This window comes from Halobellus litoreus (assembly GCF_024464595.1).
GTDB classification, from domain to species: domain Archaea; phylum Halobacteriota; class Halobacteria; order Halobacteriales; family Haloferacaceae; genus Haloquadratum; species Haloquadratum litoreum.
This window is the reverse complement of the sequence record NZ_JANHAW010000001.1, coordinates 1,057,631-1,169,502: the sequence shown is the minus strand read 5'-3', so window position 1 is coordinate 1,169,502 and position 111,872 is coordinate 1,057,631. Positions and strand designations below refer to the sequence as shown.

Sequence of the window (111,872 nt, the reverse complement as noted above, 5' to 3'; positions counted from 1 at the left end):
ACCGACGGCGTCGACGCGGCGCTCGCGCGTCTCCGCGACCGGTACGCGCGCGGTGACCTCTCCGAGGAGCAGTTCGAGCGGAAACTCGAAGTGCTGCTCGAAACCGACACGCCCGAGAACGCCCGAGATCGAGCATCGAGACGGCGAGCGAACGCTAAAACCGACCGACGGGAGGAGCGGGGTAACGCCGAACGCGACGACGCCGCACGCGAGCGTTCGGGGTAGTTCCGGCGAGGAGAGGGAGAGTTTCTTACCCCCCCGCCGATTAGCCGACGGCAATGGACGCGCCCCTGTGGACGGAGAAGCACGCCCCATCGCTCGCGGAACTGCCGCAAGCGGAGGTCCGAGAACGGCTCTCTCGGACCGTCGACGAGCCGATGAACCTGGTCGTCCAGGGACCGGCGGGCGTCGGCAAGACGGCGGCCGTGCGCGCGCTGGCACGCGAGGCGCACGCGGACCCCGACGCCGACCTGGTCGAGATCAACGTCGCTGACTTCTTCGATCGGAGCAAGAAGGAGATCCGTGAAGACCCTCGATTTTCTCGCTTTCTCCAGGGACAGACCGAGTTCTCGAAGCAGTACCGCCGCGGCGGGAAGGGGAACAAGTACAAGCGGGACTGGTCCAAGCGCGATATGATCTCGCACGTGATGCAGGAGCTGTCCTCGTACAAACCCGCCTCGGGAAGGTACAAGACCGTCCTGCTCGACAACGCCGAGACCATCCGCGAGGACTTCCAGCAGGCGCTCCGGCGCGTGATGGAACAGTACCACCGGAGCACGCAGTTCGTGATCACGACGCGGCAGCCCTCGAAGCTCATTCCGCCGATCCGCTCGCGGTGTTTCCCGGTTCCGGTTCGCGCGCCGACGACCGACGAAATCGAGACGGTGCTGTCGGACGTCGCCGACGACGAGGGAGTCGAAGTCGAGCCGATGGCGCTGAATCTCGTCGCCTCGAAAGCCGACGGCGACCTCCGGTACGCAGTGCTCGCCGCACAGCACGCCGCCGTCGAGGGCGACGGCGCGATCACCGTCGACGCCGCGCAGACGGCGCTGTCTGCGGCCGGTCACGACGACGCGATCAGAGCCGTGCTCGACGCCGCTGCGACGGGAGAGATCCGCGACGCCAGAAAGCAGTTGACGACACTGCTCGACGAGGAGGGATTCGGCGGCCAGGAACTGCTCTCGGAACTGCTCCGCGTCGCCGACACCTACCCCGAGGAGTTCGGCGAGGCCAACCTCGTCCGCCTGCACCGTCTCGCCGGCGCAGCCGACCTCGACCTCGCGGAGGGAAACGACGGCCGGCTCCACCTCACGCACCTGCTCGCCGCGTGGGCCGGCGGGCAGTCAGCACTCGACGGGGAGGCGTTCGCCTGAGATGCGCTTCGCGCCAGGCGTCCGTCAGTTCGCGGTCCCGGCGTTCGCCGCCGCGGCGGTGCTGGCCGTGCTCGCCCCGCCGCTGTCCCTGCTCGCCCTCGCGGTCGGCGGCTTCGTCGCGTGGTTCTTCCGCGACCCCGAGCGTCGCCCCTCCGGCCCGGGCGTGGTCTCGCCCGCCGACGGACGCGTCTCCGTCGTCCGCGAGGAGGGCGATCAGGTCCGCGTGGGCGTATTTATGAACGTCACCGACGTCCACGTGAACCGCGCGCCGTTCGACGGGCGCGTCGAGCGCGTCACTCACCGGCCGGGAAAACACCTGCCGGCGTTCTCGAAGGAGTCCGAGCGAAACGAGCGCGTCGACGTCGACGTCGAGACCGACGAGGGCCCGGCGGAGCTCTCGCTCATCGCCGGCGCGTTCGCCCGGCGGATCCACCCCTACGTCGAGGCGGGCGACGACCTCGACCGCGCCCAGCGGATCGGCCACATCGACTTCGGCTCCCGAGCGGACGTCCTTCTCCCGCCGACGTACGACCGCGAAGACCTCCTCGTCGAGGAGGGCGATTCGGTCCGCGCCGGTGAGTCGGTCGTCGCCGCGCGGGAGCGGTGACGCGGTCCACGTCTCTCGACTCGCTCCGCGTCGGATTTCTGTCCCGGCCTCGGGTCGGTTACCTCGAGAAGTTGCTGTTCGGATGGGTGCTCGGGCGGTGAGCGCGGACGGGGCGGGACCTCCCGCGGCCGCAACGCTTCTTGCCGTGTGAGACCATCTCTCAAGTATGGAGACCGAGGAGGCCTCCCTCGCGCGACGCGCGGCCGACGCCGTCAGCCCGCCTCCGCGGCTCGTCGACTGGTCGCTCCTCGCGGTCGTCGTCCTCGAAGTCGTCACCGGGTTCGTCTCGTTTACCGTCGGATCGCCCTCTGGGTGGCCGCTCTTCTGGCTCCACCGGATCCTCGGACTGACGTTCGTGGCGCTGCTGGGGTTCAAACTCGCCAGGGTCCGGCATCGACTCACCCGGCCCAGCGAGTGGCGGGCATCCACGGCCGTGTCGGTCCTCACGCTGCTCGCGACGCTGGGGGCGCTCGCGACCGGGATCGCCTGGGTGTTCGGTCTCGACGTTCGCCTCGCCTACTGGACGCTCCTGAGCGTGCACGTCGGGTTCGGGTTGGTGCTCGTACCGCTGCTCGCGTGGCACCTCAGGTCCCGGTTTCGGCTCCCCCGACGACGGGACTTCGAGGGACGGAGAACGACGCTCAGGTACGCCGGCCTGCTGCTCGGCGGGGCGGTGGCCTACCGAAGCCAGGAACTCACGAACCGCGTCCTCGACACCCCCGGTCGGGACCGTCGCTTCACCGGTTCGCAGCCGCGGGAGGGGTCGGGCAACGGGAGCTTTCCGGTCACCTCGTGGGTCGCGGACGACCCCGACCCGGTCGACCGATCGGCGTGGACGCTGACCGTCGCGGGCGAGGTGGAGACGCCGCTCGAATACGGATACGACGCGCTCGATCCGGAGCGCAGCGAAGCTGTCTCGACGGCCGACAAGGAAGCGCTCCTGGACTGCACGAGCGGCTGGTACACGGTGCAGCGCTGGCGCGGAGTCCGCGTCGGCGACCTGCTCGACGCGGCCGGCGTCCGCGGGGACGCGCGGTTCGTCCGGTTCGTCTCGGTGACGGGGTACCGCTGGTCGCTGCCCGTCGACGAGGCGCGGGACGCCCTCCTCGCGACGCACGTCGGCGAGGAGCGGCTCAGCCACGGCCACGGCGCGCCGATCCGCCTCGTCGCACCCGGCCGCCGCGGCTTCCAGTGGGTGAAGTGGGTCGAGCGGGTCGAGGTCCGCCGCCGCAACGACCCCGCCCAGTGGCTCGTGACGCTGGTCAGCGGCTTCGAGTAGTCGGCACAGTTCACATCGCGGCCGAGGCGGGTCGGACTACGCCCGATCCAGGACGTGAACGTGGCGTACCAGCGACCCGTGGACCCGCCGTTCGAACCGTTCTGTGACCGTCCAGCCGGCGTCTTCGGCCGCCGATTCCCAGGAGCGGTCGGCGACGAGGACGCAGGCGGAGGCGACCCGCGCCGCCTCGACGAGCGCGCCGCCGACGAGGTCGGCGAGCTCGTGTCCGGCGATCTTCGACTGCCGGCCGTACGGCGCGTCGAAGACGACGGCGTCGGCGGCGGCGTCGGCGAAGGGGAGTTCCGTCGCGTCGCCGCGGACGACGTCCCAGCGGGCTCTCGGAAGGTAGGCCGCGAGGTTCTCCGTCGTCCCGCGGACCATCTTCCACTGGGCGTCGGAACCGAGTGCCCGCGCGCCGACCAGACCCGCCTCGATGAGGAGGCCGCCGGTCCCGCACATCGGGTCCAAAAGCGTCGCGTCCGGAAGCGACGGCCCGGCCGCGAGGTTGACGTACGCGCGGGCGTCCATCGGGGCCATACTCCCCGGCTGGAAGAACGGCCGGTCGGTGGGCGCGCGCGACCCGAAGGCCGCGTCGCGTTCGGCGACCGCCCAGCCGAGGAGGCAGACGTCCTCGGAGAAACAGACCCGGAGTTCGTGGTCGGGGTCGTCGAGATCGACGGCGAACCCGCGATCGACGAGCACGCCGCCGAGTTCGCGTTCGGCGTCGGCCGTGCTCACGTCGGCCGTCGAACGGACGTTCCGGGCGCGGACGGCCACGCTTCCCGTTCGGTCGAGCGATGCGGCCGTGAGGACCGCTGCGGCGTCGGAGACGGTCGCTTCTGCCCGCCCGACGAGTTCGGAGACGTGGCGCGTGTACGCGAGCGTCGGCACGCGGTCGACGCGCACGCCGCGGGCCGTCGCGAGGCCGGGCGCGACGCGCGAGACGGCGGAGGCGGCCGCACGCTCGGCTTCGAGGGCGGCGAAGGCCTCGTCGTCGGCTTCGCCCGCGAGTTCCAGGGAGTACACGGGCGAACCTCGTCGGCGTCGCAAATCAGGGTGTCGGATCGGCTGGAAAGCGGCGCCCACGGGAGAAAATTCACGGAACGCGAGTCGACGGTCGAACGCACCAACCTTTTTAAACCTTAAATACGTCGTTTAAGTCGATATATGAGCGACCCCAAGGACACGATCAACATCGAGAACGTCGTCGCCTCCACCGGGATCGGTCAGGAGCTCGACCTCCAGAGCGTGGCGATGGACCTCGAGGGCGCTGATTACGACCCCGAGCAATTTCCCGGTCTCGTCTATCGGACGCAGGAGCCGAAGTCCGCGGCGCTTATCTTCCGCTCCGGCAAGATCGTCTGCACCGGCGCGAAGTCGACCGACGACGTCCACGAGAGCCTCCACATCGTCTTCGAGAAGCTCCGCGAACTGAAGATTCCCGTCGACGACGACCCCGAGATCACGGTTCAGAACATCGTCACGTCCGCCGATCTGGGTCGAAACCTCAACCTCAACGCCATCGCCATCGGGCTCGGGCTGGAGAACATCGAGTACGAACCCGAGCAGTTCCCCGGCCTCGTCTACCGCCTCGACGAGCCCTCCGTCGTCGCGCTCCTGTTCGGTTCCGGCAAACTCGTCATCACCGGCGGGAAAGCCCCCGACGACGCCCGCGAAGCCGTCGACGTGATCGTCTCCCGGCTGAGCGATCTCGGTCTCCTCGACGACTGACGGGTCGCTTCCGTGTCTCCAATATCGATCCCGCTGCAGTCCGCCGGCGGCGGCCCGCTCGCCATCGCCGGCACGTTCGCCTCGTTCGCGGTCTTTCTCTCGATCACGGCCCACATCGCCGCGCGGAACGTCCTCGGCGACGTTCCCGTCCGCAACGCGTTCCTCGTCGGACCGGTTCCGGCGGCGATCAGCATCCTGATCGCGACGTTCGCCGAGAACGACCCCGTCTTGTTCGGCGGCTTGTTCGTCGCGCTCGCCCTCGACGGCGTCGCGATCGCGTACGTCTACGGTGAGTCCCGAAAACTGTCCGCTTACATCACGCTCATCCACTTCGTCGTCAGCGTCATTCTGGGGACGATCCTCTTCGGGATCTGGGCGCTCGCGACGAGCGCGCCCGGATAACGAGCCACTGCCCGCCTACTCGACGAGCCGTTCGATCTCGGTAACGAGGATCCCAGACGCGCCGACGGCTTTCAGATCGTTGACGACCTCGAAGACGTCGCGCTCGTCGACGACGACGTGTACCGCGACGTGGTCGTCGCCGGCGACGTCCATCACCGTCGGGCCGCCCAGGCCGGGGATGACCTCACGGACGTCGTCGAGTCGCTCCCGCGGCGCGTTCATCATCACGTAGCGCTTGTTCTCGGCCGCGAGCACCGACTCGAAGGCCGTCACCAGCTGGTCGACCTTCGGATCGTCGGCGTGGTCGGGGTGGGCGTAGAGCCGGACCGAGGATTCGAGCACTTCGCCGACGACCGCGAGGCGGTTCATCCGCAGCGTCGTGCCCGTCGAGGTGATGTCGACGATGGCGTCGGCCATCTCGACGTGCGGCGTCAGTTCGGTCGCGCCGGTCACCTCGACGACGTCGGCGTCGATTCCCTCGCGTTCCAGATACTCCCGCGTAATCCGGGGGAACTCGGTCGCGACGCTCTTGCCCGCCACGTCGGCCGGCTCGGCGATGTCGCCGTCCTCCGGCGCGGCGAGGACGAGCCGACAGCGGCCGAATTCGAGATCGACGAGTTCGACCAGGTCGCGGCCGGACTCGACGACCTGGTCGCGGCCGGTGATGCCGACCGCGGCGGCCCCGTCCCAGACGTACTCGGGGATGTCGGCCGCGCGGGCGAACAGCACGCTCACGTCGGGATCGACGGTCTCGGCGTACAGTTTCCGGTCCGCGGCGCTCTCGATGTGGAGTCCGGCCCGTTCCAGCAGGTCGACGCTCGGCTCGTGCAGGCGGCCCTTGTTGGGGACGGCGATGCGCATACCCCGAAATCACGCGCCCGCGACGTACCACTTTCGCTCGCGGGTCGGGAGAGGCGAGACCGGGGCGGGAGCACGAGGCGAGAGGCACAACGATGATAGGCGCGGGCGTCGATTCGCCGGTATGACCGACGCCGACGAGGACGCCGCCGGGGATGCCGACGAGGAAGCCGGCGACACAGAGCGCGACGAAACCGCCGGCGAGGAAGGCGCGTCCGGCCGCACCGCGGCCGTCTCCCGCGAGACCGCCGAGACGACGATCGATGTGACGCTTTCCGTCGACGGCGACGGCGACAGCGCGATCGAGACGGGGATCGGCTTCTTCGACCACATGCTCGAAGCGTTCGCGAAGCACGGCCTGTTCGACCTGACCGTCCGCTGCGACGGCGATCTGGAGATCGACGACCACCACACCGTCGAGGACGTCGCGATCGTCCTCGGCGAGGCGTTCACGGAAGCCCTCGGCGACAAGCGCGGGATCGTCCGCTACGCCGACCGCAAGGTCCCGCTGGACGAGGCCGTCGCGGGCGTCGTCGTCGACGTCAGCGGCCGGCCGCACTTCGACTTCGAGGGCGAGTTCTCCCAGGATCAGATCGGCGATTTCACGAGCGATATGGCCCGGCACTTCGCGTACTCGCTGGCGATGAACGCCGGGCTGACGCTGCACGCGGAGGTCGACGGCGTCAACGCGCACCACGAGGTCGAGGCGCTGTTCAAGGCGCTCGCGCGCTCGCTCGACGACGCGACTCGCGTCGATCCCCGCCGGAGCGACACGCCGAGCACGAAGGGAACACTCTGACCGCCGTCGTCCGCGCGGCCCGTCCTCAGGACCGGGTGAGCGTGCCGCCCTCGTCGGTGAGCACGCCGCGGTCGATCGCGTGATCGATGATCCGCTCGACGTGCGCGTCGTCGAGGTCGTACGCGCCCGCGGCGAGTTCGACGACCTCGTTCCGGCCGATCGGGAACTCCCGGTTGCCCAGCAGACGCATCACGGTCCGGAAGTCGTCGGGCTCTGCACCGATTCCGTCTCCACTCGGGTCCGACGCCGTCTCGCGATCCGGTCCGTCGGCAGCGACGTCGTCGTCGCGTCGGTCCGGGGAATCTGACGTCGGTGCGGCGTCGGCGTTGCCGTTTGCCGACGAGTCGGGGCGGGGATCGTCGGGCGAGCTACCCAGATCGATCTCGTCGGATTCGGCGATGTCCGTGAATCCCTCCGGCGCGTTGAACGCGCTCGGTCTGTCGGGAGTCTCTGACGCGTGCGGCGAATCGGCCCGGTTCGGGGAGTCGGCGTCGCTCGCGGCGCCTTCGGCTCCCGTGTCGTCGGACGCGGAATCCGAGTCGGAGGGGGTCGCATCCGCCGTCGTCGCGTCGGCCGTCGCTTCCGCGTCAGTCGTCGTCTCGTCGGTCGTCGCTTCCGTATCCGCCGTCTTCGCGTCGGCCGTCGCCTCCGCACCCGCCGACGCTGCGGCCGGCTTCGACGTTTCGTCGTCGTGCGACGGCGGCTCTTCCACTGCGTCGGCGTCCGCGTCGCGATCGACCCCCAGTCGATCCAGCAGCGGGTCGACGACGCCTTCGAGCGTCGACAGACAGTTCTCACAGAGCACGACCCGTCGCTGTTCGGCCTCCGTCGGCGACAGTTCCGGCGGGAGGACCTCGTAGACGCCCGCGGCGTCGTCGCCGCAGAAGTCGCAGGCCCGGAGTTGGCGCATCGGCATAGTCGTGTCTCCGCGAGCGACCGGATAAAAGTATTCGACCGGGATCGGACGGAGGGACAGGCCGTCGAGCGGGAAGGGGTGACGCCTACGCCGTCTCGACCGGCCCGCCCCGCTCGGTCCACTCGGTCAGGCTCCCCTCGTAGAAGCCGACGTCCGCGTAGCCGAGCGACCGCAGGACGACGTACGTGTGACTGATCCGCCGCGCGGTGTTGCAGTACAGCAGGACGCGCCCGTCGGGAGCGATGCCGGCGGTTTCGAGGATCCCCCGCAGTTCGGACTCGGGTTTCAGCCCGCGCGTCTCGTCGTCGACGAGTTCCCGCCAGTCGAGATTGACCGCGCCGGGGAGGTGGCCCTCGGCGTACTCCGCCGGGTCGCGGGTGTCGACGATCACGGTTCCGTCGTCGCCGAGCGCGTCGCGGACCGTCTCGTAGTCGACGAGCGGAGAGTGCTCGGGCTCGCGGACCGCGTAGTCGGTCGCCGCCGGCGACGACGACTCGCCCGTCGTCTCGTGCTCCCGGTTCCAGGCGCTGAAGTCGCCGTCGAGGAGGTGAAGACGCTCTGGCGGGTGGCCGTACAGTTCGGCCGTCACGAGGAACCTGGCGGCGAAGACCCCGTGGGTGTCGTCGTAGGCGACGACGTCGTCGTCGGGGCCGACGCCGGCGGTCGAAAGGAGCGACTCCCACGTTTCCCGCCCGGGGAGCATCCCCTCGTCGCCCGCCTCGCTGCGGAACTCCGCGAAGGGAACGTTCGCCGCGCCCGGGACGTGGCCGATGCCGTCGAACTCCCAGGCGTCGCGGACGTCGATCACGCGTACCTCGTCGAGTCGCTCGGCCAGCCAGTCGGCCGAGACGACGACGTTCTCGTACATACGTGTACGTACCGTCGGCCGACTCTTCAACGTGGCCGATCCGACCCGCATTCGCCCGGTGTCAGAGAAAGGAGAAAATATTGCGGCTTGTTCCTCGAAGCCCCGCCCGTACGGTCCCCGTGGGTCCGGCGCGGCACGCTCACGTCCTGTCAGGTTCGTCTGATGCGGCAAGAATTTCTGGATAGTGGGAGGACGGGCAGTACACGCCGTAGTTGTGAGGATTATACGGGATGAGTGCGTAGGGGAGTACGCAATGACAGACGACGGTTACGCCAAAGACGTGCTCGTGTCCCCGGAGTGGGTGGAAGACAACCTCGACGCATTCCAGAGCGACGACCCCGACCATCGCCTGGTGGAAGTCGACGTCGACACCGAGGCGTACGACGAGAGCCACGCGCCCGGCGCGATCGGGTTCAACTGGGAGAGCCAACTCCAGGATCAGACGAACCGCGACATCCTCGACAAGGACGACTTCGAGGACCTGCTCGGCAGCCACGGCATCTCCGAGGACTCCACCGTGGTGCTGTACGGCGACAACTCCAACTGGTTCGCCGCCTACACCTACTGGCAGTTCAAGTACTACGGCCACGAGGACGTGAAACTCCTGAACGGCGGCCGCGACTACTGGATCGACAACGACTACCCGACCACCGACGAAGTCCCGGACTTCTCCCCCGTCGACTACACTGCGAAGGGGCCGTTCGAGTCCATTCGCGCGTACCGCGACGACGTCGACCACGCCGTCGACGAGGGACTGCCCCTGGTGGACGTCCGCTCGCCCGAGGAGTTCCGCGGCGACATCCTCGCGCCGCCGGGACTGCAGGAGACGGCCCAGCGCGGCGGCCACATCCCCGGCGCGCAGAACATCTCGTGGGCGGCGACCGTCAACGACGACGGGACGTTCAAGTCCGCCGAGGAACTGCGGGAACTCTACGCCGACCAGGGCATCGACGGCTCCGAGACGACCGTCGCCTACTGCCGGATCGGCGAGCGCTCCTCGATCGCGTGGTTCGCCCTCCACGAACTGCTCGGCTACGACGAGGTCGTCAACTACGACGGCTCCTGGACGGAGTGGGGCAACCTCGTCGGCGCGCCGATCGAGACGGGCGACGCCGAGTAACGACCCGGTCCCGTCGACCCCCCCGCTGACGACTTCCCGTACCCTCGAACCCCCCTCTGCGGGCTGTTTCGCCGACCGCGTGTCACTGCGGGTGAACCACAAGACCTATTTGACGGAACTTTCCGTTGTGTACTGTGCCCTCCACCGTACTCCTGCAGTCCGGAGCAGCCGGCTTGTTCGCCATTTTCGGCTTGTTCCTGCTGCTCGTCGGCCTCGCCCTGGTCGTGTGGACGTATCAGGACGCACAGAAGAACAGCAGCCACCCGGCGTTCCTCTGGGCTATCGTCGTCTTCCTCGCGCCGATACTCGGAATCGTACTGTATCTCCTCCTCGGTCGCGACGGGCGATAGCGTCCGCCGGCGCGTTAGCCGCCGAGCACGAGGCTCGCGATCGCCGGCGTGAGGAACGCCTCGATGAACGCCGCGAGGACGAACAGCGGAACCAGTCCGAGGAGCACCCGGTAGGCCTCGCGGATCGCCGCGGCAACGTCGTCGCCGTGGCCTCGTCGCCGAACGACGCCGAGGACGACGCCCCCCAGCCAGAGTCCGAGCGCGCCGCCGACGACGATCGCGGGGATTTCGACGACGCCGTGGGGCGCGACGAGCGCGACGAAGGCGACGGGATCGAAGACACCGCCGACGGCACCCACGACGATTCCGTTGAACCCGAGGCCGACGACCGCGGGGACGCCGACCGCGAGGCCGCTGTAAGCCAGATCGGCGGCGACCAGCCAGTTGTTCACCGCGAGGTTGAAGAACGTCCCGAGCGGGAAGGAACCGAAGACGTTCGCGACGTCGCCGCCGATCGGGAGCGAAAGCCCGAACGACGACGTGGCGCGCCAGCCGACGAGGCCGCCGGCAGCGAAGACGCCGAGCGACGCGAGGTTCGCGGCCGGATGCCCCCGGACGAATCCGCCGACGGCGCGGAGTCCGCCGACGAACGCCGCGCGCAGTCGTTCTTCGGGGCGGGCCAGTTCGGCGTCCGACGGGAGCTCTCGCTCGGCGTACAGCGAGGTCTTGAAGCCGTCGACGACCGGCGGAAGGAGGACCGCCCCGACGAGGGCCGTCACCCGCGTCGCGCCGAACGCCGCCGCCGAACTCCCGATTGCGCCGGAGACGACGAGCGCGCCGAACGCGACGGCGACGTACCCGAGCGCGTCCCACGGTCGGCGGAAGGGGAACCGGACGCTTCGCCGGACCGCCGCCACCGTCCCGACGTCGTCGACGACGACCGCCTGCTCGGCGAACGCGAAGAGGACGTAGACCCCGGCGACGAGCAGCGCACCGACGAGGAGGGCGAAGAGCCCGAGGAGGACGGCGAGCCCAAGCACCGCCCACGACCGAGTGGTTCCGGTGGACGACGCGGCGGCCATCGTCGTGGTGACGAATCCCCCGACGGCAGCGAAGAAACCGACGAGCGGGAGGCCGACGCCCGCGAGCGCGGCGAGGAGCAGGAGTCTGACTCCGAGGATCGAACGCCAGTACCGCCGCGCGCCGTCGACCGCCGCGCGGACGCCGTCCTCACCGCGCAACAGCCCGTACAGGCCGCCGACGGCGGCAGCCCCTCCGACCGCCGAAGCGAGGAGCGCCAGGAGGAGGGAGAGCAGTCCGCCCGCGACGAGGAGCGCCACGGTTTCGGGCGTCAGGAGCCCGGCGACTGCCTCCCCCAGGTCGGGAGCGATCCGTTCGACCTCGGCCGGATCTGGGGACACCGACCCCGGCCCCGCCCCCGTCTCCCGGAGCACGTCGACGAAGGGGTCGAGTCGGCCGGTCGTCCCGAGAAACCAGACGGCGAGCAGACCGGCCACGAGGAACGGCACGCGGGCGACGCCGTACAGCCCGGACGCGAGCAGATACACGGGGATCACCGACGCCGATCGCTCCCAGAGCAACCGGCCGCCGGTCCGGAGGGCGGTGGAGGGATTCACGGTCCGAACATCTCGATCCGCGAGCAAAGACCTTCGGGACGGCGAGATCGCATTCCGACGGAGCGAACGTGCCGCGTGTCGATGGAAAGTGCCGCGTGTCGATGCCTACAAGCGGCGGGACGCCGAAGAACGGGTATGAACGGAGCCGACCTCGCGGCGGAACTGCGCGACGAACACGAGACGGCGTTCTCGCGGCTGGGTTCCTCGAAGGCGATGTACGCCCTGACCGGCGGCGAGATGGACGGCGACCGCGTCCGCGCGGCGGCCGCGACCGACGCGCTCGCGCTCGCGGCGACGCTCGACACGTGGATCGAGAACACGGATTCGGGAGCGACGGCCGACCTGTTCGCGGACCTCGCCGAGGACGCCCGCGGGCACGCCGCGGCCGTCGCCGAGGACCCCGAACTCGACGAGCAGCCCCGACTGTACGACGCCCTCTCGGGACTCGACTCGGCACCGGCCCGGCTCGGCGGGCTGCTCGGCCGCTACCTCGTCGCCGGCGAGCACGCGGGGCAGATGGTCGGCTTCTTCGTCGGCGACGCCGACCCGATGGCCGCCGACGACTTCCGCGACCTCCGTTCGGCGTTGGAGGCCGAACGGGACCGCGTCGTCGACGCCCTCGACGCCGAGTGTGCGTCGGAAGCGGAGTGGGAACGCGCCCGCGGCGCCGCCGACGCGGTGATCGAAGCCGCCTACGCGGACTACGTCGAGACGCTCGAATCGATGGGCATCAAGCCGAAGAACGTCTGCTGAGACGAATTGGCGGCGTCGCGATCGGGGGCGGGTTTCTGAACGAGTCGCTCGGTTCGAGCGGCCGCCGCCGACCTCACAGATTTGTGAACAGTCCGCAATCTCCAGTCGAAATAGAGGGGTTGACGGCCTCAGACGGCCGATAGGCGGACGACGGGCGTCGGTCGCTCGTCAGACGCCTTCGACGCCCTCGCGGAACTCGGACACCTTCGAGCGGGCGTCGACGACCGCCTCGTGGGCCGCTCCGTCGGTCTCCTCGGCGAGTTCGGCGAGGACGTTCATGTGCCGAGCCAGGCGACCGTGGTCGGGCGTGCGATCCCGCGCCGCGAGCGTCGCGAGCGCGTCCGACTGGTCGTACACGCGGCGCTGGACGTCGTCGCCGCTCGTCGCTTCCGCCGCCTGTCGGAGGCGCTCGCTCGCCTCCTGCAGCAGTTCGTGAGACATATCTAGACCGACGACGGCAACCCGCAAAATGCTTCTGACTCGACGGGCCCCGTTCCCGCGGTCGCCGTCGCTCCCGGCAGTGGACGGTGCCGCCTCGCGGGGTCTCTTCGGCCACGCTTATGATCCGGCCGCTCTCACTCCTCTACGATGCGGGTCACTCTCCTCGGGACGGGCGATACGACCGGGACCCCGACCGTGGGGTGCGACTGCGGGACGTGCGCCGAAGCGCGCCGCCGCGGCGTCGAACGCACCCGGTTTTCGGTCCACGTCGAGAACGAGCGGACCGGCGAGACGCTGCTCGTCGACTTCAGCCCGGACTTCCGTCACCAGTTTCTGACCCAGGAGGTTGCCCTTCCGGACGCCGGGATCGTCACGCACATTCACTTCGACCACCTCGACGGACTGGGCAACGCCTATCGCCTGTTCGACGACCTCCCGGTCTACGCCGCCGACGAGATCGACCCGCAGACCGAAGAGAGCGTCGCCGAGACCGTCTCGCGAAAGTACGACTACCTGGATCGCGTGAGCGTCCACGCTCGCTCTCCTTTCGAACCGTTCGCGGTCTGCGGGCTGGAGGTGACGCTCGTCCCCGTCGACCACCCGCCGCTGCTCTGTTACGGTCTCGCGGTCGAGGACCCCGAGACGGGGGCGAAGCTGTCGCTTTCGGGCGACACGAGCTACGGGGTCCCCGAGGAGTCGCGGACCGTCCTCGACGACCCCGACCTACTCCTCGCGGACGGCATCGTTCCGGCGTCGTTGAGCGAACACCACCCGCGCGGCGGGAAACACTTCGACGACGCCGGCGTCCCGCGAACCTTCGGGCAGAAACATATGACCAGAGAGGGCGCGTTGGACCTCGCCGCAGACCTCTCCGCCTCGGAGACGCGTATCGTCCACACGGCGCATTTCTATCCCGCCGAGGAGGCGTTCGAGGAACCGCTGGCGGTCGACGGCGAGACCTACGAGTTGTGATCGGGGACTACGTCCCCACCGCTCGACGCGTCGGCAGCGAAGTCGAGAAGGCGTCAGGTGGCTGCCGTCGGAGCGGGCACTGCTACCCGAGCAGGCACTTCGCGATGCGCTTCTTCCCGAGTTCGGTCTGCTCGAGGATGGCGTCCAGCCCGAGGACGCGACCCGCGCCGAGGATCCCCACCGTGACGAACAGCAGCAGACCCATCAGGTCGCCGTTGACCAGCCCGTGCGACCAACTGGCGTTCCCGAGGTAGAAGAACACCATCAGGACGCCGCCGAAGAAGCTCGCCAGCCGGACGAGCGCGCCGGCGACCAGCCCGAGGCCGATGAGCGTCTCTCCCACCGGGATCATAAAGTTCGTGAACTCCAGGAGCCACGGCGTCTGTCCGGCCCAGACGAGGAAGCCCTGGATGGGGCTGGCAGCGGGGGCGTTGACGAGGTACCCCTGCGCGCTGAACGGCTCGCCCGCGATGAACGCGAACTTGGTGATCCCCGCGTGGAGGAACCAGTAGCCCGTCACGACGCGGAGGACGGCGACCCAGTAGCCTGCGAGCGTCCCTTGCAGGTCGAACTCCAACGGATTCGCCAGGTTGGCTTGTATGGAAGTTGCCATCGTCGTTCACCTCACATCTGGACGATGACACGGAACCGCGGTATAAACCCGGGGCGGTTTTCAGTTTCCTGGAACGGAGTTACTCGGATCCGAACTTCTCATCCGAACCGATCGAGTCCCGCCTGCCGGCGCACGACGCCGGGTGGGTCCCGCCGCCAGGGCGTCCGTTCGTCCCGCAGTTCGTCGGCGTCGACGTCGGGCCTCGTTCCGGGATCGCGGGCGGAACACGCCGCTCCGCAGGCTCGACTCGGATCGACGATCCGCTCGAACTCCGCGCAGCGGGGCCGGCCGTCGGCGGTCGACTCCGCGTGCGCACACGCCGGCAGGTCGTACGTTCGCCACCCCTTGCCGTAGGCTCGCTCCGCGACTCGCGTTCGGGCCCGCGCTTTCCCGTCGCCGTCGACGAGCGCGACGTCGGTCCGAAGCGGCCGCTCGTCGACGAGTTCGACGCCCGGGCCGCCGGTCGCGAGCGCCGTCGCCTCGCGGATCTCCTCACGCCGTCCAGTCTCGGGATCGAACCGCCACACGCCGACTTCCTCGGGGATCCGATTCAGGTGGGCGCGCGTCACGTGGCTCTCGGTCGCCAGGACGACCTCCTCGAACAGCCCGAGCGAGACGTCCGTTCTGAGCTGTCTGGCGAGGTCCCCGGGCGCTCCGAGGTCGGGCTTGTTCTCGATGCCGACGAGCCCAGCGAACCACGAGTCGGGGTATCGAGCCGTCTGTCGGAGGAACTCCCGACCGTCGTGCCGCTCCGTCGCGAAGAACCCGGCGTCGACGGCGGCGTCGACGACCGAGTCGTGGAGTTCGGAGGAGTTGCGAACGGTCCGGTTTCGCGGAACGCTCGTTCCGACGCCGACGTCGCTCTCGATGGCCCTGATCGGAATCGTCCGATCGGTGATCCGCGCTCGGTCGTCGAAGTCGGGGCCGGGCACGACGCCGACGACGTCGACGATGCGCCGACCCGATCGATCGACGGCCGCGCCCAGTTGCCGACCGAGGATCCACTCGGTCGTCTCTTCGAGGTGCGCACAGAGTGCGAGTTCGAAGGCGAACTCCCGCGGCGTGTCGGCGTCGGCCACGTCCGACCCAACGCCTCGGAGACTCAAAAACGCGCCGTCGGCCCGCGCTCAGAAGTGGCCGGGGTCGTCGGTGCCGTACTGCAGTTCGCCGCCGCGACCGCCCTCGACGGTGCTGTTCCCGTGATCCCCGGCGCTGGGGACTTTGACGCGGACGTCCTCGATTTCCTCGAACTCCATCAGCAGGTCCGCTTTGATGTTGTCCGCGGTGATGTTCGAGATGCCGCACCCGGCGCAGGCCCCGCCCAGTTCGACGACGACCTCGCCGCTGTCGGGGTCGGCCTTCCGGACGACGCTCTCGCCGCCGTGCATCTGGATGATCGGCATCTGCCCGACCATCCACGTCTCGACGCGCCGCCGGAGCGAGTCCTCGGAATCGGTCATTGCTGCCTGTAGGACCCCCAAGCTTTGGAACCTTGCGGTTGTACTCGCAGCCCTCGGCCGTCGAGAAAAGTGTGTCACGGTCTTCGAGGAGGGTCTCGGCTCCGCATCCGTCACCGGTGGCTACCCCGCCTCTCGGGACTGTCCCGAATCCAGGTCACTCCTCCCGTGCCCGCCCTGCCAGCCGCCAGGCCGCCAGCGCGAGGCCGGTGACACCCGCCGCGACGCCGAACCCGGGCGCGCCGATGCCGACGCCCGCCGACGGGCGGGACTCCGTCGTCGCCGACGCCGCCCCCGCTCCGGTCGTCAGGGGCGGGTCCGCGGACCGCGTCTCGACCCCGGCGACCGGCGTCGGCGACCGATCCGGCAGCACTCCGGGCGGATCGGCCTGCTCGCCGGCGTGATCGGGAAACGTGTACAGCCGAGCGGGGGCGTCGCCGACGCCCATACTGCTCGCGACGAAGAACCCCTTCCGGTCGCCGGCCCGGGCCAGCCGCGCGGTCCAGAACTTCGCCTCGTTCGGATCGCGCCACCACGAGACCCGCTCCGGTGACCCGGGATCGGAGACGTCGTGGCGCGTGACGCCGCCCTGGTACCACGACGCGTAGAGGACGCCGCCCGCGACCTCGAAGTTGTGCGCGGTGGTCCACACGCCGCCGTACGTCGGGTCCGGCGACGGCGGTGCCGGAATCGTCGCCTTCGGTTCGGGCGAGGCGGGATCGGAGACGTCCCAGAGGTCGATGCCCGACGGCCCGCCGTCGGAGGCGTCCGGCGAGACGGTTCCGTCCGGGGACGTCGTTTCCGCGGATGCGTCCCCGTCCGCCTCCGTCTCCGGACTATCGCCTTTCTCCCCCGCCGTCTGCGGGTCCTCTGCTCCGTCCGTTCGGATCCCCCACGACTCGCGGCCGACGGCCAGGAGCGTCCCGGACTCGTCGGTCGCGACGTAGTGGTGGTTTCCCGGCGGCAGGGTCGCCTCGCGGCGGGCCGCCGAGCGCGACAGGTCCGCGAACGCCGCGGGGTCGCCGCCGCCGAGGCTGCCCACGGCGGTCGGAGATTCGGGGTCGGAGACGTCGAGGATCCAGGTGCCGGCGTCCCACATCGCGACGAACGCGGTCGTGTGGCGAACGAACACGTCGTGGACGCTCCGCAGCGTGCTCGGAACCTCGCCCCAGGACGGAGCGGCGTCTTCGAGCGCCCAGCGGCCGAGTTCCGCGCCCGTCTCGACGTCCAGGAGGATCAGCGGATTTCGATCGCCGTCGTTGCCGGTGAGGTAGGCGACGCCGTCGCGGACGAAGCAGTTGTGAATCGGAAACGGCGTCTCGTGGAACGCCCGTCGTTCGGGATTCTCCGGGTCGTTCACGTCGACGACGAGCGCCCCCGCGAGCGCGCCGGGCAGCGGGTTCGCCGGGCCGACGACGACGAGCGTCCCCGGGTCGGTCGCGTCGAGTTTCACGTCGAAGACGCCGCGGAGCGGCCCGCTGTCGCGCTCTGCGAGCGGTTCGCGCACGTCCGCGAGAAGTCGGGGGCGGTCCGGGACGGAGACGTCGACGGCGGCGTACCCGCTGGTCGTCGCGAGGAACGCCACGTCGCCGTCGGGACCGACCACCGCCTCCTTCGCGCCCTCGACGTCGATCGAACCGTACGGTTCGTACGGTCCGGGATGAGCCCTCGCCGTCGACGCGCCCCGATACCCGCGGCGCTCGGCCAGCGCGTCCGTTCCGCCCAGTGCGACGCCCGCTCCGAACAGCGCGCCGCCGGCGCGTAGAACGTCGCGTCGACGCGTCACAGCCGCGTTCTGTCCCCGGTCCCGTCGGTCATCGCGCTGGCGAGTGCCCCCTTCACGACCACGTCGTCGCCGAGCGTCGTCAACTGAATCTCGGGCACGTTCGACATCACCATCTCGTCCATCCGCTCGCGGATCGGATCCAGGGTCCGCTCGGGGTTGTTGAGCGCGACCGCGCCGCCGACGTAGATGATGAGCGGCGCATACGCGTGGACGATGTTCGCGACGCCCATCGCGTTCCAGTGGGCGAGCTGCTCGACGACGTGCGTGGCGAACTCGTCCTCGCCGTCGTGGGCGAACACGTCGACCGCGGAGAACTCCGGGGCCTCGATCGGCAGCGTCGTCTCGACGTCGTCCTCCTCGTAGAGGAACTGCGCGTATCGCGGGATGTTGTTGCCCGAACAGTACGCCTCCCAGTGGCCGTCGTGGCCGCAGCCGCAGGTGAGCAGTCCCTGCGGGTCGACGGTCATGTGTCCGACCTCGCCCGCGTTCCCGTCCCATCCCGAGAGGACGTTGCCGTCGACGCAGACGCCCGCGCCGATGCCCGAGGAGATGGTGAGATAGACCATATCGTCGGGATTCCGGTCCGAGTAGAACCGCTCGCCGATGACGCCGGCGTTCGTGTCGTTGTGGAGGTACACGCGGTCGGTGTCGAACAGGACCGACAGCGGACCGGTGAGCGGGATGCGGTCGATGGTGTCCGGGAGGTTCGCGGGGTTCTCGACCGTTCCTTCCGCGAGGTCCAGCGGGCCGATCGCGCCGATCCCCGCGGCGTTCACCTGTTCGGGCTCCACACCGCCCTCGGCACACGCTTCCCGCGCGACCCGGAGGACGGCCTCGGTGACCGTAATTCCGGTTGGCCCCCGCGGAGTCCCGCGGTCGCTGCGTCCGATGACCGTGCCGTCGTCGTCGGCGACGACCGCACGGACGTTCGTCGCCCCGAGGTCGACGCCCACGTAGTAGGCCATTGTGTCGATACGGGTGATCCCCGCACTTAACTCAGCGGGTTCGGATCGATCGCGAAGGTCCGTCCGCCGGCCGCGAGGCTCCGTCGCAGAACCGCCCCCGCAGTGGTTCGATTACCGCGTCACGATCGCCCCGTCCCGACGTCCGACGTCGCTGCCGACCCGTCCCCCGAGCGCCGTCCGCGGGAGACCGCCCTCACTTGGTTCCGCTCCGAACGAACGTGACCGGACACGGGGCCTCGAGCATCACCGTCTGGGCGGTACTCCCGAAGACCGCCTTCCCGGTCGGCGAGCGCTGACGGCCGCCGACGATGACGCGGTCGGCGTCGGACGTCTCGGCCAGTTCCACGATCGAGTCGGCGTGGTCGCCAACCGCACCGCGGACCTCGTAGTCGACGCCGGCCTCGTCGAGTCGGTCAACGATCTCACGGACGGTCGCGTGGCGGCCGGCGACGTCGTCGGCGGATACTTCGTCGACCTCGCGGTCGAACTCCAGTTTGTCCAGCACCTCGTCGTACTCCTCGGACGTGAACACGTGCCCGACGACGACTGTTGCGCCCGTCGGGACGGCGACGTCCAGCGTTTCCTCGGTCAGGCGACCGATCCGGTCTTTATCTCTCGGTCCAACAGCCAGGAGAATCGTCTCGATTGCCATCTGTCACGATCGACTACTCGCTTCCGGGATTTAAAATCACGTCCCCGTTGCAACGGGTCGCCCGGTCGGTGGTGCCGATCAGTAGTCCGGCGCGTCGTCTTCGACGTCGCGTTTCATCGAGTCGCGACGCGACTTCGCGTCCCGTCCGGTCGCCTCCAGGAGGAAGTCGTTCTTCGCGTCGACCGCGTCGCCGGCGGCTTCGAGATCGTCGGGTGACAGTTCCGTCGGATCGCGCTCCTCGAACTCGACGCCGAGTCGGTCCTTCTTGCCGCTGTAACTCACCGCTCCCGCGACGACCCGCTTGAACACCGGGTTCGACGGCTCCTCGACCACGTAGAGGTCGCTTCCCTTGTACTCCATCGTCCCCGAAATCGGGCCGAAGTAGTCCTCGACGGTCGACTCCATATCCGGAATGCGGTCCTCCAGCGTTTCCCCACGACGCATCTTGTACTCCTTCATAGAGCGTGATTCGATAGGTGGTGGTTTACTTGTTTCGTCACCGATCGATCGGCGTCGGCACCGTGGACCCGGGATTCACCGTTCGCGCTCGGCGATGTACCCCTGTTTGCACTCCGGACAGATGTCGCCGGCGCGCATCGAGGACGCGCCCGCCGTTCGAGCGTGACCGCAGTTCGGGCAGTAGAACTCGATGTGGTCGTCCGGAACGTCGGATTCGAGCGACGTCGACTCGCCCGCGCGGATGAACCCCTTGTCCTGGGCCGCTTCGGACGCGTCCGCTCCCCCGCGCTGCTGCCGGTCGGCCGGACGGTCCCGCTCGACGGCGACGCCCTGCACCGAACGGTCGCCGCTCTCGTCGAGGTCCGCGCGGCCGTTCACCTCCGGCGTGAGACCGTTCCCGCCGAGGTCGACGTCGGGGTCTCCGTCGGCCGTCGCGTCGTAGCCCTCGTCCTCGCCGTCGTGCTCGGGCCACTGGCTCGCAGACGGGGCGTCGTCCCGCTCGGGCCACTCGCCGTGGCCGCGTTCCGGCGGCGCGTCGTCGACCGCCGCGTCGCCGTCGATGATCTCGGCGTCGTTCGTCACTTCCGCCTCGTCCTCGGGCGTCGGCGCGTCGTCGCTCCCCGGTGCATCGTCGGCCGCCGACATCTCGTCGTCGGCCGGGCCGGGGTGCCGCGTCGCCCCGGTCGGATCGGCGTCCGTCTCCTCGGGCCACTGCGCCTCGTCTCGCTCGGTCTCCTCGTCGTCGAGAATGACGGCGTCGTCGGCGTCGGGACCGGCCTCGACGTCGTCCCAGTCGTCGCTCCCGGTCTCCCACCCGTCGGATTCGGCGTCCTCGATCGGTTCGGCCGACGCTCCCGCGGGCTCGCTTTCCGGACCCGTACCCGACGAGTCGGCTACCTGCCCGTCTGCTTCCGCTCCCCCGGCGGCGTCGCCGGATGCCCCCGCAGCGGGAGCGCTGCCGTCCGACCGGTCGTCCGCGCTCGCCGACGCGGTCGCGCCCTCGGGGCTTGCGTCCGCCGCCGGTCGGTCTGTGCTCGCGTCGGCCGCTCCACCGGATTCGGCGGGCGTCGTCCCCGGTCCGTCCGCCGTTTCCGACTGTGTCGGTGGCGCGGGCGTATCGTCGGCTGTCGACGGGGCGTCGCCGTCGGCCGGTTCGGCGTCGTCGAGACCGACTTCGGCGGGCGAGCGAATCGCCGTCACCTCTTTGTTCTGACTGACGACCTGCTCGGCGCCACACCGCTCACACACCTGCACCTCGCGGATGGTGACGACGACCTCGTCCCCCTGTTCCTCCCGGTTGCGTTCGACCTCGGAGTCCCCGTAGGCGTGCCCGAGAAGACGGCACTTGAGTCCCATTACCCGCTGTTCCGGCAGTCAGCGCCAAAAGTGTACCTCCTGCGTCAGACGGACGGCAGACGACCCCGGTCCCGAGCCGCCGCGGCCGTCGCTCCTCGTCGGGCTTCCCGCCCCGACCGGCGGTAAGCGTATACCCCATCGGCATCAACGTCTCCGTATGAGAGCGCGGCGCGAGTTCCGAGACCGGCGTGACGTCGAAGTGGCGGTGCTCGACGCACTCGTCGATCGTGCGGGCGACGGAATGACAGTCTTCGAGGTGCGCGCCGCCGTCGACGCCGACATCGACGACATCGAGGACGCGCTGGCGGCGCTGAAGCGGGACGGCCTCATCTCGGTCGAGAACGGCGATGACGACCGGGTCGTCATCCTCGTCGCCGACAAGGTCGTCCCCGACCCGCAGGAGGCACAGAACGAGGAGCAGAGCGTCGTCGACGCGATTCGGGATCGGCTGGGGCTCTGAGCCGTCGCGCCCGTAGCGAACAGTCGGCACCCGCTCGAACGGACCGCCGCCCACGGCGGCCGAACCGCCCCATCGCGTCCGTTCGGTTTCCCCGCGCCGACGTGCCGAGCAACCGCTGCCCGACGCGGGGTGGATTCTACGTCACGACGCGTCTGGTCCCGCCTTCGTATATAAACGTACGTCGAGTGCTGCCGATCCCACCGCGAGGAGCGCGGCGACCGGCGGGACGCTGCGGTTTTCCGCGTGGGGCGCGCAGGGACTGACAATGACGGTCGTCACGGAACTACACGAGGATCACGGTGCGACGTTCGAGGAGCGCGGCGGTCGTCGGGTCGTCATCGACTACGGCCGTCCGGAGCGGACGACGCTCGCGGTCCGCAACGGCGCCGGCGTGATCGAGATGGGCTACGGCGTCGTCGTCGTCGAGGGCGACGACCGGATCGAGTTCGTCGACGACACGGTGTCGAATCGAGTCCCCAGATCCGACGGCGAGGGCGTCTACGCGCTGCTTTTGGACCCCCAGGGCCGCATCGAGACGGACCTGTACGTCTACAACGCCGGCGAGCGGTTGCTGTGCTTCACTCCGCCGGCGCACGCGGAACCGCTGGCCGCCGAGTGGGCCGAGAAGGTCTTCATTCAAGACGTCGAGGTCCGCGAGGCGTCGACCGACTTCGCGATTTTCGGCGTTCACGGCTCGAAATCGACCGAAAAGGTCGCGAGCGTACTCAACGGGGCCGGCGCGCCCGAACCCGAACTCACCTTCGTCCGGGGATCGATGGGTGGCGAGGGCGTCACCGTCATCGCGGGCGACGGCCTCGCGGGCGAGGAGGGGTACGAAATCGTCTGCGGCGTCGACGCCGCCGAGCGCGTCTTCGAGACGCTCCTGACGTTCGGGATGAACGCCGTTCCGTTCGGCTATCGGACCTGGGAGATCCTCACGACTGAGGCCGGAACGCCGCTTTTCGACACCGAACTCGACGGCCGGATCCCGAACGTGGTCGGCGTCCGCAACGCGCTCGATTTCGAGAAGGGCTGTTACGTCGGCCAGGAGGTCGTCTCGAAGGTCGAGAACCGCGGGCGGCCGAGTCAGCGGCTGGTCGGGCTCCGACTCGACGGACACGACGGCGACGAGGGGTGGACGCTGCCGGACGCCGGCGCGTCGCTCGTCGCTCGACGGGGCGGAGGCGACACCGACGAGACCGTCGGCGAGGTCACCCGGGCCGTCGAGAGTCCGCGCCTGGGTCGATCGATCGCGCTCGGCTTCGTCGATGCCGGAGTTGCGGCGGAAATCAACGACGAAAGCGGGCCGTCGCTGGTGGTCCGAACTGCCGACGGCACGGTCGAGGCGACCGTCGCTCCGCTGCCGTTCGTCGAGGGGAGCGCCGTTTCGGCGCGTCTCCCGTCGTATCCGGGCGAGTAGCGCGGGGTGCCGGCTCCCCGAGTAGCCACCGCATCCCAACAATCAATAGCCCCGGGTTCACCGACCGTACTATGCACGAGCGCGATCGTCTCTCGACCGGCATCGCCGGCCTCGACGAGATTCTCGACGGCGGGCTCATCCGGGAGCGGGCGTATATGGTGACCGGCGGGGCCGGAACGGGAAAGACGATCGCGGGACTTCACTTTCTCTCCGAGGCCATCGAAGCGGGCGAAGACGCTCTCTTCGTCGCCTTCGAGGAGGACCCCGCGGACCTCGCTGACGACGCGGCGGGGGTCGGCTTCGACACGTCGGACATCACGTTTCTCGACCTCTCGCCCGACGCGGCCCGGTTCGTCGACGACCAGTCCTACGACGTGTTCGAACCGGACGTCGTCGAGGGCTCCGGCGTCGCCGCGCGGATCGTCGAGGCGGTCGAAGCGACCGCTCCCGACCGCGTCTTCGTCGACCCGCTGACCCACCTCCAGTACCTCGCCCCCGACGAGTACCAGTACCGCCAGGAGGTCGCCGGGTTCGTCCAGTACCTCACCGACGCGGGGGCGACCGTCTTGTTCAGTTCCCAGGCCGCCGTCGAGGGCGAGCGGGCCACGCTGGAGTACCTCTGCGACGGGAGCATCAGGCTCGATCACGCGCCGAAGGGGCGGACGATCGAGGTGACGAAGTTCCGCGGCTCGGACTTCCGCTCGGGGGCGCACACGGTGCGGATCTCCGATTCGGGAATGTCGGTGTTCACGAAACTTTCGCCCGATTCGCACGGCCGAATCCGGGAGTCGCGGACGCTCTCTTCGGGCGTCGACGAACTCGACAAACTGCTCCACGGCGGCATCGAGAGCAGCACGGTGACCGTGGTGAGCGGCCCCAGCGGCGTCGGGAAGTCGACGACGGCGACGCAGTTCGCGAGCGAGGCGGCTGCGAGAGGCGACCGCGCGGTCTTTTACCTGTTCGAGGAGACGCGCGACACCTTCGTCCGCCGCTCGAAGGGGGTTGGCGTCCCGATCGAGGAACTGGAAGCCGACGGGACGCTCGCCGTCGAAGAGGTCGAACCGCTCTCGATCTCTCCGGACGAGTTCGCCCAGCGGGTCCGGACCGAAGTCGAGCAACGCGACGCCGAGTTCGTCGTGATCGACGGCATCTCCGGCTACCGGCTCTCGATCCGCGGCGACGAGTCGGAACTGATCCGGGAACTGCACGCGCTCGGACGGTACCTCAAGCGGATGGGCGTGAGCGCGATCTTCGTCGACGACCTCGACTCGGTCACGGGCGACTTCGAGCCGACGAGTTCGAACATCAGCTACCTCGCGGACAACCTCCTGTTTCTCAGATATCTGGAGGCGTACGGCGAACTCCGCAAGGCGGCCGGCGTGCTGAAAAAGCGGACCGGCGATTTCGAGCGGACGCTGCGTGAGTTCGAGATCCGGGACAACGGCGTCCACGTCGGGGAACCGCTGACCGGGCTCCGCGGGGTTCTCACGGGAACGCCGGAGTGGGGGAGCGATCGCCCGTTCGGGCCGGACGACGGCGATTCCGACTCGCCCTCCGATCGCACCGATAGTCACAAATGACCGACGGGACGCAGTCGATCCGCGGGACGAACGTCCTCGTCCTCGTTTCGAACCGCGGGAACCGGCGCGTTCTCGTCGACTGGGTGCAGAGCGCGTCGGCGTACAGTCTCGTCACGCCCTCCGACGCCTCCGAGTCGGACCGACTGCCGGCGTTCGACGTCTGCCTCGCCGACCGGACCGGTCTGCGCCAGTTCGCCGACGAGATCCGTCGAGCGCAGGCGGCGGCGTCGACGTTTCTCCCCTGTCTGCTGGTCGTCGAGCGCGACCGAAGCTTCGAGGGGATCGAGGCGTCGGCTCGCGGGCTGATCGACGACGTGGTGAGCGCGCCGCTGGACCCCGCGCGACTCCAGTTCCGGATCGACACGCTCGCCCGCCGTCGCCGGCTCTCACAGGACCTCTGGGAGGCCGAGGAGCGGTACCGTCGCCTGTTCGAGTTGGCCCCGAACGCGAAGGTGCTGGTCGCCGACGGCGAGATCCGCGCGGCCAACCGCGCCGCCGAACAGCTCCTCGACCGCGACTCGGCGGCGCTATCGGGCCTCTCCCTCGAGACGTTCGTCGCCGAGTCGGACCGCGCGTCGTTCTCGGAGCTCCTCGACGATGCCCCGGCCGACATCGACTCCACCGGGCCGACGTTCCGAACGGTCTCGCTCGAGGTCGGCGATCGGACCGCGCTCTGCGAAACCGCCGCCGTCCACACCGGTGAGGGCGACGAACTGCTGGTCCTCCTGCAGGACGTGACGGAGCGGGTCGAGCGCGAACGCCGTCTCGAACTCTACCGCCGGGCGATGGACGAGGCGAGCATCGGGATCACGATCACCGACCCGAGCCTCTCGGACAACCCGATGATTTACGTCAACGAGAAGTTCGTCGAGATCACCGGCTACGACCGCGAGGCGGCGATCGGTCGCAACTGCCGGTTCCTCCAGGGCGAGCGAACGGACCGACAGACCGTCGCGCGGATCCGGCGTGCGATCGACCGCGACCTGCCTGTCAGCGTGATCGTCGTCAACTACCGGAAGAGCGGCGAACTGTTCTACAACGCGCTCGACGTGATGCCGGTCAGCGACGCGTCGGGAACGGTGACCAACTACCTCGGATTCCAGCGGGACGTCACCGAGTGGGTCAGAAACCGACGCCGACTCTCGGTGCTCGATCGGGTGCTTCGACACAACGTCCGCAACCGGATGAACGTCGTCACCGGGTACGCCGAGGAGCTGGCCGACCACGAGGATCCCGCGGTCCGCGGCGCGGCCGAGCGAATTCTCGACGCGGGCGAGGACCTCCTCGGCCAGAGCGAGACCGCGAGGCAGTTCCGCGACGTCGTGAGCGACGAGGTGGCGACGGTCGAGACGCGGGACCTCGTCGTCGACACGCGCGAAGCCATCGAGGAGGTCCGCTCCGGCTATCCGAACGCACCCGTGCACACGTCACTCCCCGACGAGGCCCCAATCCGGGGCGATCAGGGCGTTCCCCTGGCCGTCGCCGAAATCGTCGAAAACGCGGCCGAACACGGCGATCCGCCGATCGTCGTTCGGGTCGATCCCGGACCGGACGAGACGCTCCTCTCGGTCACGGATCAGGGAGACGGGATCCCCAAACACGAACACACCGTCTTCGCGGATACCGAGGAGAGCCCGACGGAACACGCCGGCGGGGTCGGTCTCTGGCTCGTCCGCTGGACGGTCGAACGGGTCGGGGGACGGATTGACTACGCCGAAGACGACGGGACGACGATCGAACTGCGCTTCTCGACCCCAGACGGGAATCGCGACATCGACCGCGACGGGTTCAGGGTGTAACGCTACCGGCCGACCAGTTTCGTCAGGTGCTCCCGCGAGAAGAACGAGGTCGGACGGTCCATATGGACGCCGATCTCGCCCGAGAGCGTCCGGAGGCCGAGCCGCTGAATCGGTTCCGGAAGCGAGTACGCGCGGCGGAGCCAGTGTCCCAGCGCGATTTCCCGGGAGAGCTCCGACCGCCACGCCGACTCGTACTCCCTGAGCGTCCCCGGATCGTCGGGGTCGACGGTCCGCGCGGCGCAGTCGGCGGCCGTCATCCCGTAGAGGATGCCTCCGCCGGTGAACGGCTTCGTCTGCGCGGCGGCGTCGCCGAGCAGGAACGCGCGCCGGCCGTGCACCCGCTCGGGCGGGCCGATCGGGATCGCGCCGGAACAGAAGTGTTCCGTCTCGACCGCGTAGGCGTCGGTGAGTCGCTCGAACAGGTCGTTGACCGAGCGTCCCGGCGGGGCCGCGAGGCCGTACTCGACGCCCGCGTCGCCGCGCGGGATGCGCCAGGCGAAAAACCGCGGCGCGGTGAGGTGGACGTCGACGAAGTCGCCGTCGTCGGGGTCGGGATCGAACGCGAGGACGCCGTGGAGGATCTCCGCGGGTTCGGGGAGCCCGCACTGTCGGCGCACGCGCGATGTCGGGCCGTCGCAGCCGGCGACCATCTTCGCCCGGACGGTCTCGGTCCCCCCGGCGTTCGAGACGGTGAGTTCGACGCCGTCGTGGCGCTCGTCGACGTCGACGACGGTGTGCTCCTCGCGGACGTCCGCACCCGCTTCACGAGCGCAGTCGGCGAGCGTGCGATCGAGTTCGACCCGGTCGATCACGTTCGAGATCTCCTCGCGCTTGTAGAACGGGTAGGCCGCCGAGTCGGGGCCGCCGACGTGGAACCGCGCGCCGTAGACCCGGTTCTGGAGGAGGTCGGCCTTCGCGTCGTCGGGGACGTAGTCCCAGATGTCGGTGCTGACGTGCCCCGAGCACGCGAGCGGCGTCCCGACGGTTCCCTGCTCGAAGGCGACGACGTCGTAGCCGGACTCGGCCGCGCGCCGGGCGAAGCGCGCGCCGGCGGGGCCGACGCCCACGACCGCGAAATCGTACATCACTCACCCATACCGGATCCGACGGCAAATACCTTCTCGGTCGGCGCGGGGCCGACGGCTCGCGTCATCGGTCCTCGACGACCGCAAGCCCGCTCGCCGTCGTCCCCCGAAACGTCTCGGGCCACTCCACGTCGACGCGGCCGAAACTGTCGCCGCCGTCGTCGGTTCGGAACAGCCCCCGGTCCGTGAGCGCGAACAGTTCGCCGTCGACGGTGCCGGGCGCCAGGACCGGCCGGAGGAGCCCCTCGCCGGTCGGCACCCCGGCCCCGTCGAGGCGTTCCCAGTCGGCGTCGGTCGCGCCGGACTCCTCGGCAGCGCCGGCCGCGTCGCCGACGGCGTCGTCGCGGTGCTCCAGTCGGCGGTAGAGATACGACGCGGCCGCCCCGGACGTGTGCGCCCGCCGTGCGCCCGACGCCGCGGAGAGGAGCACGCACCCCGGGTCGCCCGGATCGATCGCGACGCTCCAGCAGTAGCGGTGTTTCAGCCCCGCCTGGGGGAACGACCACGACTTGCCGCCGTCGCGGCTCTCGGCGTAGCCGTCGCCCGCGGCCGCCCGAACGACGTCGGGCGCGTCGGGGTGGACCGCCATCGTGTGGGTGTCGCGGCGGGTCGACGGCGCGCGCTCCTCCCAGGTCTCCCCGCCGTCGTGGGTCTGGACCAGCGCGCCGGCCTCGACGGCGACGTAGAGGTGGTTCGGGTCCCCGGGATCGACCTCGATCCACCTGACGTGGTGCGTGTCGGGACGCGGCGGGAACGACCACGTCGGCGCGGAGGGCAAGTCGGTGAGTTCGGCCAGTTCCGCCCACGTGTCGCCGCCGTCGGCGGAGCGGTAGGCGCGGCTCGGTTCGGTTCCGGCGTAGACGACGTCGGGGTCGTGCGGCGAGACGGTCACGCTCGTCACCGACGGTTCGAGGACGCCCTCGCCGACGCGCTCCCAGGTCCGTCCGCCGTCGACCGAGCGGTGCAGTCCCGCGTCGAACGTCCCGCAGAAGACGCGTTCGGGGGCGTCGCTCGACGCGTCGAGACACTCGACGTCGTCGCGCTCGAACGCGTACCCGGCGGTCGGTCCGACGGCGGCGGGATCGTCGCTCGACGCCTCGCGACCGTCGCCGTCGGCAGCGACGTTGCGGACGACGAGGACGCCCGCGCCCGAGGCGGCGTAACAGGTAGTCATAGATTCTCGTACGTGACGCAGTCACTTGGCCTCCCCGTCGGGCTGGAGTTGCGGAAGCCGGAATCGAGCGATCGCTACCGCAACGAGTTGGAACGTGTATTTATATGCCAAGACGGGACCAGACGCGCCGTGACCTGAAGCCAGCCCCGCGTCGGGTCGCGATTGCTCGGCACGTCGGCGCGGGAAGAGAACGGCGACGCACGGACGGGCCGTCGCCGACGCGGGTGCCGACTGTTCGCCACCGCTGCGATTCGCGCGGCCGACAGCGACGCGTCGGTATCTCGCGTTCGCATCCGATCTCCGACCGACCGTCTCGATTTCACCTCAGTCGTCGTCAGCCGGTTTCGCGGGTTTGCGCCGGTCCGCGCGCGGCCCTTCTTGATCGATCGCGGGCAGCAGGTCGCGGAGGTACCGCCCCGTGTGTGAGTCCTCCGCGCGAGCGACGTCCTCGGGCGTGCCGCTTGCGACGACCTCGCCGCCGCCCTCGCCGCCCTCGGGGCCGAGGTCGACGATGTTGTCCGCGTTCTTCACGAGGTCGAGTTCGTGCTCGACGACGACGACGGTGTTGCCGTTGTCGGTGAGCCGCTGGAGCACTTCGATCAGCTTCCGCTCGTCCTCCTTGTGCAGGCCGGTCGTCGGCTCGTCCAGCAGGTAGAGCGTGTCGCCGGTCTGTTTCTTCCCCAACTCCTCGGCGAGTTTGACGCGCTGGGCTTCTCCCCCTGAAAGGGTCGTCGACGGCTGCCCGAGCGTCATGTAGCCGAGGCCGACGTCCTCGAGCAACTGCAGTCGGCGGCGGAGTTGGGAGTTGGCCTCGAAGAACTCCAGGGCTTCGGAGACCTCCATGTCGAGGACGTCCGCGATCGTCTTGCCCTTGTACTCCACGTCGAGCGTCTCGTCGTTGTAGCGCGCGCCGTCGCACTCCTCGCAGGGGACGTAGACGTCCGAGAGGAAGTTCATCTCAATCTTCACGGTGCCCTGCCCGCCGCAGGCCTCACACCGGCCGCCCTTGACGTTGAACGAGAACCGGCCCTTCTCGTAGCCGCGCTGCTTCGAGAGCTTCGTCTCCGCGAAGAGCTTTCGGATGTGATCGAAGACGCCCGTGTACGTCGCGGGATTGGACCTCGGCGTCCGCCCGATCGGCGACTGGTCGATCAGCCGCACGGTCTCGATCTCGTCGATCCCCTCGATGGCGTCGTGGTCGCCGGGATCGACGGAGGTGTTGTCGTTCATCTCCCGAGCCAGGCCCTTGTAGAGGATCTCGTGCATCAGCGTCGACTTGCCCGACCCGGAGACGCCCGTGATGGCGGTGAACTGCCCGATCGGGATCGAGATGTCGACGTCATCGAGGTTGTGCTGGCGCGCGCCGCGGATCGTCAGTTCGGCCTCCGAGTCGCGGCGCTCATCGGGAACCGGGATCTCCTTTCGCCCCGAGAGGTACTCGCCCGTGACCGACCCCTCGGCGTCGCAGACGTCGTCGAAGTCGCCCTGCACGACGATCTCGCCGCCGCGCTTGCCCGGACCGGGGCCCATATCGATGACGTTGTCCGCGCGTCGCATCGTCTCCTCGTCGTGTTCGACGACGAGCAGCGTGTTACCGAGGTCGCGCAGGCCTTCGAGCGTGTCGAGCAGGCGGTCGTTGTCGCGCTGGTGCAGGCCGATCGAGGGCTCGTCCAGCACGTAGAGGACGCCCACGAGACCGGAACCGACCTGCGTGGCGAGTCGGATCCGCTGGCTCTCCCCGCCCGACAGAGTCGACGCTTCGCGGTCGAGCGTGAGATATTCCAGACCGACCTCCTCCATGAAGCCGAGGCGCGCGCGGATCTCCTTGAGGATCTCCTCGGCGATGGTTCGTTCGCGCTCGGTGAGTTCCGCTTCCAGCCCCTCGAAGTGAGCCAGCGCGTCGCCGATGCTCATCCGGTTGACCTCGGTGATGGCGGTGCCGGCGACGCGGACGTGTCGGGACTGCTCCTTCAGCCGCGTCCCCTCGCAGGCGGGGCAGGTGGTGACCGCCATATAGTCCTCGATGTGCTCTCTGGTCGAGTCGGAGTCGGTCTCGACGTGCCGGCGTTCGAGGTTCGGGATGACGCCCTCGAAACGCTTGGTCTTCCGGCGCGTCCCGTTTCGAGTCTGGCGCTCGAAGACGACCTCCCGGTCGGTGCCGTAGAGGAACTGTCGCTGCACGTCCTCGTCGAGGTCCTCGAACGGCGTGTCGACGCTCACGCCGAAGTGCTCGGCCACCGAGTCGAGTCGCGTCCGATAGTACGAGCGGTTGTACGACCACGCCTCGAAGACGTGCTTGATCGGTTTCGAGCGATCGCGGACGACGAGGTCCTCGTCGACCTCCTTGGTCTGTCCGAGGCCCTCACACTCGGGGCAGGCCCCGTGCGGGCTGTTGAACGAGAACGAGCGCGTCTCGATCTCGGAGAACTGGAAGTCCGAGTTCGGATTGCCCAGTTCCTCGGAGAACTCGACGACGAGGCGGTCGTCGCCCTCGCCGGCGAGGGCGCCGGTCGACCGCGTGTTCGAGGCGAACGGGACGTCCTCGGGCGGGTCGGGGACGATGACCTTCAGGACGCCGTCGGCCTCCTCCAGCGCGGTCTCCACCGAGTCGGCGATCCGCGACCGACTCGCCGGGTCGATCTTCACGCGGTCGACGATCACGTCGATCGTGTGGTCGTAGTTCTTGTCCAGGTCCGGTTCGTCGAGCGTCAGGTCGTACTCCTCGCCGTCGACTTCCACCCTCGCGTACCCCTCGCTCACGAGGTCCTCGAAGCGGTCCTCGAACGCCCCCTTCTGATCGCGAGCGACGGGCGCGGCGATCTTCGCGCGGGTCCCCGCGGGGAGCTCCAGCAGTTGACTCACCATCTCCTGGGCGGACTGCTCGCCCACCTCCTCGCCCGTGACGGGATCGTACTGCGTCCCCACGCGGGCGTACAGCAGGCGGAGGTAGTCGTGCAGTTCCGTCACCGTGCCGACGGTGGACCGCGGGTTGTTGGCGGCGTTCTTCTGGTCGATGGAGATCGCCGGCGAGAGCCCTTCGACGGACTCGACCTGCGGTTTGTCCATCTGCCCGAGGAAGTTACGGGCGTACGCCGACAGCGACTCGATGTACCGACGCTGGCCCTCGGCGTAGACCGTCTCGAAGGCGAGCGACGACTTTCCGGACCCGGAGAGGCCGGTGACGACGGTGAACGTCTCGCGCGGAATCCGGACGTCGAGGTCCTTCAGATTGTGCTCTTCGGCACCGCGAACCTCGATGAAGTCCTTGCTCATCTACGCTCGGGTATGGAGAGCGGAGAGGAAAGTTCGTCGGTTCCGGCGGTCCCGGGAACCGGCGCCGACAGACGGCCTCAGTTGAGTTTCTGACGCGCGACGCCGACGCCCGTGGGCGAAATGATGATCTGGTCGTCGCCCTTCTGAGCGATGTCGCCGTCGACCTCCTCGGCGACCTGTCGGAGGTCGTCGATGATGTGCTCCATCGTGCTGTCGGAGGTCGTGTGACGCGTGATGTCCGCGATCACGAGGTCCCCGTCGTAGACGGCGTCCTTGATCGCGACGACGTCCTGCTGGCCGCTGATCTTCGCGATCCGGACGCTCATTCCGGCCTCACCGCGGGAGGTATCGATGCCGTCGACGTCGAGGTCGACGTACTCGTCGGTCGAATGCTGTCCGCCCCCGCTGATGATCTTGCTCATAATCCCCATACCACCTTCAAACGGCAGTAACACGTTAGTTCTTACGTCAGACGAGCGTCTGACGCGAGAGCCACTCTCGGCGGAGTCGATCGCGGCGCACACGGGTACAGAGGGCGACTGCCCGGGCGATCCGGACCGGACTGGCGAATCCGTGTGTGAGCCCGAACGGACGTCTCGGACTGACGTCGTGGGTCACTGCCCCGCTTAGACCACGAACTCGAAGAGGTCGTCGCCGACGTGGTGGATCGACTCGACGACTTTCCCCGAGTCGCCCGTCATCTCCTCCCCGTCGACGAGCGCTCGTCCGATCGCGAGCACTTTGCCGTGCGTCTCCTCGGCGATCGTCACGAGGTCACCCTCCCGGACGGTGGCGTCGGCCTCGACGATTCCCGGCCGCATCACGTCCGCGCCGTCGCTGACGAACGAGATGGCCCCGGCGTCGACGGTCACCACGCCCTTCGTCACCTCGTGGCGGTTCGCGCCCTGGACCGTCAGAAAGGCCTCGTCCGCGAACTGCACGACGTCGGTCTCGCCGTCGACGAGGACGACGTCGAAGGGTTCGTCGGCGAGTTCGACCATCTCGTAGGCGTCGCCGTCGAGTTCGACGCCCGTCTTCGACTCGATCGCGGCCTCCAGGTCGCTGATCTCGTCGGCGCGGAGGTGGTGTCGGGATTTGACCTGCATGTCCGACCGCACGGTGCGCCGGCCGATAAATGGCGCGACACGGCGCGCGCTCTGGCCCGGTCGATCCTCCGGTCGGCGCACCCGCTGCGCGCCGTCGACTGCCCGCGCGGACAAACGCTAAGTAACGGTGGCGCCTGGGTAGTCGTATGTGGCGCTCCCGGAACACCCGGGACGGGACGACGGTGGTCTGCATCGCCTGCGGCACGTCGCTCCCGCGCTCGGAAGCGCGTGAGTACGACAAGCACGGCAACCGCTGGGAGAGACACGGCAAGTCCTTCGAGCACCTCTGCAAGGGGTGTTATCGAGACCTCTGTCACCAGCCCCGCGACGAACTCGAAGCGCTTCTGATCGACGTCGAGCAGACCGTCTCGGTCGACGCCGAGCGCGCGTCGGCGCTCGATCCGGAGGCCGAGGGGGAGCGGGCGTCGACCGGCGATTCCGGAACCGATCGAGAGCCCGGATCGCAGGCGGCGTTCATCTCACAGTACGTCCGGACGGTCGAGGAACGGTACGGATCGACCGAGGAGTCCGACCGGGACCCCTGATTGCTCGACCGAGCGACGACCGCGAGACCGACCTGGTGACGACCGAAACCGACCTGGTGACGACCGAAACCGACCTGGTGACGACCCGACCACAGCGTTCCGCTTCGACCCTCAACGACCCACGACGACCGCCTCCCGAATTTCGAGTGCGGTCTCCAGTTCGTCGCGTCTGTCGGTCTTCGTGCCGATTCGCCTGAGCTGCTGGGCGTGTGCCCGGCGCACCGCGTCGACCTCGCGCTCGGGGAGGTCGAGTTCGGAACCGACGTCGGCCCAGTGCCCGTCGGGAACCAGAAAGACGGCGCGCTCCTCGTCGGCGTGAACCCGTTCGTAGGTGCGGCGGTACGCGTCGAACTGCGGTCCAAGGTGCTCCTGAACCGCGCGCAGCAACGGTGCCAGGCGTTCGGGAGCGACGCTGGCCGTCGCACCCGTGTACAGCAGGACGTCGCCGTCGAGTGGGATCGCCGAGGCGTCAGCCCCGCCGTTCGTTCGGGCCTCGTCGTTCACGTCTCGCACCCCTCGTCGTTCAGGTCCCACATCTCTCCCCGTTCACCTCACCCACCGGCGCGCATCGCCTTCTGCGAGAAGCGGTCGATCAGCGTTTCGAGGGTGTCGGGGTCGCCCTCGAAGACGACGGTCACCTCGGTGAGTTTCAGCGTCGGGCCGATCGAGACCTTCTCCGCCGACAGCGATGCCGTCCAGTCCTCGGCCGCGACGCGGTCGTCGCTGACGGCGTCGCCGCCGAGTTTTTCGAGGTAGTGTCGCGCCAGTCTGAGAGAGATCCCGCGGAAGGACTTCTCTCTGCGTACTCGCGCGTCGCTCACGGAACCCCTCCCCGCGCACCGCCGGCGACCGGCGGAAAGATGCTCAGCGTGTCGTCGGGTTCGATCGGCGTCTCGATCCCCCGTTCGTGTTCGACGTCGCGGCCGTTCAGGAGGACGTTGACCTGCGGTCGCACCGTCCCGTTTTCGAGAATCTCGCCGGCCAACCCCTCGAACTCGTCTTCGAGGGCGACGAGGACGTCGCCGACGGTCCTGGCGTCGTACTCTCGGGTGATCGTCTTCGTCCCCACCGCTTCGCGAAAGGTGGCGAAAAACCGCAGTTGAACGGACATACTCGACTCTGGGGCGCAGCGGGCAAAAAAGGTGCGCGCCCGTGCGGGGCCGGCGCCGTTCCCGGTGGCGACCGGTCAGCGGTCGCCGAAGCGGATCCCGTCCTCGACGAGGCGGTAGTTCCGCTCGCGGTCGATGTGGGCGGCGAGCCACTTGTGTTCGTAGATCTGCGCGATCAGTTCCGCGTAGAGGTTCCGCCAGGCGATGGCGTAGATCGGCGACTGTCCCCATGCCCGGAGTTCGGGGACGAACTCGTCGTACGTCTCCATCCGGTCTTCGAGGTGCTCGACGACGTCGACGGCGTAACTCGCCGCCTCCGCGTCGGAGTCGGCCGACTCGATCGCGTCTTCGAGACTCCCCTCTAACCCAGCGACGGCCTGCTTCATGTCCGCGACGGCGCTGTCGCCGTCGTCGGGGAGCGATTCGAGGACGCCTCTGGGGACGCCGAGTGAGAGTTCGCGGTCGGTCTCCGACGCGTTGTCTGTCATACCTCGACCGAGGGCGGCCGACGTGAAAAAGTCGCCGTCGGCGACGCGTCGCGCGGGCGGTCGTCCCGGGCCCCGGTCCTACTCGCCGTAGATTCCGACGAGGTCCCGCTGTGCGGCGAGGGTCTCGGGATCTAGTTCGGCGACGAGGTCGTCCTCCCGTCGGTCGAGCGACGCGTGGATCCCGCCGTCCGGCCGTGCGACGAGCGATCGCCCGGCGTACGCGACGGCCCTGGCGTCGGGGACCTCGCGGCGACCCGTCCGCCCCGCGCCGACGACCCAGCGGACGCCGTCCAGGGCCCGAGCGCGGAGGAGCAGGGTCCAGTTCTCGCTGTAGGCGGCGGGCCACGCGCCGACCACGAACAGCGCGTCCACCCGGTCCCGCGTGAACGCCGCGCTGTCGCCGACGAAGTTGAGATCGTAACAGGTGAGGATCCCCGCTTTCCCGACGGGGGTGTCGACGACGACCCGCTCGGTGCCGGCGTCGAGCACCTCGCGCTCGCCTTCCCACAGGTGTCGCTTCCGATAGAACGCGCGTGCGCCGTCCGGCGCGACGTACACTGTCGTGTTGTAGAGTGCCTCCCGCCCGCGTTCGCCGTCCGCCGCGCGCTCGACGAACCCGACGAGAAGCGCCGTCCCCGACTCGCGGGCGAGCGATTCGAGGCGCTCGACTTCCGGCCCGTCTCGGGAGAGCGCGACCTCGGCGACGCGCTGGTCGGCGACGAAGCCGGTGAGCGCGTACTCGGGGAAGAGCGCGACCGCGACCTCGTCGGGCAGTCCGCGAACGCGCGACTCGACGGCTGCGAGGTTCGCCTCGGCGTCGAGATCTGAGAGCGCGAGTTGGCAGGCCGCGACAGGCGTCGGCATACCCCGACCCATCGCCGGCGAGTACAAAAAGCGTCCCCACCGAGATACTGCGTGGTGACGTGCGAGTTGGGACTCGCAGTGGAGAGAAACAGCATCGCGAGCGCGAGCTCTCGCGATCCCGCCACGAGCGGGGTTCCGGGCTGCTGCCGTCCTGGAGCCGACCGACACTATAAGACGTTCCGCGATCAGCCCGTTGCTATGGTCACCTGTTCGAGACGTCGGACCGCGGGCCCCGATCGCACCGACCCGAGACGCCGATGGACGGCGATCGCGCGCGCCGCGCCGACGCGCCGGACCGACCCGGAGGCGACGACGTGATCGCGGACCTGTTCGTCGAGTGGTTCGGCTCGAACCCGGTCGTCCACGGCCTCGTCGGCGGACTCGTCATCGCCGGGATGAACCTCCTCGGGGCGTCGCTGGTGTTCGTCTGGCGGGACCCGTCCGAGCGGGCGCTCGACGGCGCGCTCGGCTTCGCCGCGGGCGTGATGCTCGCCGCCAGTTTCACGAGTCTGATCATCCCGGGGATCGAGATCTATTCGGGCGGGAACCCGATCCCGACCCTCGTCGGCGTGCTGCTCGGCGCGCTCTTTCTCGACCGGTCCGACGGCCTCGTCCCCCACGTGCACTACCTCCTCACGGGCCGTCGGCGTGCCGACGCGGCCAACCCCAGCGAGGCGCTCCCGCTCGACGACGAACGGCTCGCCCCGGTCGTGCTCTTCATCTTCGCGATCACGCTCCACAACATGCCCGAGGGCCTCGCCGTCGGCGTCGGGTTCGGCAGCGGCGACGTCGCGGGCGCGATCCCGCTGATGCTCGCGATCGGCATCCAGAACATCCCCGAGGGGCTCGCGGTGTCCGTCGCGGCGGTCAACGCCGGCCTCAACCGCCGCGCGTACGCCGTCTTCACCGGAATCCGGTCGGGAATCGTCGAGATCCCGCTGGCCGTCCTCGGGGCCTACGCCGTCCAGACGATTTCGGCGCTGCTGCCCTACGCGATGGGCTTCGCCGCCGGCGCGATGCTGTTCGTCATCAGCGACGAGATCGTCCCGGAGACCCACACCGGCGGCCACGAGCGGATCGCGACGCTCGGCACGATCATCGGCGTCGTGGTGATGCTGTATCTCGACATCTCGCTGGGGTAAGCGCTCTCGTCCGCCCCGATCCGGACCTCGGACCGTGATGACACGCGGCTCGACGTTCGAGACCGGAGCCGTCAGTTCCGGACCGACGCGGTCGGTTCCCGACCGACCCCGTCAGTGTCGCCGCCTGTCACCCCGTTCGGTTCCCCATCGTCTCGTCGAACAGGGCGGCGAAGAGCTTGTTCTCGGCCGCCCGGAGGTGCTGCGTGAACGTCGTCTGTGAGATGTCCATCATCGACGCCACCTCTTCGCCGCTGTGCTCCCGCGGCCACTCGAAGAACCCGGCGAAGTACGCGGTCCGTGCCGCCTCGCGTTGTCGGTCCGTCAGTGCCGCCGACAGCCGCTCCCGGAAGGCGGCTTCGGTCTGCACGTCCCGCTCGCACTCCCGCTGTGCGACCAGCGTCAGGTCGTCGTACCTCGTCCGGAGCGCGTCGACGACGGATCGGACGTCGTTCGAGCTCGCGACCTGTGCGACCAGTTCACCGCTCGCTCCGGTGAGCGACAGCGATTCGATGGCCGCGCCGTACTGTGCCAGCGTCGCGACGATGGACCGCTCGCCGATCGACAGCCGAAACAACGCACGGTCCCCGTGCGTGCAAACGTGCTGTGCGCTGTCGATGCCGTCGGCTCTGTTCACGTACTCGGTGACGGCTTCCGGGTCGCTGTCGGTGACGGTGACGTACTGGACACGATCGCCGTCGCCGTCGTCGACGATGTGCTCGGCGGTGACCGTACAGTCGAGCTGGTCGGCTATGTTCGCCAACGGCTCGTCGATGCCCGCCAACTGGAACGTCAGTTCGGTGACGCTGTCGGAAGCGAGCGTCCGCTTTGACTCGACGGCGCTGATCGCGTCCGCGACGGTGCCGCCGAGTTCGGCGAAGATGTTCAGTTCGATCAAATCGAACGCGTTCGCCTGGTTAGTCACGGCGACGAGGACGCCGTACTCCGCACCGCGGTAAGTGAGCGGAACCACGACGCTCCGTGTCTCGCCGGCCGCCTGCAACGGGTCGTTCTCTCGCTCGGTGAACACGGGCTGCTGCTCGTCCAGCGCCTGCTCGATCGGCGTCGGATCGGCGGCGCACAGCCGCTCGATGTGACCGTCGAGCGATTCGCGGTCGGTGCCGGCGCACGCGCGCGGACTCACTGTCCCGTCGACGAGCCCTCGGGACCCGATCCAGGCCACGTCGAAGAGGTCGGACTGAGCGAACCGTTCGCACACGGCAGACTCGATCTCCTGGCGCGTCGACGCGGCGACCAGTTCGCGGTTGATGTCGCGGAGTACCTCGTTCGTGTTGTTCAGCAGCGTCAACCGCTCGTTCTGATCCTCGATCCGCATCTCGCGCTCCTTTCGCTCGGTGATGTCGCGTTCGATCGCGACGTACCGCTCAACGTCGCCGCCGTCGGTGATCGGCGCGATGGTGGTGTCGACCCAGCAGAGCGCGCCCGATTTCCGTCGGTTCGTGAGTTCGCCCTCCCACACCGACCCCGACTCGATCTGCTCCCAGAGCTCCGCGTAGAACGCCTCGTCGTGCGTTCCTGACTGCCAGATCCGCGGGTTCTCTCCGGTCACCTCGTCCGGTTCGTATCCGGTGACCGACTCGACGGCCGGGTTCGCGTACTCGATGGTCCCGTCCGTGTCGGTGAGGAAGATCGCGTGTCCGGCGTGTTCGATGGCCTTCTGAAAGCCGCGAAGCCGCTCGTTCACCGTCTGCAGTTGCGTCTTGATGGCGGTTTCCTCCTCGATGTATTCGGAGAAGTAGTACACCGTCAGCAAGGCGAGCGTGCTCACGACGAGGCCGGGGAGTTCTTCGAGCCCGGTGCTCGCCGTCTGCACGGTGAGCAGTTGTCGAAGCGCCATGAACGACAAAAGCAGCGTCAGGAAGCCGAATCGACGGTCTCGGGTGCGGGCGAGCAGCAGGATCGAGTAGACGACGCCGAGCAGCCGGAGTCCGATCGAGAGGCCGATGATCCAGTTCATGCGATCCGTGTCCGTTCTCGACGGTCGAACGCCCCGGGTTCGTCGACCGTGCGTCCGCCTCGGCACGACCAGTTCATACTCGGGGGTTACCGTTCTCGGTCATAAATGTCCGTGGTCGGCGCTCTGGGCCGCGCCGCGGCCCGGTTCGGCGCTATGCACCCCGTTCCAAACAGTATTGGTATGCCCGATATGGGGTGTCTTCGCGGAGCCCGACCGGTTCAAACAGTATTGGTATCGGGCTTTCCACGACCGTCTGCGTACATTGAGGTGTATGACCCACACGACCAACCGTCCGGCGGGACCCCGGCCGACCGTCGACGGCGCGACCGATACCGGGTGGTGGCGATGAGCTCCGCAGACGACGGGGGCGCCCTCCCGGGCATCCCCGATGTCGGGACGGACGACCTCGACGCGATGGTGGAGAACGAGCGACCCGACCCGCGGGAAGAGCTCGCAGACGTCGAGGCGGACACCGACCTCGGTATCGCGATGGCCGAGGACGCACAGCGGGTCGCGCGCGGGGAACTCTCCGGCGACGACTACTGGGAGAAGTACGACGAGGCCGCCGCCGCCGAGTTCGGTGACGCGTATCGCGAGACGCCGAACCCGGCGGTCGACGCCGGCGACCAGACCGTCTCGACGGAGACGGCCGAGTCGCTGAGCTGCACCGTCGGATCGATGGACGCTGTTTCGATGGAAGCCGCGCAGGTCGACGGCGACGGCTCCGAGGGCGGCATCGGCGCGGGCGACGAGAAGTGGGGAATGGTGATCGACCTCCAGAAGTGCGTCGGCTGCGACTCGTGTACGGTCGCGTGTAAGTCCGAGAACCGAACGCCGCCGGGCGTCTCGTACAACGTCGTGATGGAGGAGGAACACGGCGAGTTCCCGAACGTCACGCGAACGAACGTCCCGCGCCCGTGTATGCAGTGCGACAACCCGCCCTGCGTGCAGGTGTGCCCGGTCTCGGCGACGTACAAGATGGACGACGGCGTCGTCAACATCGACTACGACCGCTGTATCGGCTGCCGGTACTGCAACATCGCCTGTCCGTACGGCGCGCGGTACTTCGATTTCGGCGAGAACTACGACGAGGAGGTCGACGGGGCCGGCGAGGTGACGAGTCCCGAATACGGCGTCGACCGGGGGCCACGCGAGGAGGGCGAGTCGCCGATCGGCAACATCCGAAAGTGCAGTTTCTGCACGCACCGGCTGGAGCGCGGCGAAGAGCCGGCCTGCGTCGAGACCTGCATCGGCGACGCCCGGAATATGGGCGACCTCGACGACCCCGACAGCGACGTGGCACAGATGGCCAGTTCGTCTCGCGCGTTCCAACTGAAAGAAGACGAGGGGACCGACCCCAACGTCTACTACCTCAAATAGGCCGATGGCAACGCAAGGTTCACATGTCGAGTTCGCTCCGGGGTTCGAAGACGACCGGCTACGGCTCGCCTGGTACGCCTTCGTCGCCGTGCTCGTCGCCGGCGGCGCGTACGCGACGTACCTGCGGCTCACGCGGGGGATGGCGAGCACCAACCTCACGAGCGTCGTTCCGTGGGGCGCGTGGGTCGCCTTCTACATCTACTTCGTCGGCCTCTCGGCCGGCGCGTTCCTCGTGAGCACGCTGGCGAACGTCTTCGACATCGGGGCGATGCACCGAATCGACCGCGACGCGCTGTTCGCGGCCATCATCAGTATGGGGGTAGCGCTGCTGTTCGTCTGGATCGACCTCGGGCGGATGGACCGGATGTACTACCCGTTCGTCTGGCGGCAACTCACCTCCGCGCTCTCGTGGGAGGTCCACGCCTACGTGGCGTACATCGGGATCCTCGTCGCGGAGCTGTACTTCTCGATGCGGATCGATCTCGCCCGCCTCGCGACGCGGCTCGACGGACCGCGGGCGACGCTCTACCGGCTGCTCGCGGTCGGCCGCGTCGACACGAGCGAGGCGTCGCGAGCCGTCGACGAGCGCTGGCTCAAACGCGTCGGGATCGTCGGGATTCCGCTCGCGATCTTTATGGTCCACGGTGGGACGGGCGTGCTGTTCGCGGTCTCGAAGGCCCGCCCGTACTGGAACAGCGGTCTCTTCCCGGTGATATTCATCGTCTCGGCGCTGTTGAGCGGAACGGCGCTGGTGATGATGATCTACGTCCTCCGGACGCGACTGTTCGACGGGGCTGCCGTCGACCGGGACCTCCTGGATCAACTCGCCCAACTGCTGCTGGGCTTCATCGTCATCGACGTCGCCCTCACGGCCATCGAGGCGCTGATCGCGTTCACGAGCTTCCACCCGCACGCTGTCGAGACGTGGCTCGTCGTCCTGTTCGGCGAGATGTCGTGGTCGTTCTGGTGGTTCATGGTCGGGGCCAGTTGGGTGTTCCCGATGGTGCTTCTCAGCAAGCGCGCCTGGCGACGGACGCCGTCGGCGATGGTGCTCGCCGGGTTGAGTACCGTCGTCGGCGTCGTCGCGGTCCGGTTCAACATCGTGATACCCGCACAGATCACCCCCGTGCTGGAGGGGCTCCCGCACGGGTCGTACTTCCCCACGCCCGTCGAGTGGGGGACGAGCATCGGCATCATCGGCGTCGGCTTCCTGCTCTACACGGTCGGGGCGGAGCTGCTTCCGCTGACGCCGCTTTCGGGAGGTGACCACGAATGAGCACGAACGACACCGACGATCGCGCCGAGATATCGCGGCGCGACTTCTTCAAAGCGGCCGGGAGCATCGGGCTCGTCGCGGCGGCCAGCACCGCCGCGGTCGAGATGGACGTGAACGAGCTGTGGACGGACGGCGAGCAGCACTACGTCGGCGAGGAGTACGGCGAGTACGACGCGAGCGACGTGATCCACACGACCTGCGGACAGTGCAACACGTTCTGTCCGATCAAGGTACGGCTCGCCGAGGGGAGCGGCACCGGCGAGTACAGTTCGCTCGTCCGGAAGCTCGCGGGGAACCCCTACTCGTTCCTCAACACGCAGCCGTTCTCGCAGGTCCCCTACGGGAGCGATCCCGAGGACGTGGCGATGGGCGACGTCGAGGGGAGCGGCGACGTCGACCGCGACCGCTGGTCGCTCTCGGGCGGCCGGATCTGCCTGAAGGGACAGGCGGGCATCCAGACGGCCTTCGACAGCTACCGGGTCCGCAAGCCGATGAAACGGGTCGGGCCGCGCGGATCGGGCGAGTGGAAGACGGTCTCCTGGGAGCAGGCGCTTCAGGACATCCTCGACGGCGACGACGAACTCGGGCATCCCGGGCTGAAAGACATCTGGGGGTACGCTCCCCAGGAGGCGGTGATGAGCGACTGGGAGGCCGTGCAGAACGGCGAACTGTCGAAGGCGGACTTCGACGAGAAGTACGCCGACGAACTCATCGACACCGACCACCCAGACCTGGGACCGAAGTCGAACCAGATCGTCGACGTCGGTGGGTTCCGCCGCAACTTCATCCGTAACCGCCTCTGGCATCAGGGGCTGGGATCGATAAACAGCGTCCACCACGCCGGCACCTGCGGCGTCTCGAGCGTGATGGGAAACGTTCGTTCCCACGACGCCCCGAAGAAGCGACAGTACCCCGACATCGAGAACTGCGAGTACCTGATCGCGTGGGGGACCAACCCGATGGTCGCCAACAAGGGGCCGACGTGGCTCGCGCCGAAGCTGACGAACGCCATCGAGGACGGGATGCGGATGGACGTCGTCGATCCGCGGCTCTCGAAGACCGCCGAGAAGGCCGACACGTGGGTGCCGGTCGAACCCGGTGCCGACGGGGCGCTCGCGCTCGGGATGGCGCGGTGGATCATCGAGCACGACCGGCACGACCTGACGTACCTCCAGAACCCCTCGCGGTCGGCTGCGAGCGACGACGACGAACCGACGTGGAGCGACGCGACCCACCTCGTCCTCGTCGACGAGCCGTCGGGACCGAAGGCCCGCGCCGGCGACCTCGGACTCGTCGACGAGGGCGCCGACGCCGCCGACGATTTCGTCGTGATCGACGCGGAGACCGGCGAGCCGCGTCCCGCGAGCGAGGTCGAGACGGCGGTCCTCGACGTCGACGTGGCTATCGACGGGACAGGGGTTCGAAGCGTCTGGAGCCAGTACCGCGAGCGCGTCTTCGAGCACACTGTCGCGGAGTACGCCGAGATGGCGGGCGTCCCGGCCGAGCAGATCGCCGACCTCGCCGACGAGTTCACCAGTCACGGTAAGCGCGCGGCGATTATGGCGTACCGCGGCCCCGCCAAGCACACGAACGGCTTCTACAACACGCGAGCGATCGCCACGCTCCAGCACCTCATCGGGAACTACGACTGGAAGGGCGGCCAGATCACGCCCTACGCGGGCTACGACACGATGTCGGGGCGGTACGAACTCGGCACGGTGCCCGACGGGTATTCGCCGTGGGGAATCCCGCTACTGCGCGGCGGGGTCAACTACGAGGACACCTCGCTGTTCGAGCGCGACGACGGGTACCCGGCGAAGCGGCCGTGGTTCCCCGTCGCGCCGCCGCAGGCGACCCAGGAACTCTACGGCAGCGCCGCAGCGGAGTACCCCTACGGCGTCGAGGCGCTGTTCATTCGGCCGTACTCGAACAACCACGTGATGGCGGTCGCCGGCGGCGACGAGATCCCAGCGATTCTCGAGGACACCGACACGATCCCGCTGATCGTCGCCGCCGACACCGTCATCGGTGAAACGAGCCAGTACGCCGACTACATCCTGCCCGAGCCGACCTACCTCGAGCGGTGGGAGAACTTCGGCACCTACCCGAACAAGCGGCTCGCAGACGAGAAGATCAGCCAGCCGGCGGTCTCGGTCGTTCCCGACGCGCGCCCGTTCGAGGACGTCCTGATCGAGTTGTGGTCGGAGCTCGACCTCCCCGGCGTCGGCGATGACGCGATCCCGGACGCGGACGGAAACCTGTGGCCGCTCGAACGGGCCGAGGACTTCTACCTGAAGCTCGCGGCCAACATCGCGTACGCCCGCGATCCGGTCGCAGACGCGAGCGAGGACGAACTGCGGGTGTTCCGCGAGAGCCACGAGAACGGCCTCGGCGACCAGTTCGACGTAGCGCGCTGGCGGGCGGCGGTCTCCGACGAGGAGTGGCCGAAGGTGGTCACCGTGTTGAACCGGGGCGGCCGCTTCGAGGAACCGACGGACGACTACGACGAGGCGTTCGCCGAGCACGGTCACGACTACGACTACGCCGAACGCCGGGACGACTCGAACGCCTACGACGGCGAGCACCTGCGGTACAAACTCGAATCGCGCGTCGATTTCTACAGCGAAGTCGTCCCGAACGGGAAACACTCCTTCACCGGCGAGCGGTTCGACCCGCTCCCGAAGGTCGCCGACGTCGAGCACTACGACGGCACCGTGCAGGCCGCGGTGAGCGGCGACGACGAGCGCGAGCGCCCGCTTCGGCTGATCAACTGGAAGCCGCGGACCCAGGGGATGCACCGCACCCAGAACAGCCCGTGGCTTCGCGAGACCCGCCCGGAGAACCCGGTGTGGATCAACCCCCGGGACGCCGAGGAACGCGGCATCGAGAACGGCGACGAGATCGTCCTCGACGCCGGCCGCGAGACCGTCGACGCTGTCGCGATGGTCACGGGTGGGATCCGCCCCGGCGTCGTCGGCGCGATGTGGGGATGGGGCCGGACCGGAGACGGGGCGACGGCCGAGACCATCGGCGGCGACACGCGGCCGCCGGTCGAGGCCGACGGCCACAGTTCCTACCAGTTCGACGAACCGATGGCCGAGGAGGCCGGATACGCGAAGGGCCGCGACGCCGGCTTCGCGATCAACCACGTCCAACCGTTGGACGAGGCACTCGGCGACACCGGCCTCTCGGACCTCGTCGGCGGGAGCAACGCACAGTACGACGCCTTCGTCGAGGTGGAGCGGCGGTGAGCCGAATGAAACGGAACGCACGCGACGACGACCGTGCCGGCGCGTCGCCGGTCGACGACGATCCAGCGATTCCCGAGGACCCGGCCGATTCGGACGACGCCGCGATGGCGACGGCCCGCGCTCGCCTGTATGGGGTGCTGGCCGCGACCTTCGACGGCGAGACGGAGGCGATCGCCGCGGCGATCGACCGGGGCACGTTCGCCACCCTCGCCGACGCGCTCCCGGTCGACATCGAGACGGCCGCACTTGGCGGCGGCGACCACGACGCCGAGTCGCTCGCCATCGGGTACGACAACCTGTTCGTCGTGCCGGGGAGCCACTACGTCCCCCCGTTCGCGTCGGCGCACGCGACCGACCCGAGCGAGGAGTTCGAGTCCGATTCGCGGTATCACACCGCCGGCGAGGCCGGCGAACTCCTCGGCGATCCGGCCGCCGATATGGCGCGGCTGTACGCCGCCGCCGGGTTCACGCCCCGACGCGGGGACGACATCCCCGATCACGTGGCCGCGTACTTCGAGTTTATGCGCGCGCTGTGCGAACGGGAGGCAGCCCTCCTCGACGACGGTGCGAGCGAGGGCCGCCTCGAAGCCGTCCGCGAACTCCAGACCCGAACGCTCTCGCGACTGGGGTGGCTCGATCGGTTCGAGGCGGCCGTCGGGAGCCACGACACGGTCGAGGGCGTCTTCGCCACGATCGCTCGCATCGCTCGGACGTTCACCGCGTGGGACGCACAGGAACTCGCCGCCGCCGACCCGCGGCCGTCCGACCCCGAATCACCGTGAGCACCCAATGACCACGACACCCACTTCCGATGCCGACCTCCGTGATCGCCTCCGCGACATCGACGATCCGGTGCTCGACACAGACATCGTCAGCGCCGGACTCGTCACCGACATCGCTCTCGAAGGCGGGACGGCCGCCATCGAACTCGCGCTCGGCGCACCGTACGCACCGGACGAGTCCGCCATCGCGGACCGCGTCCGTGCGGTCGCCGAGGAGGCGGGAATCGAGGTCGAACTCTCGGCCCACGTCCCGCTGTTCGACGCCGCCGAATCGTCGGTCCTGCCCGGCGTTCGAAACGTGATCGCCGTCGCCTCCGGCAAGGGCGGCGTCGGGAAGAGTACCGTCGCCGTCAACCTCGCCGCCGGTCTGGCCGATCGCGGGGCGAACGTCGGGCTCTTCGACGCCGACGTCTACGGGCCGAACGTCCCTCGAATGCTCGGTGTCGACGACGACCCGGACGTGACGACCGTCGACGGCGAGGACCGGATCCAGCCGTCGACCGCCCACGGGCTCGAACTGATGAGCGTCGGACTGCTGATCGACGACGACGATCCGGTGGTCTGGCGCGGTCCGGTCGCACAGAACACGCTCACCGACCTGTTCAGCGACGTTTCGTGGGGGTCGCTGGATTACCTGATCGTCGATCTCCCCCCGGGAACCGGTGACGTTCAGTTGACGGTCCTTCAGCAGCTTCCCGTCACTGGAACCGTGGTCGTCACCACGCCGCAGTCCGTCGCCGTGGACGACGCCCGTCGCGGCGTCGAGCTGTTCGGCGAGTACCGGACCAACGTCTTGGGCGTCGTCGAAAATATGAGCGGGTTCGTCTGCCCCAGTTGCGGGGATTCACACGACATTTTCGGCGAGGACGGCGGCCGATCGCTCGCCGACGCGGTCGACGTTCCGTACCTCGGATCGCTCCCGCTGGATCCGGCGATCCGTTCGGGTGGCGACGCCGGCGAGCCGATCGTCTGCCGCGACGCGGGGGAGACTGCGGAGGCGTTTCGGGACCTGGCGGCGACGGTAGCGAACAAAGTCGGCGTCCTCCGCCGTCACCACCGACAGCAGACGACGAGCTGAATCTGCCCGTCGAACCGTGGCGGCTCCGGGTCGCTGGGGCCTGCGGCAATCCCGGAATACTGGCGGCGGTGCTCGGTTTCGAGTCCGGTCTCACGCGGCCACGGTGCGTTGTGCGAGACGACAGTAACGGGACGTTTCGAAATGGGCCCTAGGGGGTTCGAACCCCTGACCACCCGGTTATGAGCCGAGCGCTCTGACCAGACTGAGCTAAGGGCCCCGCGGTCTACCGTTCCGCGGTCTCCCCCTTAGACGTGTCGTTGGTGGGCGAGCGGGCGCGAACGAGAGCCGAGGCGGACGCTCCGAAGTCGGCGTCGAGAGGAAGTGACGCCGTCGCCAGGGCTCGAACCTGGGACCACCTCGTTAACAGCGAGGTGCTCTACCAACTGAGCTACGACGGCTCGGTGTGCCTGCACACGAACGTACACCGAGGTAGTATGATAGGGCTTTCGTTTTCACCGCACGGGTGCGAGGTGACGGCACGCCGACCGCGACGAACCGCTCGCGTCCCGGCCGCATCGACACCCTTTCGCCGGACCCTCTCGAAGCCGTGACAACGATGGCCGACGCCGACGAGCGACGCCGGGTGATAGAGCGGGTTCGCGAACGCGTCACCCCCGACGCGGCCGAACGCGAGGCGATGCGAGCCGCGGTCTCGACGCTCACCGATGGGATCGAAGCGGAACTCGCGGCCCTCCCCGTCGACGCCGACGTCGTCCAGGTCGGATCGACCGCCCGCGGGACGTGGCTCGCCGGCGACCGAGACATCGATCTCTTCGTGCGGTTTCCGTCCGACCTCGACCGGGAGACGCTGGAGCGCTACGGCCTCGAAATCGGCAACGCGGTCCTCCCCGACGGCCACGAGGAGTACGCCGAACACCCGTACGTGACCGGCGAGTTCGAGGGGTTCGACGTCGACCTCGTGCCCTGCTACGACGTCGGCGACGGCGCCGCGCTCCAGTCGGCGGTCGACCGGACGCCGCATCACAACGCCTACCTGCGCGAACGGATCGACGACGACCTCGCCGGGGAGATGCGCGTTTTCAAGCAGTTCCTGAAGGGGATCGGCGTCTACGGCAGCAACCTCCGAACCCGGGGCTTCTCGGGCTACCTCTCGGAACTGCTCGTTCTCGAACACGGCGACGTGGAGACGCTCCTGGCCGCGGCGGCCGACTGGCACCCGCCGGTCGTCTTCGACCCCGAAGCCCACGGGACGAAATCGCACGACGACCCGCTCGTGGTGGTCGACCCGACGGATCCCGCGCGGAACGTCGCGGCGGTCTGCGCCGCGGAGAACGTCGCCCGCCTCCAGCACTACGCTCGGGCGTTTCTGACGGCCCCGAGCGAGGACCTCTTCGAGCCGCGGGAGCCCGAGCCGATCGGACCGGACGCCGCCGAAGCGCATCTGGATCGCCGCGGGACGACGCCCGTCGCGGTCGTCTTCGACGCCCCGGACCTCGTCGACGACCAGCTCTACCCCCAGCTCCGGAAGTCGCTGGCGGGCGTCCGCGACGAACTCGACCGCCGGGGGTTCGACCCGATTCGGGCGACGACGTTCGCCGACGACCGCGCCGTCCTGTTCGTCGAACTCGCCCACCGGACGCTCCCGGCGATCGAACGCCACGACGGGCCGCCCGTGCACGTCCGCGAGCACGCCGAGGGGTTCTACGAGGCGTACGCGGACGACCCGTCGGAGGGTGCGGACGACGCCCCGCCGGACACCTACGGTCCGTTCGTCGACGGGGAGCGGTACGTCGTCGAGCGCGAGCGGGAGTTCACCGACGCCGCCGAACTGCTCCGCTCGGCGGAACTGTTCGCCGTCGGACTCGGCGCTCGGGTCGAAACGGCGCTCGAAACCGAGTACGACGTGCTCGTCGGCAGCGAGGTCGCGGCGCTCTGTGAGGAGTTCGGACGCGAGTTGGCGTCGTACTTCGATCCGCGGCCCTGACTGCCCGCGAACGAAAGTTCCGGACGCGATGGCGTCTGCGGACCAGAACGTCTACTCGTCGGCTCCTCGCCTCGCCGATCACCGTACTCGCTGACGGACGTCGACGGTCTCGCCGGTCAGGGGCGGTACCTCGGGCGACGCACGCGGGCCGCGCAACGGCGGACGGCTGCAAACGTTTTGATAGTGGGTCACATGTAGCAAGGTGATGGCCTCGGAGACGGAGACGCAACTCGAACGAACGCTCGGGCTGACGGAGGCGTTGATGATCGGTGTGGGGACGATGGTCGGTGCCGGCATCTTCGTTCTCCCGGGGGCGGCGGCCGCCTTGGCCGGCCCGGCGTCGGCGGCGGCGTTCGCGGTCGCCGGCGGTATCGCTATGCTAACCGCGCTGTCGGCCAGCGAACTCGCGACGGCGATGCCGGCGTCGGGCGGCCCGTACCACTTCATCAACAGGGGGCTTGGACCGCTCTTCGGCTCGATCGCCGGGCTGGGCAACTGGCTCGGACTGGCGTTTGCGACGGCGTTTTACGCGGTGGGCTTCGGAAACTACGTTTCTCCGCTGGTGGCCGGGTTGAACCTGAATCTCGGGGTCGCCGCCGCGGTCCCGCTGAGCGGCGCACAGATCGGCGGGCTCGTCGCCGCCATCGTGTTCATCGCCGTCAACTACCTCAGTACGGACGGGACGGGCGACCTGCAAAACGTCATCGTGATCGTCCTGCTGGCGATCCTCGGGGTGTTTATGGCGCTGGGTGCGACGCAGGTCCGGTTCGCGGAACTGACGCCATTCTTTCCGCAGACGACGGGTCCCGGTGCGATCCTCCCCACGACCGCCCTGGTGTTCGTGTCGTACCTGGGATTCGCGCAGGTGGCGACCGTCGCCGGCGAGATCAAGCAACCCGGCACGAACCTCCCGCGGGCGATGGTCGGCAGCGTCCTGCTCGTGACGGTGATCTACGCGGTGTCGATGCTCGTCCTCCTGGGCGTCGTCCCGCTGGACCGCATCGCCGGCGAGGGGACCGCGATCGCCATCGGGGCGCGAGCGGTCTTCGACGGGTTCGGGATCGGCCTCGTCGGCGTCGGGCTGCTGACGTTCGGCGGGTTGCTGGCGACCGCGTCGTCGGCGAACGCGTCAGTGCTGTCGGCCTCGCGCATCAATTACGCGATGGGCCGAGACGGCCTGATGGACGAGCGGCTCTCGGCGATTCACAGCCGGTTCAACACGCCTTACCGGTCGATTGCGCTGACTGGAGCACTCATCGTGGTGTTCATTATCGCGGGGAAGGTCAACGCGCTCGCGAAGGCGGGGAGCGTTCTCCACCTCCTCGTGTACGGGCTGCTGAACGTCTCGCTCATCGCGATGCGCGAGACGGAGGCGATGGGCTACGACCCCGGGTTCGAGGCCCCCGGCTACCCCGTCGTCCCGGTGCTCGGAGCGCTCCTGTCGTTCGGGCTGATCGGTTTTATGGACCTCCAACAGATACTGCTGGCCGGCGCGCTGGTCGTCGGCGGCGTCGTCTGGTACGTCGTGTACGTTCGGAAGCGGGTCGAAGACACGAGTGCGCTGGCCCGATATCGCTCGCCGCCGGACGTCGAAGTCGAGGTCGAGGTCGACTTCGATCTTTCGACGGACGAGGCTGCGGCGGCCCGCGGGGGTGGTTCAGATGCCTGACTGGCGTCGGCCGGCCACAACCCCCGCGGTGCGGACAGCGGTGCGGACGCCGACGTTCAGCGGTGATCACGTATGATCGAGAACCCCAGGATACTGGTACCGATCGACGTATCGGACCCGGACGAACCGGCGCTGGACCTGATCGGAGCGTTGCGACCGCTCCGCATCGTCCTCCTCGGGTACTACCCGGTGCCCGATCAGACGCCACCGCAACAGATCCGGGAAGCGTACGAACAGGACGCCAAGGACGCCCTGGTGGCGAGCGCTCGACGCTTCGCCGACGCCGGGACCGACCTCGAATCGGTGCTGGTGTTCACCCGCGACCGCGTCCAGACGACCGATCGCGTCGCCAACGAGTACGACTGCGACGCCGTGCTCGTCACCGGCGAAGTCACGACGCTGTCTCGCGTGCTCGTGTCGCTCAAGGACGAACAGAATATGTTCCGCGTCCTCGACGTGATCAGGCTCATTATGGAGGGGAATGACCTCGAGGTGACGCTGTTTCACGCCGACAGCGTCGAGCAGGGCAGCGCCAGGTCGGAACTCTACCTCCGTGGGGCGACCGACTGGCTGGTCGAGCAGGGGTTGTCCCGGGAGTCGATCTTCTGGAAGGAACCGACCGCCGAGACACAGCGGAGTGACCTTCTGGACCTGGCGGCATCTCACGACTTCGTCGTGATGGGTGAACACGAACCCGGCATCCGGGAGCGCGTTATCGGCGATCTACCGAACAGCGTTCACGATACCACCGGCCGGGCGGTTCTCGTCGTCCGGAAGGAGCGAGGCGGATGACCGGGGGCGTCCCCACGGTCCTGGTTCCGGTCGACGTCTCGAACCACGAGCGACCCGATCCGGATCTGCTCGATCTGCTCCGGCCCGCGACGGTCGTGCTGGTCGGGTGGTATCCCGTCCCCGACCAGGTCACCCCGGAACAGATGCGAGACGAACACGAGGCGGCGGCCGTCGAACGCATCGAAGAGGTGGCGTCGACGTTCCCCGAAGACAGCGACATCGAGACGCTGGTCGTGTTCACGCCCGACCGGTCGGAGACGGTCGACCGGGTCGCCGAGGAGTACGACGCGTCGGTGATCGTCGTTCCCCGGGACGTTCGGGTCGTCGAACGGGTGTTTGTGCCCGTCCGCGGAGACGTGAATCTCGATCGGATCCTCTCGGTCGTCGCGACCCTGCTGGCGGAGAGCGAGGCGTCGGTCACGCTGTTCCACGCCGCGCCGGCGGGCGACGAAGACCCGTCCGTCGGGCGGACGCTGTTGGAGGGGGCGGTCGACCGCCTGACCGATGCGGGCGTCGATCCGGACCGGATCGCCACCACCACTGTCGAGAGCGAGTCGCCGGTCGACGACATCGTCGACGCCGCGGCCGACCACGACGTCCTGGTCATCGGCGAGACGGAACCGTCGCTGATCGAGCACATCCTTGGCGACGTTCCGACACGGGTACTCGAACGGACCGAGTGTCCGGTGCTCGTCGTCCGCGACACCGACGGCTGACTGCGATCGATACCGACGCCCGACTGCGATCGATACTGACACCTGGCGTTCAGATCGAACGCCGGGGAGACAGGTTCGCGGATCGAGGACCCGCCGCGGCGGTGGGTCAGTCGTCGAGACCGTGCGCCCGGCGCACGTCCGCGACGAGTTGCTCGGTCGACTCGCTGGGCCCGTCGTCGGGTTCCATCGGCGCCCGTCCGTCGAAGGTCTCGTGGACGGTCGCAACGCCCTCAGAGAGCGTGTCGAGGCCGTAGCCGCCCTCCAGAACGAACGCCAGCCCCGCGTCGGTGTCGTCGGCGATCGAGCGAACGCGGTCCGTCAGGAGGGCGTACCCCTCCGTCGAGACGCGCATCCGCGAGATCGGATCGTGACGGTGGGCGTCGAACCCGGCGCTGACGACGAAGAGGTCCGGATCGAACCGCTCGACGACGGGGCGGAGCAGTTCCTCGACCGCGAGGAGGTAGTCCTCGTCGCCCGCGCCAGCCGACAGCGGCACGTTCAGCGTGGTCCCCTCGCCGTCGCCCGCGCCGGTCTCGTCGACCTCGCCGGTCCCGGGATAGAGCCCGTCCTCGTGGATCGACGCGTAGAGGACGTCGCTCTGGTCGTAGAAGATGTCCTGCGTGCCGTTGCCGTGGTGGACGTCCCAGTCGAAGATGACCGCGCGCTCGACCCCGGAGTCGGGGTCGTCGAGGAGCGTCTGGGCGGCGACGGCGGCGTTGTTGATGAAGCAGAATCCCATCGCGTCGTCCGCGACGGCGTGGTGGCCGGGCGGCCGACCGATCGCGAACGGCGTGTCGCGGCCGCTCGCTCCCTCGGCGGCCTCCCGCGCGGCCCACTGCGCGAGTCCCGCCGACGCCGTCGCGGCCGCCCAAGTGTCCTCGGAGGCGACGGTGTCGGGGTCCCAGTTGCCGCCGCCGTCTCGACAGAACTCGCGGATCTCCTCGACGTAGTCGTCGTCGTGGACCGAGGCGACCGAGTCCTCGCCGGCCGGGTCGGCCTCGACGTAGGAGATTCCGTGTCGCTTCGCGAGCGCGCGGCGGATGGCCCGCAGGCGGTCGGCCGTCTCCGGGTGCCGTTCGCCGGTGTCGTGTGCGAGGCAGGTCTCGCTGTAGCCGAACTGCATCGCTACTCGAAGAGGGCGAAGTACGTCTCGATGTCTTCGGCCTGGACGGTCCGACGGTCCGCGTGCCGGGCGAGCGTCGCGGCCGCGCTCGCGACGTTGTCGGCGTAGTCCTCGAGGATGTCCGCCAGCGCGATCCGTGCATCCATCGAGACGCGGTAACGGTCGTCGATCCGGAGGCGGGCGATGCGGTCGATCGGTGCGATCGGCAGTTCGAGGTCGCGGCGGCTCACGACCTGCTGGACGTCGAAGTCCTCGGCCATCAGCGTCTTCCGGTCGTCTGCGGCCGCCCGCTCGGCGGCGTCGACGGCGAGCGCCGCCCCGTGCGCCTGAACGCGGCGAGCGAGCTCCTCGGCGGCACCCGAACTCACCCGGAGGTCGCCGGCTCTCCGTCGAATGATCGCGTCCACGGGGGCGAACGGCAACTCGACACTCATTACCACTATATCGTGTTCGACCGGCGTATAATCCTTTCCGTAGGCCGCTCCTCCCGCCTTCGGCGCTCTCGACGGTGCTGCGGCTCTCGATCGGACCGGCGCGACCGGACGCAGTGGGGCGGTCGCCAAGCCGACGCGCTCGGGGACGTCTATCGTCTGGCCACCGGTTCGGGAACGTCTGTCGGCCGCCCGCTCAGTTCGACCGTTCGACGTCCTCGGCGGTGATCGTCCCGTCGGCGACGGGGCCGCTCACGGTCACCTTCTCGCCGAGCCGTAGCGACTCGTCGGTCTCGACGCTGCGGGTCTCGCTCCCGTCGTCGAGGACGACCGGGCTCCCCGCCTGGACGACTGTCCCGGTGAACGTCTCGGTCTCGGCCTCGCCGTCGGCCCCCGCTGGACGCTCCGCGACGGCCGCCGCGGCGGAGTTGCCGCCGACGTCGCCGGCTGCGCCCCCAGCGGCGGAAGCGGTCGAATCGGACCCGGAACCGCTCGTTTCCGCCGATCCGCCCGCCTCGAACGCCCCGAGTCCCGTCGACTGCGCCGCCTCCGTGTCGGTGTCGGCGGCGTCCTCCGGCGCGTCGTCCATCACGCTGACCGTCGACTGCCACCCCGCGGAAGCTTCGAGGTCGTCCTGCCAGCCGTCCTGGATCTCCACGTCGGTGAAGACCACGTAGTCCGCGAGGTCGATGTCGAGGTCGGCCTTGTCGCCCCACAGGGCGACGCGGATGTCCCCGGTGTCGTCTTTCACCCGCACGTTTCGGACCTGCCCCTCGGAGCCGTCGTCGCGGTCGAACGTCCGCTTCGGGTCGGTCTCGATGACGCCGCCGGCGATGTCGACGGTCTCGCCGATCTCGAGCGACTCGACCTCGCGGGTGTCGGGGACGTACTCGATCTCCTCGTCGATCTCGTCGACCGCGCCGCGGTTGCCAACGTGGAGTTCGAGCGTCCCGTCGCGCTCCCGGACGTAGCCGTCGACGACCTCCGCCGACTCGCCGGCCTCGAACTCGGTCGCGACGTCGGCCTTCTCGTCCCACAGCGTCACGCGGATCCGGCCGGTCGGATCGCCGAGCGTCAGGTTCGCGACGCGGCCCTCCGAGCCGTCGTCGCGGTCGAACGTCCGCACGCTGTCGGTGCTCAGCACCCGACCCTTCAGGTTGACGTCGGAGAGCCCGAGCGCGAGGTCCTCCACGCGGTAGGCGTCCTGCGCCTGCACGTCGACCTCGGCGTCCGGGGCGGGTTCGACCTTGTCGACGTCGACCTCGATCCCGTTGTAGCCGTCCTTCGGCCGGCCGGCCACGCGGAGGGTCTGCCCGGTTTCGAGGCTCTCGACGGCGTCCTCGGCCATATCGTCCCACATCGTGATCCGGATCCGGCCGGACTCGTCGGCGACGTCGACGTTCACGACCTTCCCGTCCTCGTCCTCGCCGTCGCGGTCGAAGGTTCGGATGTCGCCGACGCTCATCACCTTCGCGAGGAACTTCACGTCGTCCATCCCCGGCGCGACGTCGGCGACGCCCTCGACCTCCTCGTCGCGGAGTTCGTGGGCGATGAGCATCGCCGCGGTCTCCTCGTCGGCGAGGCCGCCCATCTGTTCGACCTTGTCCTCGACGGCGGCCTCGAACTCCTCGAAGTCGACGTCGGTGTCGAGATCCTCGTACACGTCCTCGATCGCGCCCATCTACGCGACACCCCCGTCGCGCCGACGGCCGTCGGGTCCGAGCGCGAAACCCGCGGTTCGAACGGCTACGGCCACAGACATATCCACAGCCAAGGCAGGACGCCGCTTAAGCGTTGTCTTGTCGGCGGTGTCGATCCGGAGTCGGGCCACGGTCCTCTCCCGCGCACCGCCGGCTACGACCCCTCGCAGTCTCTCGATTCCGCTGTCGATTCCTGGCACACCGGGTGTGGTCCCGGCTTCGTATAAGAACGTTCGCGGCCGGGAATCCCACGTACGTCCGGCCGCTCACCTCGTCACGTCGACGACTGTTCGACGCCCATCGACGTCATCGTGGACGACGCGGACGCTCGTGACGCTCGTACCGTCCGTCTCGATGTCGACCTCGTACCCCAAGTTCACCAGCGCCTCGGTGCACGCCTCGTCCTCTTCGCGCTCCTCGACGGCCGCGACGACGACGGTCAGTGCTTCCGTTTCGGTGTCGTAATCGACCTCCTGTAACCGCTGGACGTTACAGCCGTTGTTCCCGACGACGCACCCGACGACAGAGATCGCCTCGTCGCCGAAACTCACTGTCGCCTCGCCCGGATTCGGACACTCCTCGCGCGGGACGAGTGTGGCCGAGACGCGTCCCGGCGTCACTGTGCCGTCGGGCGTGTCGGGCTCGTCGCTCGGCGTCTCCGTCTCGCTTTGCTCGTCGGTGGTGTCCGTCCCCCCTGGATCGTCCGGGCCGGAATCGCCGGTGCAACCGGCGAGTGCGAGCGGGAGGGAGACAGCGAGGCCGGACAGGACGGTTCGACGTCGCATACCGTACCGTAGGACGGGTGGTTCAAAAGGCGTGCCGGAGATTCAAACGGACCCTTGTCCCATCCGGACGTCGCAGTCGGATGCGCCGTCGAAGCGCGCGTCGGCGACGACTCAGTCGCCGCCGGGGACGACGTTGCCGAGTCGATTTCTCCCGTGCGCCCAGACGCCGTCGTCGAGGTCGAGCGCGTCGTTCCACTTGCCGACGACGGTCGAGACGGCGAGGTCGCCGGTGACGTTGTTCATCGTCGCGATCCGGCCGAGGATCGGGTCGACGCCGGCGACGAAGCCGACGACCTCCAGCGGGAGGCCGACCTGCGTGAGGATGACCGTGAGCATCACGATCCCCGCGCCGGGGACGCCCGCGGTGCCGATGCTGATGAGGACGGCGACCAGGAGGACGAACGCCTGCTCGGTCAGCGCGAGCGGCTGGCCGACGACGTTGGCCGCGAACATCACCGTGATCGCCTGCCGGATGGCCGCCCCGTCCATGTTCGCCGTCGCGCCCACCGGGAGCGCGAAGGAGTAGACGCGCTCTTCGATCCGCAGGTCCTCCTCGGCGTTCCGCATCGTCACGGGCAGCGTGCCGCTGGAGGAGCGCGTCGCGAACGCGGTCAGCATCGCGTCCTTCGCGCCCGCGAGGAATGCAATCGGCGAGACGCCGGCGACGACGCCCATCAGGAGGAACAGATACGTGAAGACGATGTGGAGCGTGATGCCCACCGCAACGGCCAGGACGAGCGCGCCGAGCGAGGTGAACACGCCGATCCCTTCGGTTCCGATCCCGGCGGCCATCAGCGCGAAGACGCCGACGACGCCGTATTCGAGCACGCCGCGGACGACGACGAACATCGCCTCCGCGCCGACCTCGAAGGCCTCGAACACGGAGTCGACGCTCTCGGCGTACTCCTCCTTCCGCGCGCGAACGTAGGTGAGCGCGATGCCGAAGACGATGACGAAGAAGACCGTTCCGAGGAGGTTGCCGTCGGCCATCGCCGCAACCGGATTGTTCGGGACGAGGCCCAGGAGGACCTCCGTGACCGCCGGCGGGGCCTGCGACTGCGCCTCGCCGCCGGCGAACTCGACGCCGCGACCCGGCTGGAGGACGTTCGCGACGGCCAGTCCGATGATTCCGGCGATGGTCGTCGTCACCGCGTATAGCCCGACGGTCGCCCCGCCGATCCGGCCGAGCCGAGCGGGCGAGAGCTGTCTGATCCCGGTCAGGAGCGTGAACACGATGATCGGGATGACGAGCATATTGAGCAGCCGAAGGAACAGGTCGCCCAGCGGCGCGACGACGGCCATCTGCTCGCCGAAGACGATGCCCGCTGCGGAGCCGAGCACGAAGGCGACGAAGATCCGATAGATGAGCGCGACGGATCGGTATTGTCGCCAGAGGGAACTGACTGGATTCGCCATACGTGAGCGCAAGATACAGGTACCTAAAGGCCCCCGCGTTCTGTCAGCATCTGAAGCCAACTCTGACGACGAGGTTCTGTAGATATGTCCGGTCATTCCGAAGTATTCTAGAAGTAAGTCAATTACAGCCGGGTACTCTGTGTCTTGTTTTTCTCCGCCCGGCATATCGCCCGTAGAACGAAATGTCGGATCCCCATAGATGACAGAAAATATTGCTGCTTGAACGCGCGATTCGGACCCGACTGCGGCGGTTCGTCGGCGTGTGCTGCAGTGCCGCGGTCTCGTCGCATCGTAACCCTCATAAGTGAACCCGCAGTACGGAGAGATGAGTCCTGGTAGGGTAGTGGACTATCCTCTTGGCTTGCGGAGCCAGGGACCGGAGTTCAAATCTCCGTCAGGACGCTTCTGCGAGACGCAACACGACGAGCGGAGCGAGGAGTCTGCGTCTCGCGAAACTCCGACCGGAGGTTTGAGCAGCGAGCAAATCTGTGATTTGCGAGTGAGTTCAAATCTTCGTCAGGACGCTACATTGTACCGGCGCTACGCGACGAGCGTCGCGTGCGGCCGGCGTTTTCGTGAATCGACTCGCCGACGGCGGCAGCGCTGGGCGGCACGCGCGCAGCCGACGGTCACGATTCCGATTCCGCCTGACGACCCGACGGCGTCGCTGCGGGGGGTGCCCGCCCCGACTCACCAGGTCGGCTTGCTGCGGCCGCGTCGAACGAATAGCGCTAAATGCTTCCGGTATCTCGGACACGGTAGGGTCGAGTAATTTCCGCATCGCGGTGCGATCTGACGGGGAACCGCGATTGAACGCCTAGTGTGAATCCGGTTGCACGGGCGCTCAGAACCGAGGAATCGTCAGCTTCGCGCCGCTCGTCCGTGACCGGCGTACCCCGCACCCGCGGCCGACACGTCACACATCCGACTGTACACGAATGTTCCGGAATATGACACGGCGCGACGTAACGCGCTCGCTCCCCGGCATCGCTCTCCTCGCCGTCGGCGGCGTCCTCGCGCACCTGCTTGCGACGACGGTCCTCGGCGTCAATCGACTGCTCCTGGCGGTCGGGCTTGGCGTCCTGCTCGCGAACGCCGTCGGCGTTCCCGACTGGGCCGCGGCCGGCGTCGAGACGCGCGACCGCTGGCTGGAACTCGGCATCGTCCTGATGGGTGCCCGGGTCGCGGTCGATCAGTTGCTGGCGACGGGCCCGACGCTCCTCTTGCTCGTCGTCGGATTCCTGGCGTTCAGTCTCGTGTTCGTCGAACTCCTGGCCCGGGAGGTGTTCGGGATTCCCGATCGGCTCGGGTCGCTGCTGGCCGCGGGGTACTCGATCTGCGGGGTCTCAGCCATCGTCGCGGTTTCGAGCGGGGTTCGCGCGAAGGGCGAACAGATCGCCTACGCGGTCGCGACGATCCTCCTCTTCGACGCGATGACGCTCGCGATCTACCCGGTGATCGGACGCCTGCTCGCCCTCCCGGACGTCGTCTTCGGCGTCTGGTCCGGGATCAGTATGGTCAGCACGGGTCCGGTCGTGGCGGCCGGATTCGCCTACTCCGAGCAGGCGGGTCAGTGGGCGACGATCACCAAACTCGGCCGGAACGTGTTCATCGGGGTCGTCGCCGTCCTGTACGCCGTCTACTACGCCCGGCGCGATAGCGTCGGCGACGCGACGGGAGTCGCCGACTGGCGGTCCCTCTGGGCGCAGTTTCCGACGTTCGTGCTCGGGTTCGTCGCCGTCGCGGCCGTCGCCAGCGCGGGACTGCTCTCACCGGGCGTCGTCTCGCTCTTCGAACGCGGCTACCAGTGGCTGTTTCTCCTCGCGTTCGTCGGTCTGGGAACGAGCATCGAAATCGAGAACCTCCGGAACACCGGCATCGAACCGCTGCTCGTCGTCTTGACGGCGCTCGGAACAGTCAGCGTCCTGTCTCTCCTCGCTTCGATCCTCGTGTTCGGCTGACGAGCGACGCCGGGCGGCCCCGGACGCTCGCACGTCCGACTGGATCCGCCCGGAGCCGCGCCCGGTTCACTCCTCCTCGTACCGCGACGGCGCGTCTGACGCGTCGTCGTCGGCCGGCCGAACGGAGGACGTCGTCCCACTTCGAAGTCGCCGCGGCTTCGATTCCTCCGTCGACGACGAGCGCGAGTCTTCGTCCGCCGTCCACGACTCGTGGCACGAGAGGCAGTAATTGCCGGCGTAGCCGTTCGGCCGGACGAACTCCGTCCCGCAGTCGAGGCAGGTCACGTGCGTCCGCGTCATCGGTCTCGGCGTGGGTAGGCGGGGTGTTTGATCATCGTGCGTGCGAGTGTTCGAAGGGGCCGCAGTCGGATAAGTTCGTCACCGACGGAGGACGCACGTCGTCTGCGGGCCGAGGACGCTTTCCCGTCCTCCGCGCATCGACGCTGCCTCGTCGTCAGCGCGCCGAGGACGTGTGTCCGCCGCGTGTCGACTCGTTTCGCCCGCGAGCGTCGACTATTTACTCGCGCGACGACGACTTCCGAGCGTGCAGGAGGCGCTCCGAATCGGGATCGCGGTGTTCAACGCGGGCGATTACCACGTCGCCCACGAGGCCTGGGAAGAGCCGTGGCTCGCCTTGGCGGAGGGAACGTCAGAGGAACGGTTACTCCACGGCCTCATCCAGTACGCCGCGGCGGTTCACCACGGCCGTCGCCGAAACTGGAGCGGCCAGCGCGGACTGGCCGAGAGCGGTGAGCGATATCTCGCGGCCGTCGACGAAGGGTGCCCGGTCAACGTCGACGAGATCCGAGCGTATCTGCGCCGCCTCGCTGCGGACCCGGAACTCGCGGAGCGCCGTCGGCCGCCCGCGCTCCGCTATGCGGGCGACGCTATCGAACCGACCGACTTGTCGTTCGAGGCGGTCGCGACCGCGGTGACGCTCCTGGCGAGCGAATACGACGCGTTCGACGCGGCGGTCGTCGACGACGCGGTCCGCTACGCTCGCGAGGAGTTGGGAGACGACAGTTCACCTCGGGGAACCCCGCAGCGGCGCTCCCGCGGCTTCGTCGGGATGCTGTTCGCGTTCGCCGCCGACCGCGACCAGCGGTCGATCGTCTACGAGCGGCTGCGGGGACACGTCGAACGGCGTCGAAGCAGAGAGTCGGACGTTTCGGGGCTGTTCGAGAAGTAGAGAGTAGAGCCCCCGTCGAACGGCTTCCGGGACGTCGCGTCCGGGATTACGCGGGCGCGGCGGCCTTCTTCTTCTCTTCGGACTGTTCCTTGACGAACGTCACCGGGCAGTCGGCCTCGACCAGCACCTTCTGCGCCGTCGATCCGAACAGGGCTTTGCCCGTCGCCGAGCGGCTGCGGCCGCCGACGACGACGAGGTCGGCGTCGTCAGACTCGCTCTGTCGGAGGATGGCGTCGCTGGTCTCGCCGAGCGCACCGCGGACGACGTAGTCGACCCCCGCGTCGTCGAGCCGGGTCGTAATCTCGCGGCCGATCCGCGACCGGCGCGCGATGTCGTCGGGGGTGACCTCCGAGTCGTCGTCGATGTTCAGTTTCGTCGAGATCGTGTCGTACTGCTCTCGGTCGAAGACGTGGAGCAGGACGATCGTGCCGTCGGGATCGACGATCGAGGTCGCCGTGTCGAAGAGTTCGTCGATTCGCTGTTCGTCGTTTCTGCTGAAGGCCAGCAGTACTGTATTCATACTCATCGTAGTTGTACCAACGCGCCACAGCTACTTGAATCTTTTGAGATTTTTACTTAGATCTGAGTTAATATTTGATACAATTCGACCAACCGACCGGTTCGGTCGGGCAAGTCGTCTCTCCGCCGAGTGCAGGACCGTCGCTGGGGCCCCGAGTAAAAAGAGTTATTTCGAGGTGAGTTCACTTTTTCACGATGCCCAATCGACCGTCCAACAGGGACCCGGACGTCGGCGGTGATCCGCCGCGTTCACAGTGGAGTCGCGAGCAGGCCGCCGGGATCGAGCGCACTCCCGAGACGGTCGCCCCCATCATCTACCCGCCGGAATCGACGCCCGCCGAGGACGTTCACGTCTGGGACACGTGGCTGCTGCGGGACCGACACGGACGGCTGGCGGACGTCGACGGCTGGCGCGTCGTGTTCTCGCTCACGGCCCCCAGCGACCTCCTCCCGGGCAAGCGTCACGACGTGGCTCGGATCCGGTATTTCTACTCCCGCGACGGCCGGCAGTGGCACGACGGCGGTCCCGTGTTCGCCGACGACGCCCTCGGTCAGCGGCAGTGGGCCGGGTCGGCGCTGTACGACGACGGCGACGTCTACCTCTACTACACCGCCGCGGGAACGGAGACCGCGTCCGAACTCACGTACACGCAGCGCCTCGTGGGGGCCTCCGGCGGGACGATCACGACGACCGAATCGTCGCTCTCGGTCGACGGTCCGTGGACGCACCGGGAACTTCTCAGGCCGGACGGCGAGTGGTACGAGACCGAATCGCAGTCTCGCGGGATGATCTACACCTTCCGCGATCCGTGGTTCTACGAGGACCCCGAGACGGGCGAGGTCTGCCTGCTGTTCGAGGCCAACGCGCCGGTCCCGGAGGGCAGCGACCGCTGCGGCGGCGACGCCGCGCTGCAGGAGTTCAACGGGGCCGTCGGCGTCGCGGTGTCGCCCTCGGGCGATCCGATGGAGTGGGAACTCCGCCCGCCGATCCTCGAGAGCATCTGTACCAACCAGGAACTCGAACGGCCGCACGTGGTCCACTGGGAGGGTCGGTACTACCTCTTCGTCTCCAGCCATATGCACACGTTCGCGCCGGGACTCGACGGGTACGACGCGCTCTACGGCTTCGTGGCCGACTCCCTAGGCGGGCCCTACCGACCGCTGAACGAGTCCGGACTGGTAGTCACGAACCCCCACAACGCCCCGTTCCAGGCGTACTCGTGGATGGCGTTCCCCCACCACGAGGAGATCCTCGTCGAGAGCTTCTTCAACTACTTCGACTTCGCCGGCGACTCCCTCGACGAGATCGCGCACCTCACGGAGCGCGAACAGCGACGCCGGTTCGGTGGGACCCTGGGCCCGACGATCCGCCTCACCGTCGACGGCGACCGCACGCGAGTGCTCGGCACGCTCGATCACTGGCACATCCCGACGCTGAACGAGTCGCTGCCGGGCTTCGACGTCGACGACCCCGCCGGACCCGTCCCCGAGGACGAGGACGGACCGCTCGGGCCGTCGGCCCGACGCGACTTCCGGGACGCCGAGTACGTCGACCGCGACGATTCGGCGACCGACGGCGGTACGGGCGAGACGTGGATCGAGTCCCCGGGATCGTACGGCAGCTACTCGACGTAGCGCGGCAATTCGGCGCAATCCCCGCTCTTATCGCGTCGGGGCCGTCGATCGCGGCGCGCGGTCCTCGCTCGCCGACCACGCGTCCTCGAGTTCCCACACCGACAGGTCGGTGATTTCGGCGCGCCCGCCCGCGGCTTCGACCGCGACCCCGGTGCTGTCGTCCCGCGTCGGGTAGACGCGACTCGTCAGGCAGTGGCGGTCGTTGACGAACGCCTCGATCACGGAGCCGTCGAGGAACAACCGCAGCGACAGCGGTTCGTCGTACGGCGTGACTTCCAGCCGCTGCTCGTCGCTCTGCACTCGCGGGTCCTCGCTGGCGTTCGACCGGTCCACGATCAGTTCGTTCGCGGCCGTGTACCTGATCTCGGTCCGCTCTCGCCGGTCCGGCGACTCGAAGACCGACAGCGTCACGGCGTCGGCGTCGCGGAGCGAAATCGTCGCCGTCAGCTCCAGGGCCCGGCCGCTGGCGGGGAGCTCCTGGCGCTCGTCGCGGAGTGACCGAGACGTTCCATCGACGTACTGCGTTCCCCGCAACGCGGTCAGTTCCGCCGCCGGACGCTGCCTGAGTTCCCCGGACTCGTCGATTTCGATACGCCGCGGCACCGACAGCGCCCCCGACCAGCCGGCGTCCCACTGGGTCTCGTCGTCGCGGGCCTCCGGGAGCCACCCCCAGGTCAGGTAGCCGTCGTCCACCCGCATCGACTGCGGGGCGTAGAAGTCGCCGTGATCCAGTACCCCCCGCGACTCCACCTCGAACCCGCCGTCGCGGCGCTCGCCGACGAAGTACAGTACCGTCTCGTAGTTGGAGACGTGCAGGAGCTCTTTCTCCCCCAGCCGCAGCAGCTCCGGACACTCCCAGACGGCCCCGGCGTCCGGCCCTTCACCGACCAGCAGCGGTCCTTCGTACGTCCAATCGCGGAGGTTCTCGGCGGTGTAGTGTAACGCCGTCCCGCCGACGCCGGTGACGCCCGACCCGATGATCTGGTGCCACAGGCCGTCCTCGCGCCAGACGCAGTGATCCCGGAACTCGGCCTCCCAGTGTTCGGTCTCCAGGACGTCGATGTCGGTCGGCGCCTCCTCGATGATCGGGTTCTCCGTGTCCTTGATCCAGGACCGGAGCGACCCGTCTGTCGCGGTCGCCAGACAGGGGAGCTGTCTGCGCCCGCGCCCGCCGGTGTACAGGAGGGTCGGCGCCCCCCCGTCGTCGATCGCACACCCCGACCAGCAGCCGTCGCGGTCGGGGCCGTCGGGCGAGGGCGCGAGCGCGAGCGGTTCGTCCCGCCAGTGGACGAGATCGTCGCTGACGGCGTGGCCCCAGTGGATCGCGTGGTGGTAGGGACCGGCCGGGTTGTACTGGTAGAACACGTGGTACTGTCCCTCGTGCTCGATGAGCCCGTTCGGGTCGTTGATCCAGTTCGCCGGCGACGTGACGTGGTACCGCGGTCGGTGCGGGTCGTCGCGGAGGCGCGCGCGGAGGCGTTCGAAGCCGGCCCGGTCGGTGGGACGGTCGAACCGGGGGTCGGGGCCGGCCGCCAGCGACTCGACGAAGCCCTCGGCGACGCGGTCGCGGTTCGCGGCGTACTCCGGCGCCGGATCGGCCCTGAACGCCAGCGTGCTGGCTCCAAGCACCGCGCCGTCGCCGTGGTGCCACGAGACCACCGACGTCTGCACGGGGCGGTCGTGCTCGCCCTCGACGGTCGAAGCGAGCACCTCGCCCTCCGCGGGGAGGACCGACTCGTACCGCGCGAAGGGGACCGTCCCGTGGTCCGCGATCGGGATCCGCAAGCCGTCGAATCCCTCGACTGCGGGGTGGTCGTCGTACACGGACCGCCACAGCAACCCGGTCGGGGCGGACACGCTCCTCGTGCCGACGGCGTCCGGCGCGACCGAATCGATCCCGAGCGGTTCGACCGCGCTCACCGCCCGGAGGCCGAGGAGGAGGCCGCCGCCGCCGCGGACGTACTCCTCGAGCGCCCTCGCGACGGTCGCGTCGATGTCGAGCAGTTCCTCGTCCGTGTGCCACCAGATCACGTCGTAGGGCATCGACGGAGCGAGGTCGTCGGTCCCGATCACGTCGAGTCGATATCGGGCGCTCGCCCACGCTCTCGCGGCCTCCTGTCGATCGCTCGGGCCGCCGTCGACGACAAACCCGACGCGAACCGGCGTCGCAACCATACCGAGATTACTTCGCCACCGAATAAAAACGCAACCCATCCGCCGCCGTCGACGAATTATTAACTCGCCGCCGGGTAGTTCTCACAACGGTTAATACGGAACGGGCGGAATCGGAGACGACGAACGGGATCCGGCGGCGACTCCCTCGCTCACGCTCGCTGTTCGCCGGGCGGCTCGGCGGACCGACGCGACTTCGCGTCCGGCCCGCGCACTCGTCGACGAGACGGACGCCGGGGGGACCGTCGGATCCCCGTCTACACCTCCCAACTATGACAGAACGCACCTGGTGGAAGGAAGCGGTCGTTTATCAGATCTATCCGAAGAGCTTCAGCGACGCCGACGGCGACGGGTTCGGGGACTTGCCGGGCGTCATCGACCGTCTCGATCACCTCGAACGACTCGGCGTCGACTGCGTCTGGCTCAACCCGGTGTATCAGTCCCCGCAGCGCGATAACGGCTACGACGTCAGCGACTACCGCGCGATCTACCCCGAGTTCGGGACGATGGACGACTGGGACCGACTGCTCGAGGAACTCCACGCACGGGACATCCGACTCGTGATGGATATGGTCCCGAACCACACGTCCTCCGACCACGAGTGGTTCCAGCGGTCGCGATCGGAGCCGGACGGCGAGTACGGCGACTACTACATCTGGCGCGACGGCGACCCCGACGAGCCGCCGAACAACTGGGAATCGTTCTTCGGCGGGTCAGCCTGGGAGTACGACGCCGAGCGCGAGGCGTGGTACCTCCACCTCTACGACGTGAGCCAGCCCGACCTCAACTGGCGGAACCCGGACGTCCGCGACGCGATGGCCGACACGATGAACTGGTGGCTGGAGAAGGGAATCGACGGGTTCCGACTGGACGTCGTCAACCTGCTCTCGAAGGCCGAGGGCCTCCCCGACGGCGACCCCAGCAACGACTGGACCGGGAGCGAACACTTCGTCAACGGGCCCCGGATCTTCGAGTACCTCGACGAGATTCACGAGAACGTGTTCGCCGGCACCGACGCCGTCGCCATCGGCGAGATGCCGAATCTCGACCTCGAGCACGCGCGGCGGTACACGGCTCCCGACGGCCCGCTCGACCTGGTCTTCCACTTCGAGCACGTCGGACTCGACTTCGGCGAACGGGGGCGCTGGGACGTCGGCGACTGGGACCTCCTCGATCTCAAGGAGACGCTGGACCGCTGGCAGGGCGGCCTCGACTGGAACAGCCTGTTCTTCGAGAACCACGACCAGCCCCGCTCGGTCTCCCGGTTCGGCGACGACGAGCGCTACCGCTACGAGTCGGCGACGGCGCTCGCGACGATCCTCCTGACGCTCCGCGGGACGCCGTTCGTCTACCAGGGCCAGGAGATCGGGATGACGAACGGCACCTTCGAGAGCCTCGACGACATCAGCGACGTGGACACGGTCCGAAACGTCCGGGAACTGATCGCGGCCGGGGCCGTCGCGGACTACGAGTCGATCCGGCACGTGGTCGAGCACCGCACCCGCGACAACGCGCGGACGCCGATGCAGTGGGACGACACGGCCCACGCCGGGTTCACCGACGGCGAGCCGTGGATCCCGGTCAACGAGAACTACGCCGACATCAACGTCGCCAGCGAGCGCGAACGCACGCCGTCGGTGCTCTCCTTCTACGAGGCGCTCATCGACCTCCGGCGGGAGCGGGAGGCGCTCGTCTACGGGAGCTACGACATCCACCGCCCCGACGACGAGCAACTGTTCGTGTACACGCGGACGCTGGACGACGACCAGGTCGTCGTCGTCATAAACTTCTCGGACAGCGCCGCGACCGCCGACCTCGACGCGCTGGACGCCGAGGCCTCGCTACTCTGCGGCAACTACGACGACGTCGCCGCCGAGCCGAACGGGCCGCTGGAACTCGGCCCCTACGAAGCGCGGTTGTACGGACAGTCGGCGTAGCGGATCGGATAGCGGCGGGGTTCCGTGGGATCCCACTCGGAGACGCTCCGTCGGGTCCTACCCGGAGACGTTCCGTTGGGTCCTACTTGGAAGCGCTCCGCCGGACCTCACTCGAAAGTGTAGACCCGGGCCTCACAGGACGGGCAAAAGAGCGTCTCCGAGGGGACCCCACCGGAGCCGTGATACCCGCCGCAGCAGGACGCGTCGTCCCCGCGTTCGAGTTCGGTCCCGCAGTCGGGGCAGTCTTCCAGGAACATCCGACACGTCTGTGCCGCCGCGAGCGCGGTCTCGTCGTCGTCGACGAAGTCCGCGGCCGCGCGGCCGCCGCCGATCTCCGCGATGGCGATCGGTCGGGTGAGCCACGTCTCCTCGATCGCGTGCTCGGCACCCGACGAGAGCGCCACCCACTCTTGGCCGTCCTGTCGAACCGCGTGCGACTCCGTCGCCGGCGAGATCTCCAAGGCTGCATCGGCCAAGGCCTCGGTATCCGCGTCGCGCAGTTCGGCCATCTCCGCGTGCCACCGCTCCTCGAACGCCGCGGTCGGCGCGACCCGCTCCCCGTCGTCGTCGAGTACGCCCGCCTCGACGAGTCGTTCGAGGAGCACGCCGCGGTCCGGCGACTCGGCCGACTCGTCGGCGTGGCCGGGCGGGTCGTCACCCGCGGGTTCCCCGCCGCCGACCGCGCGGTCCGACTCTGACGCGCCCCCGTCGGGACTCAGCGACCCGGACGGTTCCTCGGGGGCGTCGTGGAACAGCGCGTCGCCGCCGGGGAGCCGCGCGACGAGGCGCGGCGCGAACCGGGGCGTACCCGGGATCACGTATCCCCGGACGACGACGAGAAGCAGCCCGACTGCCGCGGCCACGACCGACAGGACCGGCGAGACCGGGAACAGCACCGCCGAGGCGACGCCGACGATCGCGACGTTGACCGCGGTACACGGCCAACAGCGGTTTTCGCCGGTATGTTCCGGGTTGCGGAAATCGGTAAGGAACGACTGTCTCATCCGTTCGAGATACTCGCCGCCGCGAAATCAACGTTCCGCCGACGGCGCGCGGACGCGATTGCGACTCCCCGCGTCACTCGTCGACGTGCGTCTTTTCGATCCGCGGTTCGCCGCCGATGGCGTCGTTCAACTGTCGCGTGATCCAGTCGAAAAGCACCACGAGCGGGAGGAGGACTCGCCCGACGACCTGGATCGGCCGGGCGACGCTGAGCGCCCAGGATTCGGCGTGGCCCAGGCCGTAAGACTTCGGGACGATCTCGCCGAATATCAGGACGACTGCGCTCGCGACCACGGTCGACGCCGACACGGCGACCCCGGCCGGCAGGTGTTCGGTGAAGACCAGCGTGGTGATGCTCGCGATCGCCACGTTGACGACGTTGTTCCCGACCAGAAGCGTCACCAGCAGTCGATGCGGGTCGTCTCGGAGCCCCCGAAGCGTCGCGAACCGGGCGTCGTCCGAGGACGAGGACGACTCGAACCACGATTCAGGGAGCGTGAAGATGGCCGTCTCGCTGCTCGAAAAGAACGCGCTCACGCCCACGAGGACGGTAACCACGCCGACGGCGACCCCGACAGAAAGGAGTACCATACCGCTTCTCACAGACGCCGACGACAAAAGGCTCCGCTGCCGACTTCTGCCCGGCGACGGCCCGGGCGAGGCGAGACGCTCAGGCCGGGATGACGTCTCTGATCTCGAAGCGGGCCCCGCCGGTCTCGGCGTCGGTCGCCTCGATGCGCCAGCCGTGCGCTTCCACGCCGCCCTCGACGATCGACAGCCCCAGGCCGACGCCCTCCCGGCCAGTCGTGTAGCCGGGGTCGAAGACGGTCTCGCGGTCGGACTCCGGGATCCCCGGCCCGTCGTCTTCGACGTAGAACCCCTCGCCGCCGTCGAGCGGACCCACCCGGATCGTGACGTCGTCGCCGCCGTGTTCGACCGCGTTCCGAAACAGGTTCTCGAAGATGCCGCGGACCCGCTCGGCGTCGGCGCGGAAGGTGAACTCCTCGTCGACGACGAGCGTCGCGTCGGCGACATCGATCGACTCCCAGCACCGCTCGGCAAGCGTCGACAGCGAGACGACCGACGTCGCGTCGATGTCGCGCCCCTCCCGCGCCACCCTGAGAACCGAGGCGATGATCGATTCGATGCGATCCAGCGACCGTGCCACGACCGCCAGGTTCTCGCTCTCCCGCTCGCTCCGCTCGAGGTCGACGCGTCCCTGGGCGACGTTCAGCGGGTTTCGGAGGTCGTGCGAGAGGACGCTCGCAAACTCCTCGTAGCGCTCGATCGTCGCCGTCATCTGTCGCCGTTCGAGTTCGCGCTCCAGCATCCGCGCCAGGAGTTCCGCGAACGTCGTCTCGACCTCGCTGAACGGCCGTTCTCTGGGTGCCTCGGAGACGAAGCAGACGGTCCCGTAGAGGTCGCCGTCGACGACGAGCGGGGTGCCGTGATAACAGTGGAGTCCGTGCGCCTCGAAGGCCGGGTCGTCACCCCACCCCGCTTCGGGCGCGTCCGAAAGCGCGAGCGAACCGCCGCTCTCGATCGCTCGCCGACAGTACGTCGCGTCGAAGTCGGTTACCAACCCCGCTGGAAACGACCCGTCTGGCGGGTCCGTGCTGGCGACCGCCTGCCAGTAGTTGCTCTCGGGATCGATACGCGTCACGTGACCGTTGTCGACGCCCAGAAAGCGTTCGCCGACCGAGAGCGCCCGTGTCGCCTTCTCCTCGAACGGGAGATCGAGCCGCATCACTTCGTACAGCTCTTTTCGCGCGGTACCCGCAGAGAGCCCGGAGTCCGACATCACTCGCGATAGCGTCCCCGTCGGGTAAATACTCTCGTCTTGTCGAGCGGTACCGTTCTCGGGGGCGATACGGCCCTCTCCGGCGGGACTGGCTATCGACGCCGACGTGAGGGTGATCGGCGCGGTCGAGGATCGGAGGTTCCCTCGGGAAACCCCCGCCGGATCCGGGACGACTACAGTTCCTCGACGTGTCGGACCTGCACCGCTTCGCCGCGCGTCGACTCGACCATCTCCGAGCCGAACATCTGCGCGCGGCCGACCGCGAAGGCCTTCGGCCCCTCGACGACGACCTCGTCGCCGACCCGGATGTCAGCGTCGGCGTCGACGACGCCCGGCGCGAGGACGCTGCCGTGCGGGACGAACTCGTCGATTTCGACGCGCTTCGTCGGCGCGTCCGACTCGGCCCAGACGCGCGCGCCGGCGAGCGTGAACGAGAGCACGCCGTACTGGGGGACCATCGTCGCGAGTTGCTCGCCAGGACCGCCGTCGTCGCCCTCGCTGCCCCCGTCTCGGACCTGGAGTTTGGGGTAGCGGCTCGTGGTTCGCAGCTCCACGTCCGCGAACAGGTCGTCGCCGGCGTCGGGGCCGAACTGATAGTCCGCGAGCGCTCGTATCGTGTTGTGCTGACGCTTCCGTTTCCCGTACTTCAGATCGCCGTCGAGCGCCGACATCAGGTTCGCGATCGACTCCGTCGCCGTCGGGTGCTCTTCGACGGTGTACTCGAAGTCGAGGTCGACGTCGGCCTCGACGCGCTCGACGATGTCGCGGTATCCCTCGTCGGGGACGTGTGCGATCACGCGCGGGTACTCGTTGCGTTCGAGGTACCGCCGGAGCACGCGGGCGACGAAGGATTTCTCGTCTTCGGACCACCGGCCCGTCACGACGGCGTCGTAGTGCTGGGCGGGGTAAGTGAGTTCCAGTTCCATCGGGACGACGCCGATGGGCGAGGTCATCGAGACCTGATGGCCGCGGTACTGAATCGCGTCGTGGAACTGCGCGTGGCTCTGCGATTCGCTGTACGGCTTCGTCGCCGAGCACGGCACGAGCACGAGCGGATTGTCGAACCGGTTCCGGTATCGCTCGGTCACCCGTTCCGCGAAGCGCTGGATCTCCACGCGTCGGAGCGTGTCTTCGGTCGCCGCCGTGAGTTCGGTGTCGCGGATGACCGGCGTGCGCTCCTCGAGGTACTCGTACTGCTGATCGAACTCGCGGAACGCCGCCGTGAGCCACTGGTCGTGCCGCGCCTGTCCCTCGACGTAGTCGCGGAGGCGGCCGTCGCGGATCCGTCGGCGAATCGTCGCCAGTTCTGACTCCAGCGCGTACTCGTTGTGGTCGGCGCAGTCCTCGCGGTCGAACGCGGCGGCGCGCGCGGCGTTGGTGTCGGCCGCGTCGGGATCGATATCGAGACGCTTGCCCTGGCACGCCGGACAGGTGCACGGCAGTTCCTCCAGATCCTCGAGGAAGTACTCGCCCTCCGAGGTGAGATAGAAGCCCTCCAGACCGCGGACGCGCGCCCGCTTCGCGTCGAGGAGGTCGACGCCGGCGTACACCAGCGTCGCGGCGTTTCGCGGCGTCGCGACGCCGGAGAGATACAGCGCCGTGTCGGCGGGGAGCGCCTCCCGCGCGGCGATGATCTCCTCGCGGAACGCAGCGGCGTGGCCGACGAACCCCTGTGCGTCCGAGAGCACGTAGGCGTCGGAGCCGTAGTCTGCGGCGGTTTCGGCGGTCACGACCGCCGCGCTCGGGTAGTCCACGTCGGGGTAGTCGACGGCGAACGTCTCCTGCACGCGCTCGTCGGTCCCGGCCGGGAACGCACGGTGGGGAAGCACCGTCAGGATCTCTCGATACCCCTTGGGGACGTCCCGCTCCCCCGTCCAGAGGCTGCCGCCGTCGTCGATGCTGTCGTCGACGAGCGCGGGCGTCGTCAGCGGATCCGAGAGCCGGAGTTCCCCGAGCCGGGCGGCCCCGTCGCGCCCGTGGATCTCGAAGTAGTCGGTCATACTCCCGTATGTGCCGTCGAGCGTGAATTATCTGTCTGTTCGCGCGCCCGACGGCGCTCCTCCCGGTCGGCGCTGCCGGCCGTCTGATCCGACGGAGTCGGCCCGCGCGCTTTTGCGGGGGGACTCCCAAACCCGGGTATGCACGTCACCGGTCCCTGGTCCGTGGAAGAGGTGGGAGCGTTCCTCGACGCGGCGCGCGTTCCCGTCCGCCTCGGGTGCCACACGCCCAGTGGGCACCTCTGGATGCTCTCGCTGTGGTTCGCGTGGGTCGACGCCGACGAGAGAGACGGTGCTGTCGGCGTCGCAGCGCCGGTCGACGAGGCGGCAACTGCCGGCGAAGACGCCGCGGCGACGCCCGAACTCCGCTGTGCGACGAGTGCCGACGCGGCCGTCGTCGAGTACCTCCGCAACGACCCCGAAGTCGCGTTCGAGGTGTCGACCAACGACGCGCCCTACAAGGGCGTCCGCGGCCGGGGAACCGCATCGATCGAACCCGACACCGACAAGCGGCTCTTGCGCTCGCTCTTCGAGCGCTACCTCGGCGGGACCGACAACGACCTCGGGGCGTTCCTCCTCGACCCCGACCGCGAGGAAGTCCGAATCCGAATCAGGCCGGAGCGACTGCACTCTTGGGACTTCACCGAGCGAATGGCGGACGTGTCGATAGTCGATTCCGAGCAGTGACCTCGCTGGCGACGTCAGGGGACCGACGCCGGCAATGGCTCCGGCAGGAGACCGACGCCGGCGGTGGCCTCCGAGGGGAGCGTCGGGATGTGCCTCGACACGTCACTCGAACTGCTCGTCGCGCCGGAGGTTCTCCAGGTCGACGCCGTCGGGGAGTCGCGCCAGCGCCGAGTTCGGCCAGTCGTCGTGCGCGAGTGTGAACGACGAGTCGGGGTTGGCGTCGACAACCCGGGCGACGCCGTCGGCGGCCGCCTCGTAGGCCGCGCGGTCGAGCCGCTCCGGCACCTCGGCCGTGAGGGGGTACGTCTCCGAGAGCGCCCGCGGGAACGGCCCGAAGGGCGGGACCACGCGCCAGGCGGCGTCGTAGGCGTCGCCGGAGGGTTTGCCGCCCTCCGTGAGCAGAACTCGCCCGCCGGCGTCGAGGCGGCCGATCCGCTCGTGGTGTCGCGCGACCTCCGGACGCCGCGCGGAGTCCTCGGAGAGGTAGAAAAAGGACCCCTTCGAGACGGGGTCCTCGCGTTCGAGCTGGTCGGCGTGATCCAACAGCGCGCGGTACCCGTCGAGCATCGCCGGGTGCGAGCGCGCCCGCGACTCCACCAGTTCGAGAAGGTTCCCCGAGCGGATCGCCTGCTTGATCCGGCGGATCTCCGCGAAGGAGACGTGGAGGTTGTGCTCGGCGAGCAGCCGCTCGCGCTCGGCGTCGTCCAGCGCGCGGAGGTCGTCGGGGTCGTGCTCCGAGCAGACCGCGCACGAGCAGGGGAAGTACGCCAGGTCTTCGAGGTGTTCCGTGCCACGGACCGTCAGGTAGCGGTCGTCGCGGGCGTAGATGGCGTACGCCGCCGAGTCGAAGAGGTCGCAGCCGGCGGCGACCGCCAGCGCGAACATCATCGGGTGGCCCGCGCCGAAGAGGTGGACGGGAGCGTCGCGGCCGAGCCCGCGCTTCGCGCCGGCGACGACGTCGATCATCTCCGCGTAGCGGTAGCTGTTCATTAGGGGGACGACCGCGCCGACGGGGAAGACGTCAAGGTCGGTCTCGTAGGCGCGTCGGCCGGCGGTCTCGCGGAGATCCGGATACGTCGATCCCTGGACCGGTGCGTTCACGAGCATCTCGCCGGCGTCGACGGCTTCGGCGTCCGCGAGCGCTCTCTCGGTCGTCGCGAGGTCCTCCTCGGCCCGCTCTCGGGAGACGTCCGGCGGCGTCGGGATGTCGACCGGCGTGCCGACGTCCGAGCCGATGTCCCGCTGGAATCTGAGGATCTCGCGGGTGGTCACCTCGATGTCGCCGTATTCGGCGAGCTGAAACGACCCCGAGTCGGTGACGATCGCCCCGTCGAAATCGAGCAGTTCGTGGAGGCCGACTTCGAGTGCCGCCTCGCGGAGGTCCTCGTTCGTGTGGATGATGTAGGAGTTCGTGATCAGGATCTCCGCGCCGAACTCCGATTCGAGACGGGCGGGGGCGACCGTGCGGATGTTCGGGTTGATGACCGGCATCAGGGCCGGCGTTTCGACCGTGACCCCCGCTCTGGGGACCGAGAGTTCGCCGATGCGGCCGGCGGCGTCCCCGTCGCGGAGCTCGAAGTGATCGCGCATACTCGGGTGTCGGCGGCGACCCCGTAAGTACCGTCGCTTTCGTGGCGAGGGGACGGTCGAGCCGTCTCACGACATCGACCGTCTCGTCGGACCGGTCGCTGATCGGTTTGGCGAACAGTCGACACCCGCTCGCGACGCGCGACGGCGGCCGCCACAGCACCGTCGTTGTCGCCCGTCTCCCGCGTCGTTGTGCCGAACAATCGCTGCACGACGCGGTGCCGTTCTCAGGTCACGGCGGTGATGGCCGCGCACTGGTATATAAACAATCGCCGTGCTGGAACCACCGAGCATTTGTGTCCGGACGGACAACGAAATCGCAGTATGCGACACCTCGGACTGAAAGCGCGGATGGCGATCGTCGGATCGATCCTGTTCGCCTTCTACGCCGTCGCGGCCGTGGTGCTGATGGCGATGTTCGGCGAGGGACTGCTGCCGCTCATCCTCGTCGGAAGCGTCGCCTTCGTCGGCGTCCAGTACAAGGTCGGCAAGTGGATGGCGCTGCGGAGCGTCGGTGCCGAGGACCTGCCGGAGGACCGCTACGCCGACCTCCACCGGCGCGTCGAGTCGCTCTCGGAGTCGATGGGGATCGACAAGCCCCGGCTGATGATCGCGCGGATGGGTGTCCCCAACGCCTTCGCCGTCGGGCGGAAAGGCGCGGGGACGGTCGTGGTGAGCGAGGAGCTGCTCAGACGCCTGGACCCCGAGGAGGTCGAGGGCGTGCTCGCTCACGAACTCGCGCACATCCGCAACCGCGACGTGGTGATGATGGTCCTCGGGCAGGGCGTCGCCTCCATCGTCGCCATCGTCGCCCAGTGGGCCGTGCTCCTGACCGGCGACAACGACATCGCCGATTTCTTCCTCGCGATCGTCGTCGGCCAGATCACCCAGATGCTCGTGATGCTCTTCGTCTTCGCCATCTCCCGCTACCGAGAGTACGTGGCCGACGGCGACGCCGCCGACGCCATCGGCGGCGGTGAACCCCTGGCCCGCGCCCTGGAGAAGATCAGCCGCGGCAACGAGCGGAGTCAGGACTCCGCGGTCGACTCCCAGGTGAACGCGCTCTGCATCTTCGGCGAGGAGCGCGGCCTCGCGCGGCTCTTCGCGACCCACCCGCCGATGGAGAAGCGCATCGAGCGGCTCCGGGGCTGATGGTCGACGTTCGGACGCTCGCGGCCGCCGTCCTCGGGGTCGCGCTGGGGCTCCTGTTCCTGGCCGCTCCAGAGACGATCGTTCAGGTGCAGAGCGCCGGTCGACTCCCGCAGGACCGCCGCGGCCGATACGGCGAGGACGGCGTCTCAGAGGCGGGTGGTGACGGCCGATCCGACTCCGACGGCTCGGGCGCTGGCTCGGCCGTTCCCACGCGGTGGCGACGACTCGTGCAGGTCGTCGGCGTCGCGCTGGCCCTCGGCGGCCTGTACTTCGCGTGGACGCTGATCTGAGCGACCCGAGCCCGGAGGAAAATCAGACGAAGCACGGCGATCGAGACGAGTCGGGGGAGACGAAGGATTTTGACTCCCCAGCACGTACGTAGGCTGTGTCCTCCGAATCAGATGTCGTCGACGGGGCGGGCGATTCAGTACCGTCGTCGGATCCGCTCGTCGACGTCCTCCGCGCACTCGTCGTGGCGCTCCTCCTCGCCGTCGTCGGTATCGGCGTCGGCGGGCTCCTCGTCGGCGCGGCCGTCCTCGTACTGTTCCTCGCCGGCGTCTCCGTGACTCCGCTCTTGAGCATCGTCATCTCGCTGGCGCTCGCAACCGGGGTCGGGTTCGGCGGCGTCGCGCTGGGCTATCTCCGCTACCGCGGTCTCGGACTCGATTACGTCGGCATCGACGTCCCGTCGCTGCGCGACGTCGCCTTCGTCGTCGCGGGCTACGTCGCGTCGTTCGCGCTGCTCGTGCTCGCGTCGGTCGTCATCTCGACGGTCGGGGCCGAGCCCGCCCCCAACACCACCGCCGAGATGGGGATGGAGAACCCCGAGATCCTGCTCCTCCTGATCCCGGCGTCGCTGCTCCTGATCGGACCGGGCGAGGAACTGCTGTACCGCGGCGTGGTCCAGAACCGCCTGAGCGAGGCACTCCCCGCGCCCGTGGCCATCTTCCTCGCCAGCCTCATCTTCGCGTCGATCCACTTCTTCTCGCTGTCGGGCGCGCCGCAGGCGCGACTGGTTAGCATCTCGGTGCTCGTCCTACCGACGCTCGTGTTCGGGACGATGTACGAACTCACCGACAACATCGTCGTGCCGGCGCTGATCCACGGGGCGTACAACGCGACGCTGTTCTCGCTGCTGTACGTCACGCTTCAGTTTATGGACGCCGAACAGCTCCAGCAGGCCGTTCTCGCGTTTTGAATCGGGCTCGACTCACCCCGAGGGTCTGAGTTCACCCGTCAACGCCACCGCTCGGCGAGTTCGTACCGGGTGACGCCGGCGACCGTCCGACCGTCGCGGACGTCGCCGTCGAGGACGGCTTCGAGCAAGTCGTCGTAGTCGACGGTTTCCGCCCGGATGCTCTCGTTGAAGTCGAGGTTCTGCGCTCCGGTCGGCTCACACCCTCGCGCGACGAAGTAGTGGTGGACGCTGTTCAACAGTCCGTTCGCGGGCTCGGTGGCGAACAGGCGCTCGACAGTCTCCGCCTCGTACCCCGTCTCTTCGGTCAGCTCCCGACGGGCGACCGCGGCGAGACCGTCGTCCGCCCGCTCGGCGCTCCCGGCCGGCAGTCCGCGGTTGACACGCCCGACGGCCTGTCGCCACTCCTCGATCACCACGACGTCGCCGTCGGGCGTGAACGGGAGGACGACGACCGCCGGCGGTTCGTCGACGTAGTGAAAATCGGTCTCGGTGCCGTCCGGGAGGACCACGTCGTCGCGGCGGACGTCGAAGCCGGGGCAGGCGTAGTCGATCTCGCTGTCCGCCGTCCGCCACCGCAACTCGTCTTCGCGCGTGTCGTCGGTCATATCGGACCATCTCGCCGGATCGGCAAGAAATCGAGGGTGTCGCAGTCGCGGAGATTTATATCCTACCGGGCGACCAGCACCCCCGTGATCTGAGAGCCGTCTCGCGTCGGGCAGCGGGTGTTCGGCACGTCGACGCGGGAGCGAGAGCGACGGCACTGCGGAGCGGTGTCGTCGACGCAGGTGCCGACTGTTCGCTATCACACTCGGCCGAGGGGTGTCGACAGAGGACCCGGCAGCGACGCTGTCGGACGGCCGCGGCAGCGACGCTGCCCCGCCGCCCGAGGCCCGGCTACCGTCGCCGACGCCGATCGCGGACGACGAGTCCGACGCCGGCGAGGACGGACAGGAGGGAGACGATCGTCACAGCGACGTGCACTTCGGTGAACCAGAAGGGCGTCTGCAACCCGGTCTGGAAGATCACGAGGAGGAACGACAGGACCGGGACGTCGGAGCCGGTTCCGATCGTCGTCGGTTCGTCGCCGCCGTCGGCGTAAGAGACGCCGCCGACGGTCTCGCCCGCCGGCAGTCGCTCGGCCTCGTAGGGGACCTGCGGCGTCCCGTAACTCCAGACCGTCGTGCCGTTTCGATCGACCTCGACGAGCCGCTGGTTCAGCGAGTCGGTGATCAGCGTGTTGCCGTTGGGGAGCCGGTCCGCGTCGCGCGGCCAATTGAAGTTGACGCCCTCGGCCGCGTAAATCTCCCAGGCGACCTCCCAGTCGCCGCCGTCGGTCCGTTCGAGTTCGACGATCCGGTCGTTGTGGCTGTCGGCGACGAGGACGCTGCCCTCGCCGAGCCACTGCGGGTTGTGCTGCTGGCGGAGCAGCGTCGGGTCGCCCTCGGTGGTCGCCTCGTCGCCGTTGATGACTTCGACCACGCCCTCGCCGCGCTCGACGATCACCAGCTGGTGGGCGTTGCGGACGGAGACGAGGTAGCGGTCCTCGCCGATGACGTCGACGTCGTTGATGTGGAGCCAGTCGGTCCGCGTGGGGTCGTCGGGCGCCTCGTAGCGCGAGCTGGCGTTCCACTGCCAGGTAATCGCGCCGTCTTTCACCGTGAAGATCCGTTCGTGCTCCATATCGCTCACGAGGAACTCGCCGGAGTCGAGCCGTTCCACGTCGTGAACTTCGCTGTTGGCGCGAGTTCGAACCGGGAAGGAGTACTCGTGTTCGATCTCGGGAGCGGCGGCGCTGTCGGCGTTCGGATCGATGAGCCGGAACCCGGTGTGGGTACACGGCGACTCGTAGGGGCCGCAGTCCTCGTAGCCGTCGTCCATGAAGCCGGCCATTACGCTGCCGTTGTCCAGCATCGTCACGTCGAAGTAGCTGTCCGTGTCGCCCGTTCGCCACGCCGTCTCGCGACCGTCGAGCAGGTAGACCGAGCCGTGGTCGTGGAGCCCGGGGCCGCCGCCCTGCGATCCGACGAGGGTCTGGCGGGCTCCGCCGTCTTCCGCGGACCCGACGTCCGGCGCGAGCGCAGCGCCGAGGACGAGCGAGGTGACGAGGAGGAGGACGCCGAACGCGACGAGTGCAGCGCCCGCTCGCCGTCCGGATCGGGAGCCACTACCCCGGGTAATCAGGGCACGCATCGATTGGATAGGTCAAACACCACCGACGAGAAAAGCGGTTCGATATCGGGGTTGGGGAGACGGGTCGCCGTCGAATCGGCCGGGGTCACTCCCGTTCGGCCTTCAGTTCGAGCCGGTAGCCGAACGGGTCGGTGACGTACACCGCCGGGGCGACTCCGGTGGCTCCCAGCGGATCGAGTCGTCGGTCGATCGCGACGCCGGCGTCGTCCAGTTCCGACTCGATTCCCTCGATGGTGTCGTCGACGCGGATGGCGACGTGATCGTAACCGGACCGGTCGGTTCCGGGTCGTTCGCCGGTGGCGTCCGGCTGTAGATGGATGACGGCTCCGGGAGCGATCCGAACCGAGAAGAACGGTTTCTCGCCGGCCTCGTACAAGTCCATCCCGTCGATACCGAAACCGAGGGCATCGCGGTAAAACGATCGCGCGGTCTCGATCCCGTCCTCGGGGATTCGAAGTTTGACGTGATCGATCGCCGTTCCGTTCATACTCGGGGTACGGACCGGGACGACAAAAGTCCGCGTGGCGAGGGTAACCTACCCGCACCGCGCCCGACTGCTCTTCGCAGGACCCCGACTGCCTTCGCGTTGGACCGTCGACGGACTCACACCCGAAGACCTATTCTCCCCGACGGGGAGGTCCGACGTGATCGATGTTCGTCGGCCACGAGTTCCTCGCGTTCGCTCTCGTCGGCTGGGGGGCTCGGCGGGTCGGTACCGACGACCGTACCGCACTGATCCTCGGCGGGGTCGCAGCGCTCGCAAGCCTGCTCCCCGACCTCGACGTCGTCTACGCGGCGGCGACCTACGCGGTCGCCGTCGGTACCGGGACCCCGTTCGGGTGGGAACCGTTCTGGGGGGTCGCCAACGGCGTCCACCGGGTGGTCACGCACCCACTTCCCGTCGGTGTCGTCGCGACGCTCGTCTTCGCCGCAGCCGCTGCGCTCGTCAGGGCGGACTCACGGTCCGTTCTCCGAAGTTCGGCGTCCTCGCCCGTTCTCTCGGTCCACGCGCGAAACGCTCTCGGAACGGTGGTCGCCGCGCTCGCCGCTGCGGTCGGCATTGCGGTTCTACTCCCGGCATTCTGGCAGAGTCTCGACAGGACTGCCGCGACCGTGGCCGCCGCCTACCTCTCGGCCGTCGGTGTCGCCGGCGCTCTGGTCGGTCGCTGGACGAGCGCTTCGACCGCGTCACTGGCCGTAGCGGCAGGTGCCGGATTTCTCACGCATCCGTTCGGCGACGTCTTCCTGGCCGTTCCACCGCCGATGCTCTCACCGGTCGGTCCGCCGTTGTTCACCGAGCGAGTCAGCCTCGCGACTGATCCGACGGTCGAGATCCTCGCGGTCCTGTTCGTCGAACTCGCGGTTGTGTGGTTCGGGATCGCCGTCGCGTCACGACTCGGTGCGGGCGAGTTCGTCGGCATCGATGGCGGACTAAGTGGCCTTCGGGACGTGATCGGCGTCCGATCAGCGGCGGGTCTCTCCTATGGGGTCGCGGTCTTCGTCCTCCCGAGACCGACGATCACCGACGCCCACTGGCTCGGATTCACTATCGTGCCGTTGGCGGTCGCTGTCGGTCTCTGGGCCGGACGTGCGAACGGCCGATCTCCCCCCACGTCTGGATCCTCGGGGTCGCTGGGTTGGGGCCGACACCGTTTCGGAGCCACCATCGGGACGCTAACCGGCCTGACGACACTCACCCTTTCCGCCGTCGCGTACCTCGTGGTGTATCTCCTCTCGTCGTAGCCGCACTCGGTCCGCAGTTTCGGTACCCGATCCCAATGCTTAGTACTCGTCGCTGAGAATACACTTTCACGGTCGGAAATTGGCGACCATCTTCGTTCGCCTTCAGACCGACAGCCCCGAAAGACGGCCTTCCAAGACTATGCTCTCGGATTTCGATTCGTCCGTCGAGATTCTCGAAGCACACACGCGGCTGTGGTGGTACGGTGCCATCGCGTTCTTTCTCGTCGGTGATACCGTCACCACGCTCGTCGGTCTCCAACTGCAGACGATCGTAGAGGCCAGTCCGGTCGCCGCCTGGCTCATCAACGCTCACGGTCTGGTGCTGATCGTCCCGCTCAAACTGGCCGTCATCTGTGGGTTCTACGGGCTCTATCGACTCGTTCCCGAACCACACAACCTCGGCGTCCCGCTCGGATTGTGTGCACTCGGCTTCCTCATCACGGTGTGGAACGGGGCCGTGATCGTCGCTGCAGTGTTGTGATCTCCGGACGGTTCACGTACGGTCGCTTCGCTCGTAGTCGTGCGGAATGCGGGAGAAGTGGGCCGGCGCAGATGTCGAACCGCGTCAGACGTGCTCGCTTCGCTGCGCGCGACTGACTGGCTCGAATCCGCTTGACGACTTCCGTCCGCGTTTCAGACTGCTCGCTTCGCTCGCAGTAGTGTGAAACGCGGGCAGAAATGGGCCGGCGCAGATTCGAACTGCGGTTACGGCCACCCGAAGGCCGAAGGATACCAAGCTACCCCACCGGCCCGCATCTCAACAGTCGCCGCTCGTTCTTTTAACGCTTCCGAACCGGATTCGAACGGCCGGCGCCGATGTCCCCCACAACGACCTCGCAGCGCTCCTGCGGCCCGTCTCACCACCTTTCGAAGTACCGGTCCCGGTGGCGACGACACCCCGGATTGAACGCTGCGCCGCAGCTCGGACACGCGTCCTCGCCGTTCAGGTACGTCCGCGCCGACAGCGTCGTCCCGCAGACGCCACACAGCACCGCGGGTTCGTCGAAGCGCTCTCGGGCCCACGGTTCGGGGTCGTGATCGGCTGTTTCGACGTGGCAGGCGTGACACGGCGAGAACTTTTCGCAGCACCCGAATCTGAGCGCCACGATGTCGACGTCGTCGTCCCAGTGTGCACACCGCGTCTCGGCGTCGACAGCGACGCCGCGGAGCGGAACCGCAAATCGGTCGTCGACGGCGGGGGCGTGTGTCGTCCGACGGCCTCGACTCTCGTCGTCGCCTGTCGACGGGGGATCGTCCACGTCTCGCCGTCTACGAGCAGGATCGTCGTCCATCCTCTCAATACGTGGTGTAGCCTTCGGTATCGAGGTAGTTGTGGGCGACGGTGATCGTGTGGTCTGCGTGGAGCACTTTCGGCCCGACTCGGACTCGCCGGTCCGCTTCCGCGTCGAGCAGCGAGCGCTCACGGTCGGCGAACTCGTTGTGGTCCGACAGCACGAACAGGGGGTCGGCGGGTGGCTCGACGTCGGCGATCGGGTCGCCGTCCTCGTGCAGTTCGAAGACAGTGGTTCCGTCGGCGACGTGATCGAGCGTCTCCTCGAACCCCATTCGTCGGATCGAGACGCCGGGCGTGCTCTCGGCCGGGACGTGTCCGATCGCGTCCTCGCGGTGCTCCAAGGCCTGCCGGACGAGCGCGGCGGTGCTCCGCTCGTCGGGATTGAGTCGACGGAGGTCGGCTCCCTCGAAGCGGACGGTGAACTCGTCGCCGAGCACGAGATGGACTCGCACGTCCTCTCGGATCGAGTGCGAGAGGAAGAAGGCGCTGTTGACGCAGCGGCAAAGGACGTCGAGCCGTCCCGCGCCGCCGGCGAGGTCGTCGAGGGAGAACTCGGGCGTCGTCGGCGCGTCGTGGCCGACGATCAGGAACTGTCGCATAGCGTTGCTCGCCGCTCGATCACTATGAGTCGACCGTTCGCGGCCCGACAGGTCACGTCGAAAGAAGCGAGTGCGCGGGGTGGTTCGGAATCGGTTACCAAGCCGGTCTCGAACCGGTTACGGGGTCGGAGCCGGTCGAGGTGCCGCGCTACCGCCCTGTTCGGGCGACGGCGGCGCCGGGGCGTTCCCGGTCTTCTGCCCGCTCACGAGGAAGTCCGCGAGGTTGCCGACGAACGCCTCGTTGTCGGCCGTGTACGCGTTCGTCGGCGCGAGGAAGTCGGTGTCGCCGACGATCGCGGCGTCGCCGGACTGCGCCGCGACGGCGTAGGTGTCGGCGCGGCGCGTCGTCGACAGCCGCGTCTGTTCGACCGCCGAGAGCGCGGTCTGTCCGCGTGCGGTCGTGACGGCACGCGCGTCGTGGAAGACGACGCGGTCGACGCCCTGCGAGAGGGAGCCGCTTCCGCTCGTCGCGTAGATGCTCTCGAAGTTATGCTGGTACTCGTGCATGTTGAACAGGTAGCCCGACTGCCCCGCGACGCCGAGCGTCGAACCCAGCCCGGGGCCGCCGCTTGCGGGCTGCTGGACGCTCAGTCCCAGCAGGCTCGTCAGCGCGCCCGCGCCTGACGCCGAGGCCGGATCCGAGAGCAGCACGACGCGGCCGCCGGCCTCGTTGAACGCGCGGACGCCGGCGATCTGCTCGGGCGTGTACGGCTGTCCCGGGTTCGCGACGAGGAGGGCGTCGGCGCTCCGGAGCGACTGGTTCCAGGCCTGGCCGCGGGCCTGCTCACGGGTCACGAACTGAACCTCGTGACCGTTCTCGACCAGCGTGGTCGTGAGCGTCGAGAGTTTCTCGTCGGAGAGTTCGTTCCCGTGCGCCTGGTCGACGAGGATCGTCTTGCCCGACGCGCCGCTGTCCATCGTGATCTCGCCGGTCTCCTCGGCGGGGTCGACGCGGACCGCGTCGAGGTCGGTCTGCCGTTCGGCGAGGTTCGTCACCTCGGGCGTGTCGCCGCCGGAGACGAGCGGGATGACCGCGGCACCGCCGACGACGACGGCGACGATCACGACGAACGCCACGGCGGGGGCGGTCAGATCACGCGCTTGCATTGGCGACCACCTCCGGGTCGTGATGGGCGATTTCGTCCACCATCAGCGGTTCCGTGACGGGGACGAGGCCGTTCGTCTGATCGCTGCGCTTGTAGATCGCTGTTCCATTGTCGGTCTGGCTCGCCAGGAAGATGAGGCCGAGCGAACCCGGCGGCTCGTGTCTGACCACGTCGTAGTTCTCCATCCCGGCCAGCTCCGCGGCGTGATCGATCGCCGTCGGGAGCGCGCCGATGCTATCGGCGTAGCCGTTCTGGACGGCCTCGGGCCCGAGGTAGGTCCGCGCGTAGGCGACCTCCTCGCGCGAGAGGCTGATGTTCTCGCCGCGGTGCTCCATCACTCGGCCGACGAACTGTCGCTTGAGAGACTCGACCGTCCGTTCCCGCTGATCCGTGGTCGGCTGTGCCTTATCCGGGCCGGTTCGGATCACCGAATCCGGATAGGGAATGCTGCCGCCGGACCCGATGACGCCGACGCTGCCGATCTGCGTCGAGGAGAGGACGAATATCTCGTCCGCCGGGAGCATTCCGTAGTACGCGCCGGACGCGCCGGTGCCCTGCACCGACGCGACCACGGGCATCTGTTCTGCCGTTCGCAACACTTCGAGGTACAATCGCTCGCTGGGAGCGACGGCGCCGCCACCGCTGTCGACTTTGAGGACGACCGCCTTCACGGACTCGTTGGTCCGGGCGTCGCGGAGGTCCTCCGAAATCCCGTCCACCGTCGTCGCGGAGATGGTGCCGGAGATCGTGATGACCGACACCGTCCCGTCAGACTGCGCGGAGGAGCCGTAGTCGTAGGCAATGGGGGCGAGTACCGCACTCACCAGGACGGCCGCGGCGATAGCGACGACGAAAACCGTCTTCGCCGACGCCGCGGATGGTTTGCGTTTCATACTGCATTACGGCGGTGTCGGTCGATTCCTAAAGACGTTCGTGTGACGAAAACGCGGATTTCACCCACGTCGGTCCGTTCGGTGTCGTCGGCTGCGGTCGACGCTTCGCCTGGTGTCTTCGGGGGCGGTCGACGGTCCGTCGAGGTCGATCGACGCGTGTCGACCGCGCTGACCGGTCATTCGGAGAGACCGTATCCCCGGCGGAAGAGAACCACGTCGAGTCCGACGACCACGAGGGCGAGCCCCGAGAGAACCGCGAGCGACGCGTCGGGATCGACCTCGCTGACGCCCAGGAAGCCGTATCGAACGCCGTTGACCATGTAGATCATCGGATTCAGCAGCGACACCTGTTGGACCGTTCCCGGCAGCTCGTTCAGCGAGTAGAAGACGCCGCCGAAGAACACCAGCGGCCGGAGGATGAACTGGTTCAGCATCGTCAGGTCGTCGAAGTCGTCGGCCCACAGCCCGGCGACGACCCCGAGTCCCGCGAACAACACTGTGATGACGACGCCGAACGCGACGAGATACAGCGGCCGGACGACGCCGACAGAGGTGAAGAACGCGCCGATGAGCGCGATGAGGATCCCGACGATCGCTCCGCGAGTCGCCGCTGCGAGGACGTACGCGCCGACCATCGTCCGGTACGACAGCGGCGACGTGAGCACCTCCTCGATGTAGCGGTTCCAGCGGCCGTGGAAGATGTTGAACGAGGTGTTCTCGAAGGCGTTGGAGATCGCCCCCAGCACGACGAGACCGGGGAGGATGAAGAGGATGTACGGGACGCCCGCGATCTGGTCGATGCGCTCGCCGAGGATGACGCCGAAGACCGAGAAGTACAGGACGTTGGTGATGAAGGGCGGGAGGAAGGTGTTCCGCGGCCGGCGGAGGAACCGCAGCACCTCCCGGCGCAACAGCGCGAGAAACCCGGTGGTGTCGAAACTCACTGCGAGGACACCTCCGGGGTCGCCCGGCCTTCCCCGGCCCTGGTCATCTCGACGAACACTTCCTCCAGGGAGGTGCGCTTGATCTCCAGGTCGACGATCTCGTGACCGGCCTCGTCGAGGTCTCTGACGACTTCGGGTGCGACGAGTCCCCCCTGCCGCGCGGTGACGACGAGGCGCGCTCCGTCCAGTTCGACCGCCTCCACGCGCTCGTCGAGCGCCGCGAAGTCCGGCACGGCGGTCGGTTCCTCGCGTAACTGGACGACGACGTCGTCGGTGCCGCGGTCCATCAGTTCCTCGGGGCTCGCGACGTCGAGGACGCGGCCCGAGTCGAGGATCGCGACCTCGTCGCAGAGCCGCTCGGCCTCCTCGATGTAGTGGGTCGTGAGCAGGATCGTCGTCCCCCGCTGGTTCAAGTCGACGATGGTTTCCCACAATTCGTGGCGAAGTTGGACGTCGACTCCGGCGGTCGGTTCGTCGAGGATCAGGAGGTCGGGTTCGGTGATGAGCGCCCGCGCGAGCATAAACCTGCGCTTCATCCCGCCGGAGAGCCAGTCGAACCGCGTGTCGCGCTTCTCGTAGATGCCAACGCGCTTCAGGACTTCCTCGGTCCGTTCGCTGGCGCGCGCCCTCGATATCCCGTGGTAACCGGCTTTGTGCTCCAGGACTTCACGGATCGGAAAGAAGCGGTCGACGTTGAACTCCTGCGGGGCGAGGCCGATCCGGTCGCGGACCTCGCGGTAGTCGTCCTCGACGTCGTAGCCGAACACCCGCGCGTCGCCGCCCGACTTGCGGACGAGTCCGACGAGCACGTTGATGAACGTGGTCTTGCCCGCGCCGTTCGGGCCCAGGAGACCGAAGAACGACCCCGCCGGAACCGTGAGATCGACCCCGTCGAGCGCCTGTACGTCGCCGTAGGACTTCCGTAGATCGCTGATCTCGATCGCAGACTCCATTCACTCTCCGTCGGTTCCGCGCGGACCTAAGGACCACGAAGTCGGATTCTGTCTCCCCTTTTGCTCGGTGAGCGCCCGGTCTCGGCAACCGAAGTCGACCGGGACGGCGAAACACCGATGCCCGTCGACCGTGACGTTCCACCGTGGACTCGGAGAACCGTTCCGACGCGGCGGACCCGTCGAAGTCGCCCGAGACAGCGGAATCGGCGGCTCGGCCGGAGACAGCGGAATCGGCGGGCCACCCAGATACCGCCGAATCGGCGGGCCACCCAGATACCGCGGAACCGACGATCGGTCTCGACGCGGCGGGGCCGACGGCCCGCCCTCGCACAGTCGACGTCGCGGACCCGGAACGACTGGCCCGACTCCGTCGGGTGAGCCGGCTGCTGGACAGCGCGGTCGAGATTCCCGGCGTCAACGTCAGGGTCGGTCTCGACCCGCTCTTGGGCCTGCTTCCGGGCGTCGGCGACGCGACCGCCACGGCCGCGTCGGCGTACGTCGTCGCGGAAGCGGCCGCCCTCGGCGCGCCCCGAGCGACGCTCGCCCGGATGTGCCTGAACCTCCTCGTCGACGCGCTCCTCGGGTCAATCCCGCTCGTCGGCGACGCGTTCGACGTCGTCTGGCGGGCCAACGACCGGAACGTCCGCCTGCTCGAAGCCCGGCTGGCGGACCCGACAGCCGAGCGCCGGGACAGGCGCGTCGTGATCGTCCTCGGTATCGCCGTCTTCGTCGGCGTCCTGACCGTCAGCGCGGCCGTGGTCGCGACGCTTTGGTGGCTGTTCGGCGTCGCGGGCGTTGTGTAGCCACCGTGTTCCCCGTTTCCCGCTTTCCCGTTCCACGCCTTCCGCGCTGCGCGTCGCTGCTTTTCTGCCCCCGATCGCTCCGCCCGCGCGAAAGGACAAGACAGAAGCGAGCGCCGTCTCTGGTACCCGTATGAGCATTCTCGCCGACGCCCGCGCGCTCGCCGCGCAGGACCCCGTCTGTGACGCCTGCCTCGGGCGAGCGTTCGCGGATCGGAGCCACGGACTGACGAACGCCGAGCGGGGCCGAAGTCTCCGCATCGCCGCCGCGCTGGACGACGACGAACCGTACGAACCGGCCGACACGACCGAGTGCTGGGTGTGCGAGGGGCTCTGCGCCCGGTTCGACGAGTGGGCGGAACGCTGCGCGGCCGAAGTCGAGGACGTCGAGTTCGAGACGTACCAGGTCGGCACGCGAACGCCGCCGCTGATCGAGGAGAACGAGATCCTGCTCCGCGAGGGGGCCGACCTCGACGAGGACGCGGGCGAACTGTTCAAATCGGAGTTAAACCGCGAAGTCGGCAAGCGCGTCGGTCGACTCACGGACACGACCGTCGACTTCGGACGGCCGGACGTGCAGTTCACGCTCGATCTCGAAGCCGACCTCGTCGAGGTCGACGTCCACTCGGCGTTCGTCTACGGTCGGTATCGAAAGCTCGAACGCGACATCCCGCAGACCGAGTGGCCGTGCAACGACTGCGAGGGGTCGGGATACATCGGCAAACAGCCCTGCGAGAAGTGCGACGGGACGGGCTATCTCTATCAGGACAGCGTCGAGGGCCTGACCGCGCCGGTCGTCCGCGACGTGATGGACGGCACCGACACGAAGTTCCACGGCGCTGGGAGGGAGGACGTCGACGCGCGGATGCTCGGCACGGGTCGCCCGTTCGTCATCGAAGTGATGGAGCCGCGTCGCCGCCGGGTCGACGTCGAGCGCCTGGAGGGCGACATCAACGCCTTCGCCGAGGGCCGCGTCGAAGTCGAGGGGCTCCGCCTCGCGGACTACGAGATGGTCGAGCGGGTCAAGGGCCTCGACGCCTCCAAGCGCTACCGCGCCGAGGTGGCGTTCGGCGGTCCGGTCGACGCCGACGGCCTCGCGGCCGCCCTCGCCGAACTCGAGGGCGCGACCATCGAGCAGTACACGCCCCATCGGGTGGATCACCGCCGAGCGAGTCTGACCCGGGAGCGGGACGTCTACGAGACTGCGGGCGAACTCGACGACGAGACCCACGCGACCGTCGAGATCCACGGGGCGGGCGGGCTCTACATCAAGGAACTGATCTCCGGCGACGAGGGACGGACGAACCCGAGTCTCGCGGGACTGCTCGACGTCGACGCCGAGGTGACCGCCCTCGACGTCGTCGGCGTCTACGGCGAGGACGAACCGTTCGAGGACGAGTCGTTCTTCCGCGACGAGCGGGTCGACTCCGCGAGCGATACCGCGTCGGTTGACGACCGCGATCCCGCCGACGACGGCACCCCCTCCGAGGAATGACCGCCGGGGAAGCGAAAATCGGCAGCGACGAGGCTGGCAAGGGTCCCGTCCTCGGGCCGATGGTCGCCGCGGCGGTGCGCGCGCCGCCGGGACTGCTCCCGGACGACGTCGACGACTCCAAGCGGCTGTCGCCCGCCACACGGGAGTCGATCGCCGAGACGATTCGCGACCGCGACGACATCGCGATCGGCGTCGCGGTCGTCTCGACCGATCGCATCGACGATCCCGAGACCGATATGAACACGCTCACCGTGGCGGCGCACGCCGAGGCCGTCGCCGCGGTCGCCCGCGACGGCGACGCGGTCGTCGCCGACGCCGGCGACGTCAGCGAGTCGCGGTTCGCGCGTCGCGTTCGGGAGGGCCTCGCTGACGCCGGATCGGAGGCCACTGTGACCGTCAACGCCGAGCACGGCGCCGACGAGTCGTATCCGCTCGTCGCCGCCGCGTCGGTCGTCGCGAAGGTCCGGCGGGACGCCCGGATCGACGCGCTCGACGAGGAGTACGCCGAGTTCGGTCCGGTCGGGAGCGGATACCCGAGCGACCCGACGACGCGGGACTTCCTCCGCCGGTACGTCGCCGCGACGGGCGAACTCCCCGACTGCGCCAGGGCGTCGTGGTCGACGTCGGCGGACGTGCTCGCCGCCGCCGAGCAGTCCGGGCTCTCGGAGTTCTGATCGGGACGGCTTCCGGGAGGACAGAGGAGCGACGACCGCCGATCAGCGCATCTCGTCCAGCGAGACGAAGGACCCCTCTTCGGCGGTGACCCACGTCGTCGGGAGCTCCGTCGCGGTCGCGTTCGCCGGATAGATCGTGCACTCGTCGGGGTCGTCGTCGTACTCCTCGACCCGCGCGAGGAGGACCTGCTCGCGGGCGTCGCCGACGTGCGGCGCGTCAGCGTCGGCGTGCGGGGCGTCGGTGGGGAGGTTTGTATCGGTGGCCATCGTGAGTCTCGTCGTCCGCCGTGTTCCGACGGCGGGGCGGCTTCGGTCGTCGCCCGGTACACCTCGACGTTGTCGCGGTATCGTATTTAAACAGTCGCCTATTCCTGTAGGGTGGGATTCGCGGTCGCGCGAGGTCGACCCCGGGTCCTACCGGTCGACCGTCGTCAGCGACCGGAGGATGTCACCGTACGCCGGCCGGGTGATGAGCACCCCGACGAGGACGCCGAGGATGGTGAAGATGGCGAAGCCCTGCAGGTCCCCGAGCGAGAGGATCGCCAGCGGCGACATCGCGATGATCGTCGTTGCGGCCGCCGCGCCGATCACCCAGAACGCCTTCCTGAAGCGCGACTGGAAGACGCGTCTGGAGTCGATCTGCCCCTCGGCCATCACCTCGTCGGCGATGATGATGAGGTCGTCCACGCCGGTCCCGATGACGGCGATGAAGCCGGCGATGACCGACAGGTCCAGCGGGTAGCCGATCCCGGCCGCGAACCCGAGGAGGATGACGACCTCCGAGAGCGCGGTCACGACCATCGGCGCGGCGACGCGAACGTCCCTGTAGCGGGCGAAGACCGTGCCGCTGACCGCGAGGACGGCGATGATCCCCGTCAGGAGCGAGTTGAACCGGAAGTCCGCACCCTGCGAGGGGGAGATGTAGGAGGTCGTTCCGCCGCTCTCACGGGAGAAGTCAAGCTGCGCCGGGAGGGCACCGGCGCGGAGGTTGATCGAGACCTCCTGGGCCTCCGAGACGTTCGTGGTCTGCAGCTGGAAGACGGGGTTGCCCGCCCACTCGCCGCTTCGCATACTATCGGCCAGTCCGGGGCTCATCCCGAAGGCGTTCGTCACCTCGCCGTTGACGACGAGGAGGAGACACGGCTCCGTGCTCTCGGTGTCGGCCTGATACGTACATCGCGTCCCGCCGGGCTGTGCGAGTCCGGTGTCCTGCATCGCCGTCTGGAAATCCGGCGCGACGGACTCAGAGACCGTCACCGGGACGTACGCGCCCCCGGCGTCGCTCTCCTGGGCGGTCCCGATGCTCTGGAAGTCCTCCTGCTGGAGGACGACGTCGCGGGCGTAACTGCTGCCGTTTTCGGTGGGATAGTACGCCTCGATCACGACGGTCCCGCGCTCGCCGACGAGGTCGCGGACCGACGAGGCGTCCTGATTCGGCACCTCGACGAGGACGTAGTTGTCGCCCTGTGCGGTCGTCACCTGCTGGACCGTCCCGCCGGAGAGCCCGGCCTCGTTGATCTTGTTCTGGAGGATCCGGACGACCTCTTCCCGCGTCGTCTCCGTGACGCCCGTTCGGACCGTCTCGTGGTCGTACTCGGCGGCGTCGAGGGCGGCAGCGAGGTCGTCGGTCGCGATTCCCTCGGCAGTCACCTCGACGGTGTTGCCAGGGCTCGACTGGGGCTGTGCGGTCGATTGCCCGCCGGGTCGGGCCTCTGCACGGGCGATGACGTCGGCCGGACTCGCGTTTTCGAGCTCGGAAGCGACGTTCTGTTCGACCGTCCGTGGTTCGTCGCCGACGAAGTCGACGCCCTCGGCGGTGACGCCGACGAGCGGCGCTCTGACGCGCGTCCCGCCGGAGAGCTCCAGTCCGTACTGGAGGTTGGTCACGTTGCTCCCGCCCGCGACGTTGCCGCCCTCGCCGCCGTCGTCTGCGGCCAGCGTCGGCGAGAAGAGCGCGAACGCGGAGATGAGCAGGAAGATCACGAGGAGGAACACCCGCCAGTTGTCGCGGACGTCGACCATCAGCGGTTCACCCCCTCGAACTTGTACCAGCGAAGCAGACTCAGATTCAACATATAGGTGTTCATAAGGTCGGTCGCGAGTCCGAAGACGAGCACCGTTCCGATCGCCGCCAGGAGCTGGATGCCGAACAGCGTCGCCGTGATCGTCATCACGACCATCGCGACGATCGACGTCAGCGTCATCGTCACGCCGGTCCGCATCGCCCGGTACGTCGACTCGTAGAAGTCACCCGAGCGGCGGAGGATGTGGTTGTTCAGGAGGATGTCCGAGTCGACGGAGTACCCGATGAGCATCAGCAGCGCCGCGACGGTTCCCAGGGACAGTTCGATCCCGAGCACGTTCATCAACGCCAGCGGAATCATAATGTCCGAGAACGCCGAGATGACGACGGCGATCGATGGGACGAACACGCGGAACATCGCGAAGACGAGCACGCTCATCCCGAGGAACGCGACTGCGAGCCCGCCGAGTGCGAGGGTCTGCGTATCGCCCCCGAAGCTGGCTGAGACGGTCGATATCGACCGGACGTCGAGTCCGGCGGCTTCGGCCTGTTGCTCCAACTCCGTCGCCCCGACGGATCCCGTTTCGGACTGGAACGTCACGACGTAGACGCTCTGTGCCGGGACCGATCTGATCGACTCCGGCTCCGCGGAGAACGCGGCGCGGATCTGCTGTTCGGCCTCTCCCTGCGGTCCGTCGATGGCGACCTGTACTTCCGTTCCGCCGGTGAACGCGATGCCCTGGTTCACCGGTGAACCGGTCATCACGAACCAGCCCGCGATGATGAGGAGCGCGACCGCCAGCACGGCGAGCGGGATCGCCGCGAGCTGGCGGTTCGTGTACCGGGTGTAATCGACTTCCGGTACCGTAAACTCGACCATAGATTCCGGTGGAGAGCCGCGCCGAATAAGCCTTCTTATGCTCGGCTATGCGCGGTGACCTCCCAACCCGGCTTCGCGTGCACGGGCATCGAACTGCTGTCCTACGGCATATACCGAACCGAGAGCACACCCGGTGACGAGCGAATCTCGACCCGGTTTACGCCGAGCCGTGCCGCTCGCGAGCGCAACTGTTCCTCGTCTTCGAGCACGTCGTCGACGGCTGTCCGAGTGCCGTCTTCCGGGACCGTGATCACGTGAATTTCACCGGTTCCGGCGCGCTCCTCGCGGGTGAGACCGCCCACGTCCTGCGTTGCGGCGAGTTCTTTCGAGTGCGCCGTCGGCGGTTCGTCGCTCCGCTCGACCGACAGCGAGCGGCGCGAGTGCGTCTCCACGAGCTGATACGAGACGTTCAGCGGCGGATCGGGGGCGACGACGCCCTCGACGACGTCGTCGCACTCGACACCGGGGTTCGAAGAGAGCGTGTGAACCTGCCCGCTCTCGACGTCCTTGAGCACCGCCGAATCCGCTTCGGCGGCGGTCACGAGAAACGTCCCTTCGACCCGCTCGCTCTCGTCGCTGGCGGCGCTCGCTTCGTCCGGCCCGTCGGCGTCGTGATCGGCATCAGTCATTGGCGCGCCGTAGTCGGTCAGCGCACTTGCGGGTTTCGTCGGCGAACGCGCCGCTCGCGAGGACGCCCGTTCACCGGAAGAGCCGGTGCGCCAGGCCGACCAGCAGCGCTCCGACGAGCGGAACTGTCCACGAGAACAGGGGCGGGATCGCGTACAAGCCCGCGATCAGCGGTCCGAGGAGGCCGCTCGGTTGCGGGCGCGTCACCGTCTCTCCGTCGAGCACGAACGTCTCCGGCATCGACGCGACCAGGCCGAGATACAGCGAGAGGAGGAAGACGAACCCGGCGGCCGCGAGCGCCGCCTCGTGACGCGACGAGGACGCCACCTCCCGTCGACGGCGACGGGCGACGATCAGGACCGGCGCGATCGCCGGCAACACGACCAGCAGTCCGACAACGATGTAGAACGCACGCGACAGCGTGAGCGAGCCGCCCTGCACGGCGGCCGTCTGACCGATCAGCACGACGACCGCGATGCCGACGAACAGCGCGATGAGTCCGATGGCGAGCGCGCTCGCCACGACGTACAGTTTGAACAGCCGCGACTCGCTGGAGCGGAACGCGTACGGGAACGCGCCGAAGACGCCGTCGTAGCCGGATGCCATCGATTGGAGTTGGACGCGAGACGGTTTGAACGAACCGGTCGCTGGCTGTGGGCCTCGGGTCTGCGCACCTCGATCCATAGACCGACCGCTTTTTCGTCGCGGACCGTCGTTAGCGAGGTATGCACGTCGATCTCGGCAGTTCACTCGACGCGACGCCCGGCGTCTCCCGGGAGTCGCTGGAGCGGCTGGACGACCAGATAGCGGCCGCTCACGAGCGGATCGAAGCCGGCCGCGACGCTCACGAACACGGCTACGAGGCGCTGAACCTCCCCTCCACGGTCGATCTGGACGCGATCCGCGCCGCGGTCGCTCCGTTCGAGGACGCGGAGGCGGTGCTCACGGTCGGCATCGGCGGGAGCGCCCTCGGTGCGGCGACGTTCGCCGACGCCCTCGCCGGCCCCGACGACCCCGAGGCGTACTTCCTCGACAACGTCGATCCCGCGCACGTCTCGCGACTGCTCGACTCGCTCCCGCTCGACCGGACAGTCGTCAACGTCGTCTCCCGGTCGGGGACGACGGCGGAGACGCTCGCGAACTTCCTCGTCGTCCGCGAGGCGATGACCGACGCCGGCGTCGACTGGACCGAGCGGACGTTCGTGACGACCGGCGAGTCCGGGAACCTCAGGTCGCTCGCGACGACGCACGATCTCCCCTCGCTGTCGGTCCCGGACGGCGTCCCCGGCCGGTTCTCGGCGCTCTCGACGGTCGGCCTGGCGGTGGCGGCGATCCAGGGCCACGACCTGGAGGCGATCCGAACGGGCGCGGCGGACGCCGCCGACGGCCTCTCCGGATCGCTGTTCGAGACGCCGGCGTACGCCTACGGCGCGACGACGTACGCGCTCGCGGGCCGGGGCGCGCTCACGAACGCGATGATGCCGTACGCCGAGCGCCTGGAGACGTTCGCCGAGTGGTTCGCGCAGCTCTGGGCGGAGAGCCTCGGGAAGGACGGCCTCGGCCAGACGCCCGCTCGGGCGCTCGGCGCCACGGATCAGCACTCGCAGTTGCAACTGTACCGGGCCGGCCCCCGCGACAAACTCGTGACGCTCGTTCGGCCGCGCAACTACTCGGACCGGCCGATCCCCGAGACCGACCTCGACGGGCTGTCGTACCTCGGCGGGTCCTCGCTCGGCGACCTGCTCGACGCCGAGTTCGAGGCGACGGAGGCCAGCCTCGTCGAGTCGGGCGTCCCGGCGATCCGCGTCGAGATCGACGCCGTCGACGAGTACAGCCTCGGCTCGCTGCTCTACGAGATGGAAGCCGCGTGCGTCCTGTACGGCGAGCTCGCGGCGGTTTCGACGTTCACGCAGCCGGCCGTCGAGTGGGGGAAGAAGGCGGCCCGCGGCCTGCTGGGCGGCGGCGACTTCGAGGAGGCGGAGGCCGTCGACGAGCGGACGAGCCTCGTCGTCGAATAGCTCGCGGACGACGACTGGGCGGCTGACGTGTCGACGCTGACGTACCGTTGTCTGGCGAACAGTCGGCACGCGCTCTGGGACACCCCGCTGTCGTGCGGTATCCCTGTTCCCGCGCCGCTGTGCCGAGCAACCGCGACACGGCGCGAGGTCGCTGTCAGATCACGGGGCTGCTGGCCTCGTCCCGGGTAATAAACCCTCGTCGAAACCGGGACGCTCGCCCCCGCTCGCCGCAACACCTTTATCGGGGAATCACGTGTGTCAACGCAACACGAGTGCTGGGGGTACTCGTGATGGTGAGCCGCGCTTATCCGACCCGGAGTTGGCAAGGGTTAAATGGCTCCCATCCGAACCGGCCTGTAGTATCCCGTGACAACTTCTTCCCCAATCAACACCCAGCACACCCAGATATGGTAGACGTAAGCCAACACGAGCTCGTCCCAGAGCACACGCTCATCGACGAGGATGAGGTCGAATCGATGCTGACGGAGTACGAGGTCAAGCGCGCGGAGCTTCCGAAGATCAAGCGGAAGGACCCGGCGCTGCCCGACGACGCCGAGGTCGGTGACGTCGTCAAGATCGTCCGCGACTCCCGAACCACAGACAAAGCGGTATCGTACCGACTGGTGATCGAATGAACCGACAGGACCGACGCGCAGTTTCGCGAGAGTACTTCTCCGAGGAACGGCTCGCAGAACACCACTTCCGCTCGTTCAACAACTTCCTCGAGCGGGGGATGCAGGACGTCGTCACCGAGAAGGAACGGATCGAGACCGACATCGGCGACAAGGAGGGCGAAGAGCCCGTCTTCGTCGAACTCGGCGACGTCCGCATCGAGACGCCGCGCGTCCGCGAGGCCGACGGCTCCGAGGAACTGCTGTTCCCGCAGGAGGCCCGTCTCCGGAACATCACCTACGCCGCGCCGGTGTTTATGGAGATGTCCATCGTCCGCGGCGGCGAGGAGGAAGAGGAGATGGTCGTCGACACGACCGAGACGAAGGTGGGTCGGATGCCCATTATGGTCGGCTCCTCGAAGTGCAACATCGACGGGCTCTCCGACGAGGACCTCGTCGAGATCGGCGAGGACCCCGTCGACCCCGGCGGCTACTTCATCGTCAACGGCTCCGAGCGGGTGCTGATGACGAGCGAGGACCTCGCACCGAACAAGATCCTCGCGGAGTACGACTCGAAATACGGCGACGAAATCCAGGTCGCGAAGACGTTCTCGCAGCGACGTGGCTACCGCGCGCTCGTCCTCTGTGAGCGCAACCGGGAGGGGCTGCTCGAAGTCTCGTTCCCCTCCGTTTCCGGCAGCGTCAACTTCGTGACGCTCGTCCGCGCGCTGGGCCTCGAATCCGACGAGGAGATCGTCCACCGCGTCTCCGACGACCCCGAGATCGTGAAGTTCATGCTCGAAAACCTGGAGGAGGCCGACGTCCAGACCGAGCAGGCCGCGATCGAGACCCTCGGCGAGCGCGTCGCCGGCGGCCAGGGCAAGAACTACCAGCTGAAACGGGCGAACTACGTCATCGACCGCTACCTGCTGCCGCACCTCCACGAGGACGGCGTCGAGGACGAGGACGTCCGCATCAACAAGGCCTACTACCTCTGTCGGATGGCCGAGGCGTGTTTCGAACTCGCGCTGAACCGCCGCGAGTCCGACGACAAGGACCACTACGCCAACAAGCGGCTGAAGGTCTCCGGCGACCTGATGAAGGACCTGTTCCGGACCGCGCTGAACAAGCTCGCACGCGACGTGAAGTACCAGCTCGAACGGGCGAATATGCGGAACCGGGACCTCACCGTCAGCACCGTGGTCCGCTCCGACGTGCTCACCGAACGGCTCGAACACCCGATCGCGACGGGGAACTGGGTCGGCGGTCGCTCCGGCGTCTCACAGCTCGTCGACCGGACGGACTACATGGGCGTGCTCTCGCACCTGCGTCGGCTCCGTAGCCCGCTCTCGCGGAGCCAGCCGCACTTCGAGGCGCGCGACCTGCACGCGACCCAGTGGGGTCGCATCTGTCCCTCCGAGACCCCCGAGGGACCGAACTGTGGACTCGTGAAGAACTTCGCGCAGGCGATGGAGCTCTCACAGAACATCGAGGACGAACAGTCGCTCAAGCGCGAACTGGCGTCGATGGGCGTCGAAGGAATCCCCGGCATCGAGGGACCGGCGGCCGGCACACCCGCGGACGACTAGAAAATGGCTCAGGCACAACGAGAGGCGAAAGTCTACGTCAACGGCAGTCTGGTCGGGACGCACCCCGACCCCGAACAGCTCGCAGAACAGATCCGAGAGGCCCGTCGCCGCGGCGACGTCAGCGAGATGGTGAACGTCTCGGTGAAAGAGCGCACCCGCGAGGTCATCGTCAACGCCGACGCCGGCCGCGCGCGCCGGCCGCTCATCGTCGTCGAGAACGGCGAACCGCTCCTCGGCGACGAGGAGATCGAGGCGGTCAAAGAGGGGTCCCTGGAGTTCGAGGACCTCGTCGAGCGCGGCTACGTCGAGTTCATCGACGCCGAGGAGGAAGAGGACATCTACGTCGCCGTCGACGAGGACGAGATCGACGAGGATCACACGCACCTCGAGATCGACCCGCAGCTCATCTTCGGGATCGGCGCGGGGATGATTCCCTATCCGGAGCACAACGCCTCGCCGCGCATTACGATGGGCGCGGGGATGATGAAGCAGTCGCTGGGGCTGCCCGCGGCGAACTACCGCATCCGCCCCGACACGCGACAGCACCTCCTCCACTACCCGCAGCTGTCGATGGTCAAGACCCAGACCACAGAACAGATCGGGTTCGACGAGCGGCCGGCGGCGCAGAACTTCGTCGTCGCCGTGATGAGCTACGAGGGGTTCAACATCGAGGACGCGCTCGTGATGAACCAGGGTTCGGTCGACCGGGCGATGGCCCGCTCGCACTTCTTCCGGACCTACGAGGGCGAGGAACGACGCTATCCCGGCGGTCAGGAGGACCGCTTCGAGGTCCCGAGTCAGGACGTCCGCGGTGCGCGCGGGGAAGACGCGTACACGCACCTCGACGAGGACGGCCTCGTCAATCCCGAGACTCGAGTCGACGAGAACTCCGTGCTCCTCGGGAAGACCTCTCCCCCGAGATTCCTCGAAGAGCCCGACGATATGGGCGGGCTCTCGCCGCAGAAGCGACGCGAGACCTCCGTCACGATGCGCTCGGGCGAATCCGGCGTCGTCGACACGGTCACCCTGATGGAGGGCGAGGACGGCTCGAAGCTCGCGAAGGTCTCCGTCCGCGACCAGCGGATCCCGGAACTCGGCGACAAGTTCGCGTCCCGGCACGGCCAGAAGGGCGTCGTCGGGCACCTGGCCCCTCAGGAGGATATGCCCTTCACCGAGCAGGGCGTCGTGCCCGACCTCGTGTTGAACCCGCACGCGCTGCCGTCGCGGATGACGGTCGGCCACGTGCTGGAGATGCTCGGCGGGAAGGTCGGCGCGCTCGAAGGTCGACGCGTCGACGGGACCGCCTTCCAGGGAGAGTCCGAGGACGAACTCCGCGGCGCGCTCGAAGACCACGGGTTCAAGTCCTCCGGCAAGGAGGTTATGTACTCCGGCGTCACCGGCGAGAAGATCGAGGCCGAGATCTTCGTGGGGACGATCTTCTACCACAAGCTCTACCATATGGTGAGCAACAAGCTGCACGCCCGCTCTCGCGGGCCGGTGCAGGTGCTTACCCGCCAACCCACCGAGGGGCGCGCCCGCGAGGGCGGCCTCCGACTGGGCGAGATGGAGCGCGACACCGTCATCGGCCACGGGGCCGCGATGGTGCTGCAGGAGCGGCTTCTCGACTCCTCGGACAAGGAGACGGTCTACATCTCTGCCGACACCGGGATGGTCGCCGTCGAGGACCGCGGCCAGCGCCGCATCTACGACCCTGTCACCGGCGACGAGGACGACATCCACGAGATCGAGATCAGCTACGCGTTCAAGCTGCTCCTCGACGAGATGATCGCGCTCGGCATCCGACCACGCCTGGACCTCGAAGACGCAGTCTAACCAACAATGTCAATGCAGACACCCAAAGAGATCGGTGCCATCCAGTTCGGGCTGATGGACCCGGAGACGTACCGAGACATGTCCGCGACGAAGATCATCACCGCGGACACGTACGACGACGACGGTTACCCAATCGATATGGGGCTGATGGACCCCCGCCTCGGGGTCATCGACCCCGGCCTCGAGTGTCGGACCTGCGGGTCGCACTCGGGTTCCTGTAACGGGCACTTCGGTCACATCGAACTGGCCGCGCCCGTCATCCACGTCGGCTTCACGAAACTCATCCGACGGCTGCTCCGGTCGACCTGTCGGGAGTGCGGCCGCCTCTCGCTGACGGCCGAGGAACAGGACGAGTTCCGCGAGGGACTCCAGCGCAACGAGGAACTCGGCGAGGACTGGACGGACGTCCTCAAGTCCGCGGTCCGGCAGGCTCGGAAGGCCAGCCGCTGTCCGCACTGCGGCGCGCCGCAGCACGACATCAAACACGAGAAGCCGACCACCTACTACGAGGTCCAGGACGTTCTCGCGGGCGATTACTCCGAGCGCATCGCCTCGGCGATGCAGCCGGACCCCGACGAGGACGACGGCGGGATGTCGCCGAGCGAACTCGCCGAGGAGTCCGGGCTCGACCTCGGTCGCGTCAACGACATCCTCTCCGGCGAGTTCCGTCCGGTCGGCGAGGACCGGAAGAAGCTGGAGAAGGCGCTCGATGTCGACCTAACCGAGGAGGACATGAACAAGCTCATGCCCTCGGACATCCGCGACTGGTTCGAGGACATCCCCGACGAGGACATCGAGACGCTCGGGATCGACCCCTCGCGGTCGCGCCCCGAGTGGATGATCCTCACCGTGCTCCCGGTCCCGCCGGTCACCGCGCGGCCGTCGATCACGCTGGACAACGGCCAGCGCTCCGAGGACGACCTGACGCACAAGCTGGTCGACATCATCCGCATCAACCAGCGGTTCATGGAGAACCGCGAGGCCGGCGCGCCGCAGCTGATCATCGAGGACCTCTGGGAACTGCTGCAGTACCACGTCACCACGTTCGTCGACAACGAGATCTCGGGAACGCCGCCGGCGCGACACCGCTCCGGCCGTCCGCTGAAGACGCTCAGCCAGCGACTGAAGGGCAAGGAGGGTCGCTTCCGCGGTTCGCTGTCCGGGAAGCGCGTGAACTTCTCCGCGCGGACCGTCATCTCGCCGGACCCGACGCTCTCGCTCAACGAGGTCGGCGTCCCCGAGCGCGTCGCCCGCGAGATGACGCAGACGATGAACGTCTCCGAGCGGAACCTCGGCCGGGCCAAGCAGTACGTCCAGAACGGTCCGGAGGGTCACCCCGGCGCGAACTACGTCAAGCGCCCCGACGGGCGTCGCCTGAAGGTCACCGAGAAGAACTGCGAGGAACTCGCCGAGAAGATCGACGCCGGCTGGGAGGTCAACCGACACCTCATCGACGGCGACATCGTGATCTTCAACCGCCAGCCGTCGCTGCACCGGATGTCGATTATGGCGCACGAGGTCGTGGTGATGCCGTACAAGACGTTCCGGCTCAACACCGTCGTCTGTCCGCCGTACAACGCCGACTTCGACGGCGACGAGATGAACATGCACGCCCTGCAGACGGAGGAGTCGCGGGCGGAGGCCCGCGTCCTGATGCGCGTGCAGGAGCAGCTCCTGAGCCCGCGCTTCGGCGAGAACATCATCGGCGCGATCCAGGACCACATCTCGGGTACCTACCTCCTCACCAACGGCAATCCGGAGTTCACCGAGACGCAGGCGCTCGACCTGCTTCGGGCGACGAGCATCGACACCCTGCCGGAGCCGGCCGGCGAGGACGAGACCGGCCAACCGTACTGGACCGGGCGACAGCTCTTCAGCGAACTCCTCCCCGAGGACCTGAACCTCTCTTTCACCTCCTCGGCGGGTGACGAGGTCGTGATCGAGGACGGCCAGCTGATCTCGGGCACCATCGACGAGGACGCCGTCGGCGCGTTCGGCGGCGAGGTCGTCGACACCCTGGCGAAGGTGCACTCGAAGACCCGGGCGCGCGTGTTCGTCAACGAGGTCGCCTCGCTGGCGATGCGCGCGATCATGCACTTCGGGTTCTCGATCGGGATCGACGACGAGTCGATCCCGGGCGAGGCCAACGAGCAGGTCGACGAGGCGATCGGCAACGCCTACGACCGCGTCCAGGAGCTCATCGAGATCTACGAGGCCGGCGAGCTCGAGTCGCTGCCGGGTCGGACGGTCGACGAGACCCTGGAGATGAAGATTATGCAGCAGCTCGGCAAGGCGCGCGACTCCGCCGGCGAGATCGCGGAGGACCACTTCCAGGACGACAACCCGGCGGTCGTGATGGCTCGATCCGGCGCGCGTGGGTCGATGCTGAACCTCACGCAGATGGCCGGCTGCGTCGGCCAGCAGGCGGTTCGCGGCGAGCGGATCAACCGCGGCTACGAGGGGCGGACCCTCAGCCACTACCAGCCGAACGACCTCTCGGCGGAGGCGCACGGGTTCGTCGAGAACAGTTACCGCGGCGGCCTCACCCCGCGGGAGTTCTTCTTCCACGCGATGGGCGGCCGCGAGGGCCTGGTCGACACCGCGGTTCGGACGTCGAAGTCCGGGTACCTGCAGCGTCGGCTGATCAACGCGCTCTCGGAACTTGAGGCGCAGTACGACGGCACCGTCCGCGACACGTCGGGGACGGTCGTCCAGTTCGAGTTCGGCGAGGACGGCACCTCGCCCGTGAAGGTCTCCTCCTCGGAGGACAACCCGATCGACGTCGAGAACGTCGCCGACCGGATTCTGGACGCGGAGTTCAGTTCCGAGGAAGAGAAAGAGCGGTTCCTCGGGCGGCAGGAACAGCCGACGAACATCTCCGAGTACGCCGGTCCCGGACTGGACAAGGCGCGGAACCTGGGGGTGGAGTCAGATGACTGAGGAGTACGAGTACGTCACCGACGACATCGAGGCCATCGTGCGGGACCACAACCTGCCCGAGAGCCTCCGGCACCGAATCTACGAGACGATCGAGGACCGCGGCGGGGTCGAACTCGAACAGGCCGAGGAGATCGCACAGGCGATCTCCTCGCGCTACGAGGACTCCCGCGTCGAGGCCCACGATCCCGTCGGGACCGTCTCCGCGCAGTCGATCGGCGAGCCCGGAACGCAGATGACGATGAACACGTTCCACTACGCGGGCGTCGCCGAGATCGACGTCACGCAGGGGCTGCCGCGACTCATCGAACTGGTCGACGCGCGGAAGACGCCCGACACGCCGATGATGACGGTCCACCTCGAAGACGAGTACGCCGAGAACCGCGAGCGCGCCCACGAGGTCGTCTGGCAGATGGAGGCGACGAAGATCCTCGCGCTCGGGGACATTTCGACGAACGTCGCGGATATGGTCGTGCAGGTCGACCTCAACGAGGAGACGCTCGAGGAGCGCTGGCCGACCGTCGACAGCGTCGACACCGTCGCCCAAGAGATCGCCGAGACGATCGAGGACTCCCTCGGCGTCAGCACGCGTCGCTCGGAGACGCTCATCGAGTTCGGCCCCGACGAGCCGAGCTACCGTCGACTGCTCCAACTCGTTGAGGAACTGCGCGAGATCGTCTTCAAGGGACTCGAGGACATCTCGCGCGTCGTCATCCGCAAGGAGGACAACGAGCGGACCGAGGGCGAGGAGTTCGTCCTCTACACCGAGGGCTCGGCCTTCGGCGACGTCCTCACGATCGAGGGCGTCGACGCGACGCGGACGACGAGTAACAACATCCACGAGGTCTACCGCAACCTCGGCGTCGAGGCCGCCCGCGAGACCATCATCAACGAGACGATGGAGACGCTGCGCGAGCAGGGTCTCGACGACGTGAACATCCGGCACCTGATGCTCGTCGCCGACATCATGACGAACCGCGGCGAGATCGAATCGATCGGTCGCCACGGCATCTCGGGCTCGAAGGACTCCGTCCTCGCCCGCGCCGCGTTCGAGGTGACGGTCAACCACCTGCTCGACGCGGCGGTCCACGGCGAGGAGGACGACCTCGACGGCGTCATCGAGAACGTCATCGTCGGCAAACCCGTCTCGATCGGGACGGGCGACGTCGACCTCCGGATGGGATCGATCGAGGCCGACGGCGGCGTCGAACTCGATCCCGCGGACGACTGACCGATGCGGATCACGCTGTCGGACGACGCGCGCCAGTACATCGCCCGCTTCGAGGACGAGACGGGCGCGACGGCCCGCGACTGCTTAGTTTACGACGAGCGGATCGTCATCCTCGTCGCGGCCGGCGAGATGGGCACGGCGATCGGTCCCGGCGGCGACCACGTCCGCGCGGTCGAAGAGTCGATCGGCCGCGACGTGGAACTCGTCGAGGACGCCGACACGCCGGTCGCGTTCGTCGAGAGCGCGCTCGCGCCCGCGGCCGTCCGACACGTGACGCTCTCCGAACAGGGCGGCGAGCGGATCGCCTACGCCGAGGTGCCAGACGCCGACCGCGGCGTCGCCATCGGCGCGGAGGGACAGAACATCGAGACGGCGCGGACGCTCGCCGAGCGGCACCACGAGATCGACGACATCCAGTTGACGTAGCCGCGTTCGACTGCCGCCTCCGACCGGGATCCCGCTTCCTGTCGACCGGCCCCGGTCGGAATCCGGGCTCCCGCTTCCACGCCACACTTTTTGTCTCGGTCCCCGTCTGTCCGGTCGTGCTCTCCGAACTGTTCGGGCCGGTTCTGGCGGGGACGACCCAGATCGTTCCGCCCGGACTGTTCGACGGGGTCGTCACCGAGTCGTACGCCGACCTGGCTCGCGGCGTCCTCGGATTCGTCGTCGCCGCGGCGGTGGCGTACTCGCTCGGCCGCCTCGTCGTCGTCCCGCTCGTCGTCCGAGTCGTCTCCGCGCGGAACCGGAACAATCCCACGATCGCGACGGCGACGCGGACGTACGCACACGCCCTCGTCGTCGCGATCGCAGGGCTCGTCGGGATCGCCGGCGCGGGCCTGTGGTCCATCCTGACGAACCTCTCGATCGTCGTCGCCGCGCTGACACTCGTCGTCGGCGCGGCGAGTCAGGACGTCGTCGGCTCGCTCACCAGCGGGCTGTTCCTGGTCTCCGATCCCGACTTCAACGTCGGCGACTGGATCGCCTGGCCCGGCGGCGAGGGCGTCGTCGAGGAGATCGACTTCCGCGTCACCCGCGTTCGGACGCCGAACAACGAGACGATCACCGTCCCGAACACGGAGTTGACGGCGAACGCGCTCACCCGACCGTACGGCCGGGATCAGTTCCGCATCACGGAGACGGTCGACGTCGCGTACGGCGACGACGTGGAGTTGGCGCTCCGCGAGCTCGCCGAGGTGGCCGGGACCGACGACCGCGTTCTCGAGGACCCGACCCCGACCGCGACGCTCGTCTCGTTCGAGGGCAGTTCGGTTCGGGTCCAGGCGATTTTCTGGGTCGAGGACCCGATGGATATGGACCTCGTGACGCTTCGCTCGGACTTCCGTCGCCGCGTGAAGCGCCGCTTCGACGAGGTGGGGCTGACGCTCGGGCCGCCCTCGGGACACGAACTCAGCGGCGAACTCGACGTCGCCGTCGACGACTCGGTCACCGAGTCCGACGGCGTGAACACGGAGGGAACGGACGCCGATCCGACGGCGTGAGTCGGGACGCGCCGACGCTGCAAGCTGCCAGCGAAAGCGGTCGGGAGACCGGGAGCGAAACGAAACGCTCTCCGTGCCGTTCAGTCGCTCTCCACCGACGAGTGACCGTAACCGGAATCGAAACGACGGCCTCAGATCCGTTCTTAGGGGTCGCTAATCCGCCCTGCGGCCGTCTCGTCGGATCCGAAAAGGGAGGCTTAAGTAGCTCCACCGGGAACTCAGGCTCACTATGGCGAACGGCAAATACGCCGCGCGAAAACTCAAGCAGGACCGGCAGAAGCGACGCTGGTCCGACTCGGAGTACGCGCGACGCGAACGCGGTCTCGGCGCGAAGTCCGACCCCCTCGAGGGGGCCCCGCAGGGACGCGGGATCGTCCTCGAGAAGGTCGGTATCGAAGCGAAACAGCCCAACTCGGCCATCCGAAAGTGCGTCCGAGTGCAGCTCATCAAGAACGGGAAGCAGGTCACCGCCTTCTGTCCCGGTGACGGCGCGATCTCCTTCATCGACGAGCACGACGAGGTCACGATCGCCGGTATCGGCGGCGCGAAGGGTCGTGCGATGGGCGACCTCTCCGGCGTGAACTACAAGGTCGAGAAGGTCAACGGCGTCTCGATGATCGAACTGGTCCGCGGCAACGCAGAGAAACCGGTGCGCTAAGATGTCCGAAAGCGAAGCCCCCGAGCCGGATGCCCCGGCCGACAGCGAGGAAGCGGAGACGAACGCGCAACTGTTCGGCGTCTGGGACGTCACCGAGATCGAGTACTCGGACCCCTCGACGGAGCGCTACATCAACGTCACGCCCATCGCGCACACGATGGGGCGACACGCCTCGAAACAGTTCCAGAAGTCCGAACTCAGCATCGTCGAGCGCCTCGTCAACCGCCTGATGCAGACCGAGGAGAACACGGGCCACAAGCAGAAGACGATGAAGATCGTCAAGCAGGCCTTCGAGAGCGTCCACGAGCGCACCGAGGAGAACCCGGTGCAGGTGCTCGTCCGCGCGGTCGAGAACGCCGCGCCCCGAGAGGAGACCGTCCGCCTGAAGTACGGCGGCATCTCGGTCCCGCAGGCCGTCGACGTCGCGCCCCAGCGCCGCGTCGACCAGGCGCTGAAGTTCATCGCCGAGGGTACCCAGCGCGGCTCCTACAAGTCGCCGCAGAGCGCCGACGAGGCGCTCGCGCAGGTCCTCATCGGCGCGGCCGACTACGACGTTCAGTCGTACGCCATCGGTCAGAAAGAGGAGTCCGAGCGCGTCGCCGAAGCGGCACGGTAGACCGTTCGCACCCGCGGTTCGATTTTTTTTGCCGTCTCTTTTCCCCGTTTTACTCCCGCTCAGTCGGCAGCGACGCCCCCGCCGGAATCGCCGACAACGTACGCTCGCGTGGCGTCGACGAGCGCCTTCCGGTAGTCGCTCGCGGAGGGGTCGTCGCCGAGTGAGCGGAACCGCCGCTTGAACGCGTCGAGGTCGACGCCCGGGGCGTCGTCGGCGGCGGCGTGCGCGAGGTCGTAGATCCGGTGGTCCCGGCCGACGACGTCGTGGCGCTCGACGAGGCCGAGCGCGAAGGCGGCGTTGACGGCCGTGATCTCGGGATCGGATCCGGCCGTGATGCGGCGGGAGTCGGGCCACGGAGCGGGATCCGGCCGCGTGGCGACCGCCCGCGCGAGTTCGGATTCGAGAAAGGAGACCAGTTTCGCCGGCGGCATCACCGAGAGGGTGATGTCGTCGGCGTAGATGTCCTTCATATGGTTCGCGATCTGATAGCAGTGGGCGACTTTCCGGCGTTCGACCGACTCTCCCGACAGCGCCAGAAAGAGCGCCTCCTCGGTCTTGAGGTGGTGTGAGGCGTGTCCCTCCTCGTTGCGGGCCATATGCGCGAGTTCGTGAACGACAAGTTCGCGGGCCATCGCGCTCGTCGCCGCCTGCCGCGAGATGTTCAGCACGTGGCGGTCGTCGTAGTGCGCCGCCCAGGTCCGCTCGTCGGGGTCCGTCCGGACGTCGACGTACACCGGCAGTTCGAGGTCGTACTCGGTCTCGAACAGGTCGCCCGCGCCGAGAAACGGGTCGGCCGGGACGTCGCCGCGTACTCGAAGGTCCATGTGTATCTCTCTCAAGGGGTGATCGGACAAGACTCTTGCCCCGGCGTCCGCAGCGCCGTCCGTCGGCTTTCGACCCGTCCTTACCGTGTGTCAAACCGAAGCATACCTGCGCAGTGGCGGCCGTAACCGGCGATTTCGAGGCCGGCAAAACACTACCCTTTTGACCCTCCTACCGGTACTGGGTCGTATAATGGGCCGACGAAAGAAGATCGTACAAGAGTGTGAGCAACTGATGGACAAACCGGAGCAGATCCGGAACATCGCCATCGCGGCTCACGTCGACCACGGGAAGACCACGCTGACGGACAACCTCCTCGCCGGGGCGGGGATGATCGCCGACGAGGGCGAGGCGACCCGGCTGATGATGGACACAGAGGAGGACGAACAGGAACGCGGGATCACCATCGACGCGGCGAACGTCTCGATGACCCACGAGTACGAGGAGGAAAACCACCTCATCAACCTCATCGACACGCCCGGCCACGTCGACTTCGGTGGCGACGTGACGCGTGCGATGCGCGCCGTCGACGGGGCACTGGTCGTCGTCGACGCCGTCGAGGGCGCGATGCCGCAGACCGAGACGGTCGTCCGGCAGGCCCTGCGGGAGGGCGTCAAGCCCGCGCTGTTCATCAACAAGGTCGACCGCCTCATCAGCGAGCTCCAAGAGGGGCCCGAGGAGATGCAGGAACGGCTGATGGACGTCATCGGCGACGTCAACGAGCTCATCCGCGGAATGACCGAGGACCGAGACGACATCGACGACTGGACCGTCTCCGTCGAGGACGGCACCGTCGCGTTCGGCTCGGCGCTGTACAAGTGGGGCGTCTCCGCGCCGTCGATGGCTCGGACCGGCATCGGCTTCCCCGAGATCATCGAGATGGAGCGCAACGACGAGCGGCTCGAACTGCACGAGCAGTCGCCGCTCTCTGACGTCGTCCTCGACATGGTCGCCGAGCACTTCCCCAACCCGCTCGACGCCCAGCCCCGTCGGATCCCGCGCGTCTGGCGCGGCGACGACGAGTCCGAACTCGCGCGACAGATGCGCGAGGTCGACGACGACGGCGAGGTCGTCTTCATGGTGACCGACATCTCGATGGACCCCCACGCCGGCGAAATCGCCACGGGGCGACTGTTCAGCGGCACGATCAAGCAGGGCCAGGAGCTGTACGTCTCCGGTACGGCGGGCAAGAACCGCGTCCAGTCGGTCGGGATCTTCATGGGCGGCGAACGCGAGGAACTCGACCGCGGCGTTCCGGCGGGGAACATCGCGGCCGTCACCGGCCTGCGCGACGCTATCGCCGGCTCTACGGTCTCTTCCCTCGAGATGACGCCGTTCGAGTCGATCGAGCACATCTCCGAGCCGGTCATCACGAAGTCCGTCGAGGCGAAGAGCATGGACGACCTGCCGAAGCTCATCGAGACGCTCCAGCAGGTCGCCAAGGAGGACCCGACCATTCGGGTCGAGATCAACGAGGACACGGGCGAGCACCTCATCAGCGGGCAGGGCGAACTGCACCTCGAGGTCATCACCCAGCGCATCCAGAAGAACCAGGGCATCCCGGTCCAGACCGGTGAGCCGATCGTCGTCTTCCGCGAGGCCCCACAGCAGCAGTCCCGCGAGGTCGAGGGCGTCTCGCCGAACCGACACAACAAGTTCTACATCACCGTCGAACCCCTCTCGGATGACATCGTCGACGCGATCAAGCTCGGCGAGGTCTCGATGGATATGCCGGAACTGGAGCGCCGCGAGGCGCTGCAGGAGGCCGGAATGGACAAGGACACGTCCCAGGAAGTCGAGCACATCCACGGGACGAACATCCTCATCGACGACACGAAAGGGATCCAGCACCTCAACGAGACGATGGAACTCGTCATCGAGGGGCTCGAGGAGGCCCTCGACGACGGTCCGCTGGCCAACGAGCCCGTTCAGGGATCGCTCCTCCGCCTGCACGACGCGAAACTGCACGAGGACACGATCCACCGCGGTCCGGCGCAGGTCATTCCTGCAGTTCGGGACGCGGTTCACCGCGCGCTCATCGACGCCGACATCAAACTGCTCGAACCCATCCAGAACGTCCGCATCGACGTTCCCTCCGAGCATATGGGTTCGGCGTCCGGCGAGATTCAGGGCCGCCGCGGCCGCGTCGACGACATGTTCCAGGAGGGCGACCTGATGGTCATCGAGGGCATCGCGCCCGTCGAAGAGATGATCGGCTTCTCCTCGGACATCCGCTCGGCGACCGAGGGCCGCGCCTCGTGGAACACCGAGAACGCGGGCTTCCGCGTGCTCTCCGATAACCTCCAGCGCGAGAAGATTATGGAGATCCGCGAGCGCAAGGGAATGAAGCTCGAACTGCCGCAGTCGGTCGACCAGTTCTAGACCACGCTCCCGCGCTCCGGATCGAGTCCTCGGCCGCGCGCGGTGAATCGACGGCCGCACTCTTCGGACCGTCGGCCCGCCGACGTCGTCGTACGACTCCCGCGTCGTCGAGGATGATTCTCCGGATCGATACTCGGGCCAGTACTTTCAAGCGGCTCTCCGGTCTGCGCGCACCTATGCGCACTCGAATCGTCTCTCTTCTCGATCAGATCGGATTCGGTTCGCCGCCAGAGTCGATCACGCCGAGCGATCCGTCCCCCGTCCGCGTCGCCGCCAGCGCAGTCGTGTCGGTGACGGGCCTCGTGTTACTCGTCCCGAACCTCTTTCCGGTGCTGGACGGCGGCGGTGCGTTCTCGGTCGCGCTCGGTCTGGTGGGCGCGCTCGTCGCTATCGGTCTCGTCGCCGTGGGCGGCCTGCTGTACTACAGCGGCTTCAGCGACCGCAACGCGGCCCGAATCGCCGTCTGGAACCTCCTCGGCGTCGTCGTCCTCGGAGGCGTGATGCTCGCGCACGCGTACGCGCAGAACCGCCTCTCGGGGGGGATCGCCCCCTCGATGTTCACCGTCGGGAACCTGCTCGCGATCGGCGCGGCGGCGCACGTCATCATCGGCGTCTACGACGCGCGCCGGGTGCGCGCCGAGCAACTCGCCCGCGAGCGGCGGCGGACCGCCGTTCTGAACCGCGTGCTCCGACACAACCTCCGGAACGAGGCGCAGGTGCTCGCCGGCCACGCGGACATCGTCGCCGGCGTGCCCGACGAGGCGCAGATCCGCCGCTCGGCGGCGGTGTTGCAACGGAGCGCCGACACCGTCGGTAGCCTCGCGGAGGGCGCGAAGACCATCTCCCGCGAGCGCGATCGAGGCCCCGAGGAGTACACGCCGACCGACCCCGCGGCGGTTCTGGAGTCGGCCGTCGAGCACGCGCGCGATCGATTCCCGGAGACCTCGTTCGAGTTCGACGCCCCGGACGATCTCGACGGGACGGTGCGCGCCAGCGACGGGTTGCGGACGGCGCTCGACGAACTCCTCGAGAACGCCGCCGAACACGGCGACCCGCCGGTGGAGGCGTCGGTTCGGATCCTCCCCGACGCGGTTGAACTGTCGGTCACCGACCGCGGCGACGGGGTGCCGGCGCACGAGCGGGACGTCGTCGCCGGCGAGACCGACATCACGCAGTTGACGCACGGGAGCGGGTTGGGGCTGTGGGTCGCGAAGACGGTCGCGGACACCCATCGGGGGTCGCTGTCGTTCTCGGAGACCGAGGATTCGACGACGGTGACGCTGTCGGTGCCGCGAGCGTAGCCCGACCGCTCCGCCTCCGACGGACTTTCGCCGGCGGCAACGCGTGCCATCGACGAAGGCTTATATCGGTCCGGGAGTTGACGTTGGGGTATGTGTACGGAAACGATCTCGCGGTCCCGATCCAGTCGCGCTGGAACGGACCGAGATGCTACTGTCTCCGGAACGGACCTCGGAGTCACTGTCTCTCGACGCGAATCACCACGTGATCCAGTCGGCCGCGCCGACCTGAGCGAGGCGTCGAACAGTTCGGGAGTGACCCGCCTGTGACGTCTGCGCTCGGATCCGACTCCGAGTCGGACTCGGAGGCCGAGGCCGATTCGGAGCAGACGTCTCGATCACGTGGCGGCGTCGAGGAGGCCGGCGACGCCGACCGCGACCCACAGCCCCACACGATCCGCCTCGAACTCGCGGACGAACCGGGGCAGTTGCTCGCCGCCCTGGAACCGATCTCGGAGAACGGCGGCAACCTGCTGTCGATCTTCCACGAGCGCGGCAACGTCACGCCCCGGGGACGCATCCCCGTCGAAGTCGACGTCGAGGCCACGCCGGACCGCTTCGACGGGATCGTCGCGGCGCTCCGCGAGGAGGGTGTCAACGTCGTGCAGGCGGGGGCGGAACACTACGCCGAAGAGGTCGTCGTCCTTCTCGTGGGACACCTCGTCGACACCGACCTCTCGGACACGCTCCGACGGGTCGAGGCGAACTCGGCGACCTCGATCGCGGACTTCTCGCTGAACGCGCCCGAGGGGCGGAGCGACACGTCGAGCGCCCGCCTCCGGATGGCGACCCGCGCCGGCGAGACGGCCGCCGCGCTGGACGTCATCCGGGAGATCGCCGCCGAGAAGGACCTACACGTCGTCGAACCGCTCGCTGGGGGTGCGGTATGAGCGACGGGAAGCGACTCGCGGTTCTCGGCGCGGGCGCGGTCGGGAGCGCCGTCGTCGACCTCGCCGCGGAGTACGGCCACTCGGTCGTCGCGTTCGCGGACTCCTCGTCGGCGGTGACGGCCGACGGAGGTATCGACACCGCGGCGGTACTGGACCGGAAGGCGAACGACGACGTCGTCGGCGACGAGGCCCCCGACGCGGCGCTCGACGCCGACTACGACGTTCTCGTCGAGGCCACCCCGACGACGCTCGGAGACGCCGAACCCGGGTTCTCGCACCTCGAGACGGCCCTGGAGCGCGACCGACACGTCGTGCTCGCGAACAAGGGACCGGTCGCCGAGCGGTACGCCGACGTCCGCGAACTCGAGCGCGAGAGCGCCGGCGACGTCCGCTTCGAGGCGACGGTCGGCGGTGCGATTCCCATCATCTCGACGGTCGAGGATCTCTCACCCTCTCACGTCACCGCCGCTCGGGGCGTCCTCAACGGCACGGCGAACTTCATCCTCTCGCGGATGGCCGCCGAGGGAATCGACTACGAGCACGTCCTCGCCGAAGCGCAGGATTTGGGCGTCGCCGAGGCGGACCCGACGTTCGACGTCGAGGGAACCGACGCCGCGTTGAAGTGCGTCATCCTGGCGAACGTGCTCTCGGCGGGCGAACGCGAGTTCACGCTCGACGACGCCGACGTCGAGGGGATCACGAACGTCCCCGGCAGCGCGCTCGAACTCGCCG

The 111,872-nt window shown here is 68.3% G+C and carries 107 protein-coding genes and 4 tRNA genes (2 of these 111 running past the window's edge); 54 read left to right on the top strand and 57 right to left on the bottom strand.

The window, feature by feature from the left end:
• The 4 genes from NO360_RS05960 to NO360_RS05945 form a co-directional block, all read left to right on the top strand.
• Positions 1-225: the end of an SHOCT domain-containing protein gene (locus tag NO360_RS05960; protein ID WP_256306634.1), read on the top strand. It extends 294 nt beyond the left edge of the window; 225 of the gene's 519 nt are visible here — the last part of the coding sequence; its start codon lies off the left edge, out of view; it ends in the stop codon at positions 223-225.
• A 53-nt stretch (positions 226-278) separates the two neighbouring features.
• Positions 279-1,373: an AAA family ATPase gene (locus NO360_RS05955; protein WP_256306633.1), complete on the top strand. Its 1,095-nt coding sequence runs from the start codon at positions 279-281 to the stop codon at positions 1,371-1,373.
• A gap of 1 nt (position 1,374) precedes the next feature.
• Positions 1,375-1,980 (top strand): protein sorting system archaetidylserine decarboxylase, encoded by a 606-nt coding sequence (locus NO360_RS05950; RefSeq protein WP_256306632.1) that lies wholly within the window; start codon positions 1,375-1,377, stop codon positions 1,978-1,980.
• Between the two features lie 166 nt (positions 1,981-2,146).
• Positions 2,147-3,259, top strand: a complete 1,113-nt coding sequence (locus tag NO360_RS05945) for a molybdopterin-dependent oxidoreductase (RefSeq protein ID WP_256306631.1) — start codon at positions 2,147-2,149, stop codon at positions 3,257-3,259.
• A 36-nt stretch (positions 3,260-3,295) separates the two neighbouring features.
• Here NO360_RS05945 and NO360_RS05940 read toward each other — a convergent pair whose 3' ends face one another.
• Positions 3,296-4,276, bottom strand: a complete 981-nt coding sequence (locus tag NO360_RS05940; RefSeq protein WP_256307113.1) for a methyltransferase domain-containing protein — start codon at positions 4,274-4,276, stop codon at positions 3,296-3,298.
• Positions 4,277-4,426: 150 nt separating this feature from the next.
• On the opposite strand from NO360_RS05940, the gene NO360_RS05935 reads away from it, so the two are divergent.
• Positions 4,427-4,990 carry a TATA-box-binding protein gene (locus tag NO360_RS05935; RefSeq protein ID WP_256306630.1) on the top strand — a complete coding sequence of 188 codons (564 nt, stop codon included), beginning with the start codon at positions 4,427-4,429 and terminating at the stop codon, positions 4,988-4,990.
• Positions 4,991-5,002: 12 nt separating this feature from the next.
• Positions 5,003-5,392, top strand: coding sequence for a DUF7473 family protein (locus NO360_RS05930; protein ID WP_256306629.1), 390 nt, complete (start codon positions 5,003-5,005; stop codon positions 5,390-5,392).
• Between the two features lie 15 nt (positions 5,393-5,407).
• On the opposite strand, the gene hisG is transcribed toward NO360_RS05930, so the two are convergent.
• Positions 5,408-6,253, bottom strand: coding sequence for an ATP phosphoribosyltransferase (gene hisG / locus NO360_RS05925; protein WP_256306628.1), 846 nt, complete (start codon positions 6,251-6,253; stop codon positions 5,408-5,410).
• A 121-nt stretch (positions 6,254-6,374) separates the two neighbouring features.
• On the opposite strand from hisG, the gene hisB reads away from it, so the two are divergent.
• Positions 6,375-7,049, top strand: a complete 675-nt coding sequence (gene hisB / locus NO360_RS05920; protein ID WP_256306627.1) for an imidazoleglycerol-phosphate dehydratase HisB — start codon at positions 6,375-6,377, stop codon at positions 7,047-7,049.
• A gap of 25 nt (positions 7,050-7,074) precedes the next feature.
• Here the strand turns inward: hisB and NO360_RS05915 are convergent, their stop codons facing one another.
• Positions 7,075-7,965, bottom strand: coding sequence for a hypothetical protein (locus NO360_RS05915; protein WP_256306626.1), 891 nt, complete (start codon positions 7,963-7,965; stop codon positions 7,075-7,077).
• An 85-nt stretch (positions 7,966-8,050) separates the two neighbouring features.
• A complete protein-coding gene (locus tag NO360_RS05910; protein ID WP_256306625.1) occupies positions 8,051-8,833 on the bottom strand; it encodes a sulfurtransferase in 783 nt (260 codons plus the stop codon).
• 253 nt (positions 8,834-9,086) lie between these two features.
• On the opposite strand from NO360_RS05910, the gene NO360_RS05905 reads away from it, so the two are divergent.
• Complete coding sequence (locus tag NO360_RS05905) at positions 9,087-9,953, top strand: sulfurtransferase (RefSeq protein WP_256306624.1); 867 nt, start codon at positions 9,087-9,089, stop codon at positions 9,951-9,953.
• Between the two features lie 134 nt (positions 9,954-10,087).
• Entirely contained in the window at positions 10,088-10,303 is a 216-nt protein-coding gene (locus NO360_RS05900; RefSeq protein WP_256306623.1) for a PLDc N-terminal domain-containing protein, read from the top strand.
• Between the two features lie 14 nt (positions 10,304-10,317).
• Here NO360_RS05900 and NO360_RS05895 read toward each other — a convergent pair whose 3' ends face one another.
• The gene (locus NO360_RS05895; protein ID WP_256306622.1) at positions 10,318-11,880 is read right to left on the bottom strand and encodes a stage II sporulation protein M; all 1,563 of its coding nucleotides are present in this window, start codon (positions 11,878-11,880) and stop codon (positions 10,318-10,320) included.
• A gap of 135 nt (positions 11,881-12,015) precedes the next feature.
• Here NO360_RS05895 and NO360_RS05890 point away from each other — a divergent pair, with 135 nt between their 5' ends.
• Positions 12,016-12,633 (top strand): transcription antitermination protein, encoded by a 618-nt coding sequence (locus NO360_RS05890; RefSeq protein WP_256306621.1) that lies wholly within the window; start codon positions 12,016-12,018, stop codon positions 12,631-12,633.
• Positions 12,634-12,801: 168 nt separating this feature from the next.
• Here NO360_RS05890 and NO360_RS05885 read toward each other — a convergent pair whose 3' ends face one another.
• Positions 12,802-13,074 (bottom strand): DUF7553 family protein, encoded by a 273-nt coding sequence (locus NO360_RS05885; protein ID WP_256306620.1) that lies wholly within the window; start codon positions 13,072-13,074, stop codon positions 12,802-12,804.
• 147 nt (positions 13,075-13,221) lie between these two features.
• Here NO360_RS05885 and NO360_RS05880 point away from each other — a divergent pair, with 147 nt between their 5' ends.
• On the top strand, positions 13,222-14,046 hold the full coding sequence (locus tag NO360_RS05880) for an MBL fold metallo-hydrolase (protein ID WP_256306619.1): 825 nt from the start codon (positions 13,222-13,224) through the stop codon (positions 14,044-14,046).
• Between the two features lie 82 nt (positions 14,047-14,128).
• Here the strand turns inward: NO360_RS05880 and NO360_RS05875 are convergent, their stop codons facing one another.
• The 8 genes from NO360_RS05875 to NO360_RS05840 form a co-directional block, all read right to left on the bottom strand.
• A complete protein-coding gene (locus NO360_RS05875; RefSeq protein ID WP_256306618.1) occupies positions 14,129-14,659 on the bottom strand; it encodes a TQO small subunit DoxD in 531 nt (176 codons plus the stop codon).
• Positions 14,660-14,757: 98 nt separating this feature from the next.
• Positions 14,758-15,738, bottom strand: a complete 981-nt coding sequence (locus NO360_RS05870; protein WP_256306616.1) for a DUF5787 family protein — start codon at positions 15,736-15,738, stop codon at positions 14,758-14,760.
• Positions 15,739-15,786: 48 nt separating this feature from the next.
• Positions 15,787-16,119 carry a NifU family protein gene (locus tag NO360_RS05865; RefSeq protein ID WP_256306614.1) on the bottom strand — a complete coding sequence of 111 codons (333 nt, stop codon included), beginning with the start codon at positions 16,117-16,119 and terminating at the stop codon, positions 15,787-15,789.
• Positions 16,120-16,273: 154 nt separating this feature from the next.
• Positions 16,274-17,902, bottom strand: a complete 1,629-nt coding sequence (locus tag NO360_RS05860) for an LVIVD repeat-containing protein (protein ID WP_390281938.1) — start codon at positions 17,900-17,902, stop codon at positions 16,274-16,276.
• Positions 17,899-18,867: an ROK family protein gene (locus NO360_RS05855; protein WP_256306613.1), complete on the bottom strand. Its 969-nt coding sequence runs from the start codon at positions 18,865-18,867 to the stop codon at positions 17,899-17,901. Before NO360_RS05855 ends, NO360_RS05860 begins: the two co-directional genes overlap by 4 nt.
• A 193-nt stretch (positions 18,868-19,060) precedes the next feature.
• On the bottom strand, positions 19,061-19,519 hold the full coding sequence (locus NO360_RS05850; protein ID WP_256306612.1) for a universal stress protein: 459 nt from the start codon (positions 19,517-19,519) through the stop codon (positions 19,061-19,063).
• 78 nt (positions 19,520-19,597) lie between these two features.
• Positions 19,598-19,978: a DUF5611 family protein gene (locus NO360_RS05845; protein ID WP_256306611.1), complete on the bottom strand. Its 381-nt coding sequence runs from the start codon at positions 19,976-19,978 to the stop codon at positions 19,598-19,600.
• A 75-nt stretch (positions 19,979-20,053) separates the two neighbouring features.
• Positions 20,054-21,334 (bottom strand): DUF7093 family protein, encoded by a 1,281-nt coding sequence (locus NO360_RS05840; RefSeq protein ID WP_256306610.1) that lies wholly within the window; start codon positions 21,332-21,334, stop codon positions 20,054-20,056.
• A gap of 157 nt (positions 21,335-21,491) precedes the next feature.
• Here NO360_RS05840 and NO360_RS05835 point away from each other — a divergent pair, with 157 nt between their 5' ends.
• From NO360_RS05835 to NO360_RS05820, 4 genes are all read left to right on the top strand, one after another.
• Positions 21,492-21,794: a DUF6432 family protein gene (locus NO360_RS05835; RefSeq protein ID WP_256306609.1), complete on the top strand. Its 303-nt coding sequence runs from the start codon at positions 21,492-21,494 to the stop codon at positions 21,792-21,794.
• Between the two features lie 265 nt (positions 21,795-22,059).
• Positions 22,060-23,214, top strand: coding sequence for a CAF17-like 4Fe-4S cluster assembly/insertion protein YgfZ (gene ygfZ / locus NO360_RS05830; protein WP_256306608.1), 1,155 nt, complete (start codon positions 22,060-22,062; stop codon positions 23,212-23,214).
• Between the two features lie 71 nt (positions 23,215-23,285).
• On the top strand, positions 23,286-24,794 hold the full coding sequence (locus NO360_RS05825; protein WP_256306607.1) for an ATPase domain-containing protein: 1,509 nt from the start codon (positions 23,286-23,288) through the stop codon (positions 24,792-24,794).
• A complete protein-coding gene (locus NO360_RS05820) occupies positions 24,791-26,593 on the top strand; it encodes a PAS domain S-box protein (protein ID WP_256306606.1) in 1,803 nt (600 codons plus the stop codon). Before NO360_RS05825 ends, NO360_RS05820 begins: the two co-directional genes overlap by 4 nt.
• Before the next feature lie 2 nt (positions 26,594-26,595).
• On the opposite strand, the gene NO360_RS05815 is transcribed toward NO360_RS05820, so the two are convergent.
• The 5 genes from NO360_RS05815 to NO360_RS05795 form a co-directional block, all read right to left on the bottom strand.
• Positions 26,596-27,678 carry a geranylgeranyl reductase family protein gene (locus tag NO360_RS05815; RefSeq protein WP_256306605.1) on the bottom strand — a complete coding sequence of 361 codons (1,083 nt, stop codon included), beginning with the start codon at positions 27,676-27,678 and terminating at the stop codon, positions 26,596-26,598.
• Positions 27,679-27,742: 64 nt separating this feature from the next.
• Entirely contained in the window at positions 27,743-28,852 is a 1,110-nt protein-coding gene (locus tag NO360_RS05810) for a WD40/YVTN/BNR-like repeat-containing protein (protein WP_256306604.1), read from the bottom strand.
• A 324-nt stretch (positions 28,853-29,176) separates the two neighbouring features.
• Complete coding sequence (gene uvrA / locus NO360_RS05805) at positions 29,177-32,125, bottom strand: excinuclease ABC subunit UvrA (protein WP_256306603.1); 2,949 nt, start codon at positions 32,123-32,125, stop codon at positions 29,177-29,179.
• A 77-nt stretch (positions 32,126-32,202) separates the two neighbouring features.
• The gene (locus tag NO360_RS05800; RefSeq protein WP_256306602.1) at positions 32,203-32,556 is read right to left on the bottom strand and encodes a cell division protein SepF; all 354 of its coding nucleotides are present in this window, start codon (positions 32,554-32,556) and stop codon (positions 32,203-32,205) included.
• A gap of 195 nt (positions 32,557-32,751) precedes the next feature.
• Complete coding sequence (locus tag NO360_RS05795) at positions 32,752-33,231, bottom strand: RNA-binding protein (RefSeq protein ID WP_256306601.1); 480 nt, start codon at positions 33,229-33,231, stop codon at positions 32,752-32,754.
• A 146-nt stretch (positions 33,232-33,377) separates the two neighbouring features.
• On the opposite strand from NO360_RS05795, the gene NO360_RS19050 reads away from it, so the two are divergent.
• Positions 33,378-33,776, top strand: coding sequence for a DUF7562 family protein (locus NO360_RS19050; protein WP_390281943.1), 399 nt, complete (start codon positions 33,378-33,380; stop codon positions 33,774-33,776).
• A 111-nt stretch (positions 33,777-33,887) separates the two neighbouring features.
• Here the strand turns inward: NO360_RS19050 and NO360_RS05785 are convergent, their stop codons facing one another.
• The 5 genes from NO360_RS05785 to NO360_RS05765 all read right to left on the bottom strand — a co-directional run bounded on the left by NO360_RS05785 (position 33,888) and on the right by NO360_RS05765 (position 36,237).
• Complete coding sequence (locus NO360_RS05785; RefSeq protein ID WP_256306600.1) at positions 33,888-34,280, bottom strand: DUF8048 family protein; 393 nt, start codon at positions 34,278-34,280, stop codon at positions 33,888-33,890.
• A 47-nt stretch (positions 34,281-34,327) separates the two neighbouring features.
• Positions 34,328-34,597: a MoaD-like domain-containing protein gene (locus tag NO360_RS05780; RefSeq protein ID WP_256306599.1), complete on the bottom strand. Its 270-nt coding sequence runs from the start codon at positions 34,595-34,597 to the stop codon at positions 34,328-34,330.
• Positions 34,594-34,887 (bottom strand): ubiquitin-like small modifier protein 1, encoded by a 294-nt coding sequence (locus NO360_RS05775; RefSeq protein ID WP_256306597.1) that lies wholly within the window; start codon positions 34,885-34,887, stop codon positions 34,594-34,596. Before NO360_RS05775 ends, NO360_RS05780 begins: the two co-directional genes overlap by 4 nt.
• Before the next feature lie 75 nt (positions 34,888-34,962).
• Positions 34,963-35,373, bottom strand: a complete 411-nt coding sequence (locus tag NO360_RS05770) for a DUF7971 family protein (protein WP_256306595.1) — start codon at positions 35,371-35,373, stop codon at positions 34,963-34,965.
• A gap of 78 nt (positions 35,374-35,451) precedes the next feature.
• Positions 35,452-36,237 carry a carbon-nitrogen hydrolase family protein gene (locus NO360_RS05765; RefSeq protein ID WP_256306593.1) on the bottom strand — a complete coding sequence of 262 codons (786 nt, stop codon included), beginning with the start codon at positions 36,235-36,237 and terminating at the stop codon, positions 35,452-35,454.
• A gap of 257 nt (positions 36,238-36,494) precedes the next feature.
• On the opposite strand from NO360_RS05765, the gene NO360_RS05760 reads away from it, so the two are divergent.
• A complete protein-coding gene (locus tag NO360_RS05760; protein WP_256306591.1) occupies positions 36,495-37,379 on the top strand; it encodes a ZIP family metal transporter in 885 nt (294 codons plus the stop codon).
• A gap of 127 nt (positions 37,380-37,506) precedes the next feature.
• Here NO360_RS05760 and NO360_RS05755 read toward each other — a convergent pair whose 3' ends face one another.
• The gene (locus tag NO360_RS05755) at positions 37,507-39,354 is read right to left on the bottom strand and encodes a bacterio-opsin activator domain-containing protein (RefSeq protein WP_256306590.1); all 1,848 of its coding nucleotides are present in this window, start codon (positions 39,352-39,354) and stop codon (positions 37,507-37,509) included.
• Positions 39,355-39,699: 345 nt separating this feature from the next.
• Between NO360_RS05755 and NO360_RS05750 the strand changes: the two genes are divergently transcribed.
• The 5 genes from NO360_RS05750 (at position 39,700) to NO360_RS05730 (ending at position 47,121) form a co-directional block, all read left to right on the top strand.
• On the top strand, positions 39,700-40,734 hold the full coding sequence (locus NO360_RS05750; RefSeq protein ID WP_256306589.1) for a 4Fe-4S dicluster domain-containing protein: 1,035 nt from the start codon (positions 39,700-39,702) through the stop codon (positions 40,732-40,734).
• 4 nt (positions 40,735-40,738) lie between these two features.
• Complete coding sequence (nrfD, locus tag NO360_RS05745) at positions 40,739-42,010, top strand: NrfD/PsrC family molybdoenzyme membrane anchor subunit (protein ID WP_256306588.1); 1,272 nt, start codon at positions 40,739-40,741, stop codon at positions 42,008-42,010.
• Positions 42,007-45,261 (top strand): molybdopterin-dependent oxidoreductase, encoded by a 3,255-nt coding sequence (locus tag NO360_RS05740; protein WP_256306587.1) that lies wholly within the window; start codon positions 42,007-42,009, stop codon positions 45,259-45,261. The genes nrfD and NO360_RS05740 overlap by 4 nt, the downstream gene beginning before the upstream one ends.
• Positions 45,262-45,365: 104 nt before the next feature.
• Positions 45,366-46,043 carry a TorD/DmsD family molecular chaperone gene (locus NO360_RS05735; RefSeq protein ID WP_345780185.1) on the top strand — a complete coding sequence of 226 codons (678 nt, stop codon included), beginning with the start codon at positions 45,366-45,368 and terminating at the stop codon, positions 46,041-46,043.
• Between the two features lie 7 nt (positions 46,044-46,050).
• Complete coding sequence (locus tag NO360_RS05730) at positions 46,051-47,121, top strand: Mrp/NBP35 family ATP-binding protein (RefSeq protein ID WP_256306585.1); 1,071 nt, start codon at positions 46,051-46,053, stop codon at positions 47,119-47,121.
• 142 nt (positions 47,122-47,263) lie between these two features.
• Here the strand turns inward: NO360_RS05730 and NO360_RS05725 are convergent.
• Both NO360_RS05725 and NO360_RS05720 read right to left on the bottom strand, forming a co-directional pair.
• Positions 47,264-47,338, bottom strand: a tRNA-Ile gene (locus NO360_RS05725).
• 108 nt (positions 47,339-47,446) lie between these two features.
• Positions 47,447-47,519 (bottom strand) — tRNA-Asn (locus NO360_RS05720).
• Between the two features lie 158 nt (positions 47,520-47,677).
• Between NO360_RS05720 and cca the strand changes: the two genes are divergently transcribed.
• The 4 genes from cca to NO360_RS05700 all read left to right on the top strand — a co-directional run bounded on the left by cca (position 47,678) and on the right by NO360_RS05700 (position 52,243).
• Positions 47,678-49,066 (top strand): CCA tRNA nucleotidyltransferase, encoded by a 1,389-nt coding sequence (gene cca / locus NO360_RS05715; RefSeq protein ID WP_256306584.1) that lies wholly within the window; start codon positions 47,678-47,680, stop codon positions 49,064-49,066.
• Between the two features lie 205 nt (positions 49,067-49,271).
• Entirely contained in the window at positions 49,272-50,735 is a 1,464-nt protein-coding gene (locus tag NO360_RS05710) for an APC family permease (protein WP_256306583.1), read from the top strand.
• A gap of 72 nt (positions 50,736-50,807) precedes the next feature.
• Positions 50,808-51,527, top strand: a complete 720-nt coding sequence (locus tag NO360_RS05705) for a universal stress protein (RefSeq protein ID WP_256306582.1) — start codon at positions 50,808-50,810, stop codon at positions 51,525-51,527.
• Positions 51,524-52,243 carry a universal stress protein gene (locus NO360_RS05700; RefSeq protein ID WP_256306580.1) on the top strand — a complete coding sequence of 240 codons (720 nt, stop codon included), beginning with the start codon at positions 51,524-51,526 and terminating at the stop codon, positions 52,241-52,243. Before NO360_RS05705 ends, NO360_RS05700 begins: the two co-directional genes overlap by 4 nt.
• A gap of 106 nt (positions 52,244-52,349) precedes the next feature.
• Here NO360_RS05700 and NO360_RS05695 read toward each other — a convergent pair whose 3' ends face one another.
• The 6 genes from NO360_RS05695 to NO360_RS05670 all read right to left on the bottom strand — a co-directional run bounded on the left by NO360_RS05695 (position 52,350) and on the right by NO360_RS05670 (position 57,698).
• Entirely contained in the window at positions 52,350-53,366 is a 1,017-nt protein-coding gene (locus NO360_RS05695) for a histone deacetylase family protein (RefSeq protein WP_256306578.1), read from the bottom strand.
• Between the two features lie 2 nt (positions 53,367-53,368).
• Positions 53,369-53,800, bottom strand: a complete 432-nt coding sequence (locus NO360_RS05690; RefSeq protein ID WP_103992844.1) for a histone — start codon at positions 53,798-53,800, stop codon at positions 53,369-53,371.
• 193 nt (positions 53,801-53,993) lie between these two features.
• Positions 53,994-55,478 (bottom strand): single-stranded DNA binding protein, encoded by a 1,485-nt coding sequence (locus tag NO360_RS05685; protein ID WP_256306575.1) that lies wholly within the window; start codon positions 55,476-55,478, stop codon positions 53,994-53,996.
• Complete coding sequence (locus tag NO360_RS05680; RefSeq protein ID WP_256306574.1) at positions 55,479-55,697, bottom strand: hypothetical protein; 219 nt, start codon at positions 55,695-55,697, stop codon at positions 55,479-55,481.
• A 66-nt stretch (positions 55,698-55,763) separates the two neighbouring features.
• Positions 55,764-56,282, bottom strand: a complete 519-nt coding sequence (locus NO360_RS05675; RefSeq protein ID WP_256306573.1) for a hypothetical protein — start codon at positions 56,280-56,282, stop codon at positions 55,764-55,766.
• A gap of 111 nt (positions 56,283-56,393) precedes the next feature.
• Positions 56,394-57,698: a dicarboxylate/amino acid:cation symporter gene (locus NO360_RS05670; protein ID WP_256306572.1), complete on the bottom strand. Its 1,305-nt coding sequence runs from the start codon at positions 57,696-57,698 to the stop codon at positions 56,394-56,396.
• 329 nt (positions 57,699-58,027) lie between these two features.
• Here NO360_RS05670 and NO360_RS05665 point away from each other — a divergent pair.
• Positions 58,028-58,100, top strand: a tRNA-Arg gene (locus NO360_RS05665).
• A 548-nt stretch (positions 58,101-58,648) separates the two neighbouring features.
• Complete coding sequence (locus tag NO360_RS05660; protein ID WP_256306571.1) at positions 58,649-59,659, top strand: YeiH family protein; 1,011 nt, start codon at positions 58,649-58,651, stop codon at positions 59,657-59,659.
• A 66-nt stretch (positions 59,660-59,725) separates the two neighbouring features.
• Here NO360_RS05660 and NO360_RS05655 read toward each other — a convergent pair whose 3' ends face one another.
• Positions 59,726-59,959 (bottom strand): DUF4685 domain-containing protein, encoded by a 234-nt coding sequence (locus NO360_RS05655; RefSeq protein ID WP_256306570.1) that lies wholly within the window; start codon positions 59,957-59,959, stop codon positions 59,726-59,728.
• Between the two features lie 244 nt (positions 59,960-60,203).
• On the opposite strand from NO360_RS05655, the gene NO360_RS05650 reads away from it, so the two are divergent.
• The gene (locus NO360_RS05650; RefSeq protein WP_256306569.1) at positions 60,204-60,848 is read left to right on the top strand and encodes a DUF309 domain-containing protein; all 645 of its coding nucleotides are present in this window, start codon (positions 60,204-60,206) and stop codon (positions 60,846-60,848) included.
• 46 nt (positions 60,849-60,894) lie between these two features.
• On the opposite strand, the gene NO360_RS05645 is transcribed toward NO360_RS05650, so the two are convergent.
• The gene (locus tag NO360_RS05645; protein WP_256306568.1) at positions 60,895-61,374 is read right to left on the bottom strand and encodes a universal stress protein; all 480 of its coding nucleotides are present in this window, start codon (positions 61,372-61,374) and stop codon (positions 60,895-60,897) included.
• Positions 61,375-61,562: 188 nt separating this feature from the next.
• Here NO360_RS05645 and NO360_RS05640 point away from each other — a divergent pair, with 188 nt between their 5' ends.
• On the top strand, positions 61,563-63,002 hold the full coding sequence (locus tag NO360_RS05640; RefSeq protein ID WP_256306567.1) for a glycoside hydrolase family 68 protein: 1,440 nt from the start codon (positions 61,563-61,565) through the stop codon (positions 63,000-63,002).
• A 27-nt stretch (positions 63,003-63,029) separates the two neighbouring features.
• Here NO360_RS05640 and NO360_RS05635 read toward each other — a convergent pair whose 3' ends face one another.
• Positions 63,030-65,177: a glycoside hydrolase family 32 protein gene (locus NO360_RS05635; RefSeq protein ID WP_256306566.1), complete on the bottom strand. Its 2,148-nt coding sequence runs from the start codon at positions 65,175-65,177 to the stop codon at positions 63,030-63,032.
• A 269-nt stretch (positions 65,178-65,446) separates the two neighbouring features.
• On the opposite strand from NO360_RS05635, the gene NO360_RS05630 reads away from it, so the two are divergent.
• Complete coding sequence (locus tag NO360_RS05630; RefSeq protein ID WP_256306565.1) at positions 65,447-67,111, top strand: glycoside hydrolase family 13 protein; 1,665 nt, start codon at positions 65,447-65,449, stop codon at positions 67,109-67,111.
• Positions 67,112-67,218: 107 nt separating this feature from the next.
• On the opposite strand, the gene NO360_RS05625 is transcribed toward NO360_RS05630, so the two are convergent.
• The 4 genes from NO360_RS05625 to arcS all read right to left on the bottom strand — a co-directional run bounded on the left by NO360_RS05625 (position 67,219) and on the right by arcS (position 71,914).
• Positions 67,219-68,115 carry a DUF8054 domain-containing protein gene (locus tag NO360_RS05625; RefSeq protein ID WP_256306564.1) on the bottom strand — a complete coding sequence of 299 codons (897 nt, stop codon included), beginning with the start codon at positions 68,113-68,115 and terminating at the stop codon, positions 67,219-67,221.
• Positions 68,116-68,188: 73 nt separating this feature from the next.
• Positions 68,189-68,704 carry a DUF21 domain-containing protein gene (locus NO360_RS05620; protein WP_256306563.1) on the bottom strand — a complete coding sequence of 172 codons (516 nt, stop codon included), beginning with the start codon at positions 68,702-68,704 and terminating at the stop codon, positions 68,189-68,191.
• A 79-nt stretch (positions 68,705-68,783) separates the two neighbouring features.
• A complete protein-coding gene (locus NO360_RS05615) occupies positions 68,784-69,914 on the bottom strand; it encodes a sensor histidine kinase (protein WP_256306562.1) in 1,131 nt (376 codons plus the stop codon).
• Positions 69,915-70,087: 173 nt separating this feature from the next.
• Positions 70,088-71,914 (bottom strand): archaeosine synthase subunit alpha, encoded by a 1,827-nt coding sequence (gene arcS / locus NO360_RS05610; protein WP_256306561.1) that lies wholly within the window; start codon positions 71,912-71,914, stop codon positions 70,088-70,090.
• 138 nt (positions 71,915-72,052) lie between these two features.
• Here arcS and NO360_RS05605 point away from each other — a divergent pair, with 138 nt between their 5' ends.
• Complete coding sequence (locus NO360_RS05605) at positions 72,053-72,598, top strand: pyridoxamine 5'-phosphate oxidase family protein (protein WP_256306560.1); 546 nt, start codon at positions 72,053-72,055, stop codon at positions 72,596-72,598.
• 102 nt (positions 72,599-72,700) lie between these two features.
• Here NO360_RS05605 and tgtA read toward each other — a convergent pair whose 3' ends face one another.
• A complete protein-coding gene (gene tgtA, locus NO360_RS05600) occupies positions 72,701-74,188 on the bottom strand; it encodes a tRNA guanosine(15) transglycosylase TgtA (protein ID WP_256306559.1) in 1,488 nt (495 codons plus the stop codon).
• A 321-nt stretch (positions 74,189-74,509) separates the two neighbouring features.
• Between tgtA and NO360_RS05595 the strand changes: the two genes are divergently transcribed.
• The 3 genes from NO360_RS05595 (at position 74,510) to NO360_RS05585 (ending at position 76,535) form a co-directional block, all read left to right on the top strand.
• Positions 74,510-75,337 (top strand): M48 family metallopeptidase, encoded by an 828-nt coding sequence (locus NO360_RS05595; protein WP_390281954.1) that lies wholly within the window; start codon positions 74,510-74,512, stop codon positions 75,335-75,337.
• Positions 75,337-75,627: a hypothetical protein gene (locus tag NO360_RS05590; protein WP_256306558.1), complete on the top strand. Its 291-nt coding sequence runs from the start codon at positions 75,337-75,339 to the stop codon at positions 75,625-75,627. The genes NO360_RS05595 and NO360_RS05590 overlap by 1 nt, the downstream gene beginning before the upstream one ends.
• A 95-nt stretch (positions 75,628-75,722) precedes the next feature.
• Complete coding sequence (locus NO360_RS05585) at positions 75,723-76,535, top strand: CPBP family intramembrane glutamic endopeptidase (protein ID WP_390281956.1); 813 nt, start codon at positions 75,723-75,725, stop codon at positions 76,533-76,535.
• 38 nt (positions 76,536-76,573) lie between these two features.
• Here the strand turns inward: NO360_RS05585 and NO360_RS05580 are convergent, their stop codons facing one another.
• The 3 genes from NO360_RS05580 to NO360_RS05570 form a co-directional block, all read right to left on the bottom strand.
• Positions 76,574-77,140, bottom strand: a complete 567-nt coding sequence (locus NO360_RS05580) for an NUDIX hydrolase (RefSeq protein ID WP_256306557.1) — start codon at positions 77,138-77,140, stop codon at positions 76,574-76,576.
• Between the two features lie 289 nt (positions 77,141-77,429).
• Positions 77,430-78,725 (bottom strand): hypothetical protein, encoded by a 1,296-nt coding sequence (locus NO360_RS05575; protein WP_256306556.1) that lies wholly within the window; start codon positions 78,723-78,725, stop codon positions 77,430-77,432.
• An 85-nt stretch (positions 78,726-78,810) separates the two neighbouring features.
• Positions 78,811-79,212, bottom strand: coding sequence for a VOC family protein (locus NO360_RS05570; protein ID WP_256306555.1), 402 nt, complete (start codon positions 79,210-79,212; stop codon positions 78,811-78,813).
• Between the two features lie 164 nt (positions 79,213-79,376).
• Here NO360_RS05570 and NO360_RS05565 point away from each other — a divergent pair, with 164 nt between their 5' ends.
• Positions 79,377-80,468 (top strand): metal-dependent hydrolase, encoded by a 1,092-nt coding sequence (locus tag NO360_RS05565; protein WP_256306554.1) that lies wholly within the window; start codon positions 79,377-79,379, stop codon positions 80,466-80,468.
• Between the two features lie 139 nt (positions 80,469-80,607).
• Positions 80,608-80,949 (top strand): DUF5658 family protein, encoded by a 342-nt coding sequence (locus NO360_RS05560; protein ID WP_256306553.1) that lies wholly within the window; start codon positions 80,608-80,610, stop codon positions 80,947-80,949.
• A gap of 198 nt (positions 80,950-81,147) precedes the next feature.
• Here NO360_RS05560 and NO360_RS05555 read toward each other — a convergent pair.
• The 7 genes from NO360_RS05555 to NO360_RS05525 all read right to left on the bottom strand — a co-directional run bounded on the left by NO360_RS05555 (position 81,148) and on the right by NO360_RS05525 (position 86,257).
• Positions 81,148-81,220: transfer RNA gene (locus NO360_RS05555), tRNA-Pro, on the bottom strand.
• A 105-nt stretch (positions 81,221-81,325) separates the two neighbouring features.
• Positions 81,326-81,760 carry a CHY zinc finger protein gene (locus NO360_RS05550; protein WP_256306552.1) on the bottom strand — a complete coding sequence of 145 codons (435 nt, stop codon included), beginning with the start codon at positions 81,758-81,760 and terminating at the stop codon, positions 81,326-81,328.
• 4 nt (positions 81,761-81,764) lie between these two features.
• Complete coding sequence (gene trmY / locus NO360_RS05545) at positions 81,765-82,361, bottom strand: tRNA (pseudouridine(54)-N(1))-methyltransferase TrmY (RefSeq protein ID WP_256306551.1); 597 nt, start codon at positions 82,359-82,361, stop codon at positions 81,765-81,767.
• A gap of 117 nt (positions 82,362-82,478) precedes the next feature.
• Positions 82,479-83,468: a GldG family protein gene (locus NO360_RS05540; protein WP_256306550.1), complete on the bottom strand. Its 990-nt coding sequence runs from the start codon at positions 83,466-83,468 to the stop codon at positions 82,479-82,481.
• Entirely contained in the window at positions 83,455-84,360 is a 906-nt protein-coding gene (locus NO360_RS05535) for a S49 family peptidase (protein ID WP_256306549.1), read from the bottom strand. The genes NO360_RS05540 and NO360_RS05535 overlap by 14 nt, the downstream gene beginning before the upstream one ends.
• A 176-nt stretch (positions 84,361-84,536) precedes the next feature.
• Positions 84,537-85,304, bottom strand: coding sequence for an ABC transporter permease (locus NO360_RS05530; protein WP_256306548.1), 768 nt, complete (start codon positions 85,302-85,304; stop codon positions 84,537-84,539).
• Positions 85,301-86,257 (bottom strand): ABC transporter ATP-binding protein, encoded by a 957-nt coding sequence (locus tag NO360_RS05525; protein WP_256306547.1) that lies wholly within the window; start codon positions 86,255-86,257, stop codon positions 85,301-85,303. Before NO360_RS05525 ends, NO360_RS05530 begins: the two co-directional genes overlap by 4 nt.
• Before the next feature lie 143 nt (positions 86,258-86,400).
• Here NO360_RS05525 and NO360_RS05520 point away from each other — a divergent pair, with 143 nt between their 5' ends.
• The 3 genes from NO360_RS05520 (at position 86,401) to rnhB (ending at position 89,226) form a co-directional block, all read left to right on the top strand.
• Positions 86,401-87,060 (top strand): DUF4112 domain-containing protein, encoded by a 660-nt coding sequence (locus tag NO360_RS05520; RefSeq protein ID WP_390281961.1) that lies wholly within the window; start codon positions 86,401-86,403, stop codon positions 87,058-87,060.
• 130 nt (positions 87,061-87,190) lie between these two features.
• The gene (locus NO360_RS05515; RefSeq protein WP_256306546.1) at positions 87,191-88,552 is read left to right on the top strand and encodes a tRNA pseudouridine(54/55) synthase Pus10; all 1,362 of its coding nucleotides are present in this window, start codon (positions 87,191-87,193) and stop codon (positions 88,550-88,552) included.
• Positions 88,549-89,226: a ribonuclease HII gene (rnhB, locus tag NO360_RS05510; RefSeq protein ID WP_256306545.1), complete on the top strand. Its 678-nt coding sequence runs from the start codon at positions 88,549-88,551 to the stop codon at positions 89,224-89,226. Before NO360_RS05515 ends, rnhB begins: the two co-directional genes overlap by 4 nt.
• 42 nt (positions 89,227-89,268) lie before the next feature.
• On the opposite strand, the gene NO360_RS05505 is transcribed toward rnhB, so the two are convergent.
• The 5 genes from NO360_RS05505 to NO360_RS05485 all read right to left on the bottom strand — a co-directional run bounded on the left by NO360_RS05505 (position 89,269) and on the right by NO360_RS05485 (position 93,362).
• The gene (locus tag NO360_RS05505) at positions 89,269-89,493 is read right to left on the bottom strand and encodes a DUF7511 domain-containing protein (RefSeq protein WP_256306544.1); all 225 of its coding nucleotides are present in this window, start codon (positions 89,491-89,493) and stop codon (positions 89,269-89,271) included.
• Positions 89,494-89,640: 147 nt separating this feature from the next.
• A complete protein-coding gene (locus NO360_RS05500) occupies positions 89,641-91,248 on the bottom strand; it encodes a preprotein translocase subunit SecD (RefSeq protein ID WP_256306543.1) in 1,608 nt (535 codons plus the stop codon).
• Complete coding sequence (secF, locus tag NO360_RS05495; protein ID WP_256306542.1) at positions 91,248-92,129, bottom strand: protein translocase subunit SecF; 882 nt, start codon at positions 92,127-92,129, stop codon at positions 91,248-91,250. Before secF ends, NO360_RS05500 begins: the two co-directional genes overlap by 1 nt.
• Positions 92,130-92,230: 101 nt before the next feature.
• Positions 92,231-92,758 (bottom strand): DUF5812 family protein, encoded by a 528-nt coding sequence (locus NO360_RS05490; RefSeq protein ID WP_256306541.1) that lies wholly within the window; start codon positions 92,756-92,758, stop codon positions 92,231-92,233.
• 70 nt (positions 92,759-92,828) lie between these two features.
• Positions 92,829-93,362 carry a DUF8056 family protein gene (locus NO360_RS05485; RefSeq protein ID WP_256306540.1) on the bottom strand — a complete coding sequence of 178 codons (534 nt, stop codon included), beginning with the start codon at positions 93,360-93,362 and terminating at the stop codon, positions 92,829-92,831.
• Positions 93,363-93,481: 119 nt separating this feature from the next.
• Here NO360_RS05485 and NO360_RS05480 point away from each other — a divergent pair, with 119 nt between their 5' ends.
• The 10 genes from NO360_RS05480 to NO360_RS05435 all read left to right on the top strand — a co-directional run bounded on the left by NO360_RS05480 (position 93,482) and on the right by NO360_RS05435 (position 105,748).
• Positions 93,482-94,774 (top strand): glucose-6-phosphate isomerase, encoded by a 1,293-nt coding sequence (locus NO360_RS05480; RefSeq protein ID WP_256306539.1) that lies wholly within the window; start codon positions 93,482-93,484, stop codon positions 94,772-94,774.
• 407 nt (positions 94,775-95,181) lie between these two features.
• Positions 95,182-95,409, top strand: a complete 228-nt coding sequence (locus NO360_RS05475; protein ID WP_256306538.1) for a DNA-directed RNA polymerase subunit H — start codon at positions 95,182-95,184, stop codon at positions 95,407-95,409.
• On the top strand, positions 95,406-96,974 hold the full coding sequence (locus NO360_RS05470) for a DNA-directed RNA polymerase subunit B'' (protein ID WP_256306537.1): 1,569 nt from the start codon (positions 95,406-95,408) through the stop codon (positions 96,972-96,974). Before NO360_RS05475 ends, NO360_RS05470 begins: the two co-directional genes overlap by 4 nt.
• A gap of 3 nt (positions 96,975-96,977) precedes the next feature.
• Positions 96,978-98,807, top strand: coding sequence for a DNA-directed RNA polymerase subunit B (gene rpoB, locus NO360_RS05465; RefSeq protein ID WP_256306536.1), 1,830 nt, complete (start codon positions 96,978-96,980; stop codon positions 98,805-98,807).
• A gap of 12 nt (positions 98,808-98,819) precedes the next feature.
• Positions 98,820-101,747, top strand: coding sequence for a DNA-directed RNA polymerase subunit A' (locus NO360_RS05460; RefSeq protein ID WP_256306535.1), 2,928 nt, complete (start codon positions 98,820-98,822; stop codon positions 101,745-101,747).
• Positions 101,740-102,975, top strand: coding sequence for a DNA-directed RNA polymerase subunit A'' (rpoA2, locus tag NO360_RS05455; protein WP_256306534.1), 1,236 nt, complete (start codon positions 101,740-101,742; stop codon positions 102,973-102,975). The genes NO360_RS05460 and rpoA2 overlap by 8 nt, the downstream gene beginning before the upstream one ends.
• A 3-nt stretch (positions 102,976-102,978) precedes the next feature.
• Entirely contained in the window at positions 102,979-103,401 is a 423-nt protein-coding gene (locus NO360_RS05450) for a NusA-like transcription termination signal-binding factor (protein WP_256306532.1), read from the top strand.
• A 143-nt stretch (positions 103,402-103,544) separates the two neighbouring features.
• Positions 103,545-104,474, top strand: coding sequence for a mechanosensitive ion channel family protein (locus NO360_RS05445; protein ID WP_390282115.1), 930 nt, complete (start codon positions 103,545-103,547; stop codon positions 104,472-104,474).
• 229 nt (positions 104,475-104,703) lie between these two features.
• A complete protein-coding gene (locus NO360_RS05440) occupies positions 104,704-105,132 on the top strand; it encodes a 30S ribosomal protein S12 (RefSeq protein ID WP_089768796.1) in 429 nt (142 codons plus the stop codon).
• A gap of 1 nt (position 105,133) precedes the next feature.
• Positions 105,134-105,748 carry a 30S ribosomal protein S7 gene (locus NO360_RS05435; RefSeq protein WP_256306530.1) on the top strand — a complete coding sequence of 205 codons (615 nt, stop codon included), beginning with the start codon at positions 105,134-105,136 and terminating at the stop codon, positions 105,746-105,748.
• A 59-nt stretch (positions 105,749-105,807) separates the two neighbouring features.
• Here the strand turns inward: NO360_RS05435 and NO360_RS05430 are convergent, their stop codons facing one another.
• On the bottom strand, positions 105,808-106,572 hold the full coding sequence (locus NO360_RS05430) for a DUF5781 family protein (protein ID WP_256306529.1): 765 nt from the start codon (positions 106,570-106,572) through the stop codon (positions 105,808-105,810).
• A 190-nt stretch (positions 106,573-106,762) separates the two neighbouring features.
• Here NO360_RS05430 and NO360_RS05425 point away from each other — a divergent pair, with 190 nt between their 5' ends.
• The 4 genes from NO360_RS05425 to NO360_RS05410 form a co-directional block, all read left to right on the top strand.
• The gene (locus tag NO360_RS05425; RefSeq protein ID WP_256306528.1) at positions 106,763-108,952 is read left to right on the top strand and encodes an elongation factor EF-2; all 2,190 of its coding nucleotides are present in this window, start codon (positions 106,763-106,765) and stop codon (positions 108,950-108,952) included.
• A 176-nt stretch (positions 108,953-109,128) separates the two neighbouring features.
• Positions 109,129-110,253, top strand: a complete 1,125-nt coding sequence (locus NO360_RS05420; RefSeq protein ID WP_256306527.1) for a sensor histidine kinase — start codon at positions 109,129-109,131, stop codon at positions 110,251-110,253.
• A 263-nt stretch (positions 110,254-110,516) separates the two neighbouring features.
• Positions 110,517-111,140 carry an amino acid-binding protein gene (locus NO360_RS05415; RefSeq protein WP_390281966.1) on the top strand — a complete coding sequence of 208 codons (624 nt, stop codon included), beginning with the start codon at positions 110,517-110,519 and terminating at the stop codon, positions 111,138-111,140.
• Positions 111,137-111,872, top strand: the 5' portion of a protein-coding gene (locus NO360_RS05410; protein WP_256306526.1) for a homoserine dehydrogenase. The gene runs 224 nt beyond the window's last position; the window shows 736 of its 960 coding nt (coding positions 1-736); its start codon is at positions 111,137-111,139; its stop codon lies beyond the right edge, outside the window. Before NO360_RS05415 ends, NO360_RS05410 begins: the two co-directional genes overlap by 4 nt.

What these genes read in the sequence shown, in the direction of transcription:
- NO360_RS05865 (WP_256306614.1), bottom strand. Translation starts at nt 16,119, where the DNA reads ATGACCGATTCCGAGGACTCGCTCCGGCGGCGCGTCGAGACGTGGATG.
- NO360_RS05885 (WP_256306620.1), bottom strand. Translation starts at nt 13,074, where the DNA reads ATGTCTCACGAACTGCTGCAGGAGGCGAGCGAGCGCCTCCGACAGGCG.
- NO360_RS05730 (WP_256306585.1), top strand. Translation starts at nt 46,051, where the DNA reads ATGACCACGACACCCACTTCCGATGCCGACCTCCGTGATCGCCTCCGC.
- rpoA2 (WP_256306534.1), top strand. Translation starts at nt 101,740, where the DNA reads ATGACTGAGGAGTACGAGTACGTCACCGACGACATCGAGGCCATCGTG.
- nrfD (WP_256306588.1), top strand. Translation starts at nt 40,739, where the DNA reads ATGGCAACGCAAGGTTCACATGTCGAGTTCGCTCCGGGGTTCGAAGAC.
- NO360_RS05670 (WP_256306572.1), bottom strand. Translation starts at nt 57,698, where the DNA reads ATGGCGAATCCAGTCAGTTCCCTCTGGCGACAATACCGATCCGTCGCG.
- NO360_RS05645 (WP_256306568.1), bottom strand. Translation starts at nt 61,374, where the DNA reads ATGAGTATGAATACAGTACTGCTGGCCTTCAGCAGAAACGACGAACAG.
- NO360_RS05460 (WP_256306535.1), top strand. Translation starts at nt 98,820, where the DNA reads ATGCAGACACCCAAAGAGATCGGTGCCATCCAGTTCGGGCTGATGGAC.
- cca (WP_256306584.1), top strand. Translation starts at nt 47,678, where the DNA reads ATGGCCGACGCCGACGAGCGACGCCGGGTGATAGAGCGGGTTCGCGAA.
- NO360_RS05695 (WP_256306578.1), bottom strand. Translation starts at nt 53,366, where the DNA reads ATGCAGTTCGGCTACAGCGAGACCTGCCTCGCACACGACACCGGCGAA.
- NO360_RS05845 (WP_256306611.1), bottom strand. Translation starts at nt 19,978, where the DNA reads ATGAAGGAGTACAAGATGCGTCGTGGGGAAACGCTGGAGGACCGCATT.
- hisG (WP_256306628.1), bottom strand. Translation starts at nt 6,253, where the DNA reads ATGCGCATCGCCGTCCCCAACAAGGGCCGCCTGCACGAGCCGAGCGTC.
- NO360_RS05915 (WP_256306626.1), bottom strand. Translation starts at nt 7,965, where the DNA reads ATGCCGATGCGCCAACTCCGGGCCTGCGACTTCTGCGGCGACGACGCC.
- NO360_RS05425 (WP_256306528.1), top strand. Translation starts at nt 106,763, where the DNA reads ATGGGCCGACGAAAGAAGATCGTACAAGAGTGTGAGCAACTGATGGAC.
- NO360_RS05640 (WP_256306567.1), top strand. Translation starts at nt 61,563, where the DNA reads ATGCCCAATCGACCGTCCAACAGGGACCCGGACGTCGGCGGTGATCCG.
- NO360_RS05775 (WP_256306597.1), bottom strand. Translation starts at nt 34,887, where the DNA reads ATGTCCGTTCAACTGCGGTTTTTCGCCACCTTTCGCGAAGCGGTGGGG.
- NO360_RS05570 (WP_256306555.1), bottom strand. Translation starts at nt 79,212, where the DNA reads ATGAACGGAACGGCGATCGATCACGTCAAACTTCGAATCCCCGAGGAC.
- NO360_RS05550 (WP_256306552.1), bottom strand. Translation starts at nt 81,760, where the DNA reads ATGGACGACGATCCTGCTCGTAGACGGCGAGACGTGGACGATCCCCCG.
- NO360_RS05620 (WP_256306563.1), bottom strand. Translation starts at nt 68,704, where the DNA reads ATGGTACTCCTTTCTGTCGGGGTCGCCGTCGGCGTGGTTACCGTCCTC.
- NO360_RS05690 (WP_103992844.1), bottom strand. Translation starts at nt 53,800, where the DNA reads ATGAGTGTCGAGTTGCCGTTCGCCCCCGTGGACGCGATCATTCGACGG.
- rpoB (WP_256306536.1), top strand. Translation starts at nt 96,978, where the DNA reads ATGGCTCAGGCACAACGAGAGGCGAAAGTCTACGTCAACGGCAGTCTG.
- NO360_RS05700 (WP_256306580.1), top strand. Translation starts at nt 51,524, where the DNA reads ATGACCGGGGGCGTCCCCACGGTCCTGGTTCCGGTCGACGTCTCGAAC.
- NO360_RS05815 (WP_256306605.1), bottom strand. Translation starts at nt 27,678, where the DNA reads ATGTACGATTTCGCGGTCGTGGGCGTCGGCCCCGCCGGCGCGCGCTTC.
- NO360_RS05590 (WP_256306558.1), top strand. Translation starts at nt 75,337, where the DNA reads ATGGTCGACGTTCGGACGCTCGCGGCCGCCGTCCTCGGGGTCGCGCTG.
- uvrA (WP_256306603.1), bottom strand. Translation starts at nt 32,125, where the DNA reads ATGAGCAAGGACTTCATCGAGGTTCGCGGTGCCGAAGAGCACAATCTG.
- NO360_RS05660 (WP_256306571.1), top strand. Translation starts at nt 58,649, where the DNA reads ATGACACGGCGCGACGTAACGCGCTCGCTCCCCGGCATCGCTCTCCTC.
- NO360_RS05840 (WP_256306610.1), bottom strand. Translation starts at nt 21,334, where the DNA reads ATGGGACTCAAGTGCCGTCTTCTCGGGCACGCCTACGGGGACTCCGAG.
- ygfZ (WP_256306608.1), top strand. Translation starts at nt 22,060, where the DNA reads ATGACGGTCGTCACGGAACTACACGAGGATCACGGTGCGACGTTCGAG.
- NO360_RS05540 (WP_256306550.1), bottom strand. Translation starts at nt 83,468, where the DNA reads ATGCAAGCGCGTGATCTGACCGCCCCCGCCGTGGCGTTCGTCGTGATC.
- NO360_RS05675 (WP_256306573.1), bottom strand. Translation starts at nt 56,282, where the DNA reads ATGCGACGTCGAACCGTCCTGTCCGGCCTCGCTGTCTCCCTCCCGCTC.
- hisB (WP_256306627.1), top strand. Translation starts at nt 6,375, where the DNA reads ATGACCGACGCCGACGAGGACGCCGCCGGGGATGCCGACGAGGAAGCC.
- NO360_RS05905 (WP_256306624.1), top strand. Translation starts at nt 9,087, where the DNA reads ATGACAGACGACGGTTACGCCAAAGACGTGCTCGTGTCCCCGGAGTGG.
- NO360_RS05450 (WP_256306532.1), top strand. Translation starts at nt 102,979, where the DNA reads ATGCGGATCACGCTGTCGGACGACGCGCGCCAGTACATCGCCCGCTTC.
- rnhB (WP_256306545.1), top strand. Translation starts at nt 88,549, where the DNA reads ATGACCGCCGGGGAAGCGAAAATCGGCAGCGACGAGGCTGGCAAGGGT.
- NO360_RS05505 (WP_256306544.1), bottom strand. Translation starts at nt 89,493, where the DNA reads ATGGCCACCGATACAAACCTCCCCACCGACGCCCCGCACGCCGACGCT.
- NO360_RS05890 (WP_256306621.1), top strand. Translation starts at nt 12,016, where the DNA reads ATGAACGGAGCCGACCTCGCGGCGGAACTGCGCGACGAACACGAGACG.
- NO360_RS05615 (WP_256306562.1), bottom strand. Translation starts at nt 69,914, where the DNA reads ATGTCGGACTCCGGGCTCTCTGCGGGTACCGCGCGAAAAGAGCTGTAC.
- NO360_RS05440 (WP_089768796.1), top strand. Translation starts at nt 104,704, where the DNA reads ATGGCGAACGGCAAATACGCCGCGCGAAAACTCAAGCAGGACCGGCAG.
- NO360_RS05515 (WP_256306546.1), top strand. Translation starts at nt 87,191, where the DNA reads ATGAGCATTCTCGCCGACGCCCGCGCGCTCGCCGCGCAGGACCCCGTC.
- NO360_RS05765 (WP_256306593.1), bottom strand. Translation starts at nt 36,237, where the DNA reads ATGCCGACGCCTGTCGCGGCCTGCCAACTCGCGCTCTCAGATCTCGAC.
- NO360_RS05470 (WP_256306537.1), top strand. Translation starts at nt 95,406, where the DNA reads ATGAACCGACAGGACCGACGCGCAGTTTCGCGAGAGTACTTCTCCGAG.
- NO360_RS05740 (WP_256306587.1), top strand. Translation starts at nt 42,007, where the DNA reads ATGAGCACGAACGACACCGACGATCGCGCCGAGATATCGCGGCGCGAC.
- NO360_RS05810 (WP_256306604.1), bottom strand. Translation starts at nt 28,852, where the DNA reads ATGACTACCTGTTACGCCGCCTCGGGCGCGGGCGTCCTCGTCGTCCGC.
- NO360_RS05735 (WP_345780185.1), top strand. Translation starts at nt 45,366, where the DNA reads ATGGCGACGGCCCGCGCTCGCCTGTATGGGGTGCTGGCCGCGACCTTC.
- NO360_RS05500 (WP_256306543.1), bottom strand. Translation starts at nt 91,248, where the DNA reads ATGGTCGACGTCCGCGACAACTGGCGGGTGTTCCTCCTCGTGATCTTC.
- NO360_RS05580 (WP_256306557.1), bottom strand. Translation starts at nt 77,140, where the DNA reads ATGACCGACGACACGCGCGAAGACGAGTTGCGGTGGCGGACGGCGGAC.
- NO360_RS05605 (WP_256306560.1), top strand. Translation starts at nt 72,053, where the DNA reads ATGCACGTCACCGGTCCCTGGTCCGTGGAAGAGGTGGGAGCGTTCCTC.
- NO360_RS05710 (WP_256306583.1), top strand. Translation starts at nt 49,272, where the DNA reads ATGGCCTCGGAGACGGAGACGCAACTCGAACGAACGCTCGGGCTGACG.
- NO360_RS05625 (WP_256306564.1), bottom strand. Translation starts at nt 68,115, where the DNA reads ATGAGACAGTCGTTCCTTACCGATTTCCGCAACCCGGAACATACCGGC.
- NO360_RS05855 (WP_256306613.1), bottom strand. Translation starts at nt 18,867, where the DNA reads ATGGCCTACTACGTGGGCGTCGACCTCGGGGCGACGAACGTCCGTGCG.
- NO360_RS05875 (WP_256306618.1), bottom strand. Translation starts at nt 14,659, where the DNA reads ATGGCAACTTCCATACAAGCCAACCTGGCGAATCCGTTGGAGTTCGAC.
- NO360_RS05935 (WP_256306630.1), top strand. Translation starts at nt 4,427, where the DNA reads ATGAGCGACCCCAAGGACACGATCAACATCGAGAACGTCGTCGCCTCC.
- NO360_RS05880 (WP_256306619.1), top strand. Translation starts at nt 13,222, where the DNA reads ATGCGGGTCACTCTCCTCGGGACGGGCGATACGACCGGGACCCCGACC.
- NO360_RS05630 (WP_256306565.1), top strand. Translation starts at nt 65,447, where the DNA reads ATGACAGAACGCACCTGGTGGAAGGAAGCGGTCGTTTATCAGATCTAT.
- arcS (WP_256306561.1), bottom strand. Translation starts at nt 71,914, where the DNA reads ATGACCGACTACTTCGAGATCCACGGGCGCGACGGGGCCGCCCGGCTC.
- secF (WP_256306542.1), bottom strand. Translation starts at nt 92,129, where the DNA reads ATGGTCGAGTTTACGGTACCGGAAGTCGATTACACCCGGTACACGAAC.
- NO360_RS05525 (WP_256306547.1), bottom strand. Translation starts at nt 86,257, where the DNA reads ATGGAGTCTGCGATCGAGATCAGCGATCTACGGAAGTCCTACGGCGAC.
- NO360_RS05430 (WP_256306529.1), bottom strand. Translation starts at nt 106,572, where the DNA reads ATGGACCTTCGAGTACGCGGCGACGTCCCGGCCGACCCGTTTCTCGGC.
- NO360_RS19050 (WP_390281943.1), top strand. Translation starts at nt 33,378, where the DNA reads ATGTGGCGCTCCCGGAACACCCGGGACGGGACGACGGTGGTCTGCATC.
- NO360_RS05820 (WP_256306606.1), top strand. Translation starts at nt 24,791, where the DNA reads ATGACCGACGGGACGCAGTCGATCCGCGGGACGAACGTCCTCGTCCTC.
- NO360_RS05475 (WP_256306538.1), top strand. Translation starts at nt 95,182, where the DNA reads ATGGTAGACGTAAGCCAACACGAGCTCGTCCCAGAGCACACGCTCATC.
- NO360_RS05750 (WP_256306589.1), top strand. Translation starts at nt 39,700, where the DNA reads ATGAGCTCCGCAGACGACGGGGGCGCCCTCCCGGGCATCCCCGATGTC.
- NO360_RS05655 (WP_256306570.1), bottom strand. Translation starts at nt 59,959, where the DNA reads ATGACGCGGACGCACGTGACCTGCCTCGACTGCGGGACGGAGTTCGTC.
- NO360_RS05950 (WP_256306632.1), top strand. Translation starts at nt 1,375, where the DNA reads ATGCGCTTCGCGCCAGGCGTCCGTCAGTTCGCGGTCCCGGCGTTCGCC.
- trmY (WP_256306551.1), bottom strand. Translation starts at nt 82,361, where the DNA reads ATGCGACAGTTCCTGATCGTCGGCCACGACGCGCCGACGACGCCCGAG.
- NO360_RS05480 (WP_256306539.1), top strand. Translation starts at nt 93,482, where the DNA reads ATGCACGTCGATCTCGGCAGTTCACTCGACGCGACGCCCGGCGTCTCC.
- NO360_RS05420 (WP_256306527.1), top strand. Translation starts at nt 109,129, where the DNA reads ATGCGCACTCGAATCGTCTCTCTTCTCGATCAGATCGGATTCGGTTCG.
- NO360_RS05755 (WP_256306590.1), bottom strand. Translation starts at nt 39,354, where the DNA reads ATGAACTGGATCATCGGCCTCTCGATCGGACTCCGGCTGCTCGGCGTC.
- NO360_RS05435 (WP_256306530.1), top strand. Translation starts at nt 105,134, where the DNA reads ATGTCCGAAAGCGAAGCCCCCGAGCCGGATGCCCCGGCCGACAGCGAG.
- NO360_RS05800 (WP_256306602.1), bottom strand. Translation starts at nt 32,556, where the DNA reads ATGGGGATTATGAGCAAGATCATCAGCGGGGGCGGACAGCATTCGACC.
- NO360_RS05955 (WP_256306633.1), top strand. Translation starts at nt 279, where the DNA reads ATGGACGCGCCCCTGTGGACGGAGAAGCACGCCCCATCGCTCGCGGAA.
- NO360_RS05595 (WP_390281954.1), top strand. Translation starts at nt 74,510, where the DNA reads ATGCGACACCTCGGACTGAAAGCGCGGATGGCGATCGTCGGATCGATC.
- NO360_RS05835 (WP_256306609.1), top strand. Translation starts at nt 21,492, where the DNA reads ATGAGAGCGCGGCGCGAGTTCCGAGACCGGCGTGACGTCGAAGTGGCG.
- NO360_RS05490 (WP_256306541.1), bottom strand. Translation starts at nt 92,758, where the DNA reads ATGACTGATGCCGATCACGACGCCGACGGGCCGGACGAAGCGAGCGCC.
- NO360_RS05575 (WP_256306556.1), bottom strand. Translation starts at nt 78,725, where the DNA reads ATGCGTGCCCTGATTACCCGGGGTAGTGGCTCCCGATCCGGACGGCGA.
- NO360_RS05705 (WP_256306582.1), top strand. Translation starts at nt 50,808, where the DNA reads ATGATCGAGAACCCCAGGATACTGGTACCGATCGACGTATCGGACCCG.
- NO360_RS05535 (WP_256306549.1), bottom strand. Translation starts at nt 84,360, where the DNA reads ATGAAACGCAAACCATCCGCGGCGTCGGCGAAGACGGTTTTCGTCGTC.
- NO360_RS05635 (WP_256306566.1), bottom strand. Translation starts at nt 65,177, where the DNA reads ATGGTTGCGACGCCGGTTCGCGTCGGGTTTGTCGTCGACGGCGGCCCG.
- NO360_RS05760 (WP_256306591.1), top strand. Translation starts at nt 36,495, where the DNA reads ATGGACGGCGATCGCGCGCGCCGCGCCGACGCGCCGGACCGACCCGGA.
- NO360_RS05485 (WP_256306540.1), bottom strand. Translation starts at nt 93,362, where the DNA reads ATGGCATCCGGCTACGACGGCGTCTTCGGCGCGTTCCCGTACGCGTTC.
- NO360_RS05770 (WP_256306595.1), bottom strand. Translation starts at nt 35,373, where the DNA reads ATGACAGACAACGCGTCGGAGACCGACCGCGAACTCTCACTCGGCGTC.
- NO360_RS05825 (WP_256306607.1), top strand. Translation starts at nt 23,286, where the DNA reads ATGCACGAGCGCGATCGTCTCTCGACCGGCATCGCCGGCCTCGACGAG.
- NO360_RS05910 (WP_256306625.1), bottom strand. Translation starts at nt 8,833, where the DNA reads ATGTACGAGAACGTCGTCGTCTCGGCCGACTGGCTGGCCGAGCGACTC.
- NO360_RS05945 (WP_256306631.1), top strand. Translation starts at nt 2,147, where the DNA reads ATGGAGACCGAGGAGGCCTCCCTCGCGCGACGCGCGGCCGACGCCGTC.
- NO360_RS05685 (WP_256306575.1), bottom strand. Translation starts at nt 55,478, where the DNA reads ATGGGCGCGATCGAGGACGTGTACGAGGATCTCGACACCGACGTCGAC.
- NO360_RS05795 (WP_256306601.1), bottom strand. Translation starts at nt 33,231, where the DNA reads ATGCAGGTCAAATCCCGACACCACCTCCGCGCCGACGAGATCAGCGAC.
- NO360_RS05850 (WP_256306612.1), bottom strand. Translation starts at nt 19,519, where the DNA reads ATGGCAATCGAGACGATTCTCCTGGCTGTTGGACCGAGAGATAAAGAC.
- NO360_RS05560 (WP_256306553.1), top strand. Translation starts at nt 80,608, where the DNA reads ATGCTCTCGGATTTCGATTCGTCCGTCGAGATTCTCGAAGCACACACG.
- NO360_RS05565 (WP_256306554.1), top strand. Translation starts at nt 79,377, where the DNA reads ATGTTCGTCGGCCACGAGTTCCTCGCGTTCGCTCTCGTCGGCTGGGGG.
- tgtA (WP_256306559.1), bottom strand. Translation starts at nt 74,188, where the DNA reads ATGCGCGATCACTTCGAGCTCCGCGACGGGGACGCCGCCGGCCGCATC.